The 115,343-nt window shown below is 33.2% G+C and carries 97 protein-coding genes and 1 tRNA gene (1 of these 98 running past the window's edge); 40 read left to right on the forward strand and 58 right to left on the reverse strand.

Annotated features, from left to right (window positions below; translation table 11 throughout):
- A partial coding sequence (locus tag BOW57_RS01370) for an aminotransferase class V-fold PLP-dependent enzyme (protein WP_129052783.1) occupies positions 1–487 on the reverse strand: 487 nt, incomplete at its 3' end.
- A 220-nt stretch (positions 488–707) separates the two neighbouring features.
- Here BOW57_RS01370 and BOW57_RS01375 point away from each other — a divergent pair.
- The gene (locus tag BOW57_RS01375) at positions 708–2,057 is read left to right on the forward strand and encodes a serine hydrolase (RefSeq protein WP_129052784.1); all 1,350 of its coding nucleotides are present in this window, start codon (positions 708–710) and stop codon (positions 2,055–2,057) included.
- A 281-nt stretch (positions 2,058–2,338) separates the two neighbouring features.
- Here BOW57_RS01375 and sufD read toward each other — a convergent pair whose 3' ends face one another.
- From sufD to BOW57_RS01405, 6 genes are all read right to left on the reverse strand, one after another.
- Positions 2,339–3,655 (reverse strand): Fe-S cluster assembly protein SufD, encoded by a 1,317-nt coding sequence (sufD, locus tag BOW57_RS01380; protein WP_129052785.1) that lies wholly within the window; start codon positions 3,653–3,655, stop codon positions 2,339–2,341.
- A gap of 47 nt (positions 3,656–3,702) precedes the next feature.
- On the reverse strand, positions 3,703–4,092 hold the full coding sequence (locus BOW57_RS01385) for a four helix bundle protein (protein ID WP_129052786.1): 390 nt from the start codon (positions 4,090–4,092) through the stop codon (positions 3,703–3,705).
- A gap of 85 nt (positions 4,093–4,177) precedes the next feature.
- Positions 4,178–4,924, reverse strand: coding sequence for a Fe-S cluster assembly ATPase SufC (gene sufC / locus BOW57_RS01390; RefSeq protein WP_017494567.1), 747 nt, complete (start codon positions 4,922–4,924; stop codon positions 4,178–4,180).
- 11 nt (positions 4,925–4,935) lie between these two features.
- A complete protein-coding gene (locus BOW57_RS01395) occupies positions 4,936–5,424 on the reverse strand; it encodes a flavodoxin family protein (RefSeq protein WP_089053660.1) in 489 nt (162 codons plus the stop codon).
- Between the two features lie 7 nt (positions 5,425–5,431).
- Complete coding sequence (gene sufB / locus BOW57_RS01400; RefSeq protein ID WP_129052787.1) at positions 5,432–6,880, reverse strand: Fe-S cluster assembly protein SufB; 1,449 nt, start codon at positions 6,878–6,880, stop codon at positions 5,432–5,434.
- Between the two features lie 85 nt (positions 6,881–6,965).
- Positions 6,966–7,295 (reverse strand): iron-sulfur cluster assembly accessory protein, encoded by a 330-nt coding sequence (locus BOW57_RS01405; protein WP_073483816.1) that lies wholly within the window; start codon positions 7,293–7,295, stop codon positions 6,966–6,968.
- Positions 7,296–7,669: 374 nt separating this feature from the next.
- Between BOW57_RS01405 and BOW57_RS01410 the strand changes: the two genes are divergently transcribed.
- Positions 7,670–8,596: a hypothetical protein gene (locus BOW57_RS01410; protein WP_129052788.1), complete on the forward strand. Its 927-nt coding sequence runs from the start codon at positions 7,670–7,672 to the stop codon at positions 8,594–8,596.
- Positions 8,597–8,679: 83 nt separating this feature from the next.
- Positions 8,680–9,537, forward strand: a complete 858-nt coding sequence (locus BOW57_RS01415; RefSeq protein ID WP_129052789.1) for an MBL fold metallo-hydrolase — start codon at positions 8,680–8,682, stop codon at positions 9,535–9,537.
- An 84-nt stretch (positions 9,538–9,621) separates the two neighbouring features.
- Here BOW57_RS01415 and BOW57_RS01420 read toward each other — a convergent pair whose 3' ends face one another.
- Together BOW57_RS01420 and BOW57_RS01425 are read right to left on the reverse strand one after the other, a co-directional pair.
- Complete coding sequence (locus tag BOW57_RS01420) at positions 9,622–10,320, reverse strand: hypothetical protein (protein ID WP_129052790.1); 699 nt, start codon at positions 10,318–10,320, stop codon at positions 9,622–9,624.
- 2 nt (positions 10,321–10,322) lie between these two features.
- Positions 10,323–16,625: a T9SS type A sorting domain-containing protein gene (locus tag BOW57_RS01425; RefSeq protein WP_129052791.1), complete on the reverse strand. Its 6,303-nt coding sequence runs from the start codon at positions 16,623–16,625 to the stop codon at positions 10,323–10,325.
- A 280-nt stretch (positions 16,626–16,905) separates the two neighbouring features.
- On the opposite strand from BOW57_RS01425, the gene BOW57_RS01430 reads away from it, so the two are divergent.
- The gene (locus tag BOW57_RS01430; protein WP_129052792.1) at positions 16,906–18,540 is read left to right on the forward strand and encodes a S8 family peptidase; all 1,635 of its coding nucleotides are present in this window, start codon (positions 16,906–16,908) and stop codon (positions 18,538–18,540) included.
- Positions 18,541–18,603: 63 nt separating this feature from the next.
- Positions 18,604–20,484: a M1 family metallopeptidase gene (locus BOW57_RS01435; protein ID WP_129052793.1), complete on the forward strand. Its 1,881-nt coding sequence runs from the start codon at positions 18,604–18,606 to the stop codon at positions 20,482–20,484.
- A gap of 220 nt (positions 20,485–20,704) precedes the next feature.
- Here the strand turns inward: BOW57_RS01435 and BOW57_RS01440 are convergent, their stop codons facing one another.
- Entirely contained in the window at positions 20,705–21,643 is a 939-nt protein-coding gene (locus BOW57_RS01440) for an L-threonine 3-dehydrogenase (protein ID WP_089059720.1), read from the reverse strand.
- Between the two features lie 310 nt (positions 21,644–21,953).
- Here BOW57_RS01440 and BOW57_RS01445 point away from each other — a divergent pair, with 310 nt between their 5' ends.
- On the forward strand, positions 21,954–22,580 hold the full coding sequence (locus BOW57_RS01445) for a hypothetical protein (RefSeq protein ID WP_089053670.1): 627 nt from the start codon (positions 21,954–21,956) through the stop codon (positions 22,578–22,580).
- Positions 22,573–25,938, forward strand: coding sequence for a transcription-repair coupling factor (gene mfd / locus BOW57_RS01450; RefSeq protein WP_129052794.1), 3,366 nt, complete (start codon positions 22,573–22,575; stop codon positions 25,936–25,938). The genes BOW57_RS01445 and mfd overlap by 8 nt, the downstream gene beginning before the upstream one ends.
- A gap of 124 nt (positions 25,939–26,062) precedes the next feature.
- On the opposite strand, the gene BOW57_RS01455 is transcribed toward mfd, so the two are convergent.
- The 3 genes from BOW57_RS01455 to BOW57_RS01465 all read right to left on the reverse strand — a co-directional run bounded on the left by BOW57_RS01455 (position 26,063) and on the right by BOW57_RS01465 (position 28,246).
- Entirely contained in the window at positions 26,063–26,719 is a 657-nt protein-coding gene (locus BOW57_RS01455; RefSeq protein WP_008466087.1) for a hypothetical protein, read from the reverse strand.
- A 117-nt stretch (positions 26,720–26,836) separates the two neighbouring features.
- Positions 26,837–27,208, reverse strand: a complete 372-nt coding sequence (locus BOW57_RS01460) for a YraN family protein (protein WP_129052795.1) — start codon at positions 27,206–27,208, stop codon at positions 26,837–26,839.
- Positions 27,209–27,346: 138 nt separating this feature from the next.
- Positions 27,347–28,246, reverse strand: a complete 900-nt coding sequence (locus tag BOW57_RS01465; RefSeq protein ID WP_129052950.1) for an LD-carboxypeptidase — start codon at positions 28,244–28,246, stop codon at positions 27,347–27,349.
- Positions 28,247–28,459: 213 nt separating this feature from the next.
- On the opposite strand from BOW57_RS01465, the gene BOW57_RS01470 reads away from it, so the two are divergent.
- Together BOW57_RS01470 and BOW57_RS01475 are read left to right on the forward strand one after the other, a co-directional pair.
- The gene (locus BOW57_RS01470) at positions 28,460–29,557 is read left to right on the forward strand and encodes an endonuclease/exonuclease/phosphatase family protein (protein ID WP_129052796.1); all 1,098 of its coding nucleotides are present in this window, start codon (positions 28,460–28,462) and stop codon (positions 29,555–29,557) included.
- A 63-nt stretch (positions 29,558–29,620) separates the two neighbouring features.
- A complete protein-coding gene (locus BOW57_RS01475) occupies positions 29,621–30,160 on the forward strand; it encodes a 3-hydroxyanthranilate 3,4-dioxygenase (RefSeq protein WP_129023455.1) in 540 nt (179 codons plus the stop codon).
- 107 nt (positions 30,161–30,267) lie between these two features.
- Here BOW57_RS01475 and BOW57_RS01480 read toward each other — a convergent pair whose 3' ends face one another.
- Positions 30,268–31,227: an MBL fold metallo-hydrolase gene (locus BOW57_RS01480; RefSeq protein WP_129052797.1), complete on the reverse strand. Its 960-nt coding sequence runs from the start codon at positions 31,225–31,227 to the stop codon at positions 30,268–30,270.
- Positions 31,228–31,408: 181 nt separating this feature from the next.
- Here BOW57_RS01480 and BOW57_RS01485 point away from each other — a divergent pair, with 181 nt between their 5' ends.
- The 5 genes from BOW57_RS01485 to BOW57_RS01505 all read left to right on the forward strand — a co-directional run bounded on the left by BOW57_RS01485 (position 31,409) and on the right by BOW57_RS01505 (position 35,942).
- The gene (locus BOW57_RS01485) at positions 31,409–32,962 is read left to right on the forward strand and encodes an aldehyde dehydrogenase family protein (protein ID WP_129052798.1); all 1,554 of its coding nucleotides are present in this window, start codon (positions 31,409–31,411) and stop codon (positions 32,960–32,962) included.
- A 126-nt stretch (positions 32,963–33,088) separates the two neighbouring features.
- A complete protein-coding gene (locus BOW57_RS01490; protein WP_129052799.1) occupies positions 33,089–33,901 on the forward strand; it encodes a leucine-rich repeat domain-containing protein in 813 nt (270 codons plus the stop codon).
- 41 nt (positions 33,902–33,942) lie between these two features.
- Positions 33,943–34,986, forward strand: coding sequence for a hypothetical protein (locus tag BOW57_RS01495; RefSeq protein WP_129052800.1), 1,044 nt, complete (start codon positions 33,943–33,945; stop codon positions 34,984–34,986).
- A 97-nt stretch (positions 34,987–35,083) separates the two neighbouring features.
- Positions 35,084–35,557, forward strand: coding sequence for a LemA family protein (locus tag BOW57_RS01500; RefSeq protein ID WP_233206943.1), 474 nt, complete (start codon positions 35,084–35,086; stop codon positions 35,555–35,557).
- Positions 35,538–35,942 carry a hypothetical protein gene (locus BOW57_RS01505; protein WP_129052801.1) on the forward strand — a complete coding sequence of 135 codons (405 nt, stop codon included), beginning with the start codon at positions 35,538–35,540 and terminating at the stop codon, positions 35,940–35,942. The genes BOW57_RS01500 and BOW57_RS01505 overlap by 20 nt, the downstream gene beginning before the upstream one ends.
- Positions 35,943–36,004: 62 nt before the next feature.
- Here the strand turns inward: BOW57_RS01505 and BOW57_RS01510 are convergent, their stop codons facing one another.
- From BOW57_RS01510 to aspS, 20 genes are all read right to left on the reverse strand, one after another.
- Entirely contained in the window at positions 36,005–38,854 is a 2,850-nt protein-coding gene (locus BOW57_RS01510) for a T9SS type A sorting domain-containing protein (RefSeq protein WP_129052802.1), read from the reverse strand.
- Positions 38,855–39,399: 545 nt separating this feature from the next.
- The gene (locus tag BOW57_RS01515; protein WP_129052803.1) at positions 39,400–40,173 is read right to left on the reverse strand and encodes a Bax inhibitor-1/YccA family protein; all 774 of its coding nucleotides are present in this window, start codon (positions 40,171–40,173) and stop codon (positions 39,400–39,402) included.
- 161 nt (positions 40,174–40,334) lie between these two features.
- Complete coding sequence (locus tag BOW57_RS01520; protein WP_129052804.1) at positions 40,335–41,726, reverse strand: NADH-quinone oxidoreductase subunit N; 1,392 nt, start codon at positions 41,724–41,726, stop codon at positions 40,335–40,337.
- 139 nt (positions 41,727–41,865) lie between these two features.
- Positions 41,866–43,305 (reverse strand): NuoM family protein, encoded by a 1,440-nt coding sequence (locus tag BOW57_RS01525; protein WP_129052805.1) that lies wholly within the window; start codon positions 43,303–43,305, stop codon positions 41,866–41,868.
- Between the two features lie 10 nt (positions 43,306–43,315).
- Entirely contained in the window at positions 43,316–45,199 is a 1,884-nt protein-coding gene (nuoL, locus tag BOW57_RS01530) for an NADH-quinone oxidoreductase subunit L (protein WP_129052806.1), read from the reverse strand.
- 7 nt (positions 45,200–45,206) lie between these two features.
- Positions 45,207–45,527, reverse strand: a complete 321-nt coding sequence (gene nuoK / locus BOW57_RS01535; RefSeq protein WP_012023318.1) for an NADH-quinone oxidoreductase subunit NuoK — start codon at positions 45,525–45,527, stop codon at positions 45,207–45,209.
- Positions 45,527–46,066 carry an NADH-quinone oxidoreductase subunit J gene (locus BOW57_RS01540; RefSeq protein WP_089053686.1) on the reverse strand — a complete coding sequence of 180 codons (540 nt, stop codon included), beginning with the start codon at positions 46,064–46,066 and terminating at the stop codon, positions 45,527–45,529. Before BOW57_RS01540 ends, nuoK begins: the two co-directional genes overlap by 1 nt.
- Positions 46,066–46,611, reverse strand: coding sequence for an NADH-quinone oxidoreductase subunit I (locus tag BOW57_RS01545; protein WP_089053687.1), 546 nt, complete (start codon positions 46,609–46,611; stop codon positions 46,066–46,068). The genes BOW57_RS01540 and BOW57_RS01545 overlap by 1 nt, the downstream gene beginning before the upstream one ends.
- 86 nt (positions 46,612–46,697) lie before the next feature.
- Positions 46,698–47,750, reverse strand: a complete 1,053-nt coding sequence (gene nuoH / locus BOW57_RS01550) for an NADH-quinone oxidoreductase subunit NuoH (protein WP_129052807.1) — start codon at positions 47,748–47,750, stop codon at positions 46,698–46,700.
- 3 nt (positions 47,751–47,753) lie between these two features.
- A complete protein-coding gene (locus tag BOW57_RS01555) occupies positions 47,754–48,785 on the reverse strand; it encodes a 2Fe-2S iron-sulfur cluster-binding protein (protein ID WP_089053689.1) in 1,032 nt (343 codons plus the stop codon).
- A 93-nt stretch (positions 48,786–48,878) separates the two neighbouring features.
- Entirely contained in the window at positions 48,879–50,249 is a 1,371-nt protein-coding gene (gene nuoF / locus BOW57_RS01560) for an NADH-quinone oxidoreductase subunit NuoF (protein WP_035646227.1), read from the reverse strand.
- Between the two features lies 1 nt (position 50,250).
- Positions 50,251–50,781, reverse strand: coding sequence for an NAD(P)H-dependent oxidoreductase subunit E (locus tag BOW57_RS01565; protein WP_129026019.1), 531 nt, complete (start codon positions 50,779–50,781; stop codon positions 50,251–50,253).
- Positions 50,782–50,939: 158 nt separating this feature from the next.
- Positions 50,940–52,178 (reverse strand): NADH-quinone oxidoreductase subunit D, encoded by a 1,239-nt coding sequence (locus BOW57_RS01570; RefSeq protein ID WP_089053691.1) that lies wholly within the window; start codon positions 52,176–52,178, stop codon positions 50,940–50,942.
- Between the two features lie 21 nt (positions 52,179–52,199).
- Positions 52,200–52,721 (reverse strand): NADH-quinone oxidoreductase subunit C, encoded by a 522-nt coding sequence (locus tag BOW57_RS01575; RefSeq protein WP_089053692.1) that lies wholly within the window; start codon positions 52,719–52,721, stop codon positions 52,200–52,202.
- A 1-nt stretch (position 52,722) separates the two neighbouring features.
- The gene (locus tag BOW57_RS01580) at positions 52,723–53,271 is read right to left on the reverse strand and encodes an NADH-quinone oxidoreductase subunit B (protein WP_057121621.1); all 549 of its coding nucleotides are present in this window, start codon (positions 53,269–53,271) and stop codon (positions 52,723–52,725) included.
- A 150-nt stretch (positions 53,272–53,421) separates the two neighbouring features.
- A complete protein-coding gene (locus BOW57_RS01585; RefSeq protein ID WP_089053801.1) occupies positions 53,422–53,787 on the reverse strand; it encodes an NADH-quinone oxidoreductase subunit A in 366 nt (121 codons plus the stop codon).
- A gap of 243 nt (positions 53,788–54,030) precedes the next feature.
- Positions 54,031–54,225: a cold-shock protein gene (locus BOW57_RS01590; protein WP_007137066.1), complete on the reverse strand. Its 195-nt coding sequence runs from the start codon at positions 54,223–54,225 to the stop codon at positions 54,031–54,033.
- 313 nt (positions 54,226–54,538) lie between these two features.
- Complete coding sequence (locus tag BOW57_RS01595) at positions 54,539–54,949, reverse strand: hypothetical protein (RefSeq protein WP_129052808.1); 411 nt, start codon at positions 54,947–54,949, stop codon at positions 54,539–54,541.
- Positions 54,949–56,811, reverse strand: a complete 1,863-nt coding sequence (locus BOW57_RS01600; RefSeq protein ID WP_129052809.1) for a hypothetical protein — start codon at positions 56,809–56,811, stop codon at positions 54,949–54,951. The genes BOW57_RS01595 and BOW57_RS01600 overlap by 1 nt, the downstream gene beginning before the upstream one ends.
- 6 nt (positions 56,812–56,817) lie before the next feature.
- Positions 56,818–58,566 carry an aspartate--tRNA ligase gene (aspS, locus tag BOW57_RS01605; RefSeq protein ID WP_129052810.1) on the reverse strand — a complete coding sequence of 583 codons (1,749 nt, stop codon included), beginning with the start codon at positions 58,564–58,566 and terminating at the stop codon, positions 56,818–56,820.
- Positions 58,567–58,722: 156 nt separating this feature from the next.
- Here aspS and BOW57_RS01610 point away from each other — a divergent pair, with 156 nt between their 5' ends.
- Complete coding sequence (locus BOW57_RS01610; RefSeq protein ID WP_129052811.1) at positions 58,723–59,715, forward strand: TlpA disulfide reductase family protein; 993 nt, start codon at positions 58,723–58,725, stop codon at positions 59,713–59,715.
- 210 nt (positions 59,716–59,925) lie between these two features.
- On the forward strand, positions 59,926–60,273 hold the full coding sequence (locus BOW57_RS01615) for a toxin-antitoxin system YwqK family antitoxin (protein ID WP_089053697.1): 348 nt from the start codon (positions 59,926–59,928) through the stop codon (positions 60,271–60,273).
- 49 nt (positions 60,274–60,322) lie between these two features.
- On the opposite strand, the gene BOW57_RS01620 is transcribed toward BOW57_RS01615, so the two are convergent.
- From BOW57_RS01620 to BOW57_RS01650, 7 genes are all read right to left on the reverse strand, one after another.
- A complete protein-coding gene (locus tag BOW57_RS01620) occupies positions 60,323–61,426 on the reverse strand; it encodes a PepSY domain-containing protein (protein ID WP_129052812.1) in 1,104 nt (367 codons plus the stop codon).
- Positions 61,427–61,490: 64 nt separating this feature from the next.
- Positions 61,491–63,041: a PepSY domain-containing protein gene (locus BOW57_RS01625; protein ID WP_129052813.1), complete on the reverse strand. Its 1,551-nt coding sequence runs from the start codon at positions 63,039–63,041 to the stop codon at positions 61,491–61,493.
- 6 nt (positions 63,042–63,047) lie between these two features.
- Complete coding sequence (locus BOW57_RS01630; RefSeq protein WP_089053700.1) at positions 63,048–63,347, reverse strand: hypothetical protein; 300 nt, start codon at positions 63,345–63,347, stop codon at positions 63,048–63,050.
- A gap of 14 nt (positions 63,348–63,361) precedes the next feature.
- Positions 63,362–63,694, reverse strand: a complete 333-nt coding sequence (locus BOW57_RS01635; protein WP_129052814.1) for a hypothetical protein — start codon at positions 63,692–63,694, stop codon at positions 63,362–63,364.
- Positions 63,695–63,757: 63 nt separating this feature from the next.
- The gene (locus BOW57_RS01640; RefSeq protein ID WP_129052815.1) at positions 63,758–66,232 is read right to left on the reverse strand and encodes a TonB-dependent receptor; all 2,475 of its coding nucleotides are present in this window, start codon (positions 66,230–66,232) and stop codon (positions 63,758–63,760) included.
- 216 nt (positions 66,233–66,448) lie between these two features.
- Entirely contained in the window at positions 66,449–67,687 is a 1,239-nt protein-coding gene (gene odhB, locus BOW57_RS01645; RefSeq protein ID WP_129052816.1) for a 2-oxoglutarate dehydrogenase complex dihydrolipoyllysine-residue succinyltransferase, read from the reverse strand.
- An 82-nt stretch (positions 67,688–67,769) separates the two neighbouring features.
- A complete protein-coding gene (locus tag BOW57_RS01650; protein WP_129052817.1) occupies positions 67,770–70,544 on the reverse strand; it encodes a 2-oxoglutarate dehydrogenase E1 component in 2,775 nt (924 codons plus the stop codon).
- A gap of 116 nt (positions 70,545–70,660) precedes the next feature.
- Here BOW57_RS01650 and BOW57_RS01655 point away from each other — a divergent pair, with 116 nt between their 5' ends.
- Both BOW57_RS01655 and BOW57_RS01660 read left to right on the forward strand, forming a co-directional pair.
- The gene (locus BOW57_RS01655; RefSeq protein WP_129022552.1) at positions 70,661–71,212 is read left to right on the forward strand and encodes a hypothetical protein; all 552 of its coding nucleotides are present in this window, start codon (positions 70,661–70,663) and stop codon (positions 71,210–71,212) included.
- Positions 71,213–71,263: 51 nt separating this feature from the next.
- Positions 71,264–71,836, forward strand: coding sequence for a hypothetical protein (locus BOW57_RS01660; protein WP_129052818.1), 573 nt, complete (start codon positions 71,264–71,266; stop codon positions 71,834–71,836).
- 21 nt (positions 71,837–71,857) lie between these two features.
- Here BOW57_RS01660 and BOW57_RS01665 read toward each other — a convergent pair whose 3' ends face one another.
- Both BOW57_RS01665 and BOW57_RS01670 read right to left on the reverse strand, forming a co-directional pair.
- Positions 71,858–72,211: a hypothetical protein gene (locus BOW57_RS01665; protein WP_089053706.1), complete on the reverse strand. Its 354-nt coding sequence runs from the start codon at positions 72,209–72,211 to the stop codon at positions 71,858–71,860.
- A gap of 41 nt (positions 72,212–72,252) precedes the next feature.
- On the reverse strand, positions 72,253–73,278 hold the full coding sequence (locus BOW57_RS01670; protein WP_129052819.1) for a LacI family DNA-binding transcriptional regulator: 1,026 nt from the start codon (positions 73,276–73,278) through the stop codon (positions 72,253–72,255).
- 164 nt (positions 73,279–73,442) lie between these two features.
- Here BOW57_RS01670 and BOW57_RS01675 point away from each other — a divergent pair, with 164 nt between their 5' ends.
- The 3 genes from BOW57_RS01675 (at position 73,443) to BOW57_RS01685 (ending at position 79,251) form a co-directional block, all read left to right on the forward strand.
- Entirely contained in the window at positions 73,443–76,082 is a 2,640-nt protein-coding gene (locus BOW57_RS01675) for a TonB-dependent receptor (protein ID WP_129052820.1), read from the forward strand.
- Between the two features lie 90 nt (positions 76,083–76,172).
- Positions 76,173–77,393, forward strand: a complete 1,221-nt coding sequence (locus tag BOW57_RS01680; protein WP_129052821.1) for a sugar MFS transporter — start codon at positions 76,173–76,175, stop codon at positions 77,391–77,393.
- Positions 77,383–79,251: an alpha,alpha-trehalase gene (locus BOW57_RS01685; protein WP_129052822.1), complete on the forward strand. Its 1,869-nt coding sequence runs from the start codon at positions 77,383–77,385 to the stop codon at positions 79,249–79,251. The genes BOW57_RS01680 and BOW57_RS01685 overlap by 11 nt, the downstream gene beginning before the upstream one ends.
- A 244-nt stretch (positions 79,252–79,495) precedes the next feature.
- Here BOW57_RS01685 and BOW57_RS01690 read toward each other — a convergent pair whose 3' ends face one another.
- On the reverse strand, positions 79,496–80,470 hold the full coding sequence (locus tag BOW57_RS01690; protein ID WP_129052823.1) for a polyprenyl synthetase family protein: 975 nt from the start codon (positions 80,468–80,470) through the stop codon (positions 79,496–79,498).
- A gap of 265 nt (positions 80,471–80,735) precedes the next feature.
- Here BOW57_RS01690 and BOW57_RS01695 point away from each other — a divergent pair, with 265 nt between their 5' ends.
- From BOW57_RS01695 to BOW57_RS01715, 5 genes are all read left to right on the forward strand, one after another.
- Entirely contained in the window at positions 80,736–81,257 is a 522-nt protein-coding gene (locus tag BOW57_RS01695) for a YceI family protein (RefSeq protein WP_089053712.1), read from the forward strand.
- A 108-nt stretch (positions 81,258–81,365) separates the two neighbouring features.
- The gene (locus tag BOW57_RS01700) at positions 81,366–81,965 is read left to right on the forward strand and encodes a TetR/AcrR family transcriptional regulator (protein ID WP_129052824.1); all 600 of its coding nucleotides are present in this window, start codon (positions 81,366–81,368) and stop codon (positions 81,963–81,965) included.
- A 61-nt stretch (positions 81,966–82,026) separates the two neighbouring features.
- Positions 82,027–83,361: a TolC family protein gene (locus BOW57_RS01705; RefSeq protein ID WP_129052825.1), complete on the forward strand. Its 1,335-nt coding sequence runs from the start codon at positions 82,027–82,029 to the stop codon at positions 83,359–83,361.
- A gap of 9 nt (positions 83,362–83,370) precedes the next feature.
- Positions 83,371–84,438, forward strand: a complete 1,068-nt coding sequence (locus tag BOW57_RS01710) for an efflux RND transporter periplasmic adaptor subunit (RefSeq protein ID WP_089053715.1) — start codon at positions 83,371–83,373, stop codon at positions 84,436–84,438.
- A 92-nt stretch (positions 84,439–84,530) separates the two neighbouring features.
- On the forward strand, positions 84,531–87,707 hold the full coding sequence (locus tag BOW57_RS01715; RefSeq protein WP_129052826.1) for an efflux RND transporter permease subunit: 3,177 nt from the start codon (positions 84,531–84,533) through the stop codon (positions 87,705–87,707).
- A 75-nt stretch (positions 87,708–87,782) separates the two neighbouring features.
- On the opposite strand, the gene BOW57_RS01720 is transcribed toward BOW57_RS01715, so the two are convergent.
- The 5 genes from BOW57_RS01720 to BOW57_RS01740 all read right to left on the reverse strand — a co-directional run bounded on the left by BOW57_RS01720 (position 87,783) and on the right by BOW57_RS01740 (position 94,416).
- Positions 87,783–88,220 carry a retropepsin-like aspartic protease gene (locus BOW57_RS01720; RefSeq protein WP_089059546.1) on the reverse strand — a complete coding sequence of 146 codons (438 nt, stop codon included), beginning with the start codon at positions 88,218–88,220 and terminating at the stop codon, positions 87,783–87,785.
- The gene (locus tag BOW57_RS01725) at positions 88,172–90,832 is read right to left on the reverse strand and encodes a CHAT domain-containing protein (protein ID WP_129052827.1); all 2,661 of its coding nucleotides are present in this window, start codon (positions 90,830–90,832) and stop codon (positions 88,172–88,174) included. The genes BOW57_RS01720 and BOW57_RS01725 overlap by 49 nt, the downstream gene beginning before the upstream one ends.
- A gap of 150 nt (positions 90,833–90,982) precedes the next feature.
- On the reverse strand, positions 90,983–92,935 hold the full coding sequence (locus BOW57_RS01730; protein WP_129052828.1) for a PKD domain-containing protein: 1,953 nt from the start codon (positions 92,933–92,935) through the stop codon (positions 90,983–90,985).
- A 112-nt stretch (positions 92,936–93,047) separates the two neighbouring features.
- Positions 93,048–94,034 carry a hypothetical protein gene (locus BOW57_RS01735; protein ID WP_129052829.1) on the reverse strand — a complete coding sequence of 329 codons (987 nt, stop codon included), beginning with the start codon at positions 94,032–94,034 and terminating at the stop codon, positions 93,048–93,050.
- A gap of 82 nt (positions 94,035–94,116) precedes the next feature.
- Positions 94,117–94,416, reverse strand: a complete 300-nt coding sequence (locus BOW57_RS01740; RefSeq protein ID WP_129052830.1) for a hypothetical protein — start codon at positions 94,414–94,416, stop codon at positions 94,117–94,119.
- A 116-nt stretch (positions 94,417–94,532) separates the two neighbouring features.
- Here BOW57_RS01740 and BOW57_RS01745 point away from each other — a divergent pair, with 116 nt between their 5' ends.
- The 6 genes from BOW57_RS01745 to BOW57_RS01770 all read left to right on the forward strand — a co-directional run bounded on the left by BOW57_RS01745 (position 94,533) and on the right by BOW57_RS01770 (position 101,008).
- Entirely contained in the window at positions 94,533–95,117 is a 585-nt protein-coding gene (locus BOW57_RS01745) for an RNA polymerase sigma factor (RefSeq protein WP_129052831.1), read from the forward strand.
- 2 nt (positions 95,118–95,119) lie between these two features.
- Positions 95,120–95,842, forward strand: a complete 723-nt coding sequence (locus BOW57_RS01750; RefSeq protein ID WP_129052832.1) for a tol-pal system YbgF family protein — start codon at positions 95,120–95,122, stop codon at positions 95,840–95,842.
- Positions 95,843–96,086: 244 nt separating this feature from the next.
- Entirely contained in the window at positions 96,087–97,736 is a 1,650-nt protein-coding gene (locus BOW57_RS01755) for a S41 family peptidase (protein ID WP_129052833.1), read from the forward strand.
- Between the two features lie 274 nt (positions 97,737–98,010).
- Positions 98,011–98,790: a TatD family hydrolase gene (locus BOW57_RS01760; protein ID WP_129052834.1), complete on the forward strand. Its 780-nt coding sequence runs from the start codon at positions 98,011–98,013 to the stop codon at positions 98,788–98,790.
- A gap of 63 nt (positions 98,791–98,853) precedes the next feature.
- Positions 98,854–99,990: a 1-acyl-sn-glycerol-3-phosphate acyltransferase gene (locus BOW57_RS01765; protein ID WP_129052835.1), complete on the forward strand. Its 1,137-nt coding sequence runs from the start codon at positions 98,854–98,856 to the stop codon at positions 99,988–99,990.
- Positions 99,980–101,008, forward strand: coding sequence for an asparaginase (locus BOW57_RS01770; protein ID WP_129052836.1), 1,029 nt, complete (start codon positions 99,980–99,982; stop codon positions 101,006–101,008). The genes BOW57_RS01765 and BOW57_RS01770 overlap by 11 nt, the downstream gene beginning before the upstream one ends.
- A gap of 206 nt (positions 101,009–101,214) precedes the next feature.
- Here BOW57_RS01770 and BOW57_RS01775 read toward each other — a convergent pair whose 3' ends face one another.
- Positions 101,215–102,456 (reverse strand): MFS transporter, encoded by a 1,242-nt coding sequence (locus BOW57_RS01775; protein WP_129052837.1) that lies wholly within the window; start codon positions 102,454–102,456, stop codon positions 101,215–101,217.
- A 91-nt stretch (positions 102,457–102,547) separates the two neighbouring features.
- Here BOW57_RS01775 and BOW57_RS01780 point away from each other — a divergent pair, with 91 nt between their 5' ends.
- Together BOW57_RS01780 and BOW57_RS01785 are read left to right on the forward strand one after the other, a co-directional pair.
- A complete protein-coding gene (locus BOW57_RS01780; protein WP_129052838.1) occupies positions 102,548–103,417 on the forward strand; it encodes a LysR substrate-binding domain-containing protein in 870 nt (289 codons plus the stop codon).
- A 60-nt stretch (positions 103,418–103,477) separates the two neighbouring features.
- A tRNA-Ser gene (locus BOW57_RS01785) sits at positions 103,478–103,564 on the forward strand.
- A 58-nt stretch (positions 103,565–103,622) separates the two neighbouring features.
- Here BOW57_RS01785 and BOW57_RS01790 read toward each other — a convergent pair.
- The 5 genes from BOW57_RS01790 to BOW57_RS01810 all read right to left on the reverse strand — a co-directional run bounded on the left by BOW57_RS01790 (position 103,623) and on the right by BOW57_RS01810 (position 108,268).
- Positions 103,623–104,129: a GNAT family N-acetyltransferase gene (locus BOW57_RS01790; RefSeq protein ID WP_129052839.1), complete on the reverse strand. Its 507-nt coding sequence runs from the start codon at positions 104,127–104,129 to the stop codon at positions 103,623–103,625.
- A 73-nt stretch (positions 104,130–104,202) separates the two neighbouring features.
- Positions 104,203–105,168, reverse strand: coding sequence for a nitrilase family protein (locus tag BOW57_RS01795; protein WP_129052840.1), 966 nt, complete (start codon positions 105,166–105,168; stop codon positions 104,203–104,205).
- Positions 105,169–105,237: 69 nt separating this feature from the next.
- Entirely contained in the window at positions 105,238–106,062 is an 825-nt protein-coding gene (locus BOW57_RS01800) for a helix-turn-helix domain-containing protein (protein ID WP_129052841.1), read from the reverse strand.
- A gap of 157 nt (positions 106,063–106,219) precedes the next feature.
- The gene (locus BOW57_RS01805; protein WP_089053730.1) at positions 106,220–107,002 is read right to left on the reverse strand and encodes a DUF3050 domain-containing protein; all 783 of its coding nucleotides are present in this window, start codon (positions 107,000–107,002) and stop codon (positions 106,220–106,222) included.
- Positions 107,003–107,089: 87 nt separating this feature from the next.
- Positions 107,090–108,268 carry an acyl-CoA dehydrogenase family protein gene (locus BOW57_RS01810; RefSeq protein WP_089053731.1) on the reverse strand — a complete coding sequence of 393 codons (1,179 nt, stop codon included), beginning with the start codon at positions 108,266–108,268 and terminating at the stop codon, positions 107,090–107,092.
- A 167-nt stretch (positions 108,269–108,435) separates the two neighbouring features.
- On the opposite strand from BOW57_RS01810, the gene BOW57_RS01815 reads away from it, so the two are divergent.
- Positions 108,436–110,199, forward strand: a complete 1,764-nt coding sequence (locus tag BOW57_RS01815; protein ID WP_129052842.1) for an AraC family transcriptional regulator — start codon at positions 108,436–108,438, stop codon at positions 110,197–110,199.
- A gap of 40 nt (positions 110,200–110,239) precedes the next feature.
- Here the strand turns inward: BOW57_RS01815 and BOW57_RS20765 are convergent, their stop codons facing one another.
- The 3 genes from BOW57_RS20765 to BOW57_RS01830 form a co-directional block, all read right to left on the reverse strand.
- Positions 110,240–110,395 carry an rSAM-modified peptide gene (locus BOW57_RS20765; protein ID WP_089053733.1) on the reverse strand — a complete coding sequence of 52 codons (156 nt, stop codon included), beginning with the start codon at positions 110,393–110,395 and terminating at the stop codon, positions 110,240–110,242.
- A gap of 80 nt (positions 110,396–110,475) precedes the next feature.
- Positions 110,476–110,634, reverse strand: coding sequence for an rSAM-modified peptide (locus tag BOW57_RS20770; protein WP_089053734.1), 159 nt, complete (start codon positions 110,632–110,634; stop codon positions 110,476–110,478).
- An 80-nt stretch (positions 110,635–110,714) separates the two neighbouring features.
- A complete protein-coding gene (locus tag BOW57_RS01830; protein ID WP_089053735.1) occupies positions 110,715–110,852 on the reverse strand; it encodes an rSAM-modified peptide in 138 nt (45 codons plus the stop codon).
- Positions 110,853–111,345: 493 nt separating this feature from the next.
- Here BOW57_RS01830 and BOW57_RS01835 point away from each other — a divergent pair, with 493 nt between their 5' ends.
- The 5 genes from BOW57_RS01835 to BOW57_RS01850 all read left to right on the forward strand — a co-directional run.
- Positions 111,346–112,905 carry a vitamin K epoxide reductase family protein gene (locus BOW57_RS01835; RefSeq protein WP_129052843.1) on the forward strand — a complete coding sequence of 520 codons (1,560 nt, stop codon included), beginning with the start codon at positions 111,346–111,348 and terminating at the stop codon, positions 112,903–112,905.
- A 288-nt stretch (positions 112,906–113,193) separates the two neighbouring features.
- Complete coding sequence (locus tag BOW57_RS20555) at positions 113,194–113,385, forward strand: hypothetical protein (RefSeq protein ID WP_164973656.1); 192 nt, start codon at positions 113,194–113,196, stop codon at positions 113,383–113,385.
- Between the two features lie 382 nt (positions 113,386–113,767).
- Positions 113,768–113,947, forward strand: a complete 180-nt coding sequence (locus BOW57_RS01840; RefSeq protein WP_129052844.1) for a hypothetical protein — start codon at positions 113,768–113,770, stop codon at positions 113,945–113,947.
- Between the two features lie 502 nt (positions 113,948–114,449).
- The gene (locus BOW57_RS01845; RefSeq protein ID WP_123872341.1) at positions 114,450–114,641 is read left to right on the forward strand and encodes a hypothetical protein; all 192 of its coding nucleotides are present in this window, start codon (positions 114,450–114,452) and stop codon (positions 114,639–114,641) included.
- 179 nt (positions 114,642–114,820) lie between these two features.
- Positions 114,821–115,343, forward strand: partial view of a peptidase domain-containing ABC transporter gene (locus tag BOW57_RS01850; protein ID WP_129052845.1) — the 5' end (the start) only. It continues 1,670 nt past the right edge of the window; only the first 523 of its 2,193 coding nucleotides appear in the window; its start codon is at positions 114,821–114,823; the stop codon falls past the right edge of the window.

The following is a 115,343-nucleotide window of genomic DNA, read 5'->3' on the forward strand; positions in this document are numbered from 1 at the left end:
TTTTTTCTGAAAGTAAAGCATCAAATTCTTCGATGATTAATTCTCCATTTTCATTCATCGGAATTACTTTCAAAACAGCACCAGTTTTTTCACATAACATTTGCCAAGGCACAATATTACTGTGATGTTCTAGTGAAGAAACAATTACTTCGTCGCCAGGTTTCAAGATTGAAGCAAAACCATTTGTAACTAAGTTAATTCCGTGTGTAGTTCCCGAAGTAAAAAGTACTTCGTGAGCGTGTTTTGCATTTATATGGTCTTTTACTTTGCCACGAGAAATCTCGTAAGCATCAGTAGCTAATTGGCTTAAAGTGTGAACGCCACGGTGAATATTGGCATTAATTTCTTGATAATATTTTACTTCGGCATCAATCACAATTTGTGGTTTTTGCGAAGTAGCTCCGTTGTCGAAATATACTAATGGCTTTCCGTTTACAGTTTGCGAAAGTATCGGGAAATCAGCTCTTATTTTTTGGATATCTAGCATGTCTTATTTAGAAAAAATCTATTTACAAAAGTACTAAAACTAAATTTGTTTATACAGCAATTCTATAATTTCCTTTTATAGCGCCATTGTCAGCTGTTGTAAATATTGATTCCGTAAAAAATAATTCTATTTTTTGAATTATCCGAAACAGATTTGTAAATTGAGTTCTAAAATCGTGAGCATAAATTATTTATATTGCAATAAAAATATCTAAATAGTCATGAAAAAGTTTCTCAAAGTATTTCTGCTTGTTTTGGTTCTTGCCTTTTTGTATTTCGGATTTACAACTTATCCGAAACTTGATTTGATTTCTGGTTTCTCGGCAAAAAGTGTCGCATCAGGGCATTTTATCGATAATCGTCCATTGGATTTAATTGAAAAAACAGACAATGATATCGATATGATTGATTTGGCTAAAAATTCAATAGATGATGCTGGAAAATTTGCAGTTTCATCTGTTTATGGATTGAAAGAAAGAAAAGCAATTTACAGAGAAGGTTTGGGAGCTTTATTAATTAATGATGATTTTGATATTTCGAAACCGTATTTGCTCCCAAAAAGAACAAAATTAGTTAATGATTTGCCTTTTCCGTACGGAAATAATGAACCAAAAGATTCTGCTTTTGCAAATGTCGACTATGCAAAATTAAAGAAAGCCGTTGATGATTCTTTTGATAAAAATGGCGGGAAAAAGAAAAGAACACGCGCTGTTGTTGTTTTATATAAAGACAAATTAATTGCCGAAAAATATGATACAGGTTTTAATAAAGACAGTAAAATTCTGGGTTGGTCGATGACAAAAAGTATCACAAGTTCAGCTTTTGGAGTTTTAGCCAAACAAGGAAAAATTGATATTTATAAACCAGCGCCAATCAAAGAATGGCAAAATGATGAGCGTAAAAACATTACTGTAAACGATTTGCTTCATATGAATTCTGGTTTAGAATGGGAAGAGAATTACAGTACAATTTGTGATGCAACGCAAATGCTTTTCCAATCTGAAGATATGGGAAAAGTACAAATGGATAAATCAGCTAAATTTAAACCAAACACACATTGGTATTATTCATCAGGAACAACAAATTTATTATCCAGAATTTTAAGAAGCCAATTTAAAACACAACAAGAATACCTTGATTTTTGGTACAGCGCTGTAATCGACAAAATCGGAATGAATTCGATGATTGTCGAACAAGATATGTCTGGAACTTTTGTAGGGTCGTCTTACGGATGGGCAACGTCAAGAGACTGGTCAAAATTCGGATTATTATATCTTCATAAAGGAAACTGGAACGGAGAACAAATTCTAGATGAAAGCTGGGTAAAATATACCGCAACGCCAACGAATACTTCTGAAGGGAAATACGGAGCTCAATTTTGGCTGAATGCTGGAGGAAAATTTCCAGATGTTCCTCGCGATATGTTTTATTGCAGTGGATATCAAGGACAAATGGTGGCGATCATTCCGTCTTTAGATATGGTTATTGTGAGAATGGGAGTGAAGGAGGAAGAACCTGGGTTTGATTTTAATGAGTTTTTGCAAGGGATAATTTCTTCTGTAAAAAGATAAGTTTTATAATGAAAAATTATTTGTTACCCATTTGTATGATATTTTTTGGTTGGCTTCTTGCAGGTTTTGGATTTGCTACAACATTGGGGTATCCAATAAGTACAATTTCTTTTTGTCTCGGATTAAGTCTGGCTTTTTTTGGATTTATATTATTTGTTCTTAGAGTAAAAAAATAATATTTAACTGCAAAGACGCCAAGTAAAAAGCGCAAAGTTCGCAAAGTTTTGTAATAAACCTTTGCGAACTTTGCGTAATCTTTGTGTCTTTGCGGTAAAACCTGACTACAAATCAAATCCTAAATTCACGCCTAATTTCGTAGCAATGATTTTAGTAATTCTTTGTTTTAATTCTGGTATTTTAATGCTCTCGATAACGGCATTTGAGAATGCGTACATCAATAAAGCTTTTGCTTCTTTTTGTGGAATTCCACGAGACTGCATGTAGAACATTGCTGTTTCATCAAGCTGTCCAACTGTGCAACCGTGAGAACATTTTACATCATCAGCAAAAATCTCTAATTGTGGTTTTGCGTTGATTGTTGCTTTGTCGCTCAATAAAATGTTATTGCTTTTTTGGAAAGCATTTGTTTTTTGAGCTTCTTTTTCTACCAAAACTTTTCCGTTGAAAACGCCTGTTGAGCGATCAGAGAAAATTCCTTTATAATCCTGGAAACTCTCGCAGTTTGGCGTTGCGTGGTTTACCAAAGTATAATGATCAACGTGTTGTTTATCGTTTAAGATCGAAATTCCGTTTAACGTACTTGTCAATCTTTCACCAAAGTGATAAAAATTCAAGTTGTTACGAGTCAAATTTCCACCAAAAGAGAAAGTGTGTACATAAGCATGACTTTCCTGTTGTTGCGAAACGTAAGTGTTGTCAATTAAATTTGCTTCACTATTATCGTTTTGAATTTTATAGTAATCAACAATTGCACGTTTTTGAGCAAAAATCTCTGTAACAGCATTTGTTAAAACAGGATTTTCATTCAAACTTTGGTGACGCTCAATAATTTGAACATGTGAATTTTCACCCACAATAATCAAATTTCTAGGCTGAACCATTAAAGCTGCTTCGCTTCCAGTTGAGAAATACATAATCTCAATTGGTTTATCGGCTACTTTTTTCTTCGGAATATTGATAAACGCACCTTCCATTGCAAAAGCGGTATTCAATGAAGTTAAACTGTCATCTTTACTCGCAATTTGATTAAAGTAGGTATCAATAATCATTTTATATTTTGGTTTGGTTAATGCTGATGACATTAAGCAAACATCGATTCCGTCATGTGTTGTAGAAGACAAATGCGAACTAAATACGCCATCGACAAATACTAATTTATAAGTGTCAATTTCGTGTAAAAAGTATTTTTTTACCTGACTGAATTCGATTGCATTTTCCTGTTTTGGAAAAACCGAAAAGTCATTTTTTAAGATGGCATTTAGCGATGTATATTTCCAAGCTTCTTCTTTTTTGGTTGGGAAACCTTTATTTTCGAAGTTTTTTAAAGCATTTGTGCGTATGTCATGTAAATCTGAATGTACATCGACACGCTCTTCAAAAGCCATAAAAGACGATACTAATTTTTCTTTTAAATCCATTGTTCTTTTGTTTCCTTCGGTGTTTCAGGTTTTAAGTTTCAGGTTGCCTATTGAAACTTATTCCCCTTGAAATCTTTTTTATTTAGGTAAGTGATAAAGTTTTTTAGTTTACCGCTTAAATTTTCATAATCCTTTTTTAAAGCTTCGAACTTTTCTTCTGAAATGTATTCAAAATCAAAAACGCGATATAATTGAGATCTTGTTTCTCCGGCTGAACCTTTGGCAATCGATAAAAATTGTCGAAACTCTAAATTTCCATCTCTTTCAAAACCTTCTGCAATATTGTCCATTACAGAACCCGAAGAATCTTTTATTTGATTTTTAAATCTGAGATCTGATCTTAACTCTGTATGAACTGCAATAAGATGAATTTCTTTTGCTAATCGTCGAGCTTCTTTCCAAATTTCTAAATCCTCAAATCGTGTTATTGTTGCCATAATTTCTGCCTCTCTATTTTTAAGTTTAAACTTACAAATTGTAAATTAACTTGAAACTAAAAAAACATGAAACCTGAAACAAGTTTTAGTTCTCTGCTTTGATCCAGTCGTATCCTTTTTCTTCTAATTCGTAAGCCAATTCTTTTCCTCCAGATTTCACGATTCTTCCGTTGTAAAGAACGTGAACGAAATCAGGAACGATATAATCTAGCAAACGTTGGTAGTGCGTGATAACGATAATTGCGTTTTTCTCGCTTTTTAATTTGTTCACTCCATTCGCTACAATTCTTAAAGCATCGATATCAAGACCAGAATCGGTTTCGTCAAGGATAGCTAATTTTGGCTCCAACATTGCCATTTGGAAAATTTCGTTTCTTTTTTTCTCTCCTCCTGAAAAACCTTCGTTTAGGGAACGAGATAAAAATTTACGGTCAATTTCTAATAATTCAGATTTCTCACGAATCACTTTCAACATTTCGTTTGCCGGCATTTCTTCCTGACCGTTTGCTTTACGAGTTTCGTTGATTGCAGTTTTCATAAAGTTAGTTACACTAACTCCAGGAATTTCTACAGGGTATTGAAACGAAAGGAAAACTCCTTTGTGTGCTCTTTCTTCTGGAGCTAAATCTGCAAGATCTTCTCCGTCAAGGAAAACTTCTCCGTCAGTAACTTCGTAGTTTTCGTTTCCTGCAATAACTGCAGAAAGTGTACTTTTTCCAGAACCGTTTGGTCCCATGATAGCGTGTACTTCGCCAGCTTTAACTTCTATATTAATTCCTTTTAGGATTTCTTTATCACCAATTGAGGCGTGAAGGTTTTTTATTGATAACATTGTTTTTTATTTTATATAAATGTCAATTCTATTTTTGTTGTTTGGTTTAGGATATTGGCATTAAAATGCGCGTGTCCTAAATATTCCATGCCTAAATAATCGGCTGTTTTTTTAAACGGAATGTAAAAACTATCTTCGATTTCATTATCGTGTGAATTTGATATCACGCCAATTTTTTTTCCTCTAAGTTTTCTTCCAGTTTCTTTTTCAATTCGGATTAAATCAGAAAACCGATCAAAAAAGACCTTCATAATTCCGCTCATATTATACCAATAAATCGGCGTTGCAAAAATGAAAGTATCATGATTTTCGATAATCTTTTTAATCAAAGGCAAAAAATCATCTTCTATATTTTTGCTTTCGTAATCATAATAAGAAATATTATAATCACTTAGATTTACTACGTCAATATTATATTCTTTCGAAATTTCATCTATAATTTTGGTTGTATTTCCATTTTTTCGGGAAGAACCTAAAATGATGACTTTTTTATTTTCCATCTTGAAATTATCCTACAGAACCTTCTAAAGAAATCTCCAATAATTTTTGCGCTTCAACTGCAAATTCCATTGGCAATTTGTTCAATACATCTTTACTGAAACCGTTTACAATTAAGGCAATCGCTTTTTCAGTCGGGATACCTCTTTGGTTGCAATAAAAAACTTGATCTTCTCCAATTTTACTTGTCGTTGCTTCGTGCTCAATTTTAGCCGATGGATTTTTACTTTCGATATACGGGAAAGTATGTGCTCCACAATTGTTACCCATTAATAATGAGTCACATTGTGAAAAGTTTCTTGCATTCTCAGCTCTTGGAGAGATTTGCACTAAACCACGGTAACTGTTTTGTGATTTACCCGCCGAAATACCTTTAGAAATAATAGTCGATTTAGTGTTTTTTCCTAAATGGATCATTTTAGTTCCGGTATCTGCTTGTTGGTAATTATTGGTAACAGCGATAGAATAAAATTCTCCTACCGAGTTGTCTCCTTTAAGTACACAAGATGGGTATTTCCAAGTTACAGCAGAACCTGTTTCTACTTGTGTCCAAGAAATTTTAGCGTTTGTTTCGCATAAACCTCTTTTTGTAACGAAGTTGTAAACCCCACCTTTTCCTTCTTTGTTTCCAGGGAACCAGTTTTGAACGGTAGAATACTTAATTTCAGCATCATCCAAAGCGATTAACTCAACTACAGCAGCGTGTAATTGGTTTTCATCACGGCTTGGAGCAGTACATCCTTCAAGGTAAGAAACGTAACTTCCCGCATCAGCAATAACAAGTGTTCTTTCGAATTGTCCTGTTCCTGCTTGATTGATTCTAAAATAAGTTGAAAGTTCCATTGGGCAGCGAACGCCTTTCGGAATATAACAGAAACTTCCGTCAGAGAAAACTGCTGAGTTTAATGCTGCATAAAAGTTGTCTTTTTGAGGTACAACAGTTCCTAAATATTTTTTCACTAATTCAGGATGTTCTTTGATAGCTTCAGAAATTGGACAGAAAATAATTCCTTTTTCAGCCAAAGTTTTCTTGAAAGTTGTAGCTACCGAAACAGAATCGACAACAATATCCATAGCGACATTGTTCATCATTTTTTGTTCATCAACAGAAATTCCTAGTTTTTTGTACATCTCTAATAATTCCGGATCAACATCGTCCAAAGTTTTGTTAGGATCTACTTGTTTTGGAGCTGAATAATAAGAAATCGCCTGAAAATCTGGTTTTTCGTAACGAACATTTGCCCATTCTGGCTCAATCATTTCTTTCCAAGCACGAAAAGCCTCAATGCGCCATTCGGTCATCCATTCAGGTTCTTCTTTTTTAAGCGAAATAGCTCTTACAATTTCTTCGTTTAAGCCAATAGGAAAGGTTTCAGATTCTATATTAGTATAAAATCCGTATTCATATTCTTTAGTTTCGAGTTCGATTTTTAAATCGTCTTCAGTGTATTTGCTCATTATATTTTTATTGTCTAAAAGATTGAAAGTCTAAAGTTTGAAAGTCAATCGAAGTCTTTACGACTTTACGACTTTCTACTTTTAACTAAAGAGAAAATGATTCTCCGCAGCCGCAGGTTCTGCTAGCATTTGGATTGTTGAAAACAAATCCTTTTCCGTTTAATCCGCCTGAAAATTCTAGAATTGTTCCGGCTAAATATAGAAATGATTTTTTTTCAACTGCTATTTGTATGTCATTATCTACGAATACTTTATCATCGTCGCCTTTGGTTTTGTCAAATTTTAAATCATAAGACAAACCAGAGCATCCACCACTTTTTACGCCTACTCTTACATAGTCGTTTGCGGCGTCAAAACCATCATCAGTCATCAAATCGATGATTTTCTTTTTGGCTGTATCAGAAACCTTTATCATTGTTTATGGTATTTGTTTTTAAAAGATCATTTAAAATCGCATCTAAATAGTAATCAAAATATTACATTAAATAAAATGCCAATTTCTCTGTTCAAATGAAATTGTCTGCAAAGATACGACTTAAAAACCTTTTTCCATAGCGGTTCACATTATTATAACAAATGTTAAAATAGATAGAATTTATTTTGCTGAAAACGGAGCAAAAATGTATCTCTTTTTTTTTACAGTGATTGAATTCATTGAACGAAAAGTTTGATGATTTTTGAAAGTTTTTACGATTCTCTTATTTTAATGGCAAATAAAACTAAAAACCGTATTTGTACTTACTACAACTGCTATTATATTGTTATTTTTGCAATAAATTGTGAGTAATTATGAAAAAACAGTATATGAATAAGTGGGTAAAAGCACTTTTTGCAGTATTTTTTGTTTTTGGAATAGGAGCTACATTCTTTATTTTTAGCAGTGAATTAAAGGAAAGTACTAAAGATGACGTGTCTCCTTCGATTAAAAATAATCTTGCAGAGCCAAGTAAGGAATCTACAGCACAAAAAAACATTATAGATTCTTTGAATGTTTTAAAACAGCAATATGATTTGGCGATTTTAGAAAAGACTTCATTATCGCAGCAATTGGAGCTTGAACGAAAAAATGTCGAAAACTTAATGGAGATTATTAAAGCTTCAAAAAATCCTTCGATTACTCAGATTCAAATTTATAGAAAACAACTTTTAGATTTAAAAACAACACTAGAATCTAAAGGTTTAGAGATTAAAAGCCTCAAATCTCAAAACCAAAATCTGCTTACCGAAATTGAGTCTCAAAATGTTGTAATGTATCAGCAAAAGGCACAAAACGACACTTTGATTTTGAAGCAAAAAAAATTAGAATCGACAATAAAGGACGCTTCAAGATTATCATCAAATAATTTTAAGGTTATTGCATTAAGAGAGAATAGCTCCGGAAAGGAACTGGAAACTGAAAAAGCGAGACACACAAAAAAACTCAAAGTCAGCTTTTCGATCAATGGAAATTCAGTGGCTAAAACAGGAAAAAAGATTTTTTATATTCAAGTTTTAGATCAAAAAAATACAGTTTTAGGAGAAGATAAATTAATTGAATTCGGAAATGATAAAGCTTTGGTTTACAGTTTTATTGTAGCGGTAGATTTTCAAGGAAAACCTGTCAATGTTTACGGCATTTTAAATGCTGATGAAAATGATTTTAAAAAAGGAACTTATTTTGTTAACTTTTTTGATAAACAAGAAATCATGGGAAGCACTTCGATTACTTTAGAATAAGGGGGTAGGAGTTTTTAATTAGAATTTGTAGTATATAGGAAATTGATTTCCTAGCTTTGTTTTCTTATTAGAAATTTATACTCATGAAACTTTACCCAATAGAATCAGGAAATTTTAAGTTAGACGGCGGGGCAATGTTTGGTGTTGTGCCAAAAACAATTTGGAATAAAACCAATCCTGCAGATGATAATAATCTTATCGATATAGCCGCACGTTGTTTGTTGATTGAAGATGGAAGTCGTTTGATTTTAATTGATACTGGAATGGGGAATAAACAATCAGAAAAGTTTTTTGGTTATTACTCACTTTGGGGATCTCATTCGATTGATAAATCTTTGGCAAAATATGGTTTCCATAGAGATGATATTACCGATGTTTTTATGACGCATTTGCATTTTGATCATTGTGGAGGAAGTGTTCAGTGGAATTCTGATAAAACTTTTTATGAGCCGGCTTTTAAAAATGCAAAGTTTTGGACAAATGAAAATCATTGGGAATGGGCTACAAAACCAAATGCTCGTGAAAAAGCTTCTTTTCTTTCGGAAAATATTTTACCAATGCAGGAAAGCGGTCAGTTGAATTTTATAAAACGTCCTGAAAGTGATTTTGCATTTTCTGAAGAAATGAATTTTGGGATTTATTATGTTGATGGACATACCGAAAAACAGATGATTCCGCACATTCAATATCAGGATAAAACCATCGTTTTTTGTGCAGATTTATTGGCTACCGCTGGACATATTCCGTTACCATATGTAATGGGTTACGATACACGACCATTATTGACAATGCCTGAAAAATCAAAATTTTTGAATGGAGCAGCAGATAATAATTATTATTTGTTTTTGGAACACGACGCGCATAATCAAATTATAACGGTTGAACATACTGAGAAAGGTGTGCGGCTGAAAGACGTTTTTGCGTGCGAAGAGATTCTTTAATATGAATTTTAAAACATAAAAAATCCCGTTTTCATTTTATTGAAAACGGGATTTTTAGTTTAACTAATTGTAATTATTTAAGGTTTAGTTGGTTTTAAATTTCCAAACCTGACCAACAGTTTCACCTCCTTTGTTGTCTTTTACGACAACTTTCCAGAAGTATTCTTTTGCAGCTTCTAATGTAACATCAAATGATGAAGCGCTTGTGTTCTCGGTAACTTTTGCTGTTGGAGGATTTGTTGTTCCAAAATACACATCGTAAGTTAGAATATCATTTGCATCAACATCAGATGCCTTCCATTTTAAAGAAGCTGTTGCCGTGCTTAAAGCAGAATTTATTGCTGGCTGAACTAATTCTGGAGCAAATGGTAAATGATTTACAACAGCAGTTCCTGCAGTATAAAATTTGAAAGTTGCAGAGTAAGCACTAGATAAACCTTTGCTGTCTGCTGCTTGTACTCTCCAATAATATGCTGTATTTTTCTCTAACGAAAGAGAAGAGCTAACGGTTGAGTTGTTAAGCGTATTAACAATTTGAGTAAATCCGTTATCTTTTGCAACTTGAATTTGGTATACAATAGGATCTTTTTCAGTATCAGTAGATTGATTCCATTGTAAAGAAACAGTATTGTCTAAACATAATTTACCGTCAGTTGGAGATACTAATACTGGAACTGTAGGCGCCGTATTTGTAACTGGAGGAGTAACAGGATCGTCTCCGCCCCCGCCTCCGCATGCAGCAAACAAAAAACTAATGATTGATAGGTATATAAAATTCTTCATTTTTATTTTTTTATAATTTTAATGTATTCTGGAGTTTCTAAATAGATTTTTGCTGCATAAATTCCCGAAGCTTGATTTTCAAGACTTAACTGCGCTTTTCCATTTTCGATAGAATATGTTTTAGTCGAAACTAATTGTCCAGCAAAATTGTACAATTCGATTTTAACTTCTTTTTGACCAGTTGGAATTTCAATTTCAAAACTTCCAGAAGTTGGATTTGGGTAAGCAGATAATGTTCCTAAAAGATCCATTGTGGCTACTTTTTTAGAAAAAATACCTTCGCAAGCTTTAGCAGTTGCTACTTCAATTAAACCGCCTTTTTCTAAACTTAAATTAAAGTTAGAATCTGTTGTTTGAAATTGTTGAGTTCCATCAACAAACACGGTAAAAGGAGCTGTTCCTTCAGTAATTTCTACGGCTACATTTTTAGAAGTTACGCTTGATTTTCCTGCAATGTTTGCGGCTTTTGGAATAGTTACGGTAAAGTTTTGTTCGAAAATCATTTCCGGAATAGTGATCTTGATTTTGTAAGTTCCAGGAGTTAAACTAGTAACTTTTAAACTGTTGTTTGTAAAAGTGTACGATTTGTCATTTATTGCTGCTGTATATGCAAATGAATTTTTACCAACAATACTAATCTCGCCATTATTTTCTCCTGTACAAGATTCTCCTTTAGTTTCAACAGTAAAATTGTTTGCAGGTAAATTTAGTTCTCCTGTACATTCTGTATTGTAAGTTGCAATTGCATCTTTTTTAGAAGGCCAATTTGCAGTTGCATAGTTAACATCATCAACTTGAATACAATATAGTTTTGGGTTTGAAAAAAATGAAACATAATTGTTGTTTAATAATGTATTTTTTCCATTTTTAAGGTTTAAGCTCGTTAATTGATTTGAGTTTACCGTCAAACTGGTTAATAGAGGGTTTTTTGAGACATCGATTGTTACAATTTTATTCTCGTTAACCTCAAGACCATTTAGGAAAACATTATTTGAAACATCAATAGCTGTTAATTGACATTTTTTAGTATTTAAATAAGTTAGCGCTTTATTCTGAGAAACATCTAAAGTTGTTAATTCATTTGAAAAAGCACTTAGACTAGTTAAAGCAGTATTTTTAGAAGTATTTAAAGCTGTTATTTTGTTTGCGTAAACACTTAGTTCTTTTAAGGCTGAATTGGCAGTTACATCAATAGTTGTAATTTGATTTGAACCAACCTCTAATCGAGTTAATGCTGTATTTTTAGACACATTAATTTCGGTTAATTTGTTATTATCAGCAATTAAAGTTTGTAAAGCTAAATTGTTTGAAACATTTAATTCCGTTAGTTTATTAGCGCCGCAATTTAGAGATTCTAAAGCCGTATTTTTAGAAAGATCTAATGTTGTAATTTGATTATCTGCGATGTCTAAAAGTTTTAATTTTAGGTTTCTGGAAACATCTATTTTAGTAAGAGCACCATGATAACAATAAAGACTTTCTAATGATTTAAAATCTTCAATTCCTGTTAAGTCTGTTGTTTTATTCGTTAAGTCAGTAGCTGATAATGATTTAATATTTTCAATTTTTGAAGTCAAAACTTTTCCGTCAATTTCTCCAGAATCATAACCTTGAGCGATTAATCTTCTTTCAAAGTTTGGATCAGGAATTAAAGTGTATTGCAAGTTTGGCGCACATGGCTCAGATGAATAGCTTGCAGTTGCGTCTTTAGCAATCCATTTTTCTGTAGAGAAAGCAGCATCGTCAACCTGAATACAACGCAAGTTCGGATTTTCAGTAAAGTTTCCAAAAATCATGTTTTGCATATTAGCATTGTTGCCATTCTTTAGGTTTAAGGTATATAAATTGTTACCAGCACAATCAAATTCCTTTAACTTTATATTTTTAGAAACATCTAAATCTCTCAATTTATTAAAACTAACGCTTAAAGTAGTAAGGTTAGTGAAATAAGACAAATCAAGAGTTGCGAACTCATTATGGCTGATGTTTAGATTGGTTAATGAAGTACTTGCTCTAAAAAACGAAGTGCTTAGTTTGTTTTTACTGATATTTAAACTTGTCAGAGATTTGTATTTTAGTGCATCAAAAACAGTCAATTGGTTGTTACTGCAGTCTAAAGATGTTAATGAAGAGAAATCTTGTAATCCTGTTAAATCAGTAATCTCACTATTTGAGATGTTTAAGCTGGTTAGATATACAATATTCATTGTAGCAACTTTTCCATTTTTTCCATCCTTGTCGATACCAAGACTTATAAGTTTCGCTTCAAATTTTGGATCTGGAATCAATGTGTAAGGTACTGTAACAGGGCAAACTTCTGTTGAAAAAACAGCAGCTTCATCTTTTTTGCTTTTCCAATTCGTGTTAGAGTATGCAACATCATCAACTTGAATACAGGTTAAATCAGGATTGGCTGTAAAATTTAGATTAGTTAATAAAGTATTTGCCCCATTTTTGATGTTAAGGTTTGCCAATTTATTTCCAGAAATAGAAATCGAAGTTAATTTTGGATTTTTTGATAAATCTAATGCTCTAAGTTGGTTTTCATAGGCGTTAAATTCAGCCAATTCTGTGTTTTTTGACAGATCTAAAGAGATTAATTCTCCACGATATACGCTAAGACGAATTAATTTAGTGTTTTGACTTAAATCTAACGTTTTTAGTTTGTTGTCTGGGATGTCCAGAGACGTTAAATTAACATTTTTTGAAAGATTTAAAGTTGTGAACGGTGAGAAGCCTAAACGTAAAGTAGTTAAATTAACATTTTTTGAAAGATCAATATTCTGAATAGAATTTGCATAGGCCGATAAATAAGTTAAAGCTTGATTTTTTGAAACATCCAAGGTTGTTAAAGGATTGTTAGAAACATCTAACTGAATTAAAGATGTAAAATCTTCAATACCTTTTAAGTCTTTAATATTTTTGTTTGCTAACTCATTCATGTATTTAACTTGTGAGATATTTTCTGTTTTAACTTTTCCGTTTTTACCATCTCGGTCGATTTTTTGAGCAATAAGAAAATCTTCAAAATTTGAATCCGGAATAAGTGTATAAACCTCGCAATCTAAATTAAAACTTGCCTTTGGGTCTTTGGTAACACTCCAATTTTGTGTAGCGGCAATATCGGCAACCTTAATACAAGTTAAAGTGCTGTTATTAACTGCATTTAAAGTTTTCAATGCGCTGTTTTTTGACAAATCAACTTTAGTAATTAAATTGTTAGAGATGTTTAATGTTTGCAAAGCAGTAAAACCTTCAAGACCAGTAAAATTTTTAATCGAGCTGTTCGATACGTCTAATGATGTAATAGTGTTGATGCTAGAGTTTAAAACGGCACCATTTCTGCCATCAGTATCGATTCCAAGACTGATTAATTTGTCTTCAAATGCTAAGTCGGCAATGGTGGTTGCAAGACCACAATTCAATGCATTAAAATTCACTTCTGGATCTTTTATTTCAGACCAGTTAATATTAGAATACTCAATATTGTCAACTTGAATACAGCTTAAGTTCGAGTTTCCTTTAAAATTTGGGTAATACGTTGAACCAGATCTTCCTTCCATATTTGTAAAATAAACCCCAACATTTTTTACAAAGTTTGAGTTGTTTCCATTCTGTAAATTTAGATTTGTCAAATTGTTATTTCCAGCGTCTAGAAAAGTCAAAGCCGTATTCTTGCTTAAATCTAATGAAGGTATTTGATTTGAAGAACAGCTTAAGGTTTTTAGTAGTTTGTTATTGCTAACCTCAAGGGCAGTTAATTTATTACCGCCAATTAACGCTGCTTCTAATGCTGTATTTTTAGACAAGTCTAAAGAGCTTAAGCTACTAGCTTGTATTTTCAACATTTTTAATGCCGTATTTTGGCTCAAATTAAGTTCTTCCATTTTAGTTTGCCAAACGTCTAGTTCTAAAAGTTTAGTGTTTTTTGTAAGATCTAAAGTTTTTAATATACTGGCGCTTCCGTTAGCACCAGCTACTAAATACTCTAGTAAAGTATTTGAAGAAGTATCAAACGTTGTTAAGTTATTACTTACGCAACCTAAAAATGTCAATTTAGTATTTGCTTTTATATCTAAACTATTAAGGTTGTTATAGCTTACATCTAACTTTTCTAAAGCTAAATTTTTATTTAAATCTAAGGCTGTCAATTCGTTACTTGTACAACTTAAAATGGTTAAAGATGCATTTTGTGTTACATCTAAAGTTTTAATTGTATTGAAGTTTATTTTTAACACTTCTAAAGCAGTGTTTTTAGCAACATTTAGGGATTTAAGTTGGTTGCTTGAGGCACTTAACGTCTTTAAATTTAGATTGTTTGAAACCTCTAATGCCGTTAATTTGTTTCCCTGAACATTTAAATCAGTAAGAGATTTATTTGCAGATAGATCTAAAGTAGTCAAGTTGTTATTAAAGGCTAAAACTTCTGTTAACTTGGTACTTTTTGATAAATTCAAAATGCTCAATTTATTGTTGTAAACATATAAGTTGGTTAACTCTGTGTTCTTTGAAACATCTAAACTTTCAATCGTATTAGAGGTACAATCTAAATTAGTTAAAGCTGTAAAGCCTTCGATACCAGATAAGTCTTTGATATTTGCACTTGAAACATTTAAAGTTGTAACTCCTTCAATGCTTTCGGTATTTACTTTTCCATTTTTACCATCTTTATCAATACGCAGCGCAATAAGCTTATCTTCAAAGTTTGAATCTGGAATTAAAGTAAAAGTGTCACAATTTAAATTAAAACTTGCTGTTTCATCTTTAGTCGTCGCCCATTTTAAAGCTGCTTCAACATCTGTAACTTGTATGCATTTTAAAGAAGAATTATTAGAGCAATTTAAAGTATTCAAAAATTTATTTTGAGAAACATTTAATCGTTTTAATAAATTACCAGAACAATTTAATGTTGTTAAAGAAGTAAAGCCTTCAATTCCGTTAAGTTTTGTCAATGAACTATTAGAAACATCTAAAGTGGTTATTGCAGTAATACTAGAGTTTAAAACAGCCCCATTTTTGCCATCTGTGTCAATTTTTAAAGCGATCAGCTTATCTTCAAAAGCAGTATCTAAAACGGTCATCGAACCACATTCAAAAGGATAAAAATTCGAGTCAGTATCTTTAGTTGTCCATGTTGTCTTGGCATATTCTACATCATCTACTGCAATGCAATAAAGTTTTGGATTATATCGAAGATAAACGCTATTTGCTTTTAGAAGGGAGTTATTGCCATTTTTCAGGTTTAAAGTTGAAAGCTGGTTTGATTCGCAGGTTAAATAATTTAAAGCAATGTTTTTGCTTAAATCAAGACTGGTTAATTTATTGTCACGGACATACAATCTAGATAATTTCGTATTGCTCGAAAGATCAAGTGAAGTTAACTGATTGTCATAGCAATAAATTTCCTGTATGTTTATATTTTGTGATAAGTCAAGAGAGGTTAATTTATTACCTTGAATTAATAATGAATTTAGCGCTTTATTGTTAGATAAGTTTATACTGGTAAGTTGATTGTTCTCGCAGCTTAGAGTAGTTAATTGCAAGTTCTTACTAAGATTAAGACTTTTTAGTTTTCCATTACCTCCTGTTTGAGACGAATAGGTTGAACCTTTACAAAACAAACTTTGTAATGCTGTAAAGTCTTGTATTCCTGTTAAATCAGAAACCAGTGTGCCATTTACAGTAATCGTTTTTACGGTGTTAACATTCGAAGTCAAAACTTTGCCATCGACAGTTCCGGAATCAATTCCCAAAGAAATAAGAGCCTTTTCAAACTCGACATCAGGAATAAGAGTATATTGTTCCGTTCCTGCAACATAAACTTTAACATCATCAATTAGGACATCAAAAGCCTGACCGTCAAAACTAAAAGTTGAAATAGATAAATCATAAGAAAGATTAGCATCTGGTGTAAAACTAGATTCAACCTCAGTCCATGAATTATTTACAGCAAAAGAGCTTTTTGATAATGTAGTGCTGCTTCCTGTCTTTGAGATATTCAATGCTATAGGATGGCTGCCGCTATAATTATTAGTGAGATATTTATACTTAAATTTTACAGTATAAGTAACCCCCGCTTTTAATGGAACTAGATTATTAATTTTAGGGGATAGTGTTACGTACTTTAATCGGATGCTGTAATTTCCTTGAATAGCGTCAAAACTTTGGGAAAAAGAATTTTGATCTGACCAATAGGCCGGAAAATTTCCTGTCCAGCTTTCAAAGCCGCCATTCGGAACTAAGTTGGTTTGTGCGTAAATAGAAAAATTTGCCAGTAACAGCAATAAGAGTAGTTTTGTTTTCATAGATTCGGTTTAGAATTCAGTCGCGCAAGGATAACTATTTTAAACGGACTTTCCTTACGGGAAGACGTAAAGAGAAAAAGTTTTTTTTTAATATAAAGAAAGAGCATACAAACTAGAATATTTTTTCCTAATCAAATTGGGTGAAATCATTTGAAACGAAGTAGGTTAGCATGTGTTTTTATGTTTTTAAAAAATCATAACACAGTGTTAATGGTTAGTTTTTTGTAACAAAAAATCATAATTTAGTCCCATCTTTTAACTATACATTATTTTTAGATACATGAGTCATATAAAACCTCTTAAATTATCTGCTTTTGCATTACTTGTTTTAGCAGGCTGTAGTGCTACTTTGCAAGCGCAAGTTTCAACTTCAAAAGAATTCATTAAAGCGCCATTAACAGTTGTCAAAAAAGCACCAGTCAGCGAAAACGAACTAAAAAGATGGAGTCATCTTGATTTAATCAAAGATTCTATTCCAGGTATGAGTGTTGATAAGGCTTACGCTGAGCTATTACAAGGAAAAAAAGGTCAAAAAGTTATTGTAGGAATTGTAGATTCTGGTGTTGATATTGAGCACGAAGATTTACAAGGAATGATCTGGACAAACATAAAAGAAATTCCAGGAAACGGAATCGATGATGATAAAAACGGTTTCATCGACGACGTTCACGGATGGAATTTCCTTGGAAATGCTGTTCATGAAAATCTAGAAATGACACGTATCGTTAAAAAAGGCGATGATGGTTCTGCCCAATACAAAGAAGCTTTGGCTCAATATACGGAGAAGTATGAAAAAGCTTTAAAGGACAAAGAACAAGTAGATATGTTGTTAGGTTTTCATAATACAATCCAAAAAGAACTTAACAAAACAACATATAAAATAGAGGATCTAAGTACAATTACTTCAGCAAATCCAGATGTTTTGAAAAGTAAAAGGGTCATGATGCAAATATTTACCAACGCAGGTCCAACATTTGATCCAGAAGCTGATTTTGGAGAGTATAAAGAACAAGTTTACGATCAATTAAATTATAATTTGAATAAAGATTATGATGGAAGAAAAATCGTAGGAGATAATCCTGAAGACATCAAAAACAAGTATTACGGAAATAATATTGTTTTTGGTCCAGACAAAGAAAAAGCATTACATGGAACTCACGTAGCGGGAATCGTTGCGCAAGTTCGTGGTAATAATTTAGGCGGAGATGGTGTTGCTGCAAATGTTGAAATCTTAACAGTAAGAGCTGTTCCAGATGGAGATGAGTACGATAAAGATATTGCGTTAGCGATTCGTTATGCAGTTGATAATGGTGCAAAAATAATTAACGGAAGTTTTGGTAAAAGCTTCTCTCCGCATAAAAATTGGGTTTATGATGCTATTAAGTATGCAGCGAAAAAAGATGTTTTAATTGTTCATGCGGCTGGTAACGACGGTTACAATATCGATGAAAACAAAAACATCAATTATCCAAACGATTCTCAAGACAACATCAAAGAATTTGCAGATAACGTCATAACAATTGGAGCAATCAATAAAGAATACGGAGAAACTGTTGTAGCACCATTTTCAAATTTCGGAAAAATAAATGTTGACGTTTTTGCGCCGGGTGAAGAAATTTACGCAACAGTTCCCAACAATAAATACAAATATTTACAAGGAACTTCAATGGCGGCTCCAAATGCTGCTGGAGTTGCGGCATTAATTCGTTCGTATTATCCAAAACTAAAAGCATCTCAGGTAAAACATATTTTAATGGACTCTGGAGTTGCGCTTCCTTCAAAGATTATTTTAGGCGAAAATCCAAATCCAGATGAAAAACCTGTAGCAGTTTCTTCTGTTGAATCATCAAAAACAGCCAAAATGGTAAATGCTTACAACGCTTTATTGATGGCCGAAAAAATGTCGAAGAAATAAAAAATAAATAAAAACCTAATCCTATGGAAGAGCGGCAGCTCTTCCATTTTTATTGTAATTATCATGCGAAAAATTATTTTACTTTCCTTTCTGAGCTTAGGTTTAAGTCCAGCTTTTGCACAAAACGCTTCATATTGGCAGCAACACGCCGATTATAAAATGGAGGTTTCGATGGATGTTAAAAACTACCAGTACAAAGGAAAACAAGAATTGGTTTATACCAATAATTCATCAGATACCTTAAAAAAGGTATTTTATCATTTATTTTTAAACGCTTTTCAACCAGGAAGTGAGATGGACGCCCGTCTACATTTTATTAAAGATCCAGACGGAAGAATGGTAAATAAAGTAAAAGGCGCTGATGGAAAAGAAGTAAAACAAAGCCGTATTGAAACTTTAAAGCCAAATGAAATAGGGTATTTAAAAATCGCTAATTTCAAACAAGATGGTGTTTCTGCACAAACAAGAGTTTCAGGAACTATCATGGAGGTGACTTTGCCTAAACCAATTTTACCAAATTCTAAAACCATCTTTACGTTAGATTTTGACGGACAAGTTCCGGTGCAAGTTCGTCGTGCAGGAAGAAATAATACTGAAGGAGTTGAACTTTCAATGTCACAATGGTACCCAAAATTAGCCGAATTTGATTTCGAAGGATGGCATGCAGATCCTTACATCGCAAGAGAATTTCACGGAGTTTGGGGTAATTTTGATGTTAAAATTACAATTGACAAAGAGTATACTCTTGGTGCTTCAGGATATTTGCAAGACAAAAATACAATTGGTCACGGTTACGAAGATGCTGGCGTAACAGTTGTATATCCTAAAAAAACAAAAACACTAACATGGCATTTTATCGCACCAAATGTTCACGATTTTACATGGGCTGCTGATAAAGAATATACTCATGATATTGTAAAAGGACCAAACGATGTCGATTTGCATTTCTTTTACAAAAACAATCCAAAAACAACTGCAAACTGGAAACAGTTAGAGCCATTAATGGTAAAAGTTATGGATTATTATAATCATAGAGTTGGGCAGTATCCGTACAAACAATATTCATTTATTCAAGGCGGCGATGGCGGAATGGAGTATGCAATGTGTACTTTAATGTTAGGAAACGGAACTCTTGAAGGAATTTTAGGAACTGCTACACACGAATTGGGACATTCATGGTTTCAACATATTTTAGCTTCAAATGAATCAAAACATCCTTGGATGGATGAAGGTTTTACAACTTACATCGAAGACAGTGCTTTGAATGAATTAAAAGGAGATAAAAAAGAGGTAAACCCTTTCGTAGGAAATTATAAAGCGTATTATAGTTTAGTAAATTCTGGAAAAGAGCAACCGCAGACCACTCACGGAGATCGTTATGACGAAAACAGACCTTACAGCATTTCATCTTATGTAAAAGGAAGTATCTTTTTATCGCAGTTAGAATATGTAATAGGGAAAGATAATGTTGATGAAACTTTAAAAAGATATTTCAACGATTTCAAATTCAAACATCCAACTCCAAATGATATCAAAAGAACAGCTGAAAGAGTTTCTGGAGCTGAGTTAGATTGGTATTTAATAGATTGGGCACAAACAACCAATACAATTGATTACGGAATTAAAGATGTTGCTGATAACGCTGGAAAAACAACAGTTTCGTTAGAAAGAATTGGAAGAATGCCAATGCCAATTGATTTGAAAGTAGAATATACTGATGGAACTTCTGAGAATTTCTACATTCCGTTGAGAATGATGAATTTTATTAAACCAAATCCAAATCCAAACGAAAAAAGAACTGTTTTAGAAGATTGGGCTTGGGCACAGCAAAATTATAGTTTTACGATTGACAAAAACAAAACTGCAATCAAAAAAATCACTATTGATCCAAGCGGATTAATGGCTGATGTAAAGCAGACGAATAATGTTTTTGAAGTAAAATAATCTTCAAAAAAGAATAAAAAGAAGTCCCGTTTAATAAGCGGGACTTTTTTCGTTTTAAGGCATAAAGTTTTTTTTGAATAGCCTCCAGCTTTAGCTGGAGGAATTAGATTTAAAGAGAAAAGGGCTTTAGCCAAACTGTTACAGTTTTGGCTAAAGCCCTTTATTGTGATTTATTTTTCCATCCAACTAAAGTTGGACGCTATTCAATCTTCTTATTGATTTAACTCAAATGCTCAATCATATCTTTTGTCATAGTTTCAAGATCAAAAGTATGTTTCCAGTTCCAATCTTCTCTTGCAGAACTGTCATCAATACTTGCCGGCCAGCTGTCCGCAATTTTTTGACGGAAGTCAGGATTGTAAGTGATTTCAAAATCAGGAATATGCTTTTTAATTTCAGCCGCAATTTCAGTTGGAGTAAAACTCATTGCTGCTAAATTGTATGATGAGTGTATTTTTATTTCTTCAACAGGCGCTTTCATGATGTTGATAGTAGCATCGATAGCATCATCCATATACATCATTGGCATTTTAGTTTCTGATGATAAAAAACATTCGTATTTTTTATCGGCAATAGCCTTATAGAAAATATCAACAGCATAATCAGTAGTTCCGCCGCCTGGAGGTGTAGACCAGCTGATTAAACCAGGATAACGTATACTGCGAACATCAACGCCGTAAATATTATGGTAATATTCACACCATCTTTCACCAGCTTGTTTACTAATTCCGTAAACTGTAGAAGGTTCCATTACAGTATATTGAGGAGTATTTTCTTTTGGAGTTGTAGGACCAAAAACAGCGATACTTGAAGGCCAGAAAATCTTCTGAATCTTTTTTGCTTTTGCTAAATTCAGAACATGAAAAAGAGAATTCATATTTAAATCCCATGCAAATGCTGGATTTTTTTCAGCAGTTGCTGATAAAAGCGCAGCCATCAAATAAACATCAGTGATTTTATGAACTTCAACAAGATGTTCAATTTGGTTAAAATCTAAAGCATTGACTACTTCAAAAGGACCTGAATTAACAACATCCGTATTTAATTTTCGAATATCAGAAGCGATTACATTTTCGGTTCCGTAAAGTTTGCGCAATTTTTGAGTCAGCTCAGTCCCAATTTGACCGCAAGCGCCAATGATTAATATTTTTGGATTCATTTTTAGATGATTTTTTTAGAGACACAAATATAACGTTTTCGTAATTACGTACGTTTTTTAGAATCATAATTTATAAATTCAATAACAAAAAAGTTTGTTTGTTGGATAATTCTCTGTTTAAGAAATGTGCCTTTGTGCTTTTTGAGTGTTTTTTTAAAGGCTTTTTTTGGATAATAAATCCTGTAAAAAATGAGTTTATCACTTAAAATCGATGATAAAAAAATAACCTTGATTTATAGAATCTTTAGCAAAAATCAGAATTCGTAATTGTAAATTTACTTTGTAACTTTGCGATCTAACATTTTATGAAATGAAATATAAAATAGCAGTATTTCTGCTTTTGATTTTAGTGCTTCAATCTTGCCAAAACCAAGACGAAAAGCGTCAAGCTGAAAATGCAAAAGAAGCTAAAAAGAATGAAAAAATTTTTAATAACATCAATAAAGCATGGATTTTTATTGATGAACCAATCAATGAAATTTCGGAACAAAATGTAAGAGCGTGGACAGAATGGCGTGATTTTATGAAAGAGATTGGAGATAAGCCAAGAAAAACTATTGGCGCATTTCAGAAAAAATCTACTGCCATTTCAAAAAAAGCAATGGCTTTAAACAATAATATTCCTGCTGAATTTAATCTGCCTCAAATAAGAAGCCGAATCTCAATTTTAATTACAAAAGTTAGAATGTTGGATTTGTTTATTCATTTGAGTAAAATACCAGATGATAAAGTCGCTTTTTTAATCGGAGAGATTAATAAAGAATTAGTTTCTTTAGAAAGACAAATGGATAAAATTGTTGAGAAAAATAAAATTCCAAAAGAAGAAGGAGAAGAGGATTTTCTAAAAATGTTAGATACGACGCGTGCCATTCCAAGTTCAAGCGCACCTCTGTCACCAATACAAAACATTGATCAAAACGCACCAAAAGTTGAGTAAAAACGCTTTATATACTACCTATGACAATTTGCCAAAAGCACAGCAGATTGCCACAAGTTTACTGGAGGGAAATCAGGTAAAAATGAACCTTAGTGGATTGTTAGGGTCTGCGGTTTCGTTTATAATTCGCTCTGTCTTTAAAAAAACAGAATTGCCTTTTTTGCTTGTTTTAGACAACAAAGAAGAAGCAGCTTATTATTTGAATGATTTAGAGCAGATGATCGGCGAGCAGGATGTTTTATTTTATCCCGCTTCATTCCGTCGTCCGTACCATATTGAGGAAACAGATAATGCGAATGTTTTACTTCGAGCTGAGGTTTTAAACCGAATCAATTCTCGAAAAAAACCAGCAATAATTGTTACTTATCCAGAAGCGCTTTTTGAAAAAGTAGTTACGAGAAGAGAACTTGATAAAAACACTTTAAAAGTAGCTTTAAACGATAAAATTTCGATTGATTTTATCAATGAAGTTTTGTTTGAATATGAATTTAAAAGAGTTGATTTTATTACAGAACCTGGAGAATTTTCGGTTCGTGGAGGAATTGTTGATGTCTTTTCTTTCTCAAACGATCATCCGTACAGAATAGAGTTTTTTGGAAACGAAGTAGACAGTATCAGAAGTTTTGATGTAGAAACTCAGTTATCTGTCGAAACACATAAAAAAATCACCATTATCCCGAATGTCGAAAACAAGATATTTCAGGAAAATCGCGAAAGCTTTTTAGACTATATTGCCGAAAAGACTGTTCTTTTCATTCAAAATACTGATGGACTTTTTAGTCAGTTAGACAAACAATTTGCAAGAGCAGAAGAAGCTTTTGAGAAATTGTCGAAAGAAATAAAACACGCCGAACCAGAAAAACTATTCTTAAATCAAGCTTCGTTTATCAAGCGGGCTTTAGATTTTTCGATTGTCGAATTGGCTTCAAAACCAATTTTCAAGACAACTAAAAAGTTCGAATTTCATTTTCAGCCGCAGCCATCTTTCAATAAACAATTTGATTTATTGCTGAACAATCTGAGCGACAATCATTTTAATGGATATAAAAATTATTTATTCTGTTCAAACGAAACACAGGCAAAACGTTTTCACGATATTTTTGAATCGTTAGATGAAGCCAATTCAGAGAATATTCGAAAGCAATATAATACAATTGTACTGCCTTTATACCAAGGTTTTATCGATGAAGAGAATCAAATAACTGCTTACACAGATCACCAGATTTTTGAGCGTTATCATAAATTCAACATTAAAAACGGCTATTCGAAAAAGCAGAATATTACGCTAAAAGAATTAACGGCACTTTCTGTTGGTGATTATGTTACGCACATCGATCACGGAATTGGAAAGTTTGGCGGCTTGCAGAAGATTCAAGTTGAAGGTAAAACGCAGGAAGCCATAAAATTGGTTTATGCTGATAATGATATTGTTTATGTAAGCATTCACTCGCTTCATAAAATTTCTAAATACAACGGAAAAGACGGAACTCCACCGAAAATCTATAAACTTGGATCGAACGCTTGGAAAGTTTTAAAACAAAAAACCAAAGCCCGTGTTAAACATATTGCATTCAACTTAATTCAGCTATATGCAAAACGAAGATTAGAAAAAGGTTTTCAGTTTGCGCCGGATAGTTACTTGCAAAACGAATTAGAAAGTTCGTTTATTTATGAAGATACGCCCGATCAAACTAAATCTACGCAAGAAGTAAAAGCCGATATGGAAAGCGATCGCCCAATGGATCGATTGGTTTGCGGTGACGTTGGTTTCGGAAAAACGGAAGTTGCAATTCGTGCTGCTTTTAAAGCTGTAGACAATAGTAAACAAGTTGCAGTTTTAGTTCCGACTACTATTTTGGCTTATCAGCATTATAGAACTTTTACGGAACGATTAAAAGATATGCCCGTTACAATTGGCTATTTGAATAGATTTAGAACGGCAAAACAAAAGACACAGACGCTAAAAGATTTAGCCGAAGGAAAATTGGATATTGTAATTGGAACACATCAATTAGTCAATAAAAATGTAGTTTTTAAAGATTTAGGATTATTGATTGTCGATGAGGAACAAAAGTTTGGCGTTAACGTAAAAGATAAATTAAAAACCATTGCTGCAAATGTTGATACTTTGACTTTGACAGCAACGCCAATTCCGAGAACGCTTCAGTTTTCATTAATGGCAGCGCGTGATTTATCGGTAATTACAACGCCTCCGCCTAATAGATATCCTATTGAAACGAATGTAGTTGGTTTTAATGAAGAAATTATTCGTGATGCAATTTCGTATGAAATTCAGCGAAACGGACAGGTTTTTTTCATCAATAATAGAATTGAAAACATAAAAGAAGTTGCAGGAATGATTCAGCGTTTGGTTCCAAATGCAAGAGTCGGGATTGGTCACGGACAAATGGACGGTGCTAAACTTGAGGAATTAATGTTAGGCTTCATGAACGGTGATTTTGATGTTTTGGTGGCAACCACAATTATCGAAAGTGGATTAGACGTACCAAATGCCAATACAATTTTCATCAATAATGCCAACAATTTTGGTTTATCAGATTTGCATCAAATGCGCGGCCGTGTTGGTCGAAGCAATAAAAAAGCATTCTGTTATTTCATTTGTCCGCCGTATTCTTCTATGACCGAAGACGCTAGAAAACGTATTCAGGCTTTGGAACAATTTAGCGAACTTGGAAGCGGTTTCAATATTGCAATGAAAGATCTTGAAATTCGTGGAGCAGGAGATTTATTGGGAGGAGAACAAAGCGGTTTCATTAATGAAATTGGTTTTGATACGTACCAAAAAATCATGAACGAAGCTATTGAAGAATTAAAAGAAAACGAATTCAAAGATTTATATCCTGAAGAGAACGATATTGAAACGAAAGAATACGTAAAAGATCTACAAATCGATACCGATTTTGAGTTGTTGTTTTCTGATGAATATATCAATAATGTTACCGAACGTTTGAGTTTGTATAATGAATTGGGTTCTGTGAAAAACGAAGAAGAATTAATTGTTTTTCAAAACAAATTAATTGACCGTTTCGGTCCGTTGCCGCCGCGTGCGAATGCATTGATGAATAGTATTCGCATCAAATGGATTGCTACTGCAGTAGGAATTGAAAAATTGGTAATGAAAAAAGGCAAAATGATTGGCTACTTTGTTTCTGATCAACAATCAGATTATTATCAATCAAAGCGTTTTCATAAAGTGATAAAATTTGTACAAACGCATAGCAACCTTTGCCAAATGAAAGAGAAACAAACGCCAAATGGCTTACGACTTTTATTGACTTTTGACAATGTAAAATCGACTAAAAGAGCTTTGGAATTGATGGAAATGCTGGGAGAATAAAAATAAAGCTGCTACGAATTTCACGAATTTCCACAAATTTAATTCGTGAAATTCGTGGCAAAAATAAAATGGTAGTATGAACTTTTCATACTACCATTCTTTAGTTAAAACGATTAACTTATATCTAGTTTTTCAAGTCTTTAATTACTTTAAAAGCAACATCAACTTGATCTTCACCAACTAAAATAGTAAATTCATTTGAAGTAGAAATTACCTCGTTTATGATTATTCCTTCCCAAGCCAAACGCTGAAAGATGAAATAATAAATACCAGGAACTACAATGTTTTCTTTTGGTAATTTTACCGTAATAGAAGCTAGATTGTCTAATTTCTGAATTAATTTTTCGCGCATAAAGTGTTTCTCAACTAAATGATTTACACTGCTGCTCACTACAATATTAGTTTCATTTACACCACGAGACGAAGTATAAAAAATATCAGATAAAGCATTAATGTCAGAAATTAAATCAGCTTGTTTGTTTAAAACAGTTTCTGAAGCCGCAAAAGTGTAATCTGTCAATTCAGATCTTACGGTAATTTCGCCAATGTTTTTAATGACTTTATTGATCTTATGATTTAATTTAAAATCCAATTCTTCAGTCAATCGTTTCAGCGACATTACAACAGCACCTTGTTTTACTTCCTTACCAAATTCACTTTCCAGTTCCGTCATGATGTTCCGAGAAAGAGATGTTAAATTGATAATTCCAAGCGATAACGCATTCAATAAAAAGGGTTTTGTTTTAATGTAATTTTCGACGATTGAAGAAACGGTTTTCATAATTTTTTTTCTTTTTTTTGTAACTTAATTGGGTTGGTTTAGTTAATTTATGTTATAAATCTCTACAAAGATAAATAAAAAAACAATTTGTTAGAATTATAACAATAAAAAAATATGTTAAAAGTGATAAAAAGCATCCGTAAAATGTTCAATTGCAAATGTTTCCTGCGTTTTATGGATTGCGGCGATGTCAAAACGAATGTTTAAGTCATTTTTAAAATCCTTTTCCCTATCGTTTATGTAGGCATTTACTGCTTTTACCAGGAGTTGAATTTTTTTTGGCTTAACAAAATCTTGCGGAGATCCAAAATCTAAGCTTGATCTAGTTTTCACTTCTACAACTGCTAAAATATTTTCTTTTTGGGCAATAATATCTATTTCTGCTTTTTGAAAAGTCCAGTTTCGTTCTAATATTTTATAACCATTTTCTTCAAGATATGCCACGGCAAGATCTTCTCCTTTTTTGCCAAGTTCATTATGTTCTGCCATGTTTTTTTGTTTTAGGTTGTCGAATGTTAATAAAAGTTTTTTGCACGCAAAGACGCGAAGTTGCAAAGTTTTAATTATGCTTTGCAACTTCGCGTCTTTGCGAGATTTTATGTGGTATTTATTGAGTATGAAATACTGCTATTTCAGAAAAGTAACAGTACTTCCAGCTGCATTGACATCGATAGAAATTGTACTTCCCATAATCAAAGCTCTATTATCCTGAATGTGTCCAGCTGGGAAATTGAAGATTACTGGGATATTGTATTTTTTGGTTACATCATCAATAATTTCTAGAGCATTTTTGCCCCATGGCACTTCATTATCTTTCATTTTGGTCATTCCGCCAATCATAATCCCTTTTAGATTTTCGATGCAGCCATTACGTCGCAAATTCATCATCATTCGGTCAATATGATATAGGTATTCATCTAGATCTTCAATAAATAAAATTTTATCCTTACAATCAATTGCCGATTGCGAACCTAATAAGCTGTAAAGAATAGATAAATTACCGCCAACCAATTCGCCGGTTGCTTTACCAAAACGATTCATTTTATCTGGACCAATTGTATATGAAAGCGGTTCACCAAACAAACTGGCTTTCATCGAATTGACTGCCGCCGGAGTTGCTCGAGCTACCGTAACAGGCATAATACCATGTATCGATTTATAACCCATTGTATTTAAATGGTTATGCAAAACAGTAACATCACTAAAGCCAATAACCCATTTTGGATGTTGTTTGAATTTTGTAAAATCTAACAAATCAAGCATTCGAACGGTTCCATAACCACCGCGAACACACCAAATTGCTTTAATGTTTGGATTGTCTAATTGTTTTTGAAAATCGGCCGCACGCTGTTCATCTGTACCCGCAAGCTGATTAAAATCAAGACCGATTGTTGAGCCTATTACGGCTTCTAAACCCCAGCTGTGCAATAAATCTATGGTTGGTTTTAAATTATCATCGATGTTTTTTCGAGCTGTTGCCAAAAGTGCGACAGTATCTCCTTTTTGTAAATAAGGCGGTGTTATCATGTTTTGTTGAGATTGACAGGTAAATGATTGTAAAGCAAAAATAAGAAATGCCAGTTTAGTGTAGTTAAAATATTTTAAGATTGCGGACTGGCTTTTCATAATTCTTCTGCGGTTTTTTTTAGTTATAGAATTAACAAATATAATAATTATTCAAAATCAAAATATTGAAATTTCCTACATTTTATTTAAATTGGCTCTTTAATTTTTAAAGTTATGCAAATTATTAAACTTCACTTTTTTTTACTCGCTTTTTTTGTAATTTTTATTTCAAAAGCTCAATCAAAAAAATATAATATACATGCGGTTGCTTTTTACAATTTTGAAAATCTTTTTGATATTTATAATGATGTAAGTATAAATGATGATGAATGGACACCTAATGGTGCTCAGCATTGGACAAAAGAAAAGTACGATCAAAAACTAAAAAACTTATCGAAGGTCATTTCTGAAATAGGCACTCCAGAAAATTCTAATGCACCTATTTTATTAGGATGCTCTGAAGTTGAAAATAGAGGTGTACTTGAAGATTTGGTAAAACAGGAAAAAATAGCTGGATTTGATTATGGAATTATCCATTTTGATTCGCCTGACCAACGTGGTATTGACGTTGCGCTTTTGTATCAAAAGAAATATTTTAGACCAACATCATTTGCCAATATTCCGTTATTGATCTATAAAAAGAAAGCAGCTATTCAGGAAGATAAAAATGAAGATTTAGGAGATGTAGAAGCTAAAACTGAAATAAAAAACAGAATTTTTACAAGAGATCAGCTTTTAATTACTGGTTTTCTTGAAGAGGAAGAGATTCATATTATTGTTAATCATTGGCCTTCGAGATCAGGAGGAGAAAAAGCAAGCAGTATATTTCGTGAAGCAGCGGGAAGATTAAACCGTAAGATTATTGATTCATTGCAGCAAATAAATCCAAATGCGAAAGTAATTACAATGGGAGATTTAAACGATGGCCCTTTAAATAAAAGTATCAAGACAGCTTTAGGAGCAAAGGCAAAAAAGACAGAAGTCCCAGAATATGGTATTTTTAATCCATTTGAAGAAATGGCTGAGAAAGGAATGGGAACTTTGGCTTTTAGAGATTCATGGGATATTTTTGATCAAATTATGATCACTGGTTCATTAATAAATTCAGGTTTTTCTACATTCAAATTTTGGAAAGCAGGAATTTTTAATAAACCTTATCTAATTCAAACCTCTGGAAAGTATAAAGGATATCCGTTACGGAATACACTAGAACAAGCAGGTTTTAGTGATCATTTTCCAGTTTATATTTATTTGATTAAAGAAAAATTGTAAAGGCAAACTTTGCAGAGCATCTCTACAATTTCATTATCTTAGCTTCTCATAAAAATTTATAAAATGGCCATAGCAAAACCGTTCAATCTTACTAAATGGATTGAAGAAAACAGACAATTATTAAAGCCGCCAGTTGGAAATAAAAACCTTTATGTAGATTCAGGCGACTATATCGTAATGATAGTTGCAGGGCCAAATGCAAGAAAAGACTATCATTATAATGAAACCGAAGAGCTTTTTTATCAGTTAGAAGGCAGTATAAAAGTGGTAATTCAAGAAGATGGCGAGCGCAAGGAAATGGAGCTGAATGCAGGCGATATGTATCTTCATCCCGCTAAAATTCCACATTCTCCAGTTCGTTCTGAAGGTTCAATAGGTTTAGTAATTGAGCGCAAACGTGCAGGAAAAGGATATACAGATGGATTGTTATGGCATTGTGATAACTGCAATCATAAATTATATGAAGTGTTTTTTGAACTCCATAATATTGAGAAAGACTTTCTTCCGCACTTCGAGCATTTTTACAATTCTGAAGAATTAAGAACTTGTGATAAATGCGGCACCGTAATGGAAACTGATCCGAGATTTACGGCAAAAAAATAAATTATTAATTGAATAAAATATCAAACCCGACAAGTTTTAAAAACGAGTCGGGTTTGGAATATATGACAAGGTTATATTTTAAAATTCATTTAATCTGTGGCAAAAAATTATAGTTCAAATCTCTTCCCTTGTTCAGGATAAATAATCTTCGCTCCTAAATCATTTTGATTTTTAATTTGCTCTTTTAGTTTCACAATATTCTTAGTCGGCGGTTTCAAATGTGTAATGATAATGTTGAAATTTTTTAAACTTCCTTTTCCTGCTAATTCTTCTAAAACATGAAGTTCTTTCGTTAGATAATTGGGCGTTAAATGACCAAACAAAAATTGATCAGGCTGTTCGTTTGGAAAAGAAACTTCAATAAAAATTCCTTTCAATTGTTTATTTTGGACAAGAGGAGCAACTGCTGTCCATAAATTTTTAAGATTATCACTTTTTTCAACTGCGTCAGGTCCTGTATCCCCTAAATACAAAACGTACGAATCTCCATTTTTTATTAAAAATGCAGTGCTCTCAAACGGATTTACGTGACTTAACGGAAAAGCTTTTACCGTCATTTGAGTGTTCGTAATCGGCGTTTCAAGGTTGGTTTTTAAAGTCTCAAAGTGGTATTTTTTCAAAGGAGTTCCAGGGCCTTTATCTCCAAAATTTGCCCAAGTTTGATCGTTGAAATAATGATTTTCCATCATTTCCATACATTTTTCAGTAGCATAAACCGTCTTAGAAGAATCTGCAGGCGAATTTATGATTAAGCCAGAAACGTGATCTAAATGGGCATGCGAAATAAAATATCCCTTTATATATTTTCGCAAAACTTCACTGGTTGAAATTTTAAAAACTTTATTTTTTATGGCAACTTCAATTCCTGCATTTATCGTTCCTGCATCTAGAGAGATATAGTCGTTTGTGTGTACGGGAGCAAGCAAATAGGCAGAAAGATTTTTTTCGTCAATTCCGCCTTTTACACCCAATGGAACGACTTGAAATGAAGATTTTTGATCTTTTTGAGAAAAGGCATTTAGTGTAACTAATATAAAGCAGAGTAGAAGTCGTTTAAAGAGATTCATGTTTTTTATTTTAGAAAAGCAAATTTCATCAAATTTACTGAATAAAGCAGGCTTTGATTCTGTTATTACTATTAAATAGCTTTAAATTTACTCTGATTTTAACTATTCTGATTTATTAGAAAGTAATTTTAAAACAATATCTTTACGCATTAATACAACAATTTTAACTAAAAAAGTTACAATGACAACAATAGCATCACAATTTGGCATAAATGAAGCGCTTGAAAAGCTAGGAATAAAACAAGTAAATGAAGGAACTTCTACAGGAATAGAAAATTTCTCATCGGGTGAGATTTTGGATAGTTTTTCTCCTGTTGACGGAAAATTAATTGCATCTGTAAAGACTTCTACTATTGAAGATTATGAAAAAGTAATGCAATCTGCAACTGAAGCTTTCAAGACATTTCGTTTAATTCCTGCACCGCAGCGTGGAGAAATTGTGCGCCAGTTTGGACAGAAATTGCGTGAAAATAAAGAGGCTCTTGGTAAATTGGTTTCATACGAAATGGGAAAATCTTTGCAAGAAGGTTACGGAGAAGTTCAGGAAATGATCGACATCTGTGATTTTGCAGTTGGATTATCACGCCAGTTACATGGCTTAACGATGCATTCTGAAAGACCTGGACACCGTATGTACGAACAATATCATTCATTGGGAGTTGTGGGAATTATTTCTGCGTTTAATTTTCCAGTTGCAGTTTGGTCTTGGAATACGGCTTTGGCTTGGATTTCTGGTGATGTTTGCGTTTGGAAACCTTCAGAGAAAACGCCGCTTTGTGGTATTGCCTGCCAAAATATAATTGCTCAAGTTATTAAAGAGAATAATCTTCCAGAAGGAATTTCTTGTTTGATAAATGGAGATTACAAAATAGGAGAGTTGATGACAAAAGACGTTCGTATTCCGCTGGTATCAGCAACTGGTTCTACAAGAATGGGAAAAATTGTAGCGCAGACTGTTGCTGGTCGTTTAGGGAAATCATTGTTAGAACTAGGAGGAAACAACGCTATTATTGTAACTCCAGATGCGGATATTAAAATGACGGTTATTGGTGCTGTTTTTGGTGCTGTTGGAACTGCTGGACAACGTTGTACATCAACTCGAAGATTGATTATTCACGAGAGCATTTATGATAAAGTAAAAGATGCATTGGTAACGGCTTACAAACAGTTGCGAATTGGAAATCCGCTTGACGAAAATAATCATGTTGGACCGCTTATCGATTTGCATGCTGTAGAAATGTATGCACTTGCCTTAAATAAAGTAGTTGCTGAAGGTGGAAAAATTCTTGTTGAAGGCGGAGTACTTTCAGGCGAAGGTTACGAAAGCGGCTGTTATGTTAAGCCCGCAATTGCCGAAGCTAAAAATTCATTTGAAATTGTACAGCACGAAACTTTTGCTCCAGTTTTATATTTAATTAAATATTCTGGAGATGTTGATGCGGCAATCGAAATTCAAAATGGTGTTGCACAAGGATTATCATCAGCAATTATGACTAATAATTTGCGCGAAGCAGAAAGATTTTTATCGGTTGTAGGTTCTGACTGTGGAATTGCAAATGTAAATATTGGGACTTCGGGTGCTGAAATTGGCGGTGCTTTTGGCGGTGAAAAGGAAACAGGCGGTGGTCGTGAATCTGGCTCTGATGCTTGGAAAATTTATATGCGTCGTCAAACCAATACGATCAATTATACAACTAGTCTGCCATTGGCGCAAGGAATTAAATTTGATTTATAAAAATAGAAGATGTCTTAAAAAACCGCTTTTTTCAATATTTGGAAGAAGCGGTTTTTTTGTATTGAATTTGTAGTAATTTATTTAGATTTGTATTTGATATAAATGAGTAATATATAATTCTATAAAATGCCTTTATTTTTTTTAGCTGGACTTACACCTTTTGGATATGCTTTTATAGGAGTTGCTCTTTTGTCTTTTTTAATAGCTTATTTGTGGCTTAGATCGTCAAAGAGTGAATATAAATTAGGCTGTTTTTCTATCGGAATTGCTGGATTTATTGTTTGGTTTGGTTTAATGTTTCCCACTTTTATCTCGTTTAAAATTATCGAAAGTGATAATGATGCAGCAAAAATCGGATTGCTTATTTTTTGGCTTTTTATTTTTGCTTTGATAGGTTATTCATTGTTTGCAAAAGACACAACAAAACTAAAACACATCATTCTTTCGTTTTTTAAATATCTTCTGTATTTAATCTTTATCGGTTTGTTTTTGGTGTTGTTCTTCGGAATGGCATATTATATTTATTTGAGACTTTTTACAGCAGAAAAAAACGAAGATCCCATTTGGGTCGCTTTCTTGTGTATCTTTTTTGTTTCTGTATTAAGTGTAATTGGTTTTGGTTTCTTGGTAAGAAATAAAGAAGATGAGAAAAAGGAAAGATCGACTTTTTATGATTTGACAGAGGCAAAGTTAAAGCCGCAATTAGTTATTGAACTTGATTTATCAAAAAATAAACTAAGTAAGTTTCCAGATGAGATTTTACAGTTTAAGAATTTGAAGTTCTTAGTTTTAAGTCATAATGAAATTAGTGAAATTCCAAACGATATCAATAAATTGCACAAACTGATAGGTCTTGATTTAAGCCATAATCCAATTTCAGATTTAGAAAGAAATCGCTTAAGAAAACTGCTTTCTAAAGAAGTTGAAATTGTATTTTAAGGAATTCGTGAAAAGAATATCCAAATTATAGCATTGTAAATATGAACGAATTTTTTGCATTTCTTACTCAAAACAAAGCCGATGCTGGAGTGGTTGTTTTTTTAATGCTCTTTAGTATGGGTGTTGCTTTATTTCAAACCGTAATTTTTTCGGGACTTTATAACTTGAAATTTCCTAACTGGTTGTTTTTTGTTTTATGCCCGCTTACAGTTGGCGTAAGTTTTTTAATTGATCCAGGATATCCATTTGCGGTTATATTGTTTTTATTCGCCTCCGTTTTTCTATTCGGAATTATCGGAATGATTTATTCTGGGATTAAAAGCAGTAAACAAGAAAAGATAGATAGAGAAAAATTTAATAGGATTCATAATATTCCAAAAACGAAATTAAGGGATAAATTTCTCGGATTCTTTGTTTTAGTTTGTATTGTTGGAGCTTTTTATGGGCTGGCTGTAACTGAGAATTTGAAGCTTCTGTTTTTAATTATTCCTGGATTTATACTTGTTAGTTCAATATTTTTTCCAAGCAGTAAAAGCAAATTTTATAAAATGCAGTCTATTTTACCAACATCAAAAATAGATGCAATTGCTATGGGTTTAGTTGAAATTGAAGGCGATTTGGAGGAAATCGAACCTATAATTTCTCCTTACTTCAAAAAACCATGCATTGGTTATTCGTATAAAATAGAAAAAGAAAGTCCAAGAGATGATGACGGCAGAACAACATATTCAACTATTTTCAGCGAAGTAAAAACAGGGAAATTTAAAATTAAAGATGAAACTGGTTCTGTTACGGTAGAGGGTGAAGGATTGGAGTATTATTTTGATAGAATTGACAATCAGTTTGGAGGAAAAACAAGATATACTGAAACCTACCTGAAAAGTGATGATTATATGCTTCTTATAGGTTATGCGGCTTCAGATAATGGAAATGTAATAATAAAAAAAGATAGTGCAGATACTATTTTTGGAATAGCAGTTCCAAGGAGTATTTCATTTAGAAATAAATACAAACCGCTGCTCGATTCTTTTTTAACCGTTTTGTTTTTCATCTCACTTATACTTATCTATATTATTTTAAATTAAAGAAAATATGACTGTTCAAAACATTGCCTTACTTATCGGAATAATTCTAATCATTGTATTTTTTAATTTTTTTATCAGAATTTATAACAAGCTGGTTATGCTGAAAAATAATAATGAAAAAGCATTTAGAAATATTGATGTTATCTTGATGCAGCGTGCAGAAGAAGTGCCGGAATTGGTGAAAATTGTGTCTAAATTTACAGAACATGAAACGGCCATGCTTACTAATTTGACTAAATTAAGAACAGATTTTTTGAATGCTAAAACGGTCGAAGAAAAGATTGATAATGCCAACGAGTTTTCGAAATCATTAAAAAGCATTTTTTCAGTTTCTGAGAATTATCCAACACTATTATCAAATAGTAACTTTTTAGAATTGCAGAAAAGAGTTTCTCAAATGGAGGATAAAATTGCTGACCGACGAGAGTTTTTTAACGATAGTGTAAACTTATATAATGTGGGAATCCAAGAGTTCCCCAATTTTATTTTAGCTAAGCTAATTGGGTATAAAACGCAGACTTTATTTGATGTTACACCAGAAGATAAGAAATATGATGGAGTTCAACTTTAATACTTTTTTTGGTTACGAGAACGAAATTAACAGCTTGAATGACACCGTGCTTATTTATGGTTTTGGAAGTATAATGTTTGGTTTAGTAACTTTAACATTTGCAGCTTTCATAATTAGAAAGCTTGGTTTTGGCGCTGTTAACAGCTATTTTATAAGTCCGCTTATGTTGTCTTTGGGGCTTACAATATTGGTTTCTATTTTGCCTACGATCGTATTTTATGTTGTAGCTAATGATATTTCACCAGTAAAAATTTTATATTGTTGGATCACCATTTTTATAGGAATGTTTCTGTTTGTTATGTTTAATTTAGAAACTATCAAGAGCTTTTTTAGAGAGTTTAATAAAGTAAGCGAACAAGAAGAATTTAGAAATAGAAAAAGATAAATTATAATTTGAATGAAAATAAAAAAGGCTTCCAAATATTTGGAAGCCTTTACTTTTATAAATTATTTTTTAATAATCGTTTGATTATACGAACCATCGGCTGTGTATATTTTAGCTAAATAAGTTCCAGTATTCAAAGCGTTTAAATCGATGCTTTCGCTTCCTTTTTGTACCGTTTTTACAAGAAATCCTGTTATATTATAAATAAGGATTTTTTCAACAGTCAAATTAGGATCTGATAAATACAAAGTGCCAGTTGTTGGATTTGGGTATAAAATTGCTTGCGTGCTTTCAGTCTCTGCGGCTATTTCGGTTATAGATTCAGTCTGCACAATTCTGGCTGTTGAGCCGCTGTAGGCAGTACTCATATAAAAAAGATTTGCCGTATCTTTTTTCGTAATCGTATGACTGCCGGCAGCCAGCGAAACAGTTACAATTCCGTTTGAAGCAGTTCTGTCTACATTATCAACTTTTATAACAGCTGATGGTTCAATTAATACAAGCGTTAAAGTACTGGCTTGAGCTGTTGTAAAAGAAATATTTGTTGAAGATTCTATTTTTAAACACTGTGTTAATGTCAAGTTGTTATAAGTTACAGTGCCTTTTGTCGTCGAAAGATTTCCAGTTATGGTATAAAAACTGCTTGTTTTACCTGAAGCAGTAAAATTGTGAATTTCATCTGCACTTGGAGTACTTGTCGTTACAGTTATAGTTCCTGAATTAGTAACAGTATTTCCTGTTCCAACAGTTGTGATAGAATAGGATAGAGTTGCAGTAGGTGTCCCAGATATTGTTATAGTTTTAGCAGTTGTATTTTTTACAAAACTAATTCCAGAAGCTGGTAATCCAGTTACAGCAGCGTCAGTTGCAGTTCCGCCCCAAGTAAATACAATTGCATTTATGGCTGTTCCACTGTTAACAGTCTGACTATTATTATTAGTCGATGTCAATGTTTGTGTTCCAGCTGTATTAACTGTAATTGTTCCTGAACCCGTTGCCGGTGTTCCAGTTCCTGAAGTAGTAATTGAATAAGATACTGTTGCAGTTGGGGTTCCTGAAATGGTTATAGTTTTAGCGGTTGCATTTTTTACAAAACTAATTCCAGAAGCAGGCAATCCTGTAACTGCTGCATCGGTTGCGTCTCCGCCCCATGTAAAAACAATACTGCTAATCGCTGTGCCGCTTGTTACCGTTTGATTATTATTTGTTGTTGAGGTTAGCGTTTGTGCACTTGCAGGAGGATTTCCTTCGCCTTGTACTGCAACTAAAGCGCCAGTATAATTTGTTAATGTTGTTTTTAGCGCTGTAATAACAAGAGACGAAGTATCATCTACACTATTGTCAAACACCCATTTTAAATCTCCGCCAGAAACACGTCCTGCATATTGCGTTACTTTTGTTTTTGCCGCTGCAGGTTGATCTGTTACAAGATTTTTTACATATAAAGCAGCGTCAGTATCAAAGTTATTGTACGTATTTGCTCCAGATTTTGATTTTACACTGCTGCTTACTGTTTCGCCTCTTGTAGTTGCCAGATAGGCATCGAAATCTGTAGCAGAGCTGATTTTTCCTGAAATATTGTATAAAGGATTCGGATCATTATAAGCTACAAATCGCATATTATTTGTTCCGTTTGAAGCATCAAAAGTATTATTAAAAGCTTTGATAGAACCTCCTGCTTCGCCAGAAAATGTTCCCATTGTTCCAGCATTATTCACTTGATTCGTTTCATCCCAAATATCAGAGCCTTGCAGCGAAGTCATTATTGGGTGTTTACTATTACGGTAATAATTTCCTTCTACAAATAGGGACGAACCCAAAGTTGATCCTGCGCCGTATTTTGAAACGCCGTCGTAATAATTATTATAGATGTGAGCTGAATAATAACGAACTCTTGGATGACGTGAATCAGAATGGTCAAACCAATTGTGGTGATATGTGATGTATAAACCAGTTGTGGTTCCTTCGCTTAGCCCTAATAAACTTGCTTTTCCGTTGTCCCAAAAGTGATTGTAGGATAAAGTAATATATGTTGAAGATTTATTGTCTAATGCTCCGTCACCTTTTATTTGATCGGCATCGCTTCCTGCATTTCCGTAGAATAAATCGCAGTTGTGAACCCAAATATGATCATTATCCTGCTGCATTCCAATATTGTCTCCGGCAGTACTGTTGCAATTCATGAATCCAATATTATTAACTTCAACATTTGAAGCCGATTTTAGACGAACTCCCCATCCATTTGCTACAGCATCTGTTCCTATTCCTTCAAAAGTGATGTAACTTGAAGCATTGTTGGCATTTTCAATAACAACATCTCCGCCTTCCATAACAGTCATATCCGTTATATTACCAATTAATCTAATGATAAACGGGCGAGTGTCTTTTCCTTTTTTGATGGCATACAGAATATTTTGTAAACCAACGCACGGATTTGCGCTGGCCCCCGTAATATTCATCAAAATGGTGTTTTTTGTATTTTGTGTAATGTATAGAATTACAGCATTATCTTTTGGTGTTCCATCAGCTTTATATCCTCCGGGAACTCTGCCGCTTTCAAATGCAAATCCGTTTCGATCTTGTGCCAAAACAGTTAGAGAGCTTGTTGTTGAACCTGAGCCTTCGGTTCCAGAAATTACGGGTTTAACTTTTACAGTATAACTTCCTGCTTTTAAACCAGGAATGTCTGCACGAAAATAAGTTCCGTAGCTGCGGATCAATTGATCATCAATTTTTTGGTCAGTAAGACCATTCCCAGAATAGTAAACATTGTAGGTCTGAGCACCGCTGACAGGTTGCCATTTTACAAAAGCGGTTTCAAGCCAGCCAGAGGCTTCTGTGATTTGAACTTGCTGTGCCCATATTTGGACGGTAACAAGGAAAACGGTTAAGAAAAGTAGGTTTTTTTTCATAATAGTTTGGGTTAAAAAATTATTAATAGTTATTAAGTGGTTTTAATTATCTCAAACAATAGTAAATTGTAATCGATTGCACAAAAATATATAAAATTTTGATATTCTTATTTTTTTAGCATTAAAAAAATATATAGTTTAAAATTTTTGTATTTTGGTTTTTTATTATGTAATAAATTGCATTAATTGTAATTTATTACATAATATCTAAAATCTTTGTTAAGTCTTATTTTTATTACTTTTTTTTTAAACACAAGCGCTGCTTGAAATTTTTATGAGGTGTCTCTTTTTTAATTTTTTAAATTTTTTTGGCAAATTTGTTAAAGAGAGAAAAAGATTACTTTTATAAAGAAAAATAAAAATTAAAAGGATTGATGAACGCGGAAAAGAGATACATGGATATTTGTTTTGCTCTTAAAATTAAATAGAGTATCGTCTAAAATGAAATTGTGTTATTCTATTCTTCTGTTTTTTGAAATGTATACGCATAAAAAAAAGCCTTTTTGATAATCAAAAAGGCTTTTAGAGTATGGTAAAACTAGTATTTAGTCTTTACTAGATAGTTTCGATAATAATCTTAAAAATTCAACATACAACCAAACTAAAGTGATCATTAGTCCCATTGCGCCAAACCATTCCATATATTTTGGCATTCTTTGTTGTACCCCTTTTTCAATTTGATCAAAATCTAAAAATAAATTTAAAGCAGCAATAACAATTACAAAAACACTAATTCCAATACTCATCATAGAATTTCCATGATGCACAGGAGTCCAGCTTGTAAACATTGAAACTACCCACGAAATTAAGTAATAAGTTGCGATTGCTAATGTCGATGCAACAACAACAGATTTGAATTGCTCTGTAACTTTAACAATTCTGAATTTATACAATCCTAAACAAACTAGAAAGGTTACAAGAGTTGCACCAACCGCATTAACAACGATTCCCGGATATTGTAATTCAAAAATTGCAGATATTCCTCCAATAAATAAACCTTCAAAAAGAGCATATCCAGGAGCTAAGTATGGAGAAGCTTGCGGTTTAAAAGCAGAAATAATAACTAAAATTAATCCAACAATTGCACCGCCAATTGCAGGCAGCATTGGATTCATCCCGTTAAATGCCATCCACCATGTAATCATAGATGATGCGCATAATATTAAAAATAAAATTGCTGTTTTATTAATAGTACCAGACAAAGTCATTTCCTGATTGTAATCAATAATTTTTGCTTCGTGTACTTCTTCAGCTCTTGAAACTGCATTTGATGAAAAACGCTTGTTGCTTAAAAATGGATTTTTTGAATTGAAGGCCATAGTTTTAATACATTTAATTGAACCCAAATATATGGAGTTTTTTCGAGGTGTGGCGGCTTGAGCTAAATTTTTAACATGATTTTCTCTTCTATAAAAAGCAGGTAAAAAAAAAGTCCATCAAAAAAAATCTTGATGGACTCGTGTTTATTTTGAAGTAAATTTTAATTCAGTAGATCTAAAACTAATGATGGAAATAACCCTAAAACAATATTTAAAACAATTGAAACAACTGCAACTGCATAAATAAGAAATGGTTTTCCTGTGCGTTTTTCGTTAGGTTCTTTAGAATACATTGCCAAAATAAGTTTGAAATAATATCCAACACTTATAATTGAATTAATTACTGCTACAATAACTAAAGCAATATATCCCGCTTGAATGGTTTGATTGAATAAGAATAATTTTGCGAAGAATCCAGAGAAAATAGGAATACCAGCCATAGATAACAATGAACCAGTTAAGATGGCTGCCAATAATGGATTTGTTTTTCCAAGTCCGTGGAAGTTCGTAATATCTTCGTTATCCTGATTTTTGCAAACATATAGAATAACACTAAAAGCTGCAATTCCTGCTAAAGCATAAGCTGATGTATAATACAATAAAGTACCTGCAGATGTTGCAATAGATAAGAACGTCATTAACATGAAACCTGCGTGTGAGATTCCTGAAAATGCTAACATACGTTTTACATTTACTTGACGTAATGCCATTATGTTTCCAACTGTCATTGACGCAATTGAAATAATTACAATGATATTTTCAAATGTTCCTAAAAGTTCTTGATTTTCAAGAGATGGAATTAAATTTAGTCCAGCAACTAATTTGTAAAGAGTTGCAATCGCTACAACTTTTGCCAAAGTACTCATTAAAGCAGTTGTTAAAGCTGGAGAACCTTCGTAAACGTCTGGTGCCCAGAAATGAAATGGAACAGCAGCAATTTTAAAAAACATTCCAATTATCATTAAAACCATTCCGATTGGAAACCAGATTGGAAGTTCGGCAGATAAAGAACTTTCGTGAATTTCTGTAACATCAAAAGTTCCCATTGCTCCGTAAATCAAACAAATTCCAAATAAAATAATTCCAGATGCAAAAGATCCCATAAGGAAATATTTCATACCTGCTTCATTACTTTTGATGTTCAAACGATCGCTTGCTGCAAGAACATATAATGCGATAGATAAAATTTCGATTCCAAGGAAAAACATAGCTAAGTTTCCAAAAGAAACCATAGCAACGGCTCCCGCTAGTAAAAAGATTTTTATAGCAATGAAATCTGAAATTTTCGATTGATGATTTTCGTAAAAATTATGACTTAATGCTACAAGGAAAATAGTCAGAATAATAAATAATGATGAAAAGGCAGTCGAGAATTTATCTACTGCAATCATATTATTGTAATAACTTGCTGTTGATCCAAATTCGTAAAAGTTAAGTGCCAAAACGCCCAATAAACCTACAATGGTAAACGGAACGATGCCTTTTCTAAAATTTAGAATTTCAAACAATAGGCAAAAAATACCCAATCCTGTTATAGCTATTAATGTATTCATTTTTGTTTTTTTGATTTAGGAAATCTAAAACGCCCTAATTTATTTTATTTAAAATATATTTTTATTTTCTTCAGCATTTTAATTCTTTTAGTTTCGGATAAATCTGAAATCAAAATTCGTTAATCTGCATTCTAAAATCTTAGTTTTTATTGATAACGTTTAAAATCGTTTCTAAACTTGGTGTAATTAAATCTGTAATTGGTTTTGGATAAAATCCAAAGAAAATTAATACAGCGATAATTGCTACCATCGAAATTCCTTCGTTTACAGAAACATCTGCAAAAGTTCTTGAATTGGTTTCGCCCAACATCACATTTTGAAACATTTTAAGCATATAGTAAGCTCCTAAAATAATCGTTGTTCCACCTAAAACAGCAAACCAAATATTAATTTGAGATAAACTGTATAATACTGTAAATTCTCCAACAAAGTTAAAAGTAGTTGGCAAGGCAACAGAGGCTAAAACCAAAATTAAAAACATTGAAGTGAATTTTGGAGATTGCGTACGGATTCCTCCTAATTCGCTGATTTCTCTAGTTTCAAATCTTCTGTAGATAATTTCTGCAGCATAAAATAATCCAACTACGACAAAACCGTGAGCGATCATTTGCATAACAGCACCTCTAAAACCATCAATAGTTAAAGTGTAAGTTCCTGCAGCAATTAATCCAACGTGAGCAAGAGATGAATAAGCCAATAATTTCTTTAAATCTTTTTGTCTTAATGCTACGATTGAACCGTAGATAACTCCAGCAATTCCTAAAGCGATAAAGATGTTCATGTATTCTTTCGCCGCAAGAGGTGCAATTGGCAATTGCCAGCGAATTACACTGTACAATCCCATTTTTAACATGATACCAGATAAAAGCATTGTTCCAACAGTTGGTGCTTTTTGGTACACATTTGCCTGCCATGTGTGGAAAGGAATGATTGGAATTTTGATAGCATACGCTAAGAAGAATGCCAAGAAAATCCAGAATTGCTCGCAAGCTGATAATTCTACTTTGTATAAATCTTCGATTAAGAAGCTGCCTGCTTTTTGATATAAATAGATAAAAGCGGTCAACATGAATAAAGAACCTGCAAGTGTGTAAATAAAGAATTTTACAACCGCTTTTCTTCTTTCTTCAGCATCGCCATTACCCCAAATAAGAGCAATAAAGTAAATAGGAATAAGAGCTAGCTCCCAGAAAATATAATATAAAAGACCATCTGCAGCCAAGAAAGTTCCTGTCATTGCAAACGCCATGAATAAGATCAAAGAATAAAAGGCTTTTGAATTTTTATATTCATTTCCAAAAGAAGAAAATATAATAATTGGAGTCAAAGCAGTTGTCAATAAAAGCATTGCAATTGCTAATCCATCAGCATTTAAAGCGAATGAAATTTTAGGCTGTGTGATCCAAGCATTGATAAGGCCGATATTTTCACCAGCATTAAAATGGTTTAACAATACAACCGAACAGCCTAAAGCTGCCAAACTAAAGAACAAAGCTACTTTTGAAGCGAGTTTGTCACCTGCAAAATAGGTGATAAATGCACCAACTAAAAGAATAATTAATATAAGAGAAACGTTCATAGTTATAAAATTATTGAGCTAAAAATAAATAAGAAACAATTGCGCAAAGACCTAAAACGAAAGCAAAAAGATATAATCCGATACTTCCAGTCTGCAGTTTTTTACCCTGAAAAGCTAATTCATTTGCTATTTTTCCTAATCCGAACACAAGTGCTGATAAGCCAGTTTCGATATAATCTCTAAAGAATCTTGATAATCCGTTTATAGAGCGAACAAATATCGCATCGTAAGCTTCATCAACATAATATTTGTTGTATAATACTTTTGTTAAACCTGTAATGTTTTCGTCAGTTTCAGGAACATTATCTTGTTTAAAGTATTTTACGTAAGCAATTAAAATTCCTAATAAACCGCCTAACACAGCAACACCCATTAAAGTGTATTCTGTTGTTCCTAAATGGTGTTCTTCGCCAGCAGCTTTTGAGAAAAGAGGAGCTAAATATTCATTTAACCAGCTGTTTCCAGGTAAACTGATTAGTCCGCCAAAAGTTGCTAAAATCGCTAAAATGATTAATGGAATTGTAATTAATGAACCACTTTCGTGTAAGTGATGTTTTTGCTCTTCAGTTCCTCTAAATTCTTTAAAGAAAGTTAAGAACATTAAACGGAACATATAGAAAGCTGTCATGATTGAAGCAACAGATCCAACAACGTATAACGGGATACTATGGTGGAAAGCTGTCATTAAGATTTCATCTTTTGAGAAGAAACCTGAGAAAAATGGAACTCCTGAAATGGCTAATGAAGAAATCAACATAGTCCAGAAAGTGATTGGCATTGCTTTACGCAAACCACCCATTTTACGCATATCCTGCTCACCATGTAAACCGTGAATAACAGAACCTGATCCTAAGAATAAACAAGCTTTAAAGAAAGCGTGTGTGATTACGTGAAATACAGCTACTTCATAAGCTCCAAATCCTAATGCTAAAAACATTAATCCTAATTGAGAAACAGTTGAGTAAGCTAATACTTTTTTAATATCTGTTTGAACTAAACCAATTGTAGCTGCAACTAATGAAGTTATTGCTCCAATAATGGCAATTACGTTTTGTACATCTGTTGCAAGATCAAAAACAAAGTTTAATCTTGTTACCATGAAAATACCAGCTGTTACCATCGTAGCCGCGTGAATTAAAGCAGAAACCGGAGTTGGTCCAGCCATCGCATCTGGTAACCAAGTATACAATGGAATCTGTGCAGATTTACCACAAGCTCCAATAAACAAACATAAAGCTGCTAAAGAAAGTAATGGTAAGTTTAGATCTGTTGTTCCAGCGATTGCAGTTTTTAAAGTGGTATAATCTAAAGTAGAGAACATTGAACCAATGATGAACATACCAATTAAAAGACCTAAATCTCCAATTCTGTTCATAATGAAAGCTTTCTTTGCTGCATCGTTGTAATCTTGGTTTTTGTGCCAAAATCCGATTAATAAATAAGAGCAAAGTCCAACACCTTCCCAACCGATGAATAAAACTAATAAGTTGCTTCCAATTACAAGAGTAATCATAAAGAATACGAACAGATTTAAATACGCAAAAAATTTGTGCATATTCTCATCGTCATGCATGTAACTGATAGAGTATAAGTGAATCAAAGATCCAATTCCGGTTACGAAAAGTAACCAAAGAACAGATAATTGATCTAATAAAAATCCAAGATTGATTTTTATGTTACTAATTTGAATCCAATCAAATAAAGTAACTTCAATTGCTTTTCCAGTTGAAGTTATTTGATTAAAAAGAACAAGAGTAACTATAAAAGAAACAGCCACGGCAGCAGTTCCGATAAATCCGGAAACTGTTTTTCCTAAGCTTTTCCCAAAGAAAACATTAATTAAAAATCCTAAAAAAGGAGCTAAAACTAAAACTAAAGCTAAATTGGTATCCATTTCTATTTTATCCTTTTAAATTTTTTAAATTATCGATACTAATTGAGCCAATGTTTCTGAAAATCGAAACAAGAATAGCCAATCCTACTGCAACTTCAGCCGCAGCAACTGCCATCGAAAAGAATACAAAAACTTGTCCTTGTGCATCTTGATGATAAGTTGAAAAAGCCACAAATAAAAGGTTTACTGCATTCAACATGATTTCGATAGACATGAAAACGATAATAGAGTTTCGTCTGTACAATACACCAAAAACACCAATACAAAAAAGTACAACACTTAAAAAGATGTAATTTTCAATACCTATTTGATTTAATATATTACCCATTATTTATTTAATTTTTCTTTTTTAGACAATAATACAGTTCCAATCATCGCAACCAAAAGTAAAATCGAAGCAAATTCAAATGGCACCATATATTCGTTCAACAATATTTTACCCAATACTTTAATAGATTGGAAATCTTCTCCAGTTGAATCATATTCACCAACAATAGGTTTAGAGTTAATGAATATTGCAATTAAAACCACGCAAATCAAACAGAAAGAAACAATAGCTCCTAAACGTGTGATTCTTGGTCGGTGAACTTCTCGCTGTTCGTTTAGGTTCATCAACATAATGGTAAACAGGAACAGAATCATAATTGCTCCAGAATAGACTATTATATGTACAATTGCTAAAAATTGTGAGTTCAATAATAAATAATGACCAGCAATAGAGAAGAAACAAATCACTAAGTAAATTGCTGAGTGAATTGGATTTCTGCTAAAAATGGTTAAAAAAGCAGTTATTACGGTGATAAACGCTAAGAAACAAAATATAATTTGTACAGTTGTTGCGTGTGCAAAATCAGGAATATGTATCATTAGTTAGCGTTATTTAATTGTGAGTTTTTAATAGCCATTTCTAAAGGCATCACTAATTTATCTTTTCCAAAAATGAAATCTTCTCTTTCATAATTAGCAGGAACTAATACTTTAGAAGTTGTCAAATAGATAGCATCTTTCGGGCAAGCCTCTTCACACAATCCACAAAAAATACAACGAAGCATGTTTATTTCATAAATCGAAGCGTATTTTTCTTCTCTGTATAAATGTTTTTCATCTGGTTTACGTTCAGCAGCTTTCATTGTAATTGCTTCTGCAGGGCATGATAAAGCACATAATCCGCAAGCAGTACAATTTTCGCGGCCTTGCTCGTCACGTTTCAACATGTGTTGACCACGATAAACAGGGCTCATTTCACGAACTTCTTCTGGATAGTGAATCGTAATTTTTTTTCTAAAAAGGTGCTTAAGCGTAATAGCAAGACCTTTTACAATCGCCACAAGATACAATCGTTCCAAAAAAGACATCTCTTTATTAGAGACCACTTTTTTTCTACCCGATAATGATATAGTTTCTATTGACATTTCTTAATCTATGATTTATGATTTTCAATTTGAGATCAATCAAATTTTAAATCTATTTTATTTTTATTTGAAGCCAGTTACGGTTCTTAGAATCCTAAAGCTGCTGCGATATCGTGTCTTAAAATAACAGCACCCGTAATCATAATATTAATAATCGAAAGCGGAATTAAAATTCTCCAGCCTAAGTTCATTAATTGGTCATATCTAAATCTTGGAATCGTCCAACGAACCCACATGTAAAAGAATATGAAGAAACATATTTTTACAAATAATACCGCAATTCCTAAAAGATTAGCTGTGTTTACTCCAACATTTTCTACCATCCATTGCATTCCTGGGTAATTGTAACCTCCAAAGAATAAAACAGAAATAATAGTAGCAGAGATAAACATACTTGCATATTCAGCAAATAAATAGAATCCCATTTTCATTGATGAATATTCTGTATGATAACCTCCGATTAATTCGTTTTCACATTCCGCTAAGTCAAACGGTGTTCTGTTAGTTTCTGCAAATGAACAAATTAAGAAGATTAAGAATGATAAAGGCTGATAAAAAACATTCCAGTTCATTCCTTGCTGTTGTAATGAAATTTCTCTTAAACTCATTGTTCCTGTCATCATCAATAAAGCGATCATTGATAATCCCATTGCAACTTCATAAGAAACCATTTGTGAAGCTGCACGAACAGCTCCCATTAAAGAGAATTTATTGTTTGAAGCCCATCCACCAATCATGATACCATAAACTCCAACAGAAAGAACTCCAAAAATGTATAGTAAAGCAATATTTACATCAGTTGCCTGAAGATAAATATCTCTTCCAAAAAGATGCAGTTTATCTCCCCACGGAATTACAGCACTTGTCATTAAAGCTGTACTCATTGCAATTGCAGGACCTACAACGAATAAAAATTTGTTTGGCGTGTTTGGAAAAAATTCTTCTTTTGAGAATAATTTCATACCATCGGCAAGGGGTTGCAATAAACCTCCCCAACCTGCACGGTTTGGACCAACACGGTCTTGAAGAAAAGCAGCAACTTTACGTTCAGCCCAAGTAGAGTACATTGCCATAATCATTGTTACCGCAAAAACGACAACAATAACAACACTTTTTTCTATAATAAATGCACTTTCCATTTCTTAAACTTTTTTATCATTAGTAGTTAATGGAATTGCTGCCATACTAATTTTTTTACGGTCAATATCTCTACCTAAAAGAATATTCTTCTCTGTATCGATTTCAACTTTCTCTAATTTTTGAGTGTAGTTATTTTGGTTGATAACAGAATCTTTCTCAAATTCTCTTGGTCCTTCAATAACCCAGTCATTAACGTTTTTGTGATCAAAACGACAGCTGTTGCAGATGAATTCTTCAACTTCATGATACTCATCTTTGCGACCAGTTACACGTTGAATTTCTCCACCAAACATCCAAACTGTAGTTTTACCGCAGCATCCAGGAGTAGTACATTCTCTGTGTGCGTTATAAGGTTTGTTAAACCAAACTCTTGATTTAAAACGGAAAGTTTTGTCGGTTAAAGCTCCAACTGGACAAACGTCAATCATGTTTCCAGAAAACTCATTGTCGATTGCTTTTGAGATTCCCGTAGAAATATTAGCGTGGTCACCACGATCTAATACTCCGTGAACTCTGTTGTCTGTCAATTGATCTGCAACTTGTACACATCTTTGACATAAAATACAACGGTTCATATGCAGTTGAATATTCGGACCAATATCTTCTGGTTCAAATGTTCTTTTTTCTTCAATATAACGTGATTTTGGGTTTCCGTGCTCAAAACTTAAATTTTGAAGATCACATTCACCAGCTTGATCACAAATAGGGCAGTCTAATGGGTGGTTGATCAATAAAAATTCTGTTACAGATTTACGCGCTTCGGTAACTCTGGCAGAAGATTTACTGTTTACTTCCATTCCGTCCATACATCCTGTTACACAAGATGCCATTAATTTTGGCATTGGTCTTGGGTCAGCTTCACTACCTTTAGAAACTTCAACTAAACAACAACGACATTTTCCACCGCTGCCTTTTAATTTTGAGTAATAGCACATGGCTGGCGGTACCAAATCTCCACCAATCATACGTGCAGCCTGCAGGATCGTTGTTCCTGGTTCTACGTCTATACTTTGACCGTCTATGGTTACTTTCATCTCTTTATGATTTGAATGTTGAAAGTCGGAATATTGAAAAGAATTGCTGTCCTTTTTAACATTATGAACTTTATAACTTTCTGCTTTTTATTTTTATACGATTACTTTACCGCCTACTAAATGCTTTACTTGTGAAAAAGGTTCAGCAACAAAGTGATCTCTATTTTTAATTTTTTCTGGAAAACGAACGTGATATTCGAATTCATCTCTAAAGTGACGAATCGCAGCTGCTACTGGCCAAGAAGCGGCGTCACCAAGCGGACAAATTGTGTTTCCTTCAATTTTACTCTGAATGCTCCACAATAATTCGATATCTTCTTCACGGCCTTGACCGTTTTCGATTCTCCATAAGATTTTTTCTAACCATCCAGTTCCTTCACGGCAAGGTGTACATTGTCCGCAAGATTCATGGTGGTAGAAACGAGCAAAGTTCCAAGTGTTTCTTACGACACAAGCTGTATCGTTGTAAACAATAAATCCTCCAGAACCTAACATAGATCCAGTAGCAAAACCACCATCACTTAAAGATTCGTAAGTCATTAAACGATCTTCGCCATTTGCTGTTTTGAAAATCAATTCAGCTGGTAAAATCGGCACAGAAGAACCTCCTGGTACAAATGCTTTTAAAGGACGGCTTGAAGACATTCCTCCTAAATATTCATCAGAATTCATGAATTCGTCAACACTTAAACCTAATTCAATTTCATAAACCCCAGGATTTTTGATGTGTCCAGAAGCAGAAATTAATTTAGTTCCAGTAGAACGTCCAATTCCAATTTTTGCATAATCGTCACCAGAATTGTTTACAATCCAAGGCACCGTTGCGATAGTTTCAACATTGTTTACAACTGTTGGATTTGCCCAAAGTCCTGAAACCGCAGGGAAAGGTGGTTTAATACGAGGATTTCCTCTTTTACCTTCCAAAGATTCAATAAGTGCAGTTTCTTCTCCACAAATATAAGCTCCAGCTCCACAGTGAACGTGAAGTTCAAGATCGTAACCTGAACCTAATATATTTTTTCCTAACCAGCCTGCAGCTTTAGCCTCGGCGATTGCTCTTTCTAAAATTTTGAAAACCCACATATATTCTCCACGAATGTAGATATACGAAAGGTTTGCACCTAAAGCGTAACTAGAAGTAATCATTCCTTCGATCAATAAGTGAGGAATAAATTCCATCAAATAACGATCCTTGAAAGTTCCAGGTTCAGATTCGTCGGCGTTGCAAACTAAGTGTCTTGGTTTTCCTGATTTTTTGTCAATAAAACTCCATTTCATTCCGGCAGGGAAACCCGCGCCGCCACGACCACGAAGACCTGATTTTTTTACTTCTTCAGTAACTTCATCTGGTGTAAGTGTTTTTAAAGCTTTTTCTACAGAAGCGTATCCGCCATTTTGACGATATACTTCGTAGGTTTTAATTCCAGGAATATTGATTTTATCTAATAATATTTTTTGTGACATCTTATTTATCGTGTAATATTATTTTATCATCTCTACAATCAGCGATTAACTGATCGATTTTATCTTCTGTCAATTTCTCTTTGTAGAAATCGCCTAACTGCATCATAGGAGCGTATCCGCAAGCACCTAAACATTCTACGCCAGCAATGGTAAACATTCCGTCTGGAGTAGTTTCCCCCATTTTAATGCCTAATTTTTCAGAAGTATAATCCATTAAATTTTCGGCACCGTTTAAACAACAACAAGAAGTCTGGCAAAATTCAAACATGTACTTCCCAATTGGTTTTTGGTTGAACATGGTATAAAAAGTAACCACTTCATAAACCTCGATTGGTTTTATCTGAAGAATCTCGGCAACTTTGTCTTGCAATTCAATGCTAAGCCAGTTGTTATGCGCATCCTGCACTTCGTGCAAAACAGGCAGTAAAGCCGATTTTTGTTTGCCTTCTGGATAATGACTAATCAATTCATTGATACGAGCGATCAATGCCTCAGTCATATTTATTTCTTGTTTGTAATGTTTACGTTCCATTTTATTTTAGATTTTAGATTTAAGGCTTAAGATTTTTTAATCTGTTGTCTTTAAATCCATATTCTGCAATCTTTGTTTAAGTTTTAGATTCTTCAATCTGAATTTTTCAATTCCTAACTGTAATTTTTAAATCTACAATCTAAAATCTACAATCTTTTTTAGGCGTCTAATTCTCCTGCAATTACGTTTAAACTCGAAAGGATAACAATTGCATCAGAAAGTAATGAACCCTTAATCATTTCAGGATATGCTTGGTAATAAATAAAACAAGGTCTTCTGAAATGTAATCTATATGGAGTTCTGCTTCCGTCTGTAACTAAATAGAATCCAATTTCTCCGTTTCCTCCTTCAACAGGGTGGTAAATTTCTGCAACTGGTACAGGAACTTCTCCCATTACAATCTTAAAGTGATAAATTAAAGATTCCATAGAAGTGTAAACATCTTCTTTTGGAGGAAGGTAGTAATCAGGAACTTCTGCGTGGTATTCGTTTCCAGCCGGCATTTTATCCAAAGCTTGACGAATAATGCTTAAACTTTCCCAAACTTCGGCGTTACGAACGCAGAAACGATCGTAAGTGTCACCTGATTTTCCAACAGGAACATTAAATTCGAAGTCTTCGTAAGAAGAGTAAGGCTGTGCAACACGAACATCATAGTCAATTCCGGCAGCACGTAAGTTTGGACCTGTAAATCCGTAAGCCATTGCCTGCTCTGCTGAAATTGCGCCTACGTTTACAGTTCTATCAAGGAAAATTCTGTTTCTTTCGAATAAGTTAACGAACTCTTGCCAAGCAACAGGAAAATCTTTTAAGAAAACATCTAGTTTGCGAAAAGCTTCTGGTGACCAGTCTCTTTCGAAACCACCAATTCTTCCCATATTTGTTGTTAAACGAGCACCACAAATTTCTTCGTAAATCTCATAAACTTTTTCTCTGAATTGAAAAACGTATAAGAAACCAGTATAAGCACCAGTATCTACTCCTAGAATCGAGTTACAAATTAAGTGATCGGTAATACGAGCAAGCTCCATTACAATAACTCTTAAGTATTGTGCTCTTTTAGGAACTTCAATATTTAGTAATTTCTCTAAAGTCATCCACCATCCCATATTGTTAATAGGAGAGGAGCAATAGTTCATACGATCTGTAAGAGGTGTGATTTGATAGAAAGGACGATTTTCAGCAATTTTCTCAAAAGCTCTATGGATGTAACCAATAGTTGGTTCAGCCTCTAGTATTCTTTCACCATCCATTAATAGGATGTTTTGAAAAATACCGTGAGTCGCAGGATGCGTTGGTCCTAAATTCAGAACCGAAAGCTCGCTTCCGTCTTCGTTTAGTTTGTCCTTAATTATTTTAGCATAACGATGCTCTGGTGGTAATAATAGTTCTGACATTTTATAATGTTGAATTATTTTTTAGCAATTTGTTGTTGTTCTTCCAAAGAATCTGTCGTCTTTATCAGTTCTTCCGCTGTCTTCCATTGGGAATTCTTTTCTCATTGGGAAAGACACCATTTCGTCCATATTCAAAATACGTTTCAATTGCGGGTGACCAATAAAATTGATTCCGAAGAAATCGTATGTTTCTCTTTCCATCCAGTTTGAACTTAAGAAAATATTTGAAACGGTTTTGATCTCTGGTTTTTCACCATTCAAGTAAACTTTGATTTTAATACGTTTGTTTTCGTACCAGTTGTGCAAGTGATAAACTATCGCAAATTGACGATCTGTGTCGTTGTCTGGATAATGAATGCCGCATAAGTCTGTTAAGAAGTGAAAACGTAAATCAGAATCATTTTTCAGGAAAAGGATCAATGCTGTGATTTTTTCAGGAGTTGTTTCTAATGAAAAAATATCTCTTTCTTGTTGAAAGTTAAAAACACTTGTATCAAATGTTTCTGTAAGTTTATCTTGAATCAGGGTATTTTCTAAAGCCATCTTATGAAATGTTATAGGAAGCTAATAATTCTTGGTATTCTGGAGAGCTTCTGCGTCTAACAGATTCGCTTTTTACCAATTCTTGTAATCTCATTACTCCGTCAACGATTTGTTCTGGTCTTGGAGGACATCCTGGAACGTAAACGTCAACCGGGATTACTTTGTCAATTCCTTGCAGAACTGAGTACGTGTCGAAAACACCTCCCGATGAAGCACAAGCTCCAACGGCAATTACCCAGCGAGGTTCAGACATTTGTTCGTAAACTTGTCTTAAAATCGGGGCCATTTTTTTTGAAATTGTTCCCATTACTAATAACATATCTGCTTGACGAGGAGAGAAACTCACACGCTCAGATCCAAATCGTGCTAAATCGTAATGTGAAGCCATTGTTGCCATAAACTCAATTCCGCAGCAAGATGTTGCAAATGGTAAAGGCCAAAGAGAATTCGCGCGTGCCAAACCTACAACATCATTTAGTTTTGTTGCGAAGAAACCTTCACCAACAACACCTTCAGGTGGCGCAACCATATTTACATTTGAATCGCTCATTTTTATTTTAGATTGTAGATTTCTGATTTTAGATTTTTAATCTTGAAATCGAAATCAATATTTTAAAAAATCAACATTGTATTTTAAGAATTTATCTTTCAAATCTATTCCGACAGCTATCGGGACTAAAATCTGAAATCTAAAATTTCCTTATTCCCAGTCTAAAGCTTTCTTTTTGATGATGTAGAAAAAACCAACTAAAAGCAATGACATAAAAACAATCATTTTCAGCATTCCTTCAATACCAAGTTCTTTAAAATTTACTGCCCAAGGATAAAGAAAAATCACCTCTACGTCAAACAATACAAACAGGATGGCAACTAGGAAATATTTTACTGAAAAAGGAATACGTGCATTACCAACAGATTCGATCCCGCACTCGAAGTTTTTATCTTTAACTTCAGAGGTTCTTTTTGGGCCTAATTTTCCAGAAATAATGATTGTTCCTACAACAAAACCAACAGCTAGAATGAACTGCATTAAAATAGGAATGTAACTGTATTGATCAGATTGCATAAGCTTAGCTTTTTTACTTAAAGAATAAGCCACAAAGATAACTTTCAATGACGTAAATCACAAACTAAAGGGGGACATAAGTACGCAATGCAACAACGTTTGGGTGTAATTTTTATTGATTATAAATAAGGTCTTAAAATTTTAATATTTTTTTAAGAAATGAGCAAAAAAAAACGTCTCGATACACATCGAGACGTTTTTAAAACCATTCAGAGGCAAAAAAAATAAATTGCTATATTTTTCTTAGATTACTGCTACTTTAGCAGCAACTTTCCCTTTTCTTCCTTCTTCTTCTTCATAGCTTACACGGTCACCTTCGCGTAATTCTTCCGCGTTAATTCCTGAAGCGTGAACGAAGATGTCCTTTCCTGTTTCTTCGTCTGTAATGAATCCATAACCTTTAGATTCATTGAAAAATTTTACTGTACCTGTACGCATTGTAATTGTAATAATAATTTATAATAAAGCAAATGTAATATATAAATTCATACAAAAGACATTAGGGTGTTAAATTTTTGTAAAAATTATTGATTTCCAGTGTTTTTACGTGGTTTATTGCATCAAATTTTATATGAAATGCCATAATTTGAGAATCGTTAATTGTAAGAATATAAAAACGAGTCGATTGTAGGAATTTGAAATTTTAAGAATTTTTATTTTTAAGTATGTTTTTTCTCTTTTTTGAAAAGTAAAAAAGAGAAATATTTAGTGGTTTTAATCAAAATTAAAGTCTTATTTTAATAATCTTAAGTTATCTGTATTTTGTATAAAGGGTAGTGGAACAAGATTGAACAACGTAATCAGAGATGTATATTTTTTCCTTTTCGATTATTGCTGTATTTGGGGGGATTATAGACCAAATTGTTTTTTCTTTTGCAATTTCTCGCCCGTCTGTCATTTTGAGAATAAAAAACAATTTATACGTTTTTAATTTATGATCAAAAACCGTCGATTTAGAGTTGTTTTTTAGTTCATATTCAATTTCAATTTCTTTGTTTGTGTTTTTCTCAGAAAAGCAAATAGTTTTAACTTGTAAATTAAAATCTTTTTCCTGATCGTCAGCTTGTTGTTTTTCAAAAGCAATGTTTTTTACTGGCGGATTTGGTACTGATATGCAATTGCAAAAAGCAAGGCAGGTTAAAAAGGGTATTATTTTTTTCATTACTTAGAGAATAACATTAATATTCTTAAGATGGATTGGCTGTTATATTGATTTTTAAATTTTGTATTAATGTTCTCGATTTTTTCTCTGGAAAGCGGCATGTAGAATGAATTTATAATTTCATCAAATTTAATGGTTTCTTTCTCATGAAGATTTTTTAAAATAGTACTTCCCATCAAATTGTTGAAGGTCTTTTTATACTGTTTAAAAAGAGATTGGTAAATTTTTGGATGTTCTTTGTATTGACTGTGGTCTTCTGTAGTAAGTTCGTCTGCAAGCATTCCTAAATAAGGAAGATCTATAATGGTTTGGTCCTGAGTAATAAAAACCATCTTAGTCAAGTCTTGAAGATCTTGCTTTTTACTGCTTCTCCCATAATCAGTAAGAATTCCTGCTTGTTGTATAAAAAGCTTATTTAATTCACGTACAAGTTGTCCTAACTCAGATTCTTTGTTATCAATAGTGGATACTTTTAATCTGTTATATAATACATCTGTTAAATCGTGGATACTATTAGATATTTTCAGGATAGTTTTTTTTTCATCTACATTAAAATTTTTCAAATCGGCAACAAGTAATTCTTTGCTTAAGTCATCGTAGCGTTTTGTTAATTTGAAAAAATAAGCATCTGTGTTTTTAAAAAACAGACTTTTATCTTGTTCTTTTTCGTTAAAATCGTTAGTTACACTTACTAAAAAGTCATAGAATTTGGAACACGCCAAAACGTTATAAATAACTTCAATACGATTTTTTTTGATAGCCAATTCTTGTTCTGAAACGTTGCTGTTAATAAGAAGTTTGCCTTTTTTATTGGTGAAGTAAACAGCATCAAAGTTTTGTTTTTTCGAAAAATCATTTTTTTCAAAATCAATAAAAGGTTTGCCTTCTGTATTCAATAAGAAAGCCATGTCCTTAATTTTTTTCTCAGGCATCTCGGTTAAATAGCGATAGCTTTTGTTGTAATCAACAAGTAGTGCTTTATCTTTAAAATCTAGTGCTTTTGCATTATCTCCCAAAGCATAGTAACTGGTTGAGATATTTGCCATTAAAGCCCAATAAATTTTTTTGGTTTTTTTATTGTTTACATCATATTTAGAAACTTCACTTTCCCAAAATTTTATTTTTTCCTCAAGGAGATTTTTTATTTTAAGATAGTTCTCATCTGTGTCTTCTAAATTTCTGGTAAATTCGAAAGCATCCACAGATTGGTTTATTTGGTCAAGATCATCGTCTTTGAATTTGTATAAAGGAAGGGTTTCTTCAATTCTGGTAAAATCAATAGTTTCTTTAATTTCTTTGAAAAAATTGTACAAAACATCTTTGTTATAAAGGTCATAACAATTTTGGTTAATCGTTCCGCTTGAATTTTTAAGAAGTAATTGTATTTGGTTGTTTGCAATTTCTTCTGTTTTAATACTGAAGTTGTTATAAGCACTTACCTCTGAGATAACTTGAGAGGAGTTAAAATCTTTAGTATAAACAACTTCGTTTTTTCGTTTTATTGTAAAATTCAGCTTCGAAGTAAAGACGATTTGGCCAATATAACTGATGTCGTTACCGTTGGTTATTTTTTCTACTTTAGTATCAAGATGCGTGCTGATAGGTTGTATAAATAACAAATAGTCGCTCTGTGTTGGAGCGACTATTTCTAAATTTCTTAAGCTAAGATTGCGAATCGCATAGGCAGAGACTTGATTGTCTATTACGCTGCGTTCTGCAGGATCTTCTATGATAACACCTATTTTATTACTTTCTATTTTTACTTTAGGATATTTCCAATCATAAAATGAGTATAAGACTTGTTTTGGGCTTTGTGCAAAACAGTTTACAACAAAAAGCAGTAAAAAGATTTTTTTTATCATTATTTTTTAGAGGTCTAATTTAATTGAAAGCTCTTTTAATTGTGCGTCGTCAATTGCTGCAGGGGCATCGATCATAACATCACGTCCTGAATTATTCTTAGGGAAAGCTATAAAATCTCTAATGGTTTCTTGACCACCTAAAATAGCAACCAATCTATCCAATCCAAAAGCTAAACCTCCGTGAGGCGGCGCACCAAATTGGAAAGCATCCATTAAGAAACCAAATTGAGCTTTTGCTTCTTCTTCAGTAAATCCTAAATATTTAAACATTAACTGTTGTGTAGCTTTATCGTGAATACGGATAGATCCACCGCCAATTTCGTTTCCGTTTAAAACCATATCGTATGCATTTGCACGAACTTTTCCTGGTTCTGTTTCCAGCAAAGCCATATCTTCTGGTTTTGGAGATGTAAACGGGTGGTGCATGGCGTGGTAACGACCGCTTTCTTCGTCAAGTTCTAATAATGGAAAATCTACAACCCATAATGGAGCAAATTCTTCAGGTTTACGTAAACCTAAACGAGTTGCTAATTCCATACGAAGTGCTGAAAGTTGTGCACGGGTTTTGTTTGCTGGACCTGAAAGAACAAAAATCATATCTCCAGGATTTGCTTCTGTTGCTTTTGCCCAGTTTGTTAAATCATCTTGATCGTAGAATTTATCTACAGATGATTTGTATGTTCCGTCTTCGTTACATTTTACATACACCATTCCTGATGCTCCAACTTGCGGACGTTTTACCCAGTCAATTAATCCGTCGATTTCTTTACGAGTATAATTTCCTGCTCCCGGAACTGCGATTCCCACCACTAATTCAGCTGCATTAAATACAGGGAACTCTTTGTGTTGTGCAAATTCATTTAACTCACCAAACTTCATCCCAAAACGAATGTCTGGTTTGTCATTTCCATATGTTTTCATAGCATAGTCGTAGGTAATTCTTGGGAATTTTTCTACTTCAATGCCTTTAATTTCTTTTAATAAATGTCTTGTCAAACCTTCAAAAACATTCAAAATGTCTTCTTGCTCCACAAATGCCATTTCGCAATCGATTTGTGTAAACTCGGGTTGACGGTCTGCACGTAAATCTTCGTCACGGAAACATTTCACGATTTGGAAATATTTATCCATTCCGCCCACCATCAATAATTGCTTGAAAGTTTGCGGAGATTGTGGCAATGCATAAAATTGTCCTTCGTTCATACGACTTGGTACAACGAAATCTCTTGCTCCTTCTGGAGTTGATTTGATTAAGTAAGGCGTTTCAACTTCGCAGAAATCTAAATCAGATAGATATTTACGAACTTCCATCGCTACTTTATGACGAAACAATAAGCTGTTTTTTACAGGATTTCTACGGATATCTAAATAACGGTATTTCATTCTGATATCTTCTCCACCGTCCGTTTCATCTTCAATTGTAAATGGAGGAGTTAATGCCGAATTTAAAATAGTCAATTCAGAAACTAAAATTTCAATTTCACCAGTCGGAATGTTTTTATTTTTGGCTTCACGCTCAATAACAGTTCCTTTTACCTGAATTACAAATTCGCGGCCAAGAGTTTTAGCTAATTCAAAAACGGTTTTATCGGTACGAACTTCGTCAAAAATAAGTTGAGTGATTCCATAACGGTCGCGTAGATCGACCCAATTCATAAATCCTTTATCGCGTGATTTTTGAACCCAGCCCGCAAGTGTAACTTCGGTATTAATATTTGAAGCGTTTAATTCGCCGCAATTATGACTTCTATACATGATCTCAATTTTAGATTGCAAAAGTAAACACAAAAAACAAAATAATATAGTAAAGTGATAACTTGATGCTTATAAATTTTAAAAATTTTGTTAATTCTAAAATTTTGATGTGTAATTTCTTTAGATTTGAATCAGTAAAAACAAATATAAATATCTATGAAAAAACTTTTTGTTACTGGTCTGTTGATATTTGGCACTTTAAGTGTTGTTGGACAATCCAAAAATCAAATAAAATTTACAGCCAAAATTGCGAATAGAAATAGTGACACTCTTGTTATTAGAGGAAAAGATAATTTTAAACAAGTTATTCCGATTAACAAAAAGGAAACTTTTGCAGCTTCTTTTGATGCGCCAAAAGGATTTTATGTGTTTTCAGACGGAACCGAATCGTCTAGGTTATATTTGAAACCAAATTCTGAGGTAAACTTAACAATGAATGCCAAAGAATTTGATGAAACTATTGTTTTCAGCGGTAAAGGGGTTGAGGAGAGTAATTTTTTAGCACAGCAAGCCTTAAGAAACGAAAAACTTGAGGGGGCTTTTTCTAAAGAACCGGCTGAGTTTACAACAATACTAGAAGCTAAGAAAAAAACTGATGTTGAAAGTTTAGAGAAAGGAAATTTTGATCCAGAATTTGTTACTGCTATGAAAAGTAATCTTGAGCGTTTTAATCAATTCGCAGTTGAGAATTATGAAAGAGCGGCAAAAGCAAATAAAATGAACGGAAAGCCTTCGCCAGAGTTTGATTATGATAATTATAAGGGAGGAAAAACAAAATTGTCTGATTTAAAAGGCAAGTATGTTTATATTGATCTTTGGGCAACTTGGTGTGCACCTTGCAGAGCCGAAATTCCTTACCTGCAAAAAATTGAAGAGAAATACCATGGAAAAAATATTGAGTTTGTGAGTATTTCTATCGATAAGGCAAAAGACAATGAAAAATGGAAAAAGTTTGTAGCTGATAAAAACCTTGGAGGCGTACAGCTTTTTGCGGATAAGGATTGGGAATCTGAATTTGTTGTAAATTATGGAGTAATGGGAATTCCGAGATTTATCTTGATTGATCCAAAAGGAAACATTGTGAGTTCTGATGCTGAAAGACCTTCATCTCCAGACCTTCAAAAGCAATTAGATTCGTTATTAAACTAATTTAAGGATTAAATTTACATCGTTATCGTAATTTTAGTTTTTGATCAAAATACCAGTAAAACCAGTGCCTGAGCGCTGGTTTTTTTGTTTTAGGTAAAATTCCAATGTTAAGTTTTTATCCAATGTTACCAAATTGTTAAGTAAAAGTTTTTTTAATGTAAACAAATAAGTATATTTGATAAAGATTTGAAAACATTAATACCTAAAGATATGAAAAAGAGTATAATTTTAGCGGCGCTATTGTTCACTGGAATAGTAGTGGCACAAGAAGCAAAACCAGAATTAGAAGCTGTTGGGAACAAGGTAAAAGCTATTTATTACTATGATAATGGCAATGTTCAACAAGAAGGCTTCTTTAAGGATGGTAAATTAGACGGTGTTTGGGTATCTTATGACGAAAAAGGACATAAAAAAGCCGTTGGAGAATACACAGACGGAGTGAAAACTGGAAAATGGATTATCTTTAATGAAAACAATTTAAGCGAAGTAGCTTATGTTGACAATAAAGTAAGCTCAGTTAAAAACTTGCAGAAAAATGCTTTAGCAAATAGAAACTAATTTAGTTTCTAACAATTTATAAAAAAACCGCTTCTAATGAGCGGTTTTTTTATTTCTTAGATTTTTTTCGTCTTCCAAACCAAATAACAAAGCCTGTAACAGGAAGCGCAGAGGCAATTAAGCTTACCGTAAAGGCGAGTATTTTTCCAGGCAAATCTAGGACTTGTCCTGTGTGTATGCCATAATTCATTTCGACAACTTTTAAACCTAAGCTTTTTGAATGATAGGGATCACTTTGAATTAATTTTCCATCATAAGGATGAAAATAATAATTGCTTTGATGATCGTATCTTAACGTATGCGGATATGCTCCTGTATTAATAATGTCTCCTTTTTGCTGTGGAAATGTTACAAAGAGCATTTCGGCTTTTGGCTGCATTTTCATGGTTTGAATAAAAGCACGATCTATTGCTGTAATTGAATTAGAGGTGAATTTTGTTGTATCGATTATTGGTGCTTTTGTCTCAATTGCTTTGTCACCTCCAAAATTGAAGGTTTTGTATATTCCGTCACCAACCCATTCATATGTAAATGTTAAACCAGTTACAGCAAGAACAAAAGCGATTATTGCAATATAAAAACCGGATGTATTGTGCCAGTCATAATTAACACGACGCCATTTTGCAGACCATTTTACGGTAAAACTTCTTTTAATATCGCTTCTTCGTTTTGGCCACCATTGAATTATTCCAGAAATTAATAACAGAATAAAAATAATTGTCGAACCGCCTATAATATGTTTTCCAATATAATCAGGCAGTAATAAATACAAGTGAATGTATTCGACAATAATAAAAAAATCTGTTTTTGGGTTTTCAGTTTTTAGATATTTACCAGTGTAGGGATTAAAATAGAGGTATAAATTTTCAGTATCAGAATAGGTATAAACAATAGCAGAGCGATTTTTTCCGTAGTAAGAAACCATACTCGATTTGTTTTTTGGAACAATTTCTGCTGCTTTTTGCTGCAAAATCGACGGCATCAAAAAAGGTTTGTTCTGCGGTTCAACAAAACGCCATTCTTTACGAGTAATGTCTTTTATCTCATCATGGAAACAAAAAATACAACCCGTAATACAGACTATAAAAACAATAAGCCCGGAAATTAATCCGAGCCATTTATGTAAAAAACGTATTTGTTTTGTAAATCCCATTTTTTGATTAAAAACGTAAAAGTATACGCAAAATCAATAGAGGACAAATTATTTAAGCTAATTTTTAGACTGTCACCTTTTTAGGTTTTAAATGATAAGCCGTATAAAGAGTTATAGAAGCTAGAACAATCCAGAAAATATCGATGAAAAAGATTTGGATTTTGTTTTCCATAAACGAATTCCAAAACCAATTTCCAGAAACAATTCCGTTTGTCATTGGAATTAAAAACCCTAAAATACTTCCTGAGATTAGGCAGAATTTATTAGTGAAAGCATCATTCTTTTTAATGATAAAGAATATTGTAAGCAATAACCATCCTCCAAAATAAACAAGAAAAAGATTGTCTTTAGTTAATGGATAAAAAACTTTTACCACGATAAAAGCAAGTGCCGTGATTGGGTACATGCTTAAGCAAATAGCCAGATAAATGCGAACAACTGCTGCGTTAAAACGTCTTTTCTTTTCAGGTAAATTATTTTTTTGTCTGGCTACCAGCCAAATCATAACTCCTGAAATAATTACAAAACAAGTTATTATACCTAGAACGAAGCTTACTATTTTTAGGGCATATCCTCCGTAGTCGCCATAATGAATGCGATATAAAACATTTTTTACAACATCAATGTAAGTGGTTTGTGTAACTGGATTTTTTCTGGCGATTTCTTTTCCGTCAGAAATACGGTAAACCACTTTTCCAATTCCAGTGAATTTTTTATGATTTGGTAATTCGCCTTCTACTAAAACATGCATGTTTGCATCGCCGTAGTTTTGAATAAACACTCGTGTAATCTCAAAATCAGACCAGTTGCTTTTTGCTTTAGCAACTAATTTATTGATGTCAAAAGGTGTGGCTAATTTTTTATTGTCGAATTTATAATCAGGATCGTTATACTCTAATTCTTTGTATAATTTATCCTGATCGCCTTTGTATAATGTCATTACAGCGGGTGCCACAATTAAAAGCTTAATCATAAAAAAAGCACCTGTTACAGCATAAACAAATTGAAACGGAAGTCCGATCATTCCTAATGCCGTATGTGCATCTGTCCATAATGTTTTTAATTTTTCCTTTGGACGGAAAATGTAAAAATTAGAAACAATTTTGTTCCAATGTAATAAAAGACCTGTTATGATTGCAAATAAGAAAAACAAAGCTGTAAATCCTGAAAGATAGTATCCAACTGGATAAGGAATCTGCGCAAGGAAATGAAGACGATATAAAAATTCTCCTAGAGAATAAGACTCTTCGTAAGTGAATGATTTAAAGTTTTTATTATCCAGATAAAAGAATGATCCTTCTTTTTGTTTGGCTGGAGCCAAAGTATCTTTGGTGCCTTCCATATAAACCGCAACTCTATTTTGAACAGATGGTTTAGATATGGTAATATTTCTTCCGTGTAAAACGTGTTTTTTGTCAAGATTTTTTAAAGCGCTATTGTAGTTTAATTTGATTTCGCTTGTAACAGCGGTAGATTCACTTCTTTCCCAATTGATGATTTCATCTCTAAAAAAAGAAAAGGACCCCGCGAAAAAGATCACAAAAAGTACAACGCTGATAACAATACCGCTGACAGTATGTGTATGAAAATAGATATTATAATGACGATTGTTCATAGGTAATTACACTGCTGGATTATAAGTTTGACCAAGATAAATAAGTAGAGAAAAAACTAAGGAAAGTAAAATGTAAATGCCCCAGATTTTCCATCCGCTTTTTGCTAAAAATGCAACAATCATTAAAACAACCCAAAGTATGAATCCGCTAAAAGCCATTGTCATTAATACTTCAGGGCGACTAAACCATGATGCTAATGCTAAATGAAATGTTGTAGAAACAAGATAACCGCCAAGTATTGCGGCAGTTATTTTGGCAAAACGCGGCCAAAATGCAGGGGTTAAATATTTTGAGTTTGCTGGCATTGGTTAGTTATGGTTTAATAATAATAAAATTCTAATAGAGCAATAATAATTAGTACAGCTATTAGTGCTTTGCTGTTTACTTTTTTTAATGGTGCAAGAATGATAATAAGACTTCCAATTGTCATTAATTGAATGAAAAACATCAAAGTTCCACAGCAAAGTGATTGTGTAAATAGCCACATTGCATAAGCAGTAACTAAAAGAACTAATCCCGTAATTTTGGTTTGCTTTGGATTTTTTTTCATCCATTTTTCAAAACCTAAATCATAAGATAAAACGGCTCTTTTTGAGGTGTAATAAAGTGTATAAAAAGCTAAAAAAACGATAAGACTGGCTATTGTTATCATAATTTCATAGAATTTTAAAAAACACCTTTCGCTTTAACCGAAAGGTGTTTTGTTATTTGTTTATTAGAATCTATAAGAGAAACTTGCGATCAAAGCTCTGGCATCTTTTGGATGTACTGTTGACCATCCATCATATATTTCTTTGTTTGTAATGTTGTTTAATTTAAGTGTGATTGTAAATTTTTCAACATTGTAAAACAGCGATGAATTTAAAGCTGTATAGGCTGGTATTGTAAATGTTCCTGCAAGATTTCTGTTCATGATCATGTTATCACCAACATAATTTCCTCCAAAGCCTAAACCAAAACCTCTAAGTAACCCGTTTGTAAATTTGTAACTAGCCCAAAGGTTTGCCAGGTTTCTTGGTCCTGAATCTTCAGATCTGTGTCCTACAAAATCCGGATCTCCTTTTGTTAAAACAGCATCATTATAACTGTACCCTAAAACAATATTTAAACCATTAATTGGGTTTGCAACAAACTCTGCTTCAAAACCTTTATTTCTCTGAGCTCCATTTTGATATGAAGTCTGATCGTTTGGCAATTCAGCTGTTGGATCTGCAGGATCTATATAAGGAGTTTCTATTACATAAACTTTATCAGAAACTTGGATATCATAATAGCTGAAAGTAGCGTATAGTTTGTCTTTAAACAGGTTCAATTTAGTTCCAACTTCAAATTGGTTGGCACGCTCAGGATTAAATATAACCGGTGTTGTTACATTCGAAATACGGTTTTGTCCCGGAGCAACGTTTACGAATCCATTCATGTAATTAGCAAAAATGGAAACTTTGTCTAAAATTGGCTGATACACTAATCCTAATTTTGGAGAAAAAGCAGTTTGGTTGTATCCTTCATTTTTGGCATTCATGAAACGGTCAGCACGTAAACTTAACATTGCAGAAAATGCAGGTGTAAAGTTGATGACGTCAGAAACGTAAGCGCTATAAACTTCTTGTTTTGTGTTATTGTTATTTCTTGGACTGTTTGCAATAAGAGCGTCTGATCCTGCTTTTGTTAAATCTCCAGAATCTCCGTTTGTTTGTTTTCCAATAATGTTGTTAAACGTTTGTAAGTCATTTCCAATGTACACAAGACCATTTGCAACATATCCTGAACTGCGATCAGAAGATGTTCTTTTGAAATAATCAAAGCCTACAACGATTCTGTTTCTGAAATTTCCAATTTTGAAATCACCATTAAAGTTCTGCTGGATATCTGTTGTTATATTTTGATTGTCCTGATCTGTAAATTGTCTGCCTAATACAATTCCATCTTTAAGTGATTTGAAAAGAGGGTTACTTGTACCTTCGTATAAATAAGTATAATTTCCTTGTGATTTTGCTGAACTAGTAGAAAACACAGTTTGAGAACTCCATTGCTCAGAAAGTTTATAATTCATTTGAGCCTGAATATTGTATGAAGGAGTTTTCATTGTTAGTTCATTACTCGTGTAAGAACGTTTATTGTCGTAATTTAACTCTTTAATATTATGAACTCTTAATGGATTCCCTCTATCTAAAAACAACATAGTTGGGTTTGTAGCTTCGCTGCTCATAAATTCAGTGTTCACTAAGAATGATAATCTATCATTTACTTCATAAGATAACGAAGGTGCTATAAAATAAGATTCTTTGAAACCTGCATCCTGAAAACTTTCTTGTTTACTGTAAGCTGAATTTACTCTGAAGTTTAAAGTCTTTTTATCATTAAGAGGTGTGTTTAAATCTACAACTGCACGGTGTAAACCATAGCTTCCGGTTGTGTAATTTACTTCTCCTCCAAATGTTTTATAAGGTCTTTTTGTAGTGGTATTAATTAAACCTCCGTAAGAGATCAAACTGCTTCCAAACAAAGTTCCTGATGGTCCTCTGATAATTTCAATTCTGTCAATATTGGCTGGATCTAAACTTCCGTTTGTTAAACCAGGTAAACCATTAACCATTGTTGGCTGAACCGGGAATCCTCTTAAAGAGTAATAAGCGGCTCCGTCTCCGGCACGTCCTGTTGCAGCCCAAAGCGGTGTAATACCAGATGCATTTTTTAAAGCATCATCAAAATTAGTTACAACTTGTTCTTTTAATAATTCTCCTGTAATCGTAGTATATACTTGTGGATTTTCAAGATTTTTAAGAGGTAATCTTGATACCTGTTGGTTATCTTTACGAACAAAACGATTTTTTCTGCCATTTACCACAACTTCAGTTAATTCTTCAGAGTTTGAGGTGATGTTAAAGTTTGCTGTCAGCTCTTCACCTGCATTAACTGTTATTTTTTTCTCTATTGATGAATATCCAATAGCCGAAACTTTTAAAGTGTATGTTCCTGGTTTTACATTTTTGATTTTATAATTACCATTTTCATCAGTAATTGTCCCAAATCTAGTTCCTTTTAAAGCAATTGAAATTGCTTCTGCAGAATCGTCGCTGCTTACTGTGATTTTTCCCTTTACAGTTGCTTTTTCTTGTGCTGAGATAGTTACGCTTGCCAGAAGAAAAAAACAAAAGCTCAAAAGAGAAATTGTGAATTTATATTTCATTACTATTTAGAATTGATTTTAATAGCGCAAATTTAAACACTGATGAGCAACTACACAAGTTATTTTTATTTATTCTAAATTAAATCTTTTTTAAAGGTCAAAATTTCCATTTCTGTAAAAAATTAACACCTTAAGCAAGATTTAAGCTAATAGTAAGAAAAAAAGCCTGTTCAAATAAATGAACAGGCTTTTTGATTTTATTAAAAAATAATGAAATTACAATTCTAAAGCACGTTTAGCATCGCCATTCATTAATAATTCTAATGGATTTTCTAATGCTTCTTTTACAGCAACTAAGAAACCAACAGACTCACGTCCATCGATAATTCTGTGGTCGTAAGAAAGAGCAACATACATCATTGGGTGAATTTCAACTTTTCCGTTTACAGCAATCGGACGCTCAATAATGTTGTGCATTCCTAAAATTCCTGATTGAGGAGGGTTGATGATTGGAGTTGATAACATACTTCCAAAAACACCACCATTTGTGATTGTAAAAGTTCCTCCAGTCATATCGTCAACAGTAATTTGACCATCACGAGCTCTTAAAGCTAATCTTTTAATTTCAGCTTCAATTCCACGGAAAGTTAATAGTTCAGCATTACGAACAACAGGAACCATTAATCCTTTTGGTCCAGAAACTGCGATAGAGATATCAGCAAAATCATAAGCGATTTTGTAGTCACCATCCATCATTGAGTTAACATCTGGGTATAATTGTAAAGCTCTAGTAACTGCTTTTGTAAAGAATGACATGAAACCTAAACCTAAACCACCATGTTTTGCTTTGAAAGCATCTTTGTATTCATTACGAATTTGGTTGATTGGTGTCATGTTTACTTCGTTGAAAGTAGTAAGCATAGCCGTTTCGTTTTTAGCCGAAACTAATCTTTCTGCTACTTTACGACGTAACATAGATAATTTTGTACGTTCAGTTCCACGGCTTCCTCCAGTTGGAGTTCCCATAGAAGGTACTGCATTTACAGCATCATCTTTAGTGATTCTTCCACCTTTTCCAGTTCCAGAAACTGTTGCAGGAGCAATGTTTTTTTCGTCTAATATTTTTCTTGCTGCAGGAGATGGAGTTCCAGCTGCATAACTTGTTGCTGCCGGAGCTGCTGCTGGAGCCGGTGCCGCTTTTGGAGCTTCTGCCTTTGGTGCCTCAGCTTTTGGAGCTTCAGCTGCTGGAGCCGCTGATGCGCCACCTGCAGGTTTTGCTGCATCAGTATCAATTAAACAAACTACAGCGCCTACTGCTACTGTATCACCTTCTTCAGCTTTTAGCGTAATAACTCCGCTCATTTCAGCAGGTAATTCAAGAGTAGCTTTATCTGAATCAACTTCAGCAATAGCTTGATCTTTTTCTACATAATCTCCGTCTTTTACTAACCAAGTTGCAATTTCAACTTCTTTTATTGATTCCCCTGGTGATGGGACTTTCATTTCTAAAATCATCTTTGTTTTTGTTTAAGGTTTGTATTGCTTAAGATTTAGAGAGTTTGGCTGGTCTTTAATTCTTAAACGTTAAACTAATTTTTTATCTGAATAAATTTTTATCGAATACCATTCTAATTGCATCTGCGTGACGACGTTTTGCACGTGTGTAACTTCCTGATGCTGGAGCAGAGTATGCTTTTAATGATGCTAATCTCCATTTTACTAGATCAAAGTTCATTAACATAAAGCTGTAAGCTCCCATGTTTTTAGGTTCTTCCTGAGCCCAAACATAATCATCAGCATTTGGATATTTTGCAATGATTTCTTTGATCTGCTCAACTGGGAAAGGGAATAATTGCTCGATACGAACAACTGCAACATCATTTCTTCCGTTGTTTTCTCTTTCTGCAACGATGTCATAGTAGAATTTACCAGTAACAAATACTAACGTTTTCACTTTCTTTTTATCTACTGCATTGTCATCAATTGTTTCTTGGAAACTTCCGTTTGCTAACTCATCAACTGTAGATACGCATCTTGGATCACGTAATAAACTTTTTGGAGAGAAAACAACTAATGGTTTACGGAAATTCGTTTTCATTTGTCTTCTCAATAAGTGGAAGAAGTTTGCTGGCGTTGTACAATCGGCAACATACATATTATGTCTTGCGCAAAGTTGTAAGTAACGCTCCATTCTTGCAGAAGAGTGCTCAGCACCTTGTCCTTCATATCCATGAGGTAATAATAAAACAATACCATTTTGGTTGTTCCATTTATCTTCACCACAAGAAATGTATTGGTCAATCATAATTTGAGCTCCGTTAGAGAAATCTCCAAATTGCGCTTCCCAAATAGTTAATGCTTTTGGATTGGCTAATGCGTATCCGTAATCAAAACCAAGAACACCATACTCTGATAAAAGAGAGTTGAATACACCGAATTTTCCTTTTTTGTTTTCAATAGAATTCAATAGGATTACTTCTTCTTCAGAATCTTCAACTTTAACTACAGCATGACGGTGAGAGAATGTACCACGCTCTACGTCTTGACCAGAAATACGAATATCAAATCCTTCTGTTAAAAGTGATCCGTAAGCAAGAGCTTCTGCAGTTCCCCAATCAAGAGTATTATTGTCATATCCTGTTTTTCTATCAGTAACAATTTTACTTATTTTATTGATGAACTTTTTGTCTGATGGTAATGTTGAGATGGTATTGATGATAGAATCTAATCCTTTTTTGTCAAAAGTAGTATCTACTTTCTCTAACATTTGTGTATCTGTTACTTGAACAAATCCATCCCATTCGTTTTTCATGAATGGAGTAATGATTGTTAAGTCTTTTTTACGAGAAGCTTCTAAGTTTTCTTCTAAAGCAGATTTGTATTCTTTTTCTAAACCATTTACATAAGAGGCATCGATTACGCCGTCAGAAAGTAATTTCTCTGCGTAAATGTCTCTTGGGTTTTTATGTTTAGCGATGATTTTATATAATACCGGCTGTGTAAAACGAGGTTCGTCACCTTCGTTATGACCGTATTTTCTGTATCCTAATAAATCAATAAATACGTCACGTCCAAACTGCATTCTATAATCTAATGCAAAAGATACAGCATGTACAACAGCTTCAGCATCATCAGCATTTACGTGCAATACTGGAGATAAAGTTACTTTAGCAACGTCTGTACAGTAAGTAGATGAACGAGCGTCTAAGTAGTTAGTTGTAAATCCAACTTGGTTGTTGATTACAATATGGATTGTTCCTCCAGTTTTGTAACCGTCAAGTTGTGCCATCTGAATGATCTCATACAAGATACCTTGTCCTGCGATTGCAGCATCTCCGTGTACAGCGATAGGCAATACTTTTGAGAAATCATCAGCATAATATTTATCTTGTTTTGCTCTTGTAATACCTTCAATTACAGCTCCAACAGTCTCTAAGTGAGAAGGGTTTGGTGCTAAATTGATGTTGATGCTTTTTCCTGATCTTGTTTTTTTGTCAGCCGTAAGACCTAAGTGGTATTTTACGTCACCGTCAAAATATTCTTGATCGTAATCTTTACCGTCAAACTCACCAAAAATATCCTGAGTCGATTTTCCGAAGATGTTTGCTAAAACGTTCAAACGACCACGGTGAGCCATTCCCATTACGAATTGTTCAACACCTTTTTCAGCAGCTTGCTCGATCAAAGCGTCAAGAGCCGGAATGATAGATTCACCACCTTCTAATGAGAAACGTTTTTGTCCAACATATTTAGTATGAAGGAAGTTCTCGAAAGAAACAGCTTGATTTAATTTATTTAAGATTGTTTTCTTTTCTTCTGTAGAGAAATTAGGCTGATTAACATTTACAGCTAATTTATCTTGAATCCATTTTACAACGCCAGGATTTCTGATATACATATACTCAATACCAATATGCTGGCAGTAAATAGCTTGAAGACGATTTACGATATCCTGCAATGAAGAAGGTGTCATTCCAATTGTTTGTGCAGCATCAAAAACAGTAGAAAGATCAGCAGTTGATAATCCGAAATTTTCGATGTCTAAAGTTGGAGATGAAGTTCTACGGTCACGAACAGGGTTTGTTTTTGTAAACAAGTGTCCGCGAGTACGGTATCCGTCAATTAATTTTAGTACGTTGAATTCTTTTTGCAGTTTTTCTGAAACCAAACTGCAGTCTGCGTTGCCGCTAGTCACATATTCAACAATCTGTTGAACTGGATTTTCGTCATTATAAACCGTCTGTCCAAAGTCAAAACCTTGAAAAAAACTTCTCCAGCTTGGCTCTACGCTGTCTGGGTTTACTAAATATTGATCGTATAATTGTGCGAAAAACTCTGTATGCGCTGCATTTAAAAATGAAAACCTATCCATAATATTAGTGAATATACTTTTTGTTAAATAGAATGGCAAAAGTACAACAATCGCCTTTATTTAAATCTTTTTTTTACGTACTTTTACGTAAAAATTTGTTAAAAATAGACTTAACTATGAATAAAATTCAATTTTCAATCGATTGCAGATCTTTTTTTGTGATTATAGCAGTCTTGTTTTCCAGTTTTACATTTGCACAGCAGAAGTATGTTATAGATAACAGTAATCATTTTTGGGACAAGGTTCAATTTGGAGGCGGACTTGGTGTTGGAATTGGTTCAGGTTATACCGATATTTCTGTAATGCCAAGTGCAATTTACAATGTCAACCCAATTGTATCGGTTGGTGTAGGATTGCAATTTGGCTATTTATCATCTAAAAATTATTACGATTCATTCGTTTATGGAGGAAGTTTAGTTACACTTGTAAACCCGATTCCAGAAATTCAATTGTCTGCAGAGTTAGAGCAGGTAAGGGTAAATACAGATTATGACTCGACTCCATACAGACCAAGTTATTCTGATAATTATTGGAATACTGCGTTGTATCTTGGTGCTGGTTACAGAACCGGAAGTGTTACCATTGGCGCACGATACGATGTTTTGTATGATCCAGACAGAAGTCTTTACGGATCTGGATTTATGCCTTTTGTGAGAGTTTATTTTTAAAGATGCTAAGGCGCTGAGATGCTGAGATTCTAAGTTTTTAAATGCAGAAATTTGAAGAAGATTATTTTTATAATTACAGTAATTATGGCTTTGGGCTGTAACAATTCTAAGAAGTCAGATGTTGATAATAAAGAGGAAATGGTTGCAAAAAAAGAGTTGCGACCTTTTTTTGATTCGGATGAAATCAATCATTATTTTGTGGATTATACTCTTGAAAGTATAATTGATTTTGAGGAAAAAAGTAAAAAATCAAAAAAACATCAAGAGTTTGAAGATTTATTTATGGGATATTTTCCTGATAGTATTCCTAAAAGAGATTTTGAAGAAATTTTGATAAGTCATAATTATAAGAAATCGAATCTTACTATTAAGCAGCAAAAGGAAATTGAAAATGTATTCAGTCAAAAAGATTCGCTACAAATGAGTGCTTATGCCTGTGTTCCTGAATATCGGGATATTTTTATCTTCAAAAAGAAAGAAAAGACAATTGGGATAGCAAAAATCTGTTTTAAATGTGGTCGTTTCCAAATTATCGGAAGTGAAATTGATACCCAGTATTTTGGACTTTTTGAGGAATTAGATAAATTACATAATATCGTTCGTTCCAATGATAAAAAAACTTAGAACCTTAGCCCCTCAGTACCTTTACTTATAATAATTCCTAAACCAAACCTTTTGCCATTCTCTTTTTAAAATCAGAAAAGCAACCTGTTCAGCCAAGATTACTAAATCAGAACCATCTAGTTTTTTGATTTCGTTTTCAGAAACATCAATGATATAAAGCAGATTTAAGTATTCAGCAAATTTGTACTGAATCATTCTGTAGATTTTTTCGTGCAGCTGAATTTTTAGTTCTTCGGGAGAAACACTTAAAGGGAAATCGATTCCTTCATTGGCCAAATTAAAATCTTTGTTGATCTGCTCAATCAGACTTAAATATAAGTTTTCTCTCTCGGCATCAGCCAATAAAAAATCGGTATTTTCAGGAATCGGAAACATTGATGCTTTTTAAGAATTGAGGCAAAGTTAAAACTAAAAAATCATTTTACAGTCGATTCTCGTTCTATGATTCTCGTTGGAAGTTCTATAATTTGATGCGTTATTGGCCGATGCTCTTTCATATCGGCAATTTCATCAATTAAAATAGAAACTGCAGTGTGTCCCATTTCAAATCCAGGCTGATCGATTGTCGTTAATTTAGGCGAAATAACGGTACTCATAAACCAGTTGCTAAAACCAAAAACCGCCACCTGATCCGGCGTTTTGATTTCCGCCTCATTAAAATATTTTATAATGCCAATGGCAACCAAATCGGTAATGGCAAAAATGGCGTCTATATCTGGATTCTCGGTCATTATTTTTTGGGCATTTTCGTAGCCGTCCTCAAAATCAGTGTTGTTGTCGCAAACATAAACCAACTTCGAATCATACTCAATTCCGTGTGCTTCAAGGGCTCTTTTATAGCCAAGAAAACGATCAATCGAATTTTGCGGCACATACGAACCCCTAAAATGCGCAATTCTTTTGTAACCTTTATTAATAAGATAGGAAACAGCATCAAAAGCCGCTTTGGCATCATTAATCACCACTTTAGAACAATCTACTCTTTTGGCAATTTTATCAAACAAAACAACAGGCGTGTTTTTACGAATGGCTTCATTAATATGAGAGAAATCATCGGTCTCGTTCGAAAGTGACATTAAAACACCGTCAACCCGCTTTTGAATCAATAAAGCAAGCTGTTTTTTCTCCATCTCATATTTTTCGTTCGATTGTAATATGATAACCAGATAACCTCTCTTTTCGGCTTCTTCTAAAATTCCGTTTAAGACGCTCGAAAAAAAGTGGTGAACAGTTGCAGGAATAATGACACCAATAGTTTTGGTTTCGTTGGTTCTTAAATTAACCGCAACAGAATTAGGCATATAGTTCATCGTCTCGGCCATTTCGATTACTCTGGCGCGGGTCGATTTACTAATGTCTGTATATCCTTTTAGCGCTTTTGAAACCGTTGTAACCGATATTCCTAATGCTGAGGCTATGTCTATTAATTTTGTGTCATTCATGAAATAAATGTACTAAAAAATAAACTGCATTGATGAAAAAATAATTTTCGAAAACGTTTTAGGTAATTTCGAAAACGTTTTCGATTTTTAATTCTTATATTCCTTATTATTTGTTTTTAAGTTTGACAGTGATAACCATAATTACTAACTAACCGAACAAAAAAATGAAAAAGCTGCACCATTATTTAGGTACATTATTTTTAATGTTTTGCCTATTTTTTTTACCCAATAATCTGTTTGCCCAAAATACAGCCAAAGTTTCTGGAAAAGTACTCGACGATAGCGGCGTGACAGTTCCGGGAGCAAATGTAACGCTTAAGGAAACAGGAAAAAGTACCGTTACAGATGAAAACGGAGGATATTCATTCTCAAACATCGAAGCAGGAACATACACTATTATTGCAACGAGCGTAGGGTATAAAACTTTCGAAAAAAAAATAGCTGTAAAAGAAGGAGAATCAGTCGAAGCGAATTTACTTCTTGAAGGAGAATCGCAAAGTTTAAAAGAAGTTGTAGTAACAGGTTCGTCTGCTCCAAGATCTAAATTAGAATCCAGCGTTGCCATTACCACATTAGGTGCAAAAGCAATCGAAGACAGAGCGCCATCGAGTACGGCTGCTTTATTACAGACCATTCCGGGATTTGTGGTTGAAGCATCTGGAGGAGAAATTGGAAACAACCTTTTTGCGAGAGGAATCCCTTCTGCGGGAGCTTATGAATATGTACAAATTCAAGAAGACGGATTACCGGTTTTTGAAGATGGAGCTTTGCAATTTGCCAATGCAGATACATTTTACAGATTAGACGAAACTGTAAGCAAAATGGAAGCTGTTCGTGGAGGTTCTGCCTCAATTTTTGCCAACAATGCTCCGGGTGGAATCATCAACTTTATTTCTAAAACAGGTCAGAATGATTTTCAAGGAAGAGCAAAATTCACGACTTCAGATTATGGAATGTTCAGAACCGATCTTAATTTATCAGGCGCTTTAATTCAGGATAAATTATTTTTTAATGTCGGCGGATTTTACAGATCTGATAATGGTGTAAGAAATACTGGTTTTACAGCAAATAAAGGCGGACAAATAAAAGGAAACATTACCTATAAATTTGACGACAACGATTATTTAAGAGTGAATTTTAAACATCTTGACGACAGAAATACATTCTATTTGCCAATTCCGCTAAAAAGCAATAACGGAAAAGTAGAAGGCATTCCGGGATTTAATCCGAATTACGGAACATTGACTTCGGTAAATTTAAGTCATTTAAATGTTCCTCAATACGGAGGAGGAACTTTTAGCGCAGATTTAGAAGATGGTTCTCATCCAATTATTAACTCAATTGGAGCTGAATTCAAAAAGAAAATATCGGATAAAGTAACGTTTAAGAATTCGTTTAAAAACACCAATATCGATTTAAATTACAATGCGATTTTTCCAAATGGAGGACCTTGGACTCAAGATGCCTATGCAACAAGCGTTCAAAATACAACAGCAGGGAACTTAGCTTATACTTACGTAGACAACGGTGCGACGCTTGATCCAAACGCTTTAATTATGAGAGCAGATCTTTGGCACATTGAGAAAAAGATGAACAACTTTGCTAATAATTTCTCTTTTTCTTTTGATTTAGATCCAGTGCAGTTAACAGCAGGTTACTACTATTCTAACTGGAAATCTAACCAATACTGGAACTGGAATTCTTATTTAGTAGGTGTTTCAGATAATCCGAGATTGTTAAATGTAAAAGACAATACAACCGGAATTAATCATACTTGGAATGGTATAGAAAGAATTACATGGTTAGAAAGAGATGCACAGACAAAAGGACTTTTGAATGATGTTTATGCTGATGCCGAAATTAAAGCTACAGACAAATTAACTTTTAATGCAGGTTTAAGATATAATAAAGACAAATATTCAGGATACAGAGACAATGCCAGATTTTTTGCCGAAGATTTAGGAATTTTAGATAATAATACGGCTGATGATAAGGTTACAACTGTAAAAGGAAATCCTTATACATATTGGAGATATGATGTAAGCGAATGGTCGTATACTGCTGCAGGAAACTACAAATTCAACGATAACATGGCTTCGTATGTTCGTTACAGCCACGGATTTAGATCTCCAATCGAAGAATCATTTTATGATAACGCAGCCGATTTAAGCAAATTAGAAAACACAGAAGTAAATCAGTTTGAATTGGGCTATAAATATGCAAGTTCTTTCTTCTCTGTAAATGCGAATTTGTTTCACATGAATTTGAAAAATGTTGCCTTCACGGATATTTTATCTGATGGATCTTCAGAAAATAAATTTGCCGATGTAAACAATATTGGTCTTGAGGTAGAAGCCAATGCGAGATACGAAATGGTGAAACTGAATTTTACATTTACTGTTCAAAAACCAGAATACGACAATTTTACAGGAACAAATGCAGATGGTTCTACTTTTGATTTTAACGGAAATACAGCAAGAAGAATCCCTAAGTTTTTCTGTAACCTAAGACCAGAAGTTGATATTACAAAAGACTTTACAGCTTATGTTCAGTTTTCTTATTTCGATAAAAAATTCACGAATCAGGATAACAAACAAGTTTTACCAGCTTACAAAGAAGTAGGTGCGGGATTAAGTTACAAGTATAATAATCTTCGTTTTGCAGTCGATGCTTCGAATTTATTCAATGAAATTGGTTTAACAGAAGGAGATCCAAGACAAACAACATCTGCAGCAAGCGATGTGTTTATGGCAAGACCTATTTTAGGACGTGCTTTTAGATTTTCGGTAGCGATTAATTTCTAAATTTATAAGTCAACATAGAGTTACTGTAGAGGCGCACAGAGTAGTGCGTCTCTGCACGGTAACCACAAAGCACAGACAAACAAATAAAAAATGAAAAACATAGGAATTAAAATCTCACTCTACCTTAATTATTTTGTCTTCGCTATTTTATTAAACAGTGTAGGCATTGTGATTTTAAAATCGCAGAAAAATTACGGAGTCGATGAAGTTCAGGCGAGTATTTTAGAAGCTTTTAAAGACATGCCAATTGCAATTGTATCCTTTTTTATAGCCTCTTTTTTACCAAGAATAGGCTATAGAAAAGCGATGTTAATAGGATTAGGTTTGGTTACTTTAGCCTGTATTTCTATGTATTTTGGAAACTCATTCGACAGTGCAAAAATTCTTTTTGCTACCGTTGGAGTTTCGTTTGCCTTGATAAAAGTTTCCGTTTATTCATTAATAGGAACCGTAACCGAAACCAAAAAAGAACACAACGCTTTAATGAGCAGTATTGAAGGTTTTTTTATGGTGGGAATTGCGTTGGCTTATTTTTTATTTCCAGCTTTTAATAACGAAAACGATCCCAATTCATGGTTAAATGTTTATTGGTTATTGGCAGGATTATCGTTTGTGTCTTTTCTGTTTTTGCTCTTTGTAAAATTTGAAGAAACCGAAGTTGCAGCAGGAGCAAACCTCAAAGATGATTTTCTGCAGATGTTTAAATTAATGGCAAAATTGCTGACAGTTATTTTTGTAATCAGCGTTTTTTTATTTGTAATGATTGAACAGGGAATTCTTTCGTGGTTACCCACATTCAACACAAAAGTGCTTCATCTTCCGGAAAACATCAGCATTATGATGGCTAGTATTTTGGCTATTTCATTAGCTATTGGAAGAATGATTGCCGGTATTGTAACCAAAAAAGTAAACTGGATTTGGGTGTTGAGTTTCTGTATTATTTCTGCCATGCTTCTCGTAACATTTGTACTGCCAAAAACAGTAGGATTAGAAGTAAAAAGCATCAATACACTTTCAGATATTCCCTTAATTGGTTTCGCATTTCCTTTAATAGGATTGTTTATTGCGCCCATTTATCCGTTATTAAATTCCATCGTGTTGAGTGCTCTGCCAAAAAATCTGCAAAGTTCTATGACTGGATTAATTGTCATTTTTTCTGCTCTTGGCGGGACTTTGGGTTCCAGAATAACAGGCTGGTTATTTAAAAATGAAGGGCCTGAAAAAGCTTTTTATTTTACCTTAATTCCAATGACCTTATTATTGATCTCCTTTTTTATTCTTAAAAAAATAACTGCAAAAGATGAAATTTAAACTCCATATAACTCAAACCATCGAAAAATTATTGGCTCAGGAAGATACTGACGGCGATAAAAAAATTACGATAGATGACAACGGTCCTAAAAGTTTTTTATTGAATGATGAAAACGGAAATTCGGCAGTAATTGAAGGAACTTATCAGCTTTCGAATTTATTGCAGGAACTGGCTTTGGCTAAGAAAAACAACACCGAATTTGCTTCAATAGACTTAAATGAAATCACCGAAGATCCTGTAAAAAGAATCTCAAGAAAAATAAAAGACCTGTATTGGAGCGGTCTTACCCGAACAATTGATGCCATTGGCGTAAAGAAAATTCTTGAAGACGATAAAATCGAAAATGAATTTGCCTATTTGTACGTGCCATTTGGAGATGAAATTGTTTTTGATTATTTCAAAAAATTAGAAGCTTCAACGCCAAAGTTAAAAGTGGTGCAGATGCCTAAAAATATTACGCCCGAATATGTTTTATCGTTGAACAAAAAACCGGGGATTCTGGCATTGGCACTTCAAATAAAAAACAATGAAATTTCGGGAGTTCCGTTTGTGGTTCCCGGCGGCAGATTCAATGAAATGTACGGCTGGGACAGCTATTTTATTGCCAAAGGACTTTTAATTGATGATAAAATTGAGCTTGCATTAGGCATTGCCGAAAATTTTAAATACCAAATTGATCATTACGGAAAAATTCTAAATGCTAACCGAAGTTATTATTTAACCCGCACACAGCCGCCGCTTTATTCTTCGCTTATTATTGATGTTTTAGAAAAATCAAATCCAGATATTTTTTGGATAGAAAGACATTTAAAAACGGTTATAAAAGAATATCAAACCGTTTGGATGGAAGAGGGAAAACGACTTACGGCAAACGGTTTAAATCGTTATAAAGCGGAAGGAATCGGACTTCCGTTTGAGGTAGAAGAAGGACATTTTGATGATATTCTGGAACAGTTTGCTCCAAAATATAATTTATCTACACGTGAATTTGAAAAAAAATATCTTGAACGAGAGGTGGTTGATGAAGAACTCGATAAATATTTTATTCATGATCGAAGTATGCGCGAAAGCGGTCACGATACAACCAATAGATTAGTTGGAATTTGTGCCAATTTAAATACAGTTGCGATCAATAGTTTACTCTATAAGTACGAAACGGATATTGCTTTTTTGATTCAGAAATATTTTAAAAACGAATTTCAATATTTTGAAGACAAATCGTTTTCAAGTGAATATTGGCTGCAAAAAGCTTCTTCGAGAAAAGAAAAAATAAACAAATTATTATGGAATTCTGAAAACGGAATTTATTTCGATTATGATTTTGTGAATGAAAAGCAACATGTTTTTGATGCTGCGACTACTTTTTATCCGCTTTGGGCCAAAATAAGCACGCCGGAACAAGCCGAAATTTTGGTAAAAAAGACACTCCCGAAATTTAAAATGAAAGGCGGAATTGCAGGAAGTACCAAAGAATCTATTGCGGGTATAAATGAAAATGCACCAATGCGCCAATGGGATTATCCGTTTGGCTGGGCACCGCATCAAATGCTTTTGTGGGAAGGTTTATTGAATTATAATTTTAATGAAGAAGTGCAGGAAATGGTCTATAGATGGCTTTGGCTCATTACCAGAAACGCGGTGGATTACAACGGAACAATTCCGGAGAAATTTGATTTATCGATAAGCTCACACAAAATTTTCGCTGAATACGGAAACGTAGGAACCGAATTTAATTATATAACTGAAGAAGGTTTTGGATGGATGAACGCTTCGTATCAATATGGTTTAACAATTTTAAAAGACGATTTTAAACAAAAATTATCATATTTAGTGGATCCAGATGATTTGTTTTCATAAGCCTTCGACTTCGCTCAGGATGACAATAGTAATGTCAGGCTGAGCGAAGTCGAAGCTCTTTTAAATGTCGAAAAATGACAAAAAACGACAAAACCGAAAGGTTTTAAAAATCTATCGGGTTTACATCGTAATAAAAGTGAAGATTTTTTTCGTCGTGAATTACACAAATTGCACTAATTTAATTAGTGCAGAAACTCGCGGTAAACAAAAAAATCTTGTAATTCTTAAAATCTCTGGTTAAAAACTAAACTTTTCTATCCATTAAATTCTCGCCAAATGTTCTTAAAACATTTTTCTTTTCTGGGCTGATTTCCATTTTTTCCAAAGTTTCAAAAGCTTTAAGAGTATACATTTCAATAGTTTCTTGTGTCGCTTTTGAGGCGCCGGATTCGTTGAAAATAGCTTTCGCTTTTTCAATTTTCTCTGAATTATCCTCTAGTTGAATGCTGAATAATTTTTGTAATTCATCGGCTTTTTCTGGCGTTGAGAATTCTAATGCTTTTATATATAAGTATGTTTTTTTGTTCTCAATAATATCGCCGCCAACTTGTTTTCCAAAAGTTTCAGGATCTCCAAAAGCATCTAAATAATCGTCTTGAAGCTGAAAAGCTAAACCTAAATTTAGTCCGAAATCATAAATTAAATCGGCTTCTTTTTCTGAAGTTTTGGCAACAATTGCGCCCATTTTCATTGCTGCTGCTACAAGAACAGCAGTTTTATATTCGATCATTTTTAAGTATTCTGTAATGGTAACGTTGTTTCTTTCTTCAAAATCAACATCCCATTGCTGTCCTTCGCATACTTCAAGAGCAGTTTTACTGAAAAGTTTGGCTAAGTCTCTAAAAACAGTTGGTTCATATTGTTCAAAATACTGATAAGCCAAAATAAGCATTGCGTCACCAGAAAGAATTCCGGTGTTCAAATTCCATTTTTCATGAACTGTTATTTGTCCTCTTCTCAAAGGTGCATCATCCATAATATCATCATGGACTAACGAAAAATTATGAAAAACTTCAACCGCCATTGCTGCTGGAAGCGCCGTTTTATAAGTAGTGTCAAAAACTTCAGAAGCCATTAAAGTCAGTACTGGGCGTATGCGTTTCCCGCCAAGTCCTAAAATGTATTCAATAGGTTCATAAAGATTTCCGGGTTCTTTGTGTATGTCTTGTTTTTTTAAATAATCAATAAAAAAATCCTGGTATTGACTTATATCGTGCATGAAATTCTAATTTATGAGCCTCAAAGATACAATTCATTAATGAATTATTTTGGCCTTAAAATTCCAAAAGCAAGTTTCTGCTTAAAATTGTCCTGAAATGTATTAATTCTTAAGAAGTTAAAATTATTTAAAAAAAACACGGAAACTTTTTTGGTGTTTAGAGTTTCCTGTTTATATTTGCACCGTTAATTTGGAAACTTGAAACACTGTAAAAGTTTCCGTAAGAGGTTTGAGGAAGCTATAAACTCAATAAAATCAAATATTTATGAAGACAACATGGACTTTAGATTCGACACAATCAGATGTTTTAATAAAAATGAGACATTCGATAATTGCTTATTTAGGAGGGACAACGAATAAATTTGGCGGTTATGTGAATATCGAAGACAATGAAATTGAAGATGCGTCGGTTGAATTTTCACTGGATATAAATAACAAAAACGAAAGTTTTCAGCAGATAGATACTTATCTGCAGCTTCAGGATTTTTTTGATGTAGACGAGCATCCTATCATCAGTTTTAAATCGACTTCATTTCAAAAGGTGAATAATAATATTAACTTTTTTAAAGGCGACTTAACAATAAAAGATGTGACTAAAGTTGTAGAACTTGATGCAGAATTTATTGGCGTTAATACTTACAATGGAGAGCGAAAAGTTGCATTTGAAATTAAAGGAGATATTAGACGTCAAGATTTTGGACTTGACTATAATTCATTTAATCATAACGGAGGTTTAGCACTAGGCAAAGATATTAAGCTGATTGCAAACTTAGAATTTAGTATATAAATCTTACAGAAAGTATAATTTAATGTAAAATTATTACAAATATAATGGAAACTATTTTTTAGATTTTAGTTTCCTGAGTATATTTGTGATGCAAGTCGGAAAATTAAAATGAAAGAGAAAATTATTTCGAAAGCCAGTGAACTTTTTTTGAAGCTTGGTTTTAAGAGCGTTACGATGGATGATATTGCGGGTGAAATGTGTATTTCGAAAAAAACGATTTACAAGTATTTCTGTAATAAAGAAGTTTTGATTGAAGAGAGTACTTCGACGGTTCATAAACAAGTGCATGGAATAATCGACACTATTGTGGCTAAGAACTTCAATTCGATTCAAGAGAATTTTGAAATTAGAGAGATGTTCCGTGATATGTTTAAAAACAATACAGACACATCGCCAATCTATCAGTTAAAGAAACATTACCCAGAAATTTATCAAAATGTATTGTCGTACGAAATCGACCAATGTACACAGTATTTTAGAGAAAATATAGAAAAAGGAATCCGAGAAGGATTATATCGCCCCGATTTAAATATTGACATTTATGTGAAGTTTTATTACACTTTAATTTTTCATATAAACGAAACAACTGTCTCTGAAAGAGAAGCGCAGGAAATAGAATTGGAAGCTTTGGAGTATCATACCAGAGCTATGGCAACAGAAAAAGGAATAGTTGAGTTAGAAAAACAACTCGAAAAAGTTAGAGCATAATCATCAATCTATTATAAACATGATTTTTAAATCATCAATCCAAAACAAATTTTAACTTCATATGAAACGAATAGTTCTTATATTTTTGTGTACAATTGGCTTATCGGTCAATGCGCAAGTAACAACTTTAACCTTGAAAGACGCACTTAATTATGCGCTTCAAAATAAAGCAGATGCTAAAAAAGCAAAATTACAGGTTGAAAATAGTGAGTACAAAATTCAGGAAATACGTTCTAGAGCATTACCTCAAATTTCTGCTAACGGAAATTTAACTCATAATCCAATAATTCAAACAACAGTTATTGACGGAGCAGGATTTGGTCAGCCGGGAACTACTATTCAAGCGGCATTTGGTCAAAAATGGACATCAACTGCTGGAGTTTCTTTGACTCAGGCAATTTTTGATCAATCTGTTTTTACAGGATTAAGAGCTGCAAAATCTACTCGTGAGTTTTATCAAATAAACGATCAGTTAACAGAAGAGCAGGTAATTGAAAGAGTGGCAAACAACTATTATGCTGTATATGTACAAAAAGAAAGATTGGTTTTGTTAGACAGTAACTATGTTAATACTACTAAGGTTCGTGACATTGTAAAAGGACAGTTTGGTAACGGTTTGGCTAAGAAAATTGACTTGGATCGTATTGTTGTAAAAATGTCAAACATTGATACTGAGCGTCAGCAAATTAAAAATCAAATTACATTGCAGGAAAATGCTTTGAAGTTTTATATGGGTATGCCTATTGAAACGGTAATCGATATGCCTAAAGAAGAATTTGAAGTGGTGCCTGCATCATTAACTGAGCTGCCAAATATTGAAAATAGAACAGAATACTTGCTTTTGAAAAAACAAGAAGAACTTTTAGTATTCAATAAAAAAGCGGTTGAGGCAGGATATTATCCAACACTTTCGCTGACTGCTGGTTACAATTATATTGGTCAAGGACCTAATATGCCTTGGTTTGCAAAACCTTCAAATGGCGTGTATTGGTCAGATTTCTCTGCAATTGGATTGAATTTGCATGTGCCGATTTTTACAGGTTTTGGAACTCGTGCAAAAGTAAGACAGGCTGATGTAGAAATCAGAACACTTCAAGAGGATATTAAAGACACTAAACTTTCGCTTGATTTAGATTATAGAAATGCAATGGCTCAAATTGACAACAACCTTGTAACGATCCAAAATCAAAAAGAAAATATGCGCTTAGCGACTGAGATTTTAAGCAATACAAAAAATAATTATCTTCAAGGATTAGCATCATTAACAGATTTACTGGATGCTGAAAATGCATCTCTTGAAGCTCAAAATAATTTTACAAGAGCAGTTTTAAATTATAAAATTGCCGAAATATCTTTAATCAAATCAAAAGGCGAACTTAAATCTCTTATTAAATAACTAATTACAATGAAGAAAACTATTATAACAATCGTAATCATAATCGCAGCACTGGGGGCGATTGGGTATGTCTTAAATAATAATAAGAAAGAAAATAAAGAAAAAACAGATATTGTTGCAGAAAAAAATGCAGCAGTTTCAGTAAAAGTTTCACCGGTAAAAACAGAAGAAGTTTCATTGGACTTTGTTGCAAACGGAAACTTTCAGCCTATTCAAGAATTAACATTCTCAGCTGAGAAATCTGGAAAAGTAATCAGCGTTTTGGCTAAAGAAGGTGATTATGTACGTGTGGGTCAAACATTGTTAACCATGAGAGGTGATGTAATCAATGTAAGCGCACAACAAGCACAAGCAGCATATCAAAATGCAAAATCTGATTACAGCCGATACGAAAATGCTTTTAAAACAGGCGGTGTTACTAAGCAACAATTAGATCAGGCAAAATTAGCTTTAACAAATGCTGAGTCTAATCTTAAACAAGCAAATATCAATGTTGGAGATACTAAGGTAAAAGCACCAATTAATGGTTTTATCAATAAAAAATACATTGAGCCGGGATCTATCCTAACAGGTATGCCTGCAACTGCATTGTTTGATATTGTAAATGTTTCTAAACTAAAACTTATTGTTACTGTAAACGAAAATCAAGTAACAAGTTTAAAATTAGGAGATCATGTTAATATTACTGCAAGTGTATATCCTGACAAAACTTTTTCTGGAAAAATTACTTTCATTGCAGCAAAAGCTGACGAGTCTTTAAACTTTCCTGTTGAAATCGAAATTACAAATAACACTAATAACGATCTAAAAGCAGGTATGTACGGAACTGCAAACTTTGCATCAAAACAACAAAAACAAAGCATGATGGTTGTACCTAGAAATGCATTTGTTGGAAGTGTAAGCAGCAACGAAATTTTTGTAGCTGAAAATGGTATTGCAAAATTGAGAAAAGTAACTGCAGGTAGAATTTTGGGTGATAAAGTTGAAGTTATCAATGGTTTATCTGATGGAGAAAAAGTAATCGTTACAGGACAGATTAACTTACAAGACGGAAATACAGTAGAAATTATTAAATAATTATTTGGCTATAAGCTTTAAGCAATAGGCAATAAGCTGATAAAAAAGCTTAAAGCCTAATGCCTACAGCCTAAAGCATAACAAAAAAATATATGAAATTAGCCGAAATATCCATAAAACGTCCGTCGTTAGTAATTGTATTGTTTACGATTCTAACGCTTGGTGGATTGTTCAGTTACAGCCAGCTAGGCTACGAGCTGATCCCAAAGTTTGAACAAAACGTTATTACCATTTCTACCGTTTATCCTGGAGCTTCTCCGAGTGAGGTTGAAAATACTGTGACCAAGAAAATTGAGGACGCGATCGCATCCTTAGAAAATGTCAAGAAAATTGACTCTAAATCGTACGAAAGTTTATCGATCGTATCGATTACATTAACATCAAACGCAAAAGTCGATTTCTCTTTGAACGATGCACAGCGAAAAATTAACGCAATCATCAGTGATTTACCAGATGACGTTAAAACGCCGGCATTGACCAAATTCTCGCTGAGTGATTTACCAATTATGACGCTTGGTGCTAACGGAAAAATGGATGAAGCTGCGTTTTATGACTTAATTGACAAAAAAATTGCGCCTATTTTATCTCGTGTACAAGGTGTTGCTCAGGTAAATATTATTGGTGGATCAGAGCGTGAAATTCAAGTAAATCTTGATGCAGTAAAAATGCAGGGTTACAACTTGTCAGTTCCTCAGGTACAACAAAATATCTTAACGTCAAACTTAGATTTCCCAACAGGAAACATCCAAACTCGTAATCAAAAAATATTAATTCGTTTAGCGGGTAAATATAAAAGTGTTGAAGAATTAAGAAACTTGGTAGTTTCTTCTCAAAACGGAATACAAGTTCGTTTAAGTGATATTGCTGATGTTCAGGATACGCAAAAAATTGCGGAGAAAATATCACGTGTAGATCAAAAAAGTGCGATCGTTTTACAAATCGTAAAACAATCTGATGCAAATGCGGTAGCGGTAAGTGAGCATTTATTAAAAACAATTGCAACTCTTGAAAAAGATTATAAAGAAAATCAACTAAAATTAGAAGTAGCAAAAGACAGTACAGTATTTACACTTGAGGCGGCAGATTCTGTAGTACACGATTTATTAATTGCAGTAGTTCTTGTTGCTTTTGTAATGTTGTTCTTCCTGCACAGTATTAGAAACTCATTGATTGTAATGGTATCTATTCCTGCATCGTTAATTGCTACATTTATTGGTATTTATTTAATGGGATATACTTTGAACTTAATGAGTTTATTAGGATTGTCTCTAGTTGTAGGTATTCTGGTCGATGATGCGATTGTGGTATTAGAAAATATCTACAGACACATGGAAATGGGTAAAAGCAGAATTCGTGCATCTTATGACGGAACTGCTGAAATTGGAGGTACAGTAACTTCTATTACTTTAGTAATTGTCGTGGTATTCTTGCCAATCGCAATGAGTTCTGGTTTAGTATCTAATATTATTACACAATTTTGTGTTACCGTAATTATCTCAACGATGTTATCATTGTTGGCTTCATTTACAATTATTCCTTGGTTGTCATCTCGTTTTGGGAAATTAGAGCATATTGAAGGGAAAAATTTATTTGGAAGAATCATTCTTGGTTTCGAAGAGTATTTAACACGTTTTACAAACTGGGTTTCTCATTTGTTAACATGGTGTTTAGATCACTATATCAAAACATTTACTGTTGTAATTGTTCTTTTCTTAGTTTCAACAGTTGGATTAATGGGTGGAGGTTTCATTGGAGGAGAGTTCTTTGCATCATCTGATAGTGGAGAGTTCTTAGTTCAAATCGAAATGCCAAAAGACGCTTCGTTAGAACAAACCAACTTCATGACTCAAAGAGCAGAAGCATTCCTTAAAAATGAAGAATATGTTCACAGTCAAATTACGACAGTAGGACAAACAAGTGAAGGTTTTGGAGCATCGCAGGCTACAGCTTACAAAGCGGAGATTGACGTAAAAATGATCGATCAAAAAGATCGTAAAGATGATGCCTCAGTTTATGCTGCAAAAATTAAACGTAAGCTTGAAAAAGTATTAGTTGGAGCAAAAGTAAAAACGGTACCGGTAGGTATTTTAGGAACTGCTGAAGATGCAACATTAGGATTAATTGTAACAGGTCCGTCAACAGAAAGCGCGATGGCATTTGCAAAATTAGCAGAAGCTGAATTACGTAAAATTCCAGGAACAACAGAGATCAAATTGACTGTTGAGGACGGAAACCCTGAAATCAACGTAAAAGTGGACCGTGATAAAATGGCTGCTTTAGGATTAACACTTCAAACAGTTGGTTTAACCATGCAAACTGCTTTTAGCGGAAACACAGATGGTAAATACAGAGCTGGTGAATACGAATATGATATCAATATTAGATACAATGCATTCGACAGAAAAAGTATTACTGATGTAAGTAACTTGATTTTCATAAATAATGCTGGGCAGCAAATTAAACTGTCTCAGTTTGCAGATATTACAGAAGGTTCTGGACCTAGCCAGTTAGAGCGTAGAGACAAATCAGCATCTGTAACTGTAAAAGGACAAAACGTTGGAGTTCCTTCAGGTACAATTGTTGGAATATGGCAGGAAAAATTAGACAAGCTGAAAAAACCAGTTGGAGTAAACTATATTTGGGGTGGTGATATGGAGAATCAATCTGAAGGATTTGGTACTTTAGGAATCGCATTATTAGCTGCAATTATTTTAGTTTACCTTGTAATGGTGAGTTTGTATGACAGTTTCGTGCATCCATTCGTAGTATTATTTGCTATCCCGCTTTCGTTCATTGGAGCGATGCTTGCCTTAGCATTAACAAACAACTCATTAAATATCTTTACCATTTTAGGTATCATCATGTTGATTGGTCTGGTGTGTAAGAATGCGATCATGCTTGTCGATTATACCAATCAGCGTAGAGCAGCTGGAGAATCGATCAGAACAGCATTAATTCAAGCAAATCACGCTCGTTTACGTCCGATTTTGATGACGACAATTGCGATGGTATTTGGTATGTTCCCAATTGCATTAGCATCTGGAGCTGGAGCTGAGTGGAAAAACGGTTTGGCTTGGGTAATTATCGGAGGATTAATTTCTTCTTTATTCCTAACCTTAATTGTAGTTCCAGTAATTTATAATATCATGGAGAAAATTATTCATAAATTCTCTAAAGGAGAAAAAATCGATTACGAAGCTGAAATGTTTGCTGATTATGTACCGACAGAAGTAAGTGAAGACGGTTTTAATCCGAAACACACCCATTAATTGTTGATTTAATTTAGATTGAAAAAATCCCAAATTCCGAAAGGAGTTTGGGATTTTTTATTTGAAGATTTGATTTTATTTCAAATACACATAATGATTAAAATAATCGATAATCGCTTTACCCTCAAGTAAAACATCTGCGCCAATAATACCGTGAACGGGTTTTGCTTTGTAGGATTCTAATGCCTCATTTACGTGCGAAAGATCAAAAATTACAATACTGAAATCTTTCTTTTTCCAGCTTCCTAACTGCAAATGATTGTGTGCCGAAATTTGCGTTGCCATTCCAGTTCCGCCCGCACCGGAGGCTTTTGTTTTAGATTTTTTTGCAGCCAGTTCAAAACGTTCAATACTTTCAAAACCAATACAAGTGTTGGATGCGCCTGTGTCTAAAATGAAATTTCCAGAAATACCGTTAATCTTCGCTTTTATAGAAAGATGCTGTGTTTTGGTAACTTTGAATTTTATTTTTTTGTATTTCTCTTTTTTGAGAACCTCGTGAAGATTTTCCATTTTCGATACTGATTGAAAACCAAAAATAAGCCAATTACAATCAAAAAGCTAATCACATAATAGATATAATTTCCTGATTTTTCTTCTCCCGAAATAGAACCGTAATACACAAAAGAACTCCAATAATAAGGCGATTTCTTTGCATTCGGAATCGATTTGTCATTTAAATATTCCCGTTTTGCATTTGTATTCGCTTCAAAATACGAAACATTATTTTTGACGTTTTTGTAAAAATCAGTCATAAAAACTGAAGTTGTAAAATCATTTACCTTCCATAAAGAAAACATTAAATTTTGTGCGCCGGCAAACTGAAAACCTCTTGCAACACTCATGGCACCTTCGGCTTTATACAATTTTCCAATTCCAGTTTCGCACGCACTCAAAACCACTAAATCAGGATTAATATGCAGATTATACAATTCTGAATATAAAATTTCCTGATCGTAAAATTTGATGCTTGCCGGAGTTTCAATGTCACCCGAAGAAGCGTGTGTGCTCAAATGTAAAATAGAATAATTTGAAGCATTATTTTTGAAATTGTTAAATGTAGCATCGGCGTTTTCTAAATATTTTCCCTTAAAATTATTTCGAATCGATTCCATTTCTTTCTTCGAATAACGCAATTCAAAAGCTGATTTTTCGAAAACCGGAAAAACACCCAAAACCGTTTTATCTGATTTTAAAACCGTTTTTGAATTCAGATAAATATTAGCCGATGCGTTATAAGCAATCTTAAAATCATTCAGTAAATAATGCATTCTGGCAAAATTTGTTGTTTTTGATTCCTGTGTAATTAAAGCTTCGAACGGCAGAAAATTTAAAATGCCGTCAGGAACTATTATCAAGTTTTTATTGATAGAATTATTTGGCAGTTTTAAAATATCGAATACCTGTTTACCACATTTATTATAGCCGGAAATGTCATTTGTAATAGCGTTTGCATCATTAAAATAATCTACAAATTGTACAATTTTAGGAATCGATATGTGTGAAGTGTTAAGACGATTTAAGCTAATGGTGCTGTTTTGTAAAGTAAAGAAATATTGGTTTTCAAATCCCATAAAATAATAAACCATTACTGCTTTATCTTTTTCTAATTTTGAAAATAATCCTTTTAAATCGCATTTCTCAGGAATATAATCAGCATTTTTAAGCTGTACTTTTTTCAACGAAATCATTAATTCGTTTTGCTTTTTTATAAAATTATTTATTCTTGAAATATTAGCCAAATTTCCTTTTTGCTGCTCCTTTATAATAGCATTGTTAAGATTTTGAAGTTCTTGTAAAAGCTGTTTTTCTTCCGTCGAAGCGTTTTTAAAATTAGACCGATAACGTTGCAAAATACCCGATTTCGTTCTTTCCGAAAGCTGAAAAGCTTCTTCTAGATATTGTGTTTTACTTTCTTTTTTAAACAATTCATCATAAATCGAAATGCATTTTTCGGTACGGTTTCGAGATCGCAGCTGCATTAGAATTTTTGAGTTTTCGTATACCAGACTATTCATCAATAAATCTTCGATGTAAAAAGAAAGTTCAAAAGCTTCCAGCGCTTTTTTAGGCTGCTTAGATTTCAACATTTCTGCCTGTAAATCGAGTGCATCCGCCAAAACCGTTTCCGTATACAATTGATTTTGGTTTGGCAATATGTTTTTTGAATTGTAATTAGGAATTAAAGTTTTAAAAATCCTTGTAATTTCGTTCGAACTTTCGTCATATTTTCGCTCATCAAAAAACAATAAAGCCTTTTCATAATATAGTTTTGCTAATTTTCTAGGCTGCTGATTTGGCGTTTCTAAAAACAGTTTTTCAGCCTTTTGCATATAAGAATCCGCAAGATCAAATCGCTGCCATTGTCTGTTCATCGAAGCCAGATTGCGGTAAGAATTAGATAAAGTTTCAGATTGACCTTTCTCCTTTTCAAGATATTTTATTGAAGCTTCAAAAGTTTTTTCCGCTTTTTTAAGAATTTCAGGGCGCATTAAATTCTCTGTAGAACTTAGTAAATAATTATTCCCAAGATTATTCCACAAGATTCCTTTTTGTAAGTTAGATAAGTTCTCCGTTTTTAGAGTATTTTCTAAAAGTTCAATCGCCATAGAAATTTTGCCAGAACCTTGATACACATTTGATAAATTCAAAATGGCGGCAAATTTTTGTTTTTGTGCGTCAGGATAAATTTTAGAAGTATTTGCAATAAAATAATATTGTTTTATAGTATTCTCGGCACTATCGTAATCACCCAAAACAGTATATAAATTTCCCAAAGGTTTCAGGCAGAATTCAATTATATCATAATTGCCGAGTTTGTGTTTTTGAAAAACCTGCCATGCTTTTTCATAACTCGAAACAGCATTTTGAGTCAGCCCAAACAAATTTTCATAATATCCTTTATTGCAGTTTAAAACCACAATTGCCAGTAATTCTTCTTTCGTTTTGGGATTAGGATTTTTCCAAAAAGCAGCTTCAACATTAGATAAATCTTGTATCGCTTTTATAGATGGATGAGCCGTAAAACTGTCAACAGCATTGTATATTTTATCTTCCTGATTCTGTCCAAAAACACTCAGATTTATAAAAAGAAAGATAAAAACATAAATGCGATATAAGTTCATATTATAAATTTCGTTGATAAAGGTTTGTCTGTTTAAGTGAAGTCGAAGACCTTTTAGTTGTAAAGCCTTCGACTTCGCTCAGGGTGACATTTGTATTAATAAGACAATGTAGGTAAGATGAGTTTACATCACTTACATGGTAAGAAAAAATTAAAACTTCCAAATTCCATAAACCTGAAAATAATTAAAATTCTGTTCAAAATTAATTACATAACGCGCGCCTACGCTTGGTCCAATTCTGGCAAAACCCGCCGTTAAATCAAACAAAAGCCCAGTATTAAAACCGGAAAAAGAGTTTTTAACCGTATTCGCTGTTGTTTTCGTATCTAATAAAATCAGTTCTTTTTCGCCTTCAAAAGTTTCTACTTTTATATTTTGATGTTGTTCCGATGAAACATTTATATTAGCCTGAATTCCTGCGCCAATACCTATATAATTATTGATGTTATAGCGAATTAAAACAGGAACTTCCCAATTGATATTTTTGTTTTCGGTCATAGTAGTTGTGCGCTGCAATTGTCGTACTCCATTTGCATTGACACGAGTTTCATTTACAATATCGACTGCGCTGTTGTATTGGTTTAAAGCATTTACCCATTCAACCTGCCAGTAAAAGCGATACGATTTAAAAGGCGAAATTGTTGCGCCCACAAAATAACTCGTCGATTTATCTAAATCAGGATAAAAATTATAACCTGCTTTTGCACCAATCGAGATTCCCGGCAAGAATCGAGTAGTAGCGTAGTTAGTAATAATAGGTTCATTTTTGTCAAAAATGATCGAAGTTCTGCTTTTGGTTTTTACTTTATGAAAATCTTCGCCAAATTTCATCGAGTATTTTACAAAACCTTTTGTACTGTCTTTTTCCTTTACATTTTTTTGTTCCGTTCCCGGCAGATAAATATTCTTAAACGTAAAAATAATTTGTTTCTGTTTAATAATTGTATCAAGGCAGCTTACCGTTGGTTCTTCGTCTTTTGGACAAATAGGACATTCTGGATACATACTTTCAATTTGAAATGTTTTTTTGTCGAACATATCAGGAATATCAGTTTCTAAACGAATTTTTCTTGCAGGACCTTCGCCATTATTTTGAAAACGAGTTTTAAAATTAACCCTTTTAAAACGCACCAATCTGTAATTCATAAAACTCCCGTTAGATCCCATTTTATTAGGATCGTGAGAGGTTACAATTTCCATTTCAAGATTCTTAATTTTATGATTTTTATAACTTCGATTCGGAACAAAAATACCACGCATTGTAACCGTTGCGCTAGTATCTTTTATCATTTCGGGGGTAGTTTTAAAAGTATAAAAAACATTTCGAGTTTCACCCGGATCAGCATTATCAAATTCTAAAACCGAAACATTATGATAGGTTTTACGTGCGTCTAAAAGCGAAGCATCAAGATCCTCTTCCGTTGTAGTGTTTCGGTATCTTTTAAGATTGAAATTACTTTCGGCAGCAGCCGTAAAATTATTAGAATCATCAAGATCATCAACTGCTGCTACTAAGTTTTCTTTTATTTCGCGCTCGTCTGCATAAGTTCTAAAATCACTTAATTCAAAGTTATTATGCTTAAACTGTTTCTCGTTATAAAAAAGATATAGTTTACCGCTTGAAACATAATTTTCTAGATTTTGGTAACTTACCACAACTACCATTTCCTGTTCCGGAATTGGATCACAGTTTTTTAAAATAGCAAAACCATTTTGATCAGCTATCGAAGCAATATCTTTGTAATTGTTATCCGTCACATCATTTACAGCCACTTTTTTCGGACGTGTTGCGGGAGGTTTTCCGTTATCGTAATTATTCGTTACAGCAAGTCTTGTGGTATATGTTCCCTTCTTTTTATAAATATGTTTAGGTTCAGCTTCTTTGCTGTAATGTCCGTCTCCCAATTCCCATAAATAAGAATAACTAGGTTTTGGCGCACCTGCAATAGGAATTAACGGCGGTGTTTCGGGCTTAAAAGTAACAGCATTTCCATTTTGGATAAAACCAATAGAAGCTCTTCGGGTTATGGTGTCTTTTACTTTGGTTTGTCCAATTGCGAAAACGGTAAATAAAATCAAGAAAACAGACGTTATTGGTTTCATAACTAGAGAGTTTTTAGTTTTAAAATCGTCAGGGTAAATTTTGAAACAAGATTAAATGTAAAAAAAAGTGATGAGCAAATCACCACTTTCTCTTAAAAAAAGTAATCGTAAGTTACTGGATTGCATTGATCGCCGCTACCAGCTGCGCCTCCGTGCCCACCGTTGTTTCGGCAAGAGTAAAAGTATAAACGTCGTTTGCAGCAACAGTTACGGCCTTAATCGCATAACGCCATTGGCCATTAGCTTCAGTTGCAAAAATCACGTGGCATTTTAAACCAATTGGGATTTGACCATAATGCTCGCTGAATAATCCTGCAGAAGTGTAGGTGTCTAATTTTGCAAGAGCATTTGTTCCTTCGCCATCGTAAGATAAATACACAGCACTATTTTCATTATTATAACCCTCAGGAGCTTTTACCAAAAGTGTTGTTTTAGGTCTTGGATCACTATAAAAACGGTCCACATTTGTCCATCCAAATTTTCCAAAAGTAACGTAATAATTTGCACCTTCGCCTTGCACGCCGCCTTTACCGCCAGTTCCATCAGCATTTGGTTTAGGTTGTTCCCAAGCCAGTTCTCCGCGCTCATCGATTACGCCGTTCCATAAAGTCATAGCATTATCCAAACCATTTGTTAAAGCCGTTGGAACAACTAAATTCATGTAGCACGAAGTTTTTAATTCGACACCTCCTTGAGAAGCTTTAATAAAGAATTCTCCGCCCGAAATCAAAAGGTTTTTCTTTCCGTCAGGCATAACTCCCATAGTCGGTTTATTAGAAATCAGCATATTTCCTTTATCAAAAAGTTCGACGTATTCAATATCAACCTGTCCTGTTACAGGATTTCCGTTTTTAGTTAAACAATCTCCGTTTAAAGTTAATTTTACCCCTTTTGCAGATGTTAATGTTACCACCCCCGTTCCTGCAGTAATAGTAAAATTTTGCGTATTTTTTTTAAGACCTTTTTCGCTGATGCTTTTAAAAGCGGCAGCAGTTGGCGGTAAAATAATATTTTGATCATCGCCATCGCTGGTGTCGCAGCTTACAAAAGAAATTAGTAAAAGGAATAAAAGTCCGATTTTTTTAAAATTTGTGTTCATAATTTCTGGTTTTAATGATTATTATATTGATAGATGTTCGAGGGTTAAAAATTGTTACCCCTGATTTTGATTTTTTTTAATTTTAGGCAGACAGGCATTTGTCCTCAAATAGATTTCCGTCTTCATCAACCGCGACTAAAATGTTTTTCTTCTGCGAAAGCGTAACGATTAAATAAATCCATACAACAGACCAAAGCCCGAAAGTGAGACAGGTAAGAAATAAATGCAAAGTATGCTTAACGACCTTTTTCTCTCTAGATAAAACCACATAAGGCAGTTTCTCGTTATGTTCAACAACTACAAAACCATTTCGGGTTTTAGCAGAAATCATTTCGTGAAATTGATTCAAAGTTTTTTCAGAAGTAAATTGATACATTTCCATTTTCTCTTATTTTTTCTCTTTTAAAAGATATTTGTTCCCTTATATCAACTACGCTAATCAATTGTTACCCTTTTATTTGAAATTCTTTTTTAACTTTATCTGATAAAAAGTTTTTTATGGATAAAACCAAAGTACATCTGGATCAAAAATATATTGAAGGACTTGCCTCAAACGATTCGGCAGTAATTCAAACCATCTACAAAAAGTTTGTTCCTAAAGTTGTTATGTTTATAATGAATAATTCTGGAGATAGAGATCAGGCTCAGGATGTGGTTCAGGACGTGTTGATTTTGCTTTTTAATCAAGCCAAAGCCAATGCGCTGCAGTTAACCTGTCCGTTTGATGCTTATTTCTTTTTATTGTGTAAAAGAAAATGGCTGAATGAGCTTAAAAAAACATCCAATAAAGGGGTAACAATTAATGAAGATGCAGTATCTATCAATGAATCTGCTTTAGAATTAATTGGACAAACTGAGGATTTTGACGAGAAACAACAGCTTTTTGATACCATGTTCCAGAAATTGGGAGATAAGTGTCAAGAACTATTAAAGCTCAGTTTTACGATCAAATCAATGGAAGAAGTGGCCGAAAAACTAAACGTAACTTACGGATATGTTCGTAAAAAGAAATCGTTATGCGTGGGTCAGTTAACGCAATGGATTCAGGAAGCAAAAAACTTTAAATCTTTAAAAAACAAGTAGTCATGAACGAAGAGCGTTATATATTATTTGATCAATATCTTCAAGGCGAATTAACAATTGAAGCTAAAAATGATTTTGAAAAACAACTACTATCAGATCCAGAATTTGCATCAGAATTTGAGACTTTCAAAAACACACAGCTTCAACTGGCAAATAAGTTTGAATTTGAACAGGAGCGAGAAGCTTTTAAAGAAAATCTAACTAATATTTCAAACAAACACTTTAATAAGAAAACAAAAGTTATAGGTTTAAAACCTTGGTATTTTGCTGTTGCAGCTTCTATTGCTGTTCTATTTGGATTGTTCTTTTTTAATTACAGCCAAAATCCAACTTTTGCAGATTATAATAATCCTGAACAAGCTTTTTTTACGGAAAGAGGAACAGTTGATGCAACTCTAAAAGAAGCTGAAATGGAGTATAATGCAAAAAGATACAACAAAGCAATTCCGCTTTTTGAAACCGTTCTTCAAAAACAAAAAACGGCCGAAATACAATTTTTCTATGGCGTTTCTCTTTTAGAAGAAAGTCATTATATAAAAGCTGAAACTGTTTTTAATGAACTAAAAACAGGAACTTCTGTTTATAAAGACAAAGCAGTTTGGTATTTGGCTTTATCCAAACTAAAACAAAAAGATTATAAAGCCTGTAAAGAAATTCTTCAGACTATTTCGCAGGATTATGAAGATTATGACGATGTTCAGGATTTATTAAACGATCTGGATTAGGCTGTAAATGCATAAAAAGAAGAGGGAGATTCGCAAGGAAATAAATACTTTGTGAATCTTTTTTTTGTTTTATTTTCAGAGATATTAGTGCTGTAAATGAGGTGATAAGAGGTAATAAATGAATTTATAATAGCAGTTTACGTAAAGACGTAATAAAATTTAGAAATTAAAATCTAATTTCGATTTTTAATTTTATGCTATTAACCAACCCCAAAACTATTATTAATTTAACCATTGTTACTGAATGAAGAAAATTACTTTGTTTTTTCTTATTATTTTTTCACAAATCATTTTCAGTCACTCTAAAATTACAGAAACCGAAAAACTTGCGGCTGCTTGCAAAGTTTGGGGATTCTTAAAATATTATCACCCAAAAGCTGCTGGCGGAGAATTAAATTGGGATAAGCAGCTTCTTGAGACTTTGCCAAAAATAGAAAAGGCGCAAACGAAAGAAGAGTTTTCGCTGGTGTTGGAAAATTGGATCGATAATCTTGGAGCAATAAAAGAGGTTAAGCCAATTGTTATACCAAAAGAGGTCGAGCTTTTTGATAAAAATTTCGATTTAAGCTGGTTTAATAATAAGTTATTTTCTAAGAAACTTTCGAAAAAACTGAAATTTATCGAAGACAACAGATTTCAAGTTAATGAAGAGTTTGGGCCTGGCTTTGATGGATTTAAAAACTTGAAAAATTACTTCAAATTAGATTATAATGATAAAAACGACAGGCTTTTAATGCTGTTTTCGTATTGGAATGTTGTCGAATATTATTTTCCGTATAAGTATCTGATGGATCAGAAATGGGATACAACCTTAAACGAAGTATTACCTTTTGTTGTTCAGGCAAAAAATCCAGATGAGTTTTATAAGGCATTACGAAAAGCGGCAGTTAATCTAGATGACAGCCATGTTGAATTTTTTATATATCCATCTTTAGCAACAGGAAAAAAAGCATCTTTTTATTTTCCTGCCGCAGGTAAAATTATCGATGAGAAATTAGTAGTTACTGAGATTTTAGGAGACAGCCTCGCTGAAGCTGATAATATTAAAATAGGAACTGTAATTACTAAAATAAACGATAAGAGCATCAAAGAACTTCTTGAGGAAAAAAGAGAGGTCAAATGTGCTTCAAACGAAATTTCTTATCGAAACAAAGTTGCTGGAGAAATTTTAAGAAGCGAATCTGAAAATGTGAAAGTAGAGTTTCTTAGAGATGGGAAATACGAAACAAAGTCGATGACATGGTTTAATTATCATGATTCACATCGAAATGAGTTTAAAAAAGGAGCTCAGAAAAAGAAAGATAAGTTCAAACTTTTAGAGAATAATATTGGTTATGTAAACATGGGAGTTATAAAACCAATACATATTCCAGATATGATTAACGGTTTAAAAGATACAAAAGCCATCGTTTTTGATATGAGAAATTATCCAAAAGGAACTTTTGAAGAAATTGCTAAATTTTTGAATCCGCAGGAAAAGGTCTTTTGCGTTTACACGATGCCATATCTGAATTATCCAGGACGTTATGAATGGACAAAGGGAAGAAATTGCGGTTCTGAAAATAAAGATAATTATAAAGGAAAAGTAATTGTACTGCTTAATGAAGACTCTATAAGTCAATCTGAATGGACGGCAATGTGTTTTCAAACTGCAGGAAATACAACAATTATAGGAAGTCAGACAGCAGGAGCAGATGGAAATGTTTTTGAATTTGATTTTTCAGGGTTTCATACCAATTTTTCGGGAATTGGAGTTTATTATCCAGATCGCAGAGAAACTCAAAGAATAGGAATTATTCCTAACATCAAAATAGAGCCAACTATTAAAGGAATTCAAGAAGGAAAAGATGAGGTTCTAGATCGTGCTTTAGCTTTTATTGAAACGGGAAAATAAATAAAGCATGCCTTCCTGAGCGAAGTCGAAGACCACATAAGCAATTAGAAAAGAATTGGGGGTCTATTTTTTTTGCTGGACTTCGACTTCGCTCAGGGCGACAAGCTTTAATAAGTTTTTTGTAAACCTTTGTAAAAGTTTAAAACTTTCGCAGAGGTTTTTTAAGTTAATCTGTTTTTTCAAGAAAGTAAATCCGCCAAATCTGTATGCTGATTTTACACAATTGCTATTCTTTTAATATTGTCGTAATTTTGACAACTTTAAAAATATACAATTGAATTTGAAACCCATTATTACCGATACACACACCCATTTATATTCTGAAGAATTTGATCAGGATCGTGACGCCATGATTCAAAGAGCTATCGATGCCGGAATTACACGCTTTTTTATTCCCGCAATCGACGCTGCAGCGACGCAGTCTATGTATGATTTAGAGCAAAATTATCCAGATAATATTTTCTTGATGATGGGTTTGCATCCAACGTATGTAAAAGATAATTATTTAGAAGAACTTGCACACGTAGAAGCTGAATTGTCTAAACGAAAATTTTATGCCGTAGGCGAAATTGGAATCGATTTGTATTGGGATAAAACGCACTTAAAAGAGCAGCAAATTGCTTTTAAAAGACAAATTCAACTGGCAAAACAATACAAATTACCAATAGTAATTCATTGCCGCGAAGCCTTTGATGAAATTTTTGAAGTTTTGGAAGAAGAAAAAGCAACTGATTTATTCGGTATTTTTCATTGCTTCTCTGGAACTTTAGAGCAGGCGCATCAGGCAATATCTTATAATATGAAGTTAGGAATTGGAGGAGTTGTTACTTTTAAGAACGGAAAAATTGATCAGTTTTTAAATCAAATCGATTTAAAACATATTGTTTTAGAAACAGATTCACCTTATTTAGCGCCAATTCCGTACAGAGGAAAAAGAAATGAGAGCAGTTATTTAGTAAATGTAATTGCTAAACTCGCCGATATATACGACGTTTCTGAAGAAGAAATTGCCAACATTACAACACAAAATTCAAAAGCCGTTTTTGGTATTTAACCCACACCTTACAATACTTTAATTTTTTTTTGTTCATTTGCCCACTTAAACAGATAAATAATAATGCAGAGATTTGATGCCATTCGACCGTTCTATGATTCCGAAATAAATGAAGCACTTCATGGTGTAGTCAATCATCCGATGATGAAAGCTATGATGAATTTTACTTTTCCGGATGTGGAAGATGAGGTTTGGAAGGAACAGCTTAAGAAAACACATTCAATTCGTGATTTTCAATGCAATTTTATTTACAATACAATTCAAAAAGTTCTGGAAAGAAGTTCTGAAGGACTTACAACTTCAGGCTTTGAAAAGTTAGAAAAAAACACCTCTTATTTGTTTGTTTCCAATCATAGAGATATTCTTTTAGATACAACTTTGCTTAATGTTTGTTTATTCGAGCATGGTTTGGTTATGACGGCATCTGCAATTGGAGATAATTTAGTTAAAAAAGCATTTTTGTCAACCTTGGCAAAATTAAACAGGAACTTTTTGGTTTTAAGAGGTTTAACGCCTCGTGAGATGCTTCAAAGTTCTAAATTATTATCCGAATATATTGGGCACTTACTGCTTCGTGAAAACCGTTCGGTTTGGATTGCACAGCGAGAAGGACGTACCAAAGATGGAAACGATGAAACGAATCCTGGAGTTTTAAAAATGATTGGAATGGGTTCTGACGAAGAAAATTTAATGGATTATTTTAAGAAATTAAAAATCGTTCCCGTTTCTATTTCATACGAATATGATCCAACTGATGTTTTGAAAATGCCGCAATTAATGGCAGAAGCAAACAATGAAGTTTATATTAAAGAAAAAAATGAAGATTTCATGACCATTTTAAGCGGTATCATGGGAACTAAAAAAAGAATACATATTTCTGTAGGCGATGTTTTGAATACTGAAATTGATCAGATCGTTGCAGAAAATGACAATGCAAACAAGCAAATTCAGGCTTTGGCTCAAGTTATAGACGATTCAGTATTGAAAAACTATAAATTGTGGCCGACTAATTTTATTGCTTACGATATCTTGAATAAAACCAATACATTTTCTCATTTGTACAAAGACAGTGAAAAATCGTTGTTTGAGCGTCGTTTAGAAATGCGTATCGGAAGCGATAATCCTGTTACAAGACAAGGTTTTCTTGCGATGTATGCCAATCCGGTTGTCAATAAATTAAAATATGGAGATGTCATCTAAGGCTAAAATACTTCTAATTTATACTGGTGGAACCATCGGTATGAGCAAAGATTTTGAAACAGGAGCGCTGAAAGCATTTAACTTTGGAAAGTTATTGCAAAAGATTCCTGAAATCAAACAATTAGATTGTGAAATCGAAACGGTTTCTTTTGAAAATCCGATAGATTCCTCTAATATGAACCCTTCTGAATGGACAAAAATTGCAGAAATCATAGAAGAAAACTATGTTTCTTATGACGGATTTGTGGTTCTTCACGGTTCAGACACCATGTCGTATTCAGCTTCGGCATTGAGTTTTATGCTCGAGAATTTGGCAAAACCAGTAGTGTTTACAGGTTCTCAATTGCCAATTGGGGATTTACGTACGGATGCAAAAGAAAATCTGATTACAGCAATTCAAATTGCTTCGCTTCTAGAAAATGGAAAACCTGTAATTACAGAAGTTTGTCTTTATTTTGAATATAAATTATACAGAGGAAATCGCACTTCAAAAGTAAATGCTGAGCATTTTAGAGCTTTTACAGCACCAAATTACCCTGAATTGGTAGAATCAGGAGTGCATTTAAAATTAAACTCACATTTATTTCTTCCTGTAAATAAAAATGCAGATTTGATTGTTCACAAGAACTTAGACAATCATGTAGCGATCATAAAAATGTTCCCAGGAATGAGCGAAACCGTTTTGGCCTCGATCTTGGCAACTCCAGATTTGCACGGAATTGTGCTGGAAACTTACGGCTCAGGAAATGCTCCAACCGAAGATTGGTTTTTGAATTTAATTGAAAAAGCGATTACATCTGGAATGCACATTGTAAATGTAACACAATGTTCTGGCGGAAGTGTAAATATGGGGCAATACGAAACGAGTACGGCCTTAAAGTCGCTTGGAGTTATTTCAGGAAAAGATATTACTACAGAAGCTGCAATTACAAAACTAATGTATTTGTTAGGGCATAATATTCCTCAAAACGAATTTAAAAATATCTTCGAAACGGCATTGCGAGGGGAGATTTCTTAGCATAAAATTTCAATATTTAAAATCCCAAATTCCAAAAGATAAAAATTGGAATTTGGGATTTTTTTATTGTTTTTTCTTAGTTAGTTTGTCATTTCGAGGAACGAGAAATCACACTCGTGAATCGACAAAGATTGGTTCTTTCGCATGAGGAAGTCCTAGTGCGATTTCTCGTTCCTCGAAATGACAAGAGTGTTTATAATTGGAATTTAAAACTTGGAATTTTTATAAGTTACCGGACAAGTCTTTAACTCTTCAGAAGATTTATGTTTTTTGTAATACACATAAACGATTACAGAAAGAATACTGATTATACCTTGAATGGCGACTGTATTTCGAGTTCCGATAATGTGCGAAACATAACCAATTATCAAACTTCCTACAGGAATCATTCCTTGATAAGCCATTAAATAATAACTGATACTTCTCGAACGCATATTAACTGTACTTTGTGTTTGAATGTAAATATTTATAGATGAGGTTTGTGCCATCATACCTACGCCGCTCAAAGCCATGCAAATTAAGGCGATAGCTAAACTATTTGAGTAAGCAAGTATAATAATGCTGAAGCCTAATAATAAGCTCGCAGCAATCATTATTTTGCTCATATTGTCTGATTTTTTCAAATTAGCGAGATAAATTGCGGATATAATGGAGCCAATTCCGGCAGCACTTTCAAACCAGCTGAAAGTTTGTGCGTTACCGCTAAAAATATCTTTGGCAAAAACCGGCATCAAAGTATTAAAAGAAATTACAAACAAACTGCTGCAGGTTAACATTAAAAGCATTTTTGCCATTTCAGCTTCTTTTTTGATATAATCAAAACCTTCAATAAAATCTTCAAGCATTTTAAATTTATCAACAGCTTTAATATGCGGAGTGATTTTCATCATCAATAAAGATATTAAAACAGGAATATAGCTTAGAAAGTTTCCAATAAAACAAATGTCTTCACCATAATTGTGCAGTATAATTCCCGCTAAAGCTGGTCCCGCAATTCGGGCAAAATTATTTAAAGTTGAGTTTAAGGCAACTGCATTGGGCAGATCTTCTTTATTGTCGACAATATCAATCATCATAGTTTGTCTGCAAGTCATATCAAAAGCATTGATAATTCCTTGAAAAAGACTTAAAGCCAAAATAAAATTGATATTGTAAATTTTTAAGTATATCAACAAAGCCAAAGCTCCAGCTTGAAGCATTGCCAATGACTGCAATAAAATCATGGCTTTATGTCTGTCGTATCTGCCAATAATACTTCCTGCCAAGGGCGCTAAAAACAAGGATGGAATCATGCTTAAAAAAGTAGCCAAACCTAACAAAAATACAGATCCGGTAATGCTGTAAACCATCCAGCTTACTGCTGTTTTTTGAAGCCAAGTCCCAATAACAGAAACAGATTGTCCATAAAAGAATAACTTGAAGTTTTTAGATTTTAACGCTTTAAACATAACCTGAAATATTTTTTTACAAAGTTCGGGATTATGATTTCATTAGAAAAATTAATAATTTTACTCATTATGAGTAGTAAAACTTATTGATATGGAAATTTATCAACTTGAATATTTTATTAAAACGGCTGAGGTATTGCATTTTACAAAAGCCGCCGAGTTGTGTTTTGTAACGCAATCCGGACTTTCGCAGCAAATAAAAAAACTGGAAGAGGAACTAGGAATGCCCTTATTTAAAAGGATTGGAAAAAAAGTACAGCTTACCGAAGCAGGTTCTGTTTTTTTAATTCATGCTAAAAAAGTGGTCGAAAATGTAGAAAACGGAAAGCAGGCGATTGAAGATTTAAACGAAATGATTGGCGGTGAACTTCGATTAGGCGTAACGTACATTTTTGGACTTTTGATTTTACCCGTTATAAATGCTTTTGCAAAAACGTACCAAAATTTAAAAATCGTAGTCGAATATGGTACAACAGAAGCTTTAGAGCAAAAGTTGATAACCAACGAATTAGATTTGGTTTTGGTTATTTCATCGCATGAAATTGAACTTCCGATCCAGAAAGTGCCTTTGTTTACTTCAAATATGGTTATGGCGGTTTCTAAATCACATTCTTTAGCCTCTTTAGATAAAATAGCTTTTAAGAAAATTGAAGATGTCCCGCTTATTTTACCCGGAAAAGGATCTAATTCAAGAGAATATGTCGAAGTGTTGTTTAAGAAATACAATATGAAACCTAAAATCTCGATAGAATTAAATTCAATTCATGCCTTATTACAGATGGTCGAAAATAGCGATTGGGCGACAATTGTAGCCGAGAAAGCGCTAAAAGGCTGGGATAATCTTAAAGCCATACAGATTACAGGAGTTGTCACCAAACGCGAATCGTATATGTTAACGATTGGAGGTTACCAGAAAAAGGCAGTAAAATTATTCATGGAAGAGTTTAGAAAAAGCATTTAAACTAATCTTGAGTTTTACTTTTGAAACTCGATTTTTTTTGTGTTCTTTGCAGACCAAAATAGAAAGGTGTCCGAGTGGTTTAAGGAGCTAGCCTGGAAAGCTAGTATATGGGTAACTGTATCGAGGGTTCGAATCCCTTCCTTTCTGCTTAATTAAGAAAACCCTTGTGAAAGAATTTTACAAGGGTTTATTTTTTGATTAGAACTTACAGCTTAATCTCAAACAAACTAAAAGAGCCTTCTTTATAATGTTCTGGTAATTCGCTTGTCCATTCGATAGTACTGATTCCTTTGTAGGTGAAACCACAGCTGGTGTAATATTTATTTATTCTCTCGTTGCCGCTGTGTGTATCAAGTCTAATATATTCTTTGCCGTTTTCTTTGGCGTATTTCTTGGTCCAATCAATGATTTTTTTAACGTACGATTGCCCTCTAAACTTTGGGTTTGTAGCAATACGATGCAAATAAACTGCTGGATCTGCACTGGCTTCTTTCCAGATAATTAAATCGTTAAAAGTTAGTACAAATGTACAAGCGACTTCGTCTCCTTCTTTGATTATAAAATGACGATTTTCGGCAATTTCTTTTTCTATTAATGTTCTTTCAAAACCTCTCCAGCTTTTATTATTTACTGTTTTTTGGTAAGATGTAGCTTCATTATAAATATCGAAAACAGCATCGATATCTTCATTTGTAGTTTTAAAAAATTCCATTATTGGGTTTTGTTCTGTAAATTAATGAATCTTCAAAGGTAAATCTTTCAATTGCTCTGAATAGGCGAAAACCTTAATTTATGTTTTTTTTATCAGAGTTCAGCCAAACTACATTTTGCTCTGAGTTATGATCTTGACCAATAATATCTTTATACAATTCTGGTCTTCTAGCTTTTATGTAACGATTTCCTCCGGCCTGAATACATTTTTCTGGAGTAAGCACCGCCGTTGCAAAAGAATCATCAAAAGTGCGGCATTCTGCCAGAATATCTCCAAACGGATCAATAATCATCGAACAGCCGTTTTTTAGTTGGTCGTCATCCATACCAATTGGATTCGAAAATACGGCATAAATGGCATTGTCGTAAGCTCTTGCGGGAAGCCATTTCATTAACCAATCTCGGCCTTTCATTCCGTCAAATTCTAAGCGTAAAGAGGTTGGGTCAGCTTCGCGGTTTTCCCAAAGCTGAGGTGTTACAAAACCAGCGCCAGGTCGGGTAGAAGGAGTACACATCGTTACGTGAGGCATGAAGATAATGTCGGCACCCAAAAGTTTTGTGGCGCGTACATTTTCAATAATATTATTGTCGTAACAAATTAAAATACCGCATTTCCAACCTTCAATTTCAAAAATACAATAACGATCTCCTGCTGTTAAATACGGATTTATAAACGGATGCAGTTTTCGATATTTAGCGACTAATCCATCTTTATCTACGCAGACGTAAGCTTTGAATAAATTGTCGTTTTCGTCTTTTTCAAAAAGTCCAGCTAAAATTACAATGTTGTTGTTTGCAGCAATTTCAATCAATTTTAAAATGCTTTCTCCACTCGGAATTAATTCTGCTATGTCTAACATTTGTTCTTTTGATAAATTCCTTGCAAATGTATATCCAGTTATAGAACACTCGTGAAACGAAATTACATCGCAGCCTTCTGCAGATGCTTTTTGAGAAAGTTTTTCGATTGCAGATAAGTTGTAGTTTTTGTCACCGCTTTTGTTTTCGAATTGTGCTGTGGCTATTTTTAGATTTTTCATATTATGCGCTATTAATTTTAGTCAAAAATAGCGACAGTAATATTTTCGAAATTGTACAAAACCGACATTTTAAAATGACAAAGGGGGGAATCTTTTTATAAGATTATTGGTCAATTTTCCGCTGTTGCAGATGTATTCAGTTGGAGTTATTCCGGTATGTTTTTTAAACTCTTTTATTAAATGCGATTGATCTGAAAATCCAGCATCATAACAAATGGTTGTCAAGTTGGTTTTATCCGTTTTGTCTTTTAATAATTTTAGAAAATGATGCAACCTTATCACATTGCCAAATTTTTTCGGATTCAATCCAACACATTCTTTGAATTTTCTTTCAAGATGTCTTTCTGTATAGCCTGTATGTTCGACTAATTGTTTTATTGTAAAATGCCCTTTATTGGTGGTAATAAAGTTTATAGAATGATCTATTAATAATTGATTTGAAGCTGTTTTGGTGGCGATTAATGATTTAAAAAAAGAATTAAGCAGTTCAACTCGCATTTGATTGTTTTGTTGAAACAGGCTCTCCTGAAGTTCTGAAGCTTTTTTGCCAAAAACATCTTCGACAGAAACAATAGAGTCGTGAAATTCATTGGCAGGAATTCCTAATAATTGATGTATTCCGTTGGGCTGAAAAACAACAATTATCAGCGTAATTTCATTTTCAGAATAAAGGTCTTTATAACCGTTAAGTTGTCCGTATAAAAAAGAAGACGGCAGATAATCTTTTACCTCATATTTATTAATTCCCGAAATGAGTTTGCTTTTTAGAGAAAATACAAGACCGGTATTTCCGTCTGAAAATAAGCGAAATTTTTGCACCGCAGTTTCAGCATTATCTAAAAAAAGATAATGCTTGATATAGGGAGAAAGTTCTTTTTGGGGTGAAACTTGCATAATCTCGTTTTTAATCTGCTTTTTCAAGACAGTTTAATTTCTTCAAACCGCAATTTAGTAGTGGAAAACAAAATTCCAATAACTTATCTGGTGTTAAAACAGGTTTAGTTATTGGAATTTTTTAGAGAATAGTTACTATAAATAACTTATTTTGTCTTTAGACCATTTCAGTCTTCATCAGAATTTCTTCCTCTATCGCGTTCCAAAGTCCAATTCGTTTTTCTAAAGCTAAGATTGAAACTTCTTCAACTTCTTTCCATTTTTGGGCATCATCTTCACATAAATCGGTAATCATCTGCATCGCCATTGGTCCGTGTTCATCAGCATCAAGTTCAATATGACGCTCGAAATAATAAACGAGTTTACTTAAATCAGTATCAGGAAAGTTTTTTTGAAAGTTTTTGAGGATTTCTGTAAACATACTCGGAATCAAATCTTCTCTTCCAAAAGTAAAAGCAGCAGCAATTTGATGCGGTTTTCCTTCTTCAATAACTCTAAAAGTAAAATCTAAGAAAGATTTTATTTCAGGATGAACAGAACTTTGTTTTATGGCAACAAAAATATTATGAAGCGAATTTACTTCATTCAAAAATTTAGTAATTTCGGTTGTATCTGCACCGCAGTCTTCCATAGCTTCAAGATACATTTCATAGTGACTTTGTCTTCTGCCGTCTATGCTTAAGTCTGTCTCTTCTGCTAAAACAATTTCATTGATTAGATATCTTGTTTCAGGGTTTTTGGTAGCAAACCAAGGCGTTGTTGTGCAGGTAAGTTTGGCTTGTAAAGCTTTTAATAAAGACATAAAGTCCCATACAGCAAAAACATGATTTTCTAAGAAAGTATGCAGATCATCAATGCTGTGTATTTTGTTGTATAAAGAATGTTTTAAAAGCTGCTCTTTTTGAGGTTGAATGCTATTGTGTATAGTTTCAATATTCATGTACGAAAATTTTATACAAAGATAAAAAGCTTCCTGGTAAGAAGAAGCCTTTTAAATTGATTTTGTGTATAATTTAATAGTTGTTTATTATTTAAATGCCGAAATCCCAGTTACATCCATTCCAGTTATTAGTAAATGAATGTCATGAGTTCCTTCATAAGTAATAACACTTTCAAGATTCATCATATGGCGCATAATTGAGTATTCGCCCGTAATTCCCATTCCGCCCAGCATTTGTCTGGCTTCGCGAGCAATTTGAATCGCCATATTGACATTGTTGCGTTTTGCCATCGAAATTTGTGCTGTCGTAGCTTTCCCTTCGTTTCTTAAAACTCCTAAACGCCAAGTTAATAATTGCGCTTTTGTGATTTCGGTAATCATTTCGGCTAGTTTTTTCTGCTGTAATTGTGTTCCTCCAATTGGTTTTCCAAACTGAATTCTTTCTTTAGCATATCTTAAAGCAGTATCATAACAATCCATTGCTGCTCCAATTGCTCCCCACGCAATTCCGTATCGAGCAGAATCTAAACAGCCAAGCGGTGCGCCCAAACCAGATTTGTTTGGTAAAAGATTTTCTTTTGGCACTTTTACATTATCAAAAATCAATTCACCAGTTGAAGAGGCGCGAAGTGACCATTTATTATGAGTTTCAGGAGTTGTAAAACCTTCCATACCACGTTCTACAATTAAACCATGAATACGACCTTCTTCATTTTTTGCCCAAACAATTGCAATGTCAGCAAAAGGTGCATTAGAAATCCACATTTTGGCACCATTTAAAAGATAATGATCACCCATATCTTTAAAATTGGTAATCATGCTTCCAGGATCCGATCCATGATCTGGTTCGGTTAAACCAAAACATCCTATATATTCGCCTGTTGCCAGTTTTGGTAAAAACCTCATTCGCTGTTCTTCATTTCCATACTTCCAAATAGGATACATTACTAATGAAGATTGAACAGATGATGTAGATCTTACTCCAGAATCACCTCGTTCTATTTCCTGCATAATTAAACCATACGAAATTTGGTCTAAACCTGCACCTCCATATTCTACTGGAATATAAGGTCCAAATCCGCCAATTTCTCCCAGTCCTTTTATGATCTGTTTTGGGAATTCTGCTTTTTGAGCAAACTCTTCAATAATAGGGGAAACTTCTCTTTTAACCCATGCACGTGCAGACTCTCTCACTAATTTGTGTTCGTCTGTTAATAAATCATCAAGATTGTAATAATCTGGAGCTTGAAATAAATCTGGTTTCATTTTTGTATAGTTTTACTAAACAAATTTACGCAATATAAATATAACAAAATGAAGTAAAATTGTTATATTTACAAGTATTAGTTATAAAATAATCACAAATAAGGCAAATTATTTTTAGTTTATTGATAATTTATAACCTAATTTTGAGATTCCAAAACATAAAATGAATGAGGCTGATCATCTCTTTTCTACTTCTTTTTGTTCTTAATAGTGCATTTGCTCAAGAGTCAAATGTAATGAACGAGAAGGAGTATTTATTATTGCAAGAAAAAATTCGACTAAATTTCAATGCAAATGTCGACAGTGCTCTTGTATATGCTTCACAAATGGCAAGATCAAAGAATTATAAACATTTGGCTTTTGCAAATGGATCAATGACTGCTATGTTTCAGCTTAAGGGTGATTCAAAAAAATCTAAGGAAAGTTATAAAGCAGCTTTACAATATTTAGAAAAGATACCAGATTCGAAAGAGAAGACGCAGCTCAAATCTTATATCTATAATTATGGAGGACTGGCTGAGACCTATCGAGGTAATTATGGAAAAGCTTTAGAAATTTACCAAGACGGAATGAAGTTGTCTTTACAAATTAATGATGTAAAACAACTGGTTAAGTTCAAGATGAATATTGCTTTAGTAAATGAGGCAGTAGGAAATTATCAATTATCAATTAAAAATGTAAAGCAAATTGATCGCTTTGTTGATGCAAATGAAAGTGTTTTTACTAAAGATCAATTTTTAAATCTAAAAAGTAATGTTAATCGGAGTTTGGCGAGTTCCTATGAAAGCTACTTTATGAAAAATTCAAGTAAAAGACATTTGCTTGATTCTGCCGAATATTACTATAAAAAAACCATAAATTATTCTCAAAATTTTGCTTCTAATAAAATAGTAGCAAAATTAAGTTTAGGGAACGTCTATAATTGGAAGGGCGATTATAAAAATGCGGAAAAAACATATTATGATGTTGTCTTTCTCTCCAGTCAAAATAATCAGAAAGACATATTGTGTGTTGCCAATTATAATTTAGGCGATATTTATTTTACAACTAAAAAGTACGATAAAGCATTGGTTTTTTTCAAAAAATGTGATTCGCTTTCTGCAATTACGAATGCTAATGCTATTGATTATTTAAAATCGAATTATTACCAAGCAAAAATTTACAATATTCAAAATAAACCAGAACTTGCTTATAAGCACTCAAGGATTTATTTGGATAATTATGAGAAGTTTGAGGAAAAGTTAAGTGCTGAAGCTTTAGAAGTTAACTATAAACAAGGTGTACATAATCTTACTGACGAGATGGTTACTATTGAAGAAAGGTATAAAAATGAAGTTCTGATAAATAGAGGCCTTAAGATTTTTTATGTATTAGTATTTGTAAGTGTTGTATTCTTATTAATTAAAAATATTAGAGATAAAAATAAGGCACATAAAAAAATGAATGCTTTAATAGAAGAATTTAAAGCAAATATCGAGAAGAAAAATAACAATGAATTAGTTGAGCCACAGCCAGAAATAGAAGAAGAAGTTCTAGAACTGGAAGAAGCACAGCTCAAAAAAGAAAATATTCCTTTAAGTATTGACGAAGCTAAAGAAAACAAAATTGTTGAAAAATTATTGGCTCTCGAGAGTAAATTAGAGTACTTAAATGCCGATTTTACATTGCCTTATGTTGCTAAGAAAATAAAAACAAATACAACTTATTTGTCTTATGTAGTTAATAAACGATTTGGTAAATCATTTGGAGAATATTCGAACGAGTTGAAGATTAATTATGTAATTAATGAAATGATTACCAATCATATGTATCGAAAGTATTCTACACAGGCTATTGCAGAAAGTGTTGGCTTTAAAAATGCTGTTTCTTTTGCTAAATCATTTCGCAAAAGAACTGGAGTATCTCCAGCTCAGTTTGCGAATAATATTTAGTGAGATAGTTACTCAGAGTAACATTTCTAGGAATCAAATTTTAATTAGCGCCTCCTAAACCTCCTTTTCCAGGATCAACAGGAGTTGGTGGAGTTTCATCCGTATTATTATCGTCCCCTCCTCGTACCATTTGTTGTTGTTGTTTTGATAATTCTTTTCCTTGAAAATCTTCGAATTTTAATTTTTGATTTGACATGATTTGATATTTTTAGTGTTGTGGGTTTTAAAAGTGTAGTATTCTTGTTTTGAATAAAGGTGTGTTTTTAAGAGAAGCTGTTAGTTTACTCCTCCTAATCCTCCTTTTCCAGGATCAACCGGCGGTGGCGGCGGCGTTACGTCGGTATCAGTATCGTCTCCTCCTCGTACCATTTTTTGTTGTTTTTTGGATAATTCTTTTCCTTGAAAATCTTCGAATTTTAATTTTTGATTTGACATGTTTTAATGTTTTTAGTGTTGTGGGTTTTTAAAACAGGGGCAGGTTCTAATCAAGATTTGGAGTTTTTTTTAAGTTTTTTTTAATTGGTACCTCCCAATCCTCCTTTTCCAGGGTCAATAGAAGATGGTGTAATTCCTCCTCCTTTTACTATTTTTTGTTGTTTTTCAGATAATTTTTCTCCTTTAAAATCTTCTAGTTTTTGTTTCAGATTTGACATGATTTGGTGTTTTTAGGGTTGCTAATTTTTTAATAAATGCAGTAGGCCTTCTGTCAAGATTTGGAGTTTTTGGGTATTTTTTTTAGTTGAATGAATAACTCAAAAATTGTTTTCGCAGATCATTTGAAAGATTTTAAGGGCGGCAAATCTTCTTTTTTGAACCTTGTTTTTTTACAATTTTTAGATGCGTTTTTTACTCAGAAATCTTTAAAATTTAGTTTATGATTTGTTGCGTTTTTGCATTTTATGTTTTCTGATTTGTCAAAACTAGATAAAATGAGAAACCCTTGATCGAAATTAGGGTTTTGAGGTTTTTGAGCTACTATTTTGATTTGTATTATATTGATTTTCAGATAATTGAATACTGTATTGTACTAGTTATAATTTATAAATTGTATGTAGTATAATTGATAAAATGTGTGCTTTTAGGATTATTTTTTGAATAAAAACAGCAATATTTGTACTGTAATTATGATTTAAACCAGTCCAAAGGATGTTAAAACTTATTCAAAAATTTCTTCAAATAAACAGATACTCAGAAGTGAAAAATGAGTTTAAGGATTTGTTTCTTTCTCATCCTAATTATCCAAGTTTATTTGCCATAACAGATTCTTTCGATTTACTGTCAATCGAGAATGCTGCAGTAAGAGTTTCTAAAGAGCAGATTGTTGATCTGCCTTCAAATTTTTTGGCTTATTTTAAAGATGAATTAACATTGGTAGAGCGAGCAAAAAACTTTGTTCGAATCAGCACTATAAAAAAAGGAGTTCAGAAAATATCATATGATAAATTTCTTTTAGATTGGAATGGAGTAATTGTGGCAATCGAACCGAATAATGTTGTTGCAAGAGAAAATTTAAAAGTTGAATTGAGCGGACTAAAATACTTCTTGCCATTTTTGCTTTTAGCAGGGTTATCATTTTTTTATAATGCATATACTTTTTATAGCGGTATATTTTTACTAACCTCGGCTTTAGGATTAGTTGTTAGTATTTTAATTGTTCAAGAAAAACTAGGTTTTAAAAATGGTGTTATTTCAAAGTTTTGTAATCTAAGTGCAAATTCATCATGCAGCTCAGTACTAAATTTCGATGAGCGTTATAGTGACAAATGGATTAGTTTTTCTGATCTTCCGCTGCTTTTCTTTGGAGCGTCATTTATAGCAATTTTAGTACAGCCTTTAAGTTCATCTGTTTTTGTTGGGTTCTTGAGTTTATTAGCAATTCCTGTAATCGTATCATCTATATGGATTCAAAAATTTGAACTTCAAAAATGGTGTGTAATGTGTTTAATGGTTTCGTTTTTAATTTTTACTCAAAGTTTAATTTGGTTTTCATCAGACTTGTTCACTTTGAATTTTAGTTTCGAGACGATTTTTCCATTTCTTTTTTCTTTAATTCTTCTTGTGCCAATTTGGTTTGTTATAAAATCAATTGCTAAAGATGTTCTTAGTAATGAAAACACTTTAAAAGAGCTAAAAAAGTTTAAAAGAAATTATTCATTGCTTGATTTCTTATCTAAAAAAGTTTCTTATACAAATGGACTTGAAGATTTAAGAGGATTAAATTTTGGAAATAGAAGTGCCGCTGTAAAACTTACTGTAATCGTAAGTCCAAGTTGTGTACACTGTCATAAAACATTTCAAGAAGCTTTTGATTTAGTATTGAAATTTCCTGATAAAATATTTTTGAACGTATTGTTTAATGTTAATCCTGAGAATGTCGATAATCCATATAAAGTTGTTGTCGAAAGGCTTTTGTCAATAAACAGATCAACTCCAGGAAAAACAGTCGAAGCGATTTCAGATTGGCATATTAAAAAAATGAGTCTGAAAAAATGGTTGAAAAAATGGCATGTTGATTCAGTGAGTATGGTTGTTAAACAAGAAATAAATAAGCAGTATGAATGGTGTTCTAAAAATAATTTCAATTATACTCCAGTAAAAATTGTAAATGAGAGCTTATTTCCAAACGAATATGAGCTAAATGAATTGAAGTACTTTTTAAATGATTTTGCAGAACCGAAAGAAGCAGTTCTTGAAAAAACAGCTTAGTTTGAAATAGAATAAGAATAGAGTTACCCCCCCCAAAACCGAATAAATCAAGAGTTATGTTAAAAAACATCTTAAATCTGGAAGGATCGCAAGAGATTACTGCCAGTGAACAAAAAACAATAATAGGTACAAACGTTAAAGAAACTAGTCCAAAATGTGATACATGGTATAGTAGATCTGGTTTGACCTTTGAAGATTGTGCCGAGTATTACTCGTTAGATTTGAATTACGCTGGTGTAAATTAAGATTGTGCAATTGTAAAAGATTCGAAAATAAATTGAAATAGTAATGTTAAAGAAAATTTTAAATCTGAAACATGCTCAGCATATTAGTAAAAATGAGCAGAAAACAATAAAAGGCGGTATTCCGGAATGCTGGGTATATGCAATGGAAGCCGGATGTGTGTTGATACCAAGCGGCGGGACATGTCCAATAAATATGGAAGCAGGTATTTGCGATACAAATCGCCTTTGCTGCTAGCTTTTTTGAAATTATTTAAAGTAATATACATACAGCCTTTTTTAAAATTTAGTCATGTTTTTTTTAATTTGTAGGCGCTCGATCGTGGAACATTGAGCAAATATCCCCACATTGATGATTGGTGTCGGGATTCTCAGGAAAAGTGGTCACTCGATTGGTTTTATTTGGTTAGGCTGATCAAGTGCCATCTCCTAGAGAAAAAATGGTTTTAGTGCGATATAGTGGTAATAGAAATAGTTCTTTCTTTTTTTATAGTAAAACAAAGTATAGTCAAATTGCTATAGTAAACTGATATATAATCAGATGTGTTAGAATAATTGAAGTACTAACAATAAAACAAAAAACTATGTTAAAAAACATTTTAAACCAAAAAGACACTTTTTTGTTAAGTGCAGCTGAGCAAAAAAATATAAAAGGAGGAGGTCCTATTAATCCTCCATCAAATTGTCGTTGTTCTTGTCCTGGTACAGGCGCTAATTCTTGTTTTTCGTATTGTCCTGATGGAACAATCCCAGCATTGAATGAAGGTAGTACAGGGAATTGTAAGTTTCCATTTGAATAAAAACCTTCAGAGCATTTTTTAATTAATAATATTATTCAAAATCAGTAAAAAGGTGTAGTGTATTTAGGTATTTAAAACCATAATTGCATATGCTTTGATATTGGATGAGAGTTTTATAAAAATTTTGCTTTCGGTTAAATTTTGAAATTATTTAAAGTAATATACATACAGCCTTTTTTAAAATTTAGTCATGTTTTTTTTAATTTGTAGGCGCTCGATCGTGGAACATTGAGCAAATATCCCCACATTGATGATTGGTGTCGGGATTCTCAGGAAAAGTGGTCACTAGGTTAGTTTTATTTGGTTAGGGCTGATCAAGTGCCATCTCCTAGAGAAATGGTGCTGCAAGCAGTATTTTATATTTATGGGAGGATTAGTTCTCTCTTTTTTTTGTCATAGAATTTAATAGTAATAAAAATACTACGATGTTTTTAAATTAAACAGACAGAGGCTTCGACTGTCTTAAAATGATCGAAGTATTAACAAATCAAAAAAACAAATCATGAAAAAATTAAAAGATTTAATTGGTATTGAAGTTTTAGGAGTTAATGAAAAGAAAAACATTATGGGCGGAGGACCTGGAATAGAGGCCTGTTATTGTCCAGGAACAAATATTTTTGCAGGTATTATACGTCCGGGCGATGGTGAAACTTGTGCCTCGGTTATTGAGGACGGTTGTCCGCTAGACAGCTAACCATAAAATATATTTAAAGTAAAGAAAGCTTTGTTGTTTTTTAACAAAGCTTTCTTGCTTTTTTATAGATTAGTTGAAAACCAATTATAAAAGGTAAAATTTAGCTGTTTAATTAAAGACTGATTTATATTTTAAGATTTTTTGTATAATATTGTTATGAATAAACCCAAATAGCAGAGTTGAAAAAATTCACGAGTTACAAACAAGCAGATTTTAAAGATTGCGGACCAACATGTTTAAAAATTATAGCTAAACATTATGGTAAAACAATTAATATTCAGGAGCTGCGCGATGCAAGCGAAACGACTCGTGAGGGAAGTAATTTGCTTTTTTTGAGTGATGCCGCAGAAAAAATTGGTTTTAGAACTTTAGGAGTAAAACTAAGTGCAGAACGACTTGAGGAGGCACCGCTTCCGTGTATTTTACATTGGAACAAAAACCATTATGTAGTACTTTATAAAATTAAAAAAGGGATTTATTATATATCAGATCCTGCTTTTGGTTTAATTGAATATAATAAAGAGGACTTTCTTAAATTTTGGATTGGAAATAACGCAGATGATTCGACCCAAGAAGGTATCGCTTTATTGATTGAGGCCACACCAAAATTTTTCCAATCTGAATTTGATAAGGAAGATGCTAAAGGAATTGGCTTTGGATTACTTTCGCAATATGTACTTCGCTATAAATCATTTTTGATTC

This window comes from Flavobacterium sp. YO64 (assembly GCF_004119505.1).
Taxonomy (GTDB): Bacteria; Bacteroidota; Bacteroidia; order Flavobacteriales; family Flavobacteriaceae; genus Flavobacterium; species Flavobacterium oncorhynchi.

Bases quoted from the DNA above. Each gene is read 5' to 3' on its own strand.
- BOW57_RS01650 (WP_129052817.1), bottom strand. From the start codon at position 70,544: ATGGATAGGTTTTCATTTTTAAATGCAGCGCATACAGAGTTTTTCGCA.
- BOW57_RS01640 (WP_129052815.1), bottom strand. From the start codon at position 66,232: ATGAAATATAAATTCACAATTTCTCTTTTGAGCTTTTGTTTTTTTCTT.
- BOW57_RS01600 (WP_129052809.1), bottom strand. From the start codon at position 56,811: ATGATAAAAAAAATCTTTTTACTGCTTTTTGTTGTAAACTGTTTTGCA.
- BOW57_RS01730 (WP_129052828.1), bottom strand. From the start codon at position 92,935: ATGAAACCAATAACGTCTGTTTTCTTGATTTTATTTACCGTTTTCGCA.
- BOW57_RS01395 (WP_089053660.1), bottom strand. From the start codon at position 5,424: ATGGAAAATAAAAAAGTCATCATTTTAGGTTCTTCCCGAAAAAATGGA.
- BOW57_RS01710 (WP_089053715.1), top strand. From the start codon at position 83,371: ATGAAGAAAACTATTATAACAATCGTAATCATAATCGCAGCACTGGGG.
- BOW57_RS01670 (WP_129052819.1), bottom strand. From the start codon at position 73,278: ATGAATGACACAAAATTAATAGACATAGCCTCAGCATTAGGAATATCG.
- BOW57_RS01755 (WP_129052833.1), top strand. From the start codon at position 96,087: ATGAAGAAAATTACTTTGTTTTTTCTTATTATTTTTTCACAAATCATT.
- BOW57_RS01500 (WP_233206943.1), top strand. From the start codon at position 35,084: ATGCTGAAAAATAATAATGAAAAAGCATTTAGAAATATTGATGTTATC.
- BOW57_RS01630 (WP_089053700.1), bottom strand. From the start codon at position 63,347: ATGCCAGCAAACTCAAAATATTTAACCCCTGCATTTTGGCCGCGTTTT.
- BOW57_RS01750 (WP_129052832.1), top strand. From the start codon at position 95,120: ATGAACGAAGAGCGTTATATATTATTTGATCAATATCTTCAAGGCGAA.
- BOW57_RS01800 (WP_129052841.1), bottom strand. From the start codon at position 106,062: ATGCAAGTTTCACCCCAAAAAGAACTTTCTCCCTATATCAAGCATTAT.
- BOW57_RS01425 (WP_129052791.1), bottom strand. From the start codon at position 16,625: ATGAAAACAAAACTACTCTTATTGCTGTTACTGGCAAATTTTTCTATT.
- aspS (WP_129052810.1), bottom strand. From the start codon at position 58,566: ATGTATAGAAGTCATAATTGCGGCGAATTAAACGCTTCAAATATTAAT.
- BOW57_RS01485 (WP_129052798.1), top strand. From the start codon at position 31,409: ATGACAACAATAGCATCACAATTTGGCATAAATGAAGCGCTTGAAAAG.
- BOW57_RS01580 (WP_057121621.1), bottom strand. From the start codon at position 53,271: ATGAGCGATTCAAATGTAAATATGGTTGCGCCACCTGAAGGTGTTGTT.
- BOW57_RS01475 (WP_129023455.1), top strand. From the start codon at position 29,621: ATGGCCATAGCAAAACCGTTCAATCTTACTAAATGGATTGAAGAAAAC.
- BOW57_RS01835 (WP_129052843.1), top strand. From the start codon at position 111,346: ATGTTAAAACTTATTCAAAAATTTCTTCAAATAAACAGATACTCAGAA.
- BOW57_RS01410 (WP_129052788.1), top strand. From the start codon at position 7,670: ATGAAAAAACAGTATATGAATAAGTGGGTAAAAGCACTTTTTGCAGTA.
- sufC (WP_017494567.1), bottom strand. From the start codon at position 4,924: ATGTTATCAATAAAAAACCTTCACGCCTCAATTGGTGATAAAGAAATC.
- BOW57_RS01490 (WP_129052799.1), top strand. From the start codon at position 33,089: ATGCCTTTATTTTTTTTAGCTGGACTTACACCTTTTGGATATGCTTTT.
- BOW57_RS01705 (WP_129052825.1), top strand. From the start codon at position 82,027: ATGAAACGAATAGTTCTTATATTTTTGTGTACAATTGGCTTATCGGTC.
- sufD (WP_129052785.1), bottom strand. From the start codon at position 3,655: ATGGATTTAAAAGAAAAATTAGTATCGTCTTTTATGGCTTTTGAAGAG.
- odhB (WP_129052816.1), bottom strand. From the start codon at position 67,687: ATGATTTTAGAAATGAAAGTCCCATCACCAGGGGAATCAATAAAAGAA.
- BOW57_RS01405 (WP_073483816.1), bottom strand. From the start codon at position 7,295: ATGATAAAGGTTTCTGATACAGCCAAAAAGAAAATCATCGATTTGATG.
- BOW57_RS01375 (WP_129052784.1), top strand. From the start codon at position 708: ATGAAAAAGTTTCTCAAAGTATTTCTGCTTGTTTTGGTTCTTGCCTTT.
- BOW57_RS01780 (WP_129052838.1), top strand. From the start codon at position 102,548: ATGGAAATTTATCAACTTGAATATTTTATTAAAACGGCTGAGGTATTG.
- BOW57_RS01470 (WP_129052796.1), top strand. From the start codon at position 28,460: ATGCAAATTATTAAACTTCACTTTTTTTTACTCGCTTTTTTTGTAATT.
- BOW57_RS01795 (WP_129052840.1), bottom strand. From the start codon at position 105,168: ATGAAAAATCTAAAAATAGCCACAGCACAATTCGAAAACAAAAGCGGT.
- BOW57_RS01505 (WP_129052801.1), top strand. From the start codon at position 35,538: ATGATGGAGTTCAACTTTAATACTTTTTTTGGTTACGAGAACGAAATT.
- BOW57_RS01565 (WP_129026019.1), bottom strand. From the start codon at position 50,781: ATGGAACGTAAACATTACAAACAAGAAATAAATATGACTGAGGCATTG.
- nuoK (WP_012023318.1), bottom strand. From the start codon at position 45,527: ATGGGTAATATATTAAATCAAATAGGTATTGAAAATTACATCTTTTTA.
- BOW57_RS01745 (WP_129052831.1), top strand. From the start codon at position 94,533: ATGGATAAAACCAAAGTACATCTGGATCAAAAATATATTGAAGGACTT.
- BOW57_RS01445 (WP_089053670.1), top strand. From the start codon at position 21,954: ATGAAATATAAAATAGCAGTATTTCTGCTTTTGATTTTAGTGCTTCAA.
- BOW57_RS01810 (WP_089053731.1), bottom strand. From the start codon at position 108,268: ATGAAACCAGATTTATTTCAAGCTCCAGATTATTACAATCTTGATGAT.
- nuoL (WP_129052806.1), bottom strand. From the start codon at position 45,199: ATGGATACCAATTTAGCTTTAGTTTTAGTTTTAGCTCCTTTTTTAGGA.
- BOW57_RS01690 (WP_129052823.1), bottom strand. From the start codon at position 80,470: ATGCACGATATAAGTCAATACCAGGATTTTTTTATTGATTATTTAAAA.
- BOW57_RS01570 (WP_089053691.1), bottom strand. From the start codon at position 52,178: ATGTCAGAACTATTATTACCACCAGAGCATCGTTATGCTAAAATAATT.
- BOW57_RS01385 (WP_129052786.1), bottom strand. From the start codon at position 4,092: ATGGCAACAATAACACGATTTGAGGATTTAGAAATTTGGAAAGAAGCT.
- BOW57_RS01720 (WP_089059546.1), bottom strand. From the start codon at position 88,220: ATGGAAAATCTTCACGAGGTTCTCAAAAAAGAGAAATACAAAAAAATA.
- BOW57_RS01675 (WP_129052820.1), top strand. From the start codon at position 73,443: ATGAAAAAGCTGCACCATTATTTAGGTACATTATTTTTAATGTTTTGC.
- BOW57_RS01540 (WP_089053686.1), bottom strand. From the start codon at position 46,066: ATGATACATATTCCTGATTTTGCACACGCAACAACTGTACAAATTATA.
- BOW57_RS01620 (WP_129052812.1), bottom strand. From the start codon at position 61,426: ATGGGATTTACAAAACAAATACGTTTTTTACATAAATGGCTCGGATTA.
- BOW57_RS01830 (WP_089053735.1), bottom strand. From the start codon at position 110,852: ATGTCAAATCTGAAACAAAAACTAGAAGATTTTAAAGGAGAAAAATTA.
- nuoH (WP_129052807.1), bottom strand. From the start codon at position 47,750: ATGGAAAGTGCATTTATTATAGAAAAAAGTGTTGTTATTGTTGTCGTT.
- nuoF (WP_035646227.1), bottom strand. From the start codon at position 50,249: ATGTCACAAAAAATATTATTAGATAAAATCAATATTCCTGGAATTAAA.
- BOW57_RS01685 (WP_129052822.1), top strand. From the start codon at position 77,383: ATGAAATTTAAACTCCATATAACTCAAACCATCGAAAAATTATTGGCT.
- BOW57_RS01655 (WP_129022552.1), top strand. From the start codon at position 70,661: ATGAATAAAATTCAATTTTCAATCGATTGCAGATCTTTTTTTGTGATT.
- BOW57_RS01695 (WP_089053712.1), top strand. From the start codon at position 80,736: ATGAAGACAACATGGACTTTAGATTCGACACAATCAGATGTTTTAATA.
- BOW57_RS01480 (WP_129052797.1), bottom strand. From the start codon at position 31,227: ATGAATCTCTTTAAACGACTTCTACTCTGCTTTATATTAGTTACACTA.
- BOW57_RS01635 (WP_129052814.1), bottom strand. From the start codon at position 63,694: ATGATAACAATAGCCAGTCTTATCGTTTTTTTAGCTTTTTATACACTT.
- BOW57_RS01555 (WP_089053689.1), bottom strand. From the start codon at position 48,785: ATGAAAGTAACCATAGACGGTCAAAGTATAGACGTAGAACCAGGAACA.
- BOW57_RS01495 (WP_129052800.1), top strand. From the start codon at position 33,943: ATGAACGAATTTTTTGCATTTCTTACTCAAAACAAAGCCGATGCTGGA.
- sufB (WP_129052787.1), bottom strand. From the start codon at position 6,880: ATGAGCAAATACACTGAAGACGATTTAAAAATCGAACTCGAAACTAAA.
- BOW57_RS01430 (WP_129052792.1), top strand. From the start codon at position 16,906: ATGAGTCATATAAAACCTCTTAAATTATCTGCTTTTGCATTACTTGTT.
- BOW57_RS01725 (WP_129052827.1), bottom strand. From the start codon at position 90,832: ATGAACTTATATCGCATTTATGTTTTTATCTTTCTTTTTATAAATCTG.
- BOW57_RS01415 (WP_129052789.1), top strand. From the start codon at position 8,680: ATGAAACTTTACCCAATAGAATCAGGAAATTTTAAGTTAGACGGCGGG.
- BOW57_RS01515 (WP_129052803.1), bottom strand. From the start codon at position 40,173: ATGGCCTTCAATTCAAAAAATCCATTTTTAAGCAACAAGCGTTTTTCA.
- BOW57_RS01595 (WP_129052808.1), bottom strand. From the start codon at position 54,949: ATGAAAAAAATAATACCCTTTTTAACCTGCCTTGCTTTTTGCAATTGC.
- BOW57_RS01520 (WP_129052804.1), bottom strand. From the start codon at position 41,726: ATGAATACATTAATAGCTATAACAGGATTGGGTATTTTTTGCCTATTG.
- BOW57_RS01765 (WP_129052835.1), top strand. From the start codon at position 98,854: ATGCAGAGATTTGATGCCATTCGACCGTTCTATGATTCCGAAATAAAT.
- BOW57_RS01420 (WP_129052790.1), bottom strand. From the start codon at position 10,320: ATGAAGAATTTTATATACCTATCAATCATTAGTTTTTTGTTTGCTGCA.
- BOW57_RS01815 (WP_129052842.1), top strand. From the start codon at position 108,436: ATGAGGCTGATCATCTCTTTTCTACTTCTTTTTGTTCTTAATAGTGCA.
- BOW57_RS20770 (WP_089053734.1), bottom strand. From the start codon at position 110,634: ATGTCAAATCAAAAATTAAAATTCGAAGATTTTCAAGGAAAAGAATTA.
- BOW57_RS01845 (WP_123872341.1), top strand. From the start codon at position 114,450: ATGAAAAAATTAAAAGATTTAATTGGTATTGAAGTTTTAGGAGTTAAT.
- BOW57_RS01610 (WP_129052811.1), top strand. From the start codon at position 58,723: ATGAAAAAACTTTTTGTTACTGGTCTGTTGATATTTGGCACTTTAAGT.
- BOW57_RS01455 (WP_008466087.1), bottom strand. From the start codon at position 26,719: ATGAAAACCGTTTCTTCAATCGTCGAAAATTACATTAAAACAAAACCC.
- BOW57_RS01625 (WP_129052813.1), bottom strand. From the start codon at position 63,041: ATGAACAATCGTCATTATAATATCTATTTTCATACACATACTGTCAGC.
- BOW57_RS01465 (WP_129052950.1), bottom strand. From the start codon at position 28,246: ATGATAACACCGCCTTATTTACAAAAAGGAGATACTGTCGCACTTTTG.
- BOW57_RS01775 (WP_129052837.1), bottom strand. From the start codon at position 102,456: ATGTTTAAAGCGTTAAAATCTAAAAACTTCAAGTTATTCTTTTATGGA.
- BOW57_RS20555 (WP_164973656.1), top strand. From the start codon at position 113,194: ATGTTAAAGAAAATTTTAAATCTGAAACATGCTCAGCATATTAGTAAA.
- BOW57_RS01680 (WP_129052821.1), top strand. From the start codon at position 76,173: ATGAAAAACATAGGAATTAAAATCTCACTCTACCTTAATTATTTTGTC.
- BOW57_RS01585 (WP_089053801.1), bottom strand. From the start codon at position 53,787: ATGCAATCTGATCAATACAGTTACATTCCTATTTTAATGCAGTTCATT.
- BOW57_RS01525 (WP_129052805.1), bottom strand. From the start codon at position 43,305: ATGAACGTTTCTCTTATATTAATTATTCTTTTAGTTGGTGCATTTATC.
- BOW57_RS01590 (WP_007137066.1), bottom strand. From the start codon at position 54,225: ATGCGTACAGGTACAGTAAAATTTTTCAATGAATCTAAAGGTTATGGA.
- BOW57_RS01770 (WP_129052836.1), top strand. From the start codon at position 99,980: ATGTCATCTAAGGCTAAAATACTTCTAATTTATACTGGTGGAACCATC.
- BOW57_RS20765 (WP_089053733.1), bottom strand. From the start codon at position 110,395: ATGTCAAATCAAAAATTAAAATTCGAAGATTTTCAAGGAAAAGAATTA.
- BOW57_RS01440 (WP_089059720.1), bottom strand. From the start codon at position 21,643: ATGAATCCAAAAATATTAATCATTGGCGCTTGCGGTCAAATTGGGACT.
- BOW57_RS01615 (WP_089053697.1), top strand. From the start codon at position 59,926: ATGAAAAAGAGTATAATTTTAGCGGCGCTATTGTTCACTGGAATAGTA.
- BOW57_RS01510 (WP_129052802.1), bottom strand. From the start codon at position 38,854: ATGAAAAAAAACCTACTTTTCTTAACCGTTTTCCTTGTTACCGTCCAA.
- BOW57_RS01805 (WP_089053730.1), bottom strand. From the start codon at position 107,002: ATGAATATTGAAACTATACACAATAGCATTCAACCTCAAAAAGAGCAG.
- BOW57_RS01545 (WP_089053687.1), bottom strand. From the start codon at position 46,611: ATGTCAATAGAAACTATATCATTATCGGGTAGAAAAAAAGTGGTCTCT.
- BOW57_RS01735 (WP_129052829.1), bottom strand. From the start codon at position 94,034: ATGAACACAAATTTTAAAAAAATCGGACTTTTATTCCTTTTACTAATT.
- BOW57_RS01700 (WP_129052824.1), top strand. From the start codon at position 81,366: ATGAAAGAGAAAATTATTTCGAAAGCCAGTGAACTTTTTTTGAAGCTT.
- BOW57_RS01665 (WP_089053706.1), bottom strand. From the start codon at position 72,211: ATGTTTCCGATTCCTGAAAATACCGATTTTTTATTGGCTGATGCCGAG.
- BOW57_RS01460 (WP_129052795.1), bottom strand. From the start codon at position 27,208: ATGGCAGAACATAATGAACTTGGCAAAAAAGGAGAAGATCTTGCCGTG.
- BOW57_RS01790 (WP_129052839.1), bottom strand. From the start codon at position 104,129: ATGGAATTTTTTAAAACTACAAATGAAGATATCGATGCTGTTTTCGAT.
- BOW57_RS01575 (WP_089053692.1), bottom strand. From the start codon at position 52,721: ATGGCTTTAGAAAATACCCTGATTCAAGATAAACTTACAGAAACATTT.
- BOW57_RS01715 (WP_129052826.1), top strand. From the start codon at position 84,531: ATGAAATTAGCCGAAATATCCATAAAACGTCCGTCGTTAGTAATTGTA.
- BOW57_RS01740 (WP_129052830.1), bottom strand. From the start codon at position 94,416: ATGGAAATGTATCAATTTACTTCTGAAAAAACTTTGAATCAATTTCAC.
- BOW57_RS01435 (WP_129052793.1), top strand. From the start codon at position 18,604: ATGCGAAAAATTATTTTACTTTCCTTTCTGAGCTTAGGTTTAAGTCCA.